We start from the raw sequence: 115,343 nt of genomic DNA, 5'->3' as shown, positions 1-115,343 counted from the left end.
ATGTGGGTGACGGGTGCGGCGAGCTCGATGTGGCCCATGCGCTCGCGACGCACGGAGGACTTGGTGACCTCCACGCCGCAGCGCTCGCAGACGATGCCCTTGAAGCGGACGCGCTTGTACTTTCCGCACGCGCACTCCCAGTCGCGGGAGGGCCCGAAGATCTGCTCTCCGAAGAGGCCGTCCTTCTCGGGCTTGAGGGTGCGGTAGTTGATGGTCTCGGGCTTCTTGACCTCACCGTACGACCAACGACGGATGTCGTCGGCAGTGGCCAGGCCGATGCGCAGCTGATCGAAAGTTGTTGATTCGAGCACTAGTTCTCAGTTCTCCTGTATCGGAATTCTGTATCGGACCCGGCGGCTTAGATCTCGTCGATCGACGAGGACTCGAAGCGGCTGGAGATGTTGATGCCGAGCTCTTCGGCAGCGCGGAAGGCGTCGTCGTCGGTGTCGCGGAGGTTGACCGCGGTGCCGTCGGCCGAGAGGACCTCGACGTTCAGGCACAGCGACTGCATCTCCTTCATGAGCACCTTGAACGACTCCGGGATGCCGGGCTCCTGGATGTTCTCGCCCTTGACGATCGCCTCGTACACCTTGACGCGGCCGAGGATGTCGTCGGACTTGATCGTGAGCAGTTCCTGGAGGGCGTAGGCGGCGCCGTAGGCCTCGAGGGCCCACACCTCCATCTCACCGAAGCGCTGTCCACCGAACTGCGCCTTACCACCCAGAGGCTGCTGCGTGATCATCGAGTACGGGCCCGTGGAGCGCGCGTGGATCTTGTCGTCCACGAGGTGGTGCAGCTTCAGGATGTACATGTAGCCCACCGAGACGGGTGCCGGGAACGGGTCGCCGGAGCGGCCGTCGAACAGCAGGGTCTTTCCGCTGGAGCCGATGAGGCGCTCACCGTCGCGGGTGACGTTCGTCGACTCGAGCAGACCCTCGATCTCCGACTCGAACGCGCCGTCGAACACCGGGGTCGCGACCTTGGTGCCGGGGGCGGCCTCGAGGGCTTCCTTCGGCATCTTGGCGGCCCACTTCGGGGACCCCTCGACCTTCCATCCCTGCTGGGCGATCCAGCCGAGGTGAAGCTCGAGCACCTGGCCGAAGTTCATTCGACCCGGGATGCCGAGCGGGTTCAGGATGACCTGGACCGGCGTGCCGTCCGCGAGGAAGGGCATGTCCTCGACGGGGAGGATCTTCGCGATGACGCCCTTGTTCCCGTGGCGGCCGGCGAGCTTGTCGCCCTCGGTGATCTTGCGCTTCTGGGCGATGTAGACCACGACGCGGCGGTTGACGCCCGAGCCGAGCTCGTCGTCGCCGTCCTCGGCGTTGAACTCCTTGACGGCGATGATCGTGCCCTGCTCACCGTGGGGCACCTTCAGCGACGTGTCGCGGACCTCGCGGCTCTTCTCGTTGAAGATCGCGCGCAGCAGCCGCTCCTCGGCCGACAGCTCGGTCTCGCCCTTGGGCGTGACCTTGCCGACCAGGATGTCGCCGGGGCGCACCTCGGCTCCGATGCGGATGATGCCGCGCTCGTCGAGGTCCTTCAGCAGGTCGGGGCTGACGTTGGGCAGATCACGGGTGATCTCCTCCTTGCCGAGCTTCGTGTCGCGCGAGTCGACCTCGTACTCCTCGATGTGGATCGAGGAGAGGGTGTCGTCCTTCACCAGGTCCTGGCTGAGGATGATCGCGTCCTCGAAGTTGTGGCCCTCCCACGTCATGAACGCGACGAGGAGGTTCTTTCCGAGCGCGAGCTCGCCGTTCTCCGTCGCCGGTCCGTCCGCGATGACCTCGCCCGCCTCGATGCGCTCGCCTGCCGAGACCACGACGCGCTGGTTGTAGCTCGTGCCCTGGTTCGAACGGTCGAACTTGCGGAGGAAGTACTGCTGGGTGCCGCCCTCGTCGAGCTGCACCGTCACGACATCGGCCGAGACCTCCAGGACCACGCCCGCCTTCTCGGCGGTGACCACGTCACCCGCGTCGATGGCGGCGAAGCCCTCCATTCCGGTGCCGACCAGCGGCGACTCGGAACGCAGGAGCGGAACGGCCTGACGCTGCATGTTCGCGCCCATGAGGGCGCGGTTCGCGTCGTCGTGCTCGAGGAACGGGATGAGCGAGGTCGCGACCGACACCATCTGGCGCGGCGAGACGTCCATGTAGCCGATCTCGTCCGCGTGGAAGAGGTCGACCTCGCCGCCCTTCTTGCGGGCGAGCACACGGTCCTCGGTGAAGTGGCCGCCGGCCTTGAGGGGCGCGTTGGCCTGGGCGACGATGTAGTCGTCCTCCTCGGATGCCGTGAGGTAGTCGATCTGGTCGGTGACCTGTCCCTGGACGACCTTGCGGTACGGCGTCTCGATGAAGCCGAACGCGTTGATGCGCGCGAACGACGCGAGCGAGCCGATCAGGCCGATGTTCGGGCCTTCCGGGGTCTCGATGGGGCACATGCGGCCGTAGTGCGACGGGTGGACGTCGCGCACCTCGACGCCGGCGCGCTCACGCGACAGGCCGCCGGGGCCCAGGGCCGACAGGCGGCGCTTGTGGGTCAGACCCGCGAGCGGGTTGTTCTGATCCATGAACTGCGACAGCTGCGACGTTCCGAAGAACTCCTTGATCGCCGCGACGACGGGGCGCACGTTGATCAGGGTCTGCGGCGTGATGGCCTCGATGTCCTGCGTCGTCATGCGCTCGCGGACGACGCGCTCCATGCGCGACAGACCGGTGCGGACCTGGTTCTGGATCAGCTCGCCGACCGCGCGGATGCGACGGTTGCCGAAGTTGTCGATGTCGTCGATGTCCAGCCGGATCTCCGCGGGCTTGCCGCCGCGCAGACCGGTGAAGGTGGTGTCGCCGCGGTGCAGGCGGACCAGGTACTTGATCGTCGCGACGATGTCGTCGACGGTCAGGACGGAGTCCGACAGCGGGGCGTCGAGGCCGAGCTTCTGGTTGATCTTGTACCGACCGACCTTCGCCAGGTCGTAGCGCTTGGAGTTGAAGTAGAAGTTGTCCAGCAGCGCGCGGGCGGCCTCGGCGGCGACCTGCTCGCCCGGACGGAGCTTGCGGTAGATGTCGCGGAGGGCGTCCTCCTTCGAGAGGATCGTGTCCTTCGAGAGGGTCTCCTCGATCGAGTCGAAGCCGGCGAACTCCTCGAGGATCTGCTCGCTGGTCAGGCCCAGCGCCTTGAGGAAGACGGTGACGGACTGCTTGCGCTTGCGGTCGATGCGCACGCCGACCTGGTCGCGCTTGTCGATCTCGAACTCGAGCCAGGCGCCGCGGCTGGGGATCACGCGCGCCGAGACGATGTCCTTGTCCGAGGTCTTGTCGGGCGTGCGGTCGAAGTAGACGCCCGGCGAGCGGACGAGCTGCGAGACGACGACACGCTCGGTGCCGTTGATGATGAAGGTGCCCTTGCCGGTCTGCAGGGGGAAGTCGCCCATGAAGACGGTCTGCGTCTTGATCTCACCGGTCTGGTGGTTCATGAACTCGGCCTCGACGTACAGCGGGGCGGCGTAGGTCTTGCCGCGCTCCTTGCACTCGTCGATCGAGTACTTCTCCGGCTCCAGATACGGGTTCGTGAACGAGAGCTGCATCGTCTCGCTCAGGTCCTCGATCGGGGAGATCTCCTCGAAGATCTCCTCGAGGCCGCTGATCTCGGGCACGTCGGTGCGGCCGATGCTCTTGGCCTCGGCGACGCGCTCCTTCCAGGCGTCGTTGCCGACGAGCCAGTCGAAGGACTCCGTCTGCAGCGCGAGAAGGTCGGGGACCGTCAGCGTGTCTGTGATCTTGGCGAACGAGAGGCGGGATGCTCCGCGGCCGTTCTTGGTGGTGGTGGTGGTAGATGCGTTGCGCGCAGCAGCCAAGGGGATTACCTCCGTGGGCCCGGGCAGGGCTCGTTTCCTTGTCGTCAGGGTGGAGTGCTCATCTGTCCCCGAAAACCTGGGCGCCACACTCCGCTTCAGAAGGTGAGTTCGAGAAGCGGGGGCACGCAGGCACAGCCGACCACCATATGAGGGCAGGGGGAATCCAAGAGCGCAAGGACCAACTATACGCCGGTTGCCACGCCGTGTCCAGTCGGGTTCTTGAAAAGTTTGCGATCGTGCGGTATAACCGCGAGACGACGCCCCGGATTCCCGCCGGATCCCTGGCGGAGACCCGCTGGTCCGGCCATGATGTGTGCATGACTGGGGGCGAGACCCCGTGATCCGCACTCCTGACCAGCGCATCCGGGTGTTCGTGAGTTCGACGCTGCAAGAGCTCGCCGACGAGCGGCGCGCCGTCCGCGGCGCGATCGAGCGGATGCAGCTCGCCCCGGTCATGTTCGAGCTCGGCGCCCGCCCGCATCCGCCCCGCGACCTCTATCGCGCCTACCTGGCGCAGAGCGACATCTTCGTCGGCATCTACGCGGACAGCTACGGCTGGACCGCGCCGGGCGAGGAGGTCTCGGGACTGGAGGACGAGTACAACCTCGTGCCCACCGGCATGCCGAAGCTCATCTACCTCAGGGAATCCGCGCAGCGCGAGCCGAAGCTCCAGGCTCTCATCGGGCGCATCCGGACGGATGACACGGCCTCGTACGTCTCGTTCTCGACACCCGGGATGCTCGCCGGCCGGGTCTCGGCAGACCTCGCGACGCTGCTCGCCGAGCGCTTCGGGAGCGCGCGCAGCCCGGCGACGGCTCCCCCCGCGGCCCCGCAGCGGGTTCCGGCGCCGTACACCGACGCGATCGGGCGCGAATCCGATGTCGAGGCACTGCTCGATCTGCTCGCCGGCGACACCGTGCGCCTGGTCACCCTCGCCGGTCCGGGTGGCATCGGCAAGAGCCGGCTCGCCATCGAGGTCGCTCACCGTGCGGCCCAGGCGGGAAACCGGCAGGTCTCGTTCGTGCTGCTCGAACACGTCACCGATCCCGCACGCGTCGTTCCGGCGATCGCGGCCGAGCTGGGCGTGCAGGATTCGGGCAGGGGGGATGCCGCGGCCGATCTCGCCCGCGCCGCCGGCGATCGCCCGATGCTGATCGTGCTGGACAACTTCGAGCAGGTGATCGATGCGGCTTCGCACATCGTCCGGCTGTTCACCGAACTGCCGCTGGCCACATTCCTCGTCACGAGTCGAACGCGCCTGCGGGTGCGCGGCGAGCACGTCTTCGAGGTTGCTCCGCTCGGGCTTCCCGACCCATCGCGCGCCGTCCACGTCGCGTCGGCCCTCGGCTCTCCCGCCGTGCGCCTGTTCCGAGACCGTGCGCGAGCCGCCAATCCCCTGTTCGACCTCACCGAGGAGAACATCGACGCGGTCGCGCGCATCTGCGCCGCCCTCGAGGGCGTGCCCCTCGCGATCGAGCTCGCCGCCGCCCGCATCCGCGTGCTGTCTCCGGCGATGATGATCGACCGTCTGGATCAGCGGCTTCCCCTCCTGCGGGGTTCCGCACGCGACCTCCCGGACCGGCAGCGCACGATCGAAGCGACGATCGCCTGGAGCGTGAGCCTGCTGGATCCCGAGCCTCGTGAGCTCCTCGTGAGGCTCGGCGTGTTCGCCGGCGAGTTCAGCCTGGAGGCGGTGGAGGCGGTGTGCGCCGGCGCCGGGTGGCGGACCGACACGCTCACGCTGCTGACCGAGCTGATGGACAACAGCCTCGTGCGCTCGCGCGACGGCGGCGCCGTCCCGCTGTTCGGGATGCTCGCCACGGTGCGCGAGTTCGCGGTGGAGCGCCTGCAGGGCGAGCCCGACGCGCAGGCGGTCCGGGACCTGCATGCGGCCCACTACATCCGCTTGGCTCAGGACAGTGCACCCCTCCTGCAGGGCCGGACGCAGGTCGCGGCGATCGAACGACTCGGAGCGGAGCGCGAGAACCTGCGGGCGGCCGGACGGCATCTGCTGGAGACCGGGCGGATCGAGACGCTCTCGCAGGTGGTGTGGGATCTCTTCCTCTACTGGTGGATCCGCGGACTCATGCCGGAGGCTCGCGGGTGGGTCGAGGCGATCCTGGCCACCGGCATCGAGGTCTCCGACCGCACGCGGGCGATCGCCCTGGGTTTCTCGTCGTGGGTGAGCCTCTGGCAGGACCGCGGCGAGGTCCGAACCGCTCCGTTCGAAGAGAGCGTCCGACTGTTCCGCACTCTCGGCGACACGGCGAGCCAGGCCCGAATGCTCTGCTCGCTCGCGCTGGCGCACCTCGGCGCAGCCCCGCCGGAAAGACAGGAGGCGGAGGCCGCGGCCCGCGAAGCGCTCGCGATCGTCGAGGGGCGCGCTCCGACGGTCGAGTCCATGGCCCGGGTGGCGATGGGCCGCGTCGTGGCGAGCGGTGGCGACCTGCCGGGCGCGGCTGCCCTCTTCGACGAGGCGCTCGCTCTGGCCGAAGCGGAGGGCGACGACTTCGCGTGCACCCTCGCGATCACCAATCGGGCGTGGACGGGCATCGCGCTCGGGGAGCGGCCCGCTGACCTGTTCGAACGGAACCTGAGGCTGGCGACGGGCCTCGGCAACGTGGACGGTGCGGCGTATGCCCTGGAGGGCATGATCGCGATCGCCGTGCTCGAGGGCGACGTCGAGCGAGCCGGGGTGCTCACCGGTGCGGCCGAGGCCGTTCGCCAGCTCACGGGGGTCAGGGAGCAGGCGGGCGTCGTCACGTTCGAACCCTTCGTCGAGTCCATGCTGCGCTCCGAGCGCGCCGGCGACTTCGGGGCCGCGCGCGACAGGGGCAGGGCGATGACCGTTCACGAGGCCACGGAGTTCGCCCTCGCCACGGCCACGGCCTAGAGCGAGTCGCCATGCGGTGATCACGCTGGACGGCGCAGTGCCCGGTCCTCGACAATGGGCGGATGGGGGATGCTGTCAGCACGCGCTCGTCAGCGATACGCACGCCCGACCAGCGACTGCGCGTGTTCGTCTCCTCGACCCTGCGTGAACTCGAGAGCGAACGCCGCGCGGTGCGGGCCGCGATCGAGCGTCTCCGCCTCGCGCCGGTGATGTTCGAACTGGGCGCCCGGCCGCACCCGCCGCGCGAGCTCTATCGGGCCTACCTCGAGCAGAGCGACGTCTTCATCGGGATCTACGCCGACAGCTACGGGTGGGTCGCGCCCGGAGAGCAGATCTCCGGGCTCGAGGACGAGTACCGCCTTGCGCCTTCTTCGATGCCGAAGCTGATCTATGTCCGCTCCCCCGCCCAGCGCGACGAACGACTGGACGGCCTGATCACGCTCATCCGGTCCGACGACACCGCCTCGTACAAGGCGTACGGAAGCGCGGAGGAGCTCGCCGAGCTCGTGGAAGCCGATCTCGCGACGCTGCTCGCCGAGAGATTCGACGCATCGCGCGCGGCGGCCCCCGCCCGCGCGCCCCTGGCCTCCCGCATCCCCTCTGCCTACACGCGACTGATCGGGCGCGATGAGGATGTCGCGACCGTGCTCCGCCTGCTCGCCGATCGCGAGCGGCGACTGATCACGCTGCTCGGCCCGGGCGGAATCGGCAAGAGCCGCCTTTCGATCGCCGTCGCCTCGGCCGCGCGTGATCTCTTCCCCGCTGGAACGGTGTTCGTCCCGCTCGAGAACGTGCTCGAGCCCGACCTGCTGCTGCCGACGATCGGCTACGCCCTCGGCGTCCGCGACGCGGGCGATCTTCCGCTCGAGCAGCGATTGGCGATCGCGCTCGAAGGGCGCCGGCTCCTCCTCGTGCTCGACAACTTCGAGCAGCTCGTCGCGGCCGCACCGGTCCTGGTGCGCCTGTACACGATCGCACCCGATGCAGCGTTCCTGGTCACCAGTCGGGTGCTGCTGCGAGTCCGCGGCGAGCAGGTCTACGAGGTCCCGGCGCTGGCCACCCACGACCCCGCCTCGCCGGACTCGGTCGCCCGCGCGCGCACCTCCCCTGCGGTGGAGCTGTTTGTCGACCGAGCGCGAGCGGTGAAGCCCGACTTCGAGCTCACGGACGCGAACGCCGCCGCCGTGGTCGGCATCTGCCGCGCCCTGCAGGGCCTGCCTCTGGCGATCGAGCTCGCCGCGGCCCGCATGCGCGTCCTGACCCCGGCATCCGTTCTGCAGCGACTCGACCAGCAGCTGCCGCTCCTCGTCGACTCGTCGCGGGACCTTCCGGAACGCCAGCGCACCCTCCGCTCCACGATCGAGTGGTCGACCGGACTCCTCCCCGACAACGAGCGGCGTCTGCTCTGCGAGCTGGGGGTGTTCTCACCCGGATTCACTTTCGAATCGGTGGAGGCCTACGGCGTGCGGCGGGGCTGGGATTTCGACGTCTTCGCGGGACTCGAGACTCTGGTGGACTCCTCGCTCGTCGATCAGGCGGACCTGGACGGCGAGTCGGTGTTCTCGCTCCTGGCGACCGTGCGCGAGTTCGGGCTGGAGCACCTGCGGTCCACGGGTGAGGAGGTGGATGCGCGGCGGGCGCACGCAGACGTCTACGTCGACCTGTCGCGCCGCGAAGGACGCGGTCTGGGCTTCGGCGACCAGACGGATGCGGTCGCGCGGCTCAACCTGGAGCGGGGGAACCTGCGCGCCGCGGTACGCCACCTGGCGGCGATCGGCGATGTCGAGACGGCATCCGACACGGCATGGCGGCTCTATCTCTACTGGTGGATCGGCGGCTACCTGACCGAGGTCGCGGTGTGGATGCAGGAGCTCCTCGCGTCCGGGAGAGAGGTGTCGCCGCGCACTCGCGCGATCGCCGCCTTCTACGTCGCATGGCGGGACATGTGGATCGTCCCGTCGCATGAGATCACGGCATCCCTGCGCGCCGCGGCGGCCGACTTCGCATCGGCCGGCGACGAAGTGGGAGCCACGATGGCGGGCGCCACGGCCGGCCTCGCCGAGATCAACACTCCCGATCCCGACATGGCCGCCGCCGAGGGCTGGCTCCGCGAAGGGGCCGATCGGTTCCACGCGCTCCATGCGGGCTGGGGCGAGACGCTCGCGCTCGTCGCGCTCGGCCGGATCGCCGCCCTCACGGGAGATCTCGATGCGGCGACCGTCGAGTTCGAGCGCGGTGTCTCAGCTGCCACCTCCAGCGGCGACCTGTTCGCGGCCACCGTCGCGATCCATCACCTCGCTCGGATGCGCCTCTTCGCCGGCAGGATCGAGGACTCGGAGCGGCTGTTCCTGGACGCGATCGAAGGGTCGCTGATCCTGCGCCACGACGAGGGCATCGCCTACGGGCTGGAGGGGCTGAGCGCGATCGCCGCCCTCCGCGAGGATGCGGAGCGGGCAGGGGTCCTCGCCGGCGCGGCGGGAGCCATCCGCAAGCGCGCCGCCGTGTTCGATTCGCCCCGCTTCGTCTTCCACGAACGGTATCTCCAGGCCCTCGCCGAGAAGGGAGCGGGTGAACGGATCGAAGCCGCCCAGCGGCGGGGCGCGGAATACGGTGCGGCGGAAGCCGGGGACTACGCGCTGGCCGGCGCGGGACGACGTGCGGGAGCGTCCGGCTGACCATCGCCTCTGGTGCATATTCCTGCGGGAGGGCCATGATATGGACATGACTGGGGCACGGGGGCCCCTGATCCGCACGCCCGACCGGCGGCTCAGGGTGTTCGTGAGTTCGACTCTGCGCGAACTCGCCGAGGAGCGGGCGGCCGTGCGCAGCGCCATCGAGCGCATGCGCCTCGCGCCCGTCATGTTCGAGCTCGGCGCGCGTCCGCACCCGCCTCGCGAGCTGTACCGCTCCTACCTCGCTCAGAGCGACGTGTTCGTCGGGATCTACGCCGACAGCTACGGGTGGGTCGCCCCGGGCGAGCAGATCTCGGGCCTGGAGGACGAGTACGACCTCGCCCCGAAGGGCATGCCCAAACTGATCTACATCAAGGCATCCGATTCCCGCGAGGAGCGCCTGACGAAGCTCATCCACCGCATCCAGAGCGACGACACTGCCGCCTACCTTCCCTTCCGGACCGCCGCCGATCTGCAGGAACGCGTGACGAGCGATCTGGCCACTCTGCTCGCCGAGCGCTTCGACCAGTCACGCGGGGCAGGCGACGGAGCCCCCGACGCCGAGGGATCCCTGCTGGCTCGCGTTCCCGCCCCGTACACGACGACCATCGGCCGCGAGCGCGACCTCGCCCAGGTGCGCGCCCTGCTGGAGAAGGGCGAGGACCGCGTCGTGACGCTGGTGGGGCCTGGCGGGATCGGCAAGAGCCGCCTCGCGATCGAGGTCGCGCATGCCACCGAGGACCTCTATCCCGACGGGACGTTCTTCGTGCTGCTGGAGGGCGTCCTCGAACAGGGCCTCCTGCTGCCCACGATCGCCTACTTCCTCGGCATCCGCGACACGGGCGAGGCGGGACTCGAGGAACGCATCTCGCAGGCTCTGCAGGGCCGGCGCGTCCTGATCGTGCTGGACAACTTCGAGCAGATCGTGGAGGCCGCGCCCGTTCTGGTTCGGCTCTACACCGTCGCGCCGTCGGTGAGCTTCCTGGTCACGAGTCGGATCGTGCTGCGCATCCGCGGCGAGCAGGTCTACGAAGTGGAGCCGCTGCGCCCCCCGGAAGGCACTGCACCGGTCACGCTCGAGCGTGCGCGACGCTCCCCCGCCGTTCAGCTGTTCGTCGATCGGGCCCAGGCGGTCAAGCCGGAGTTCGCGCTCACTTCGGAGAACGCCGCCGCCATCACCGCCATCTGTCGCCGCCTGGAGGGACTTCCCCTGGCGATCGAGCTCGCCGCGGCGAAAGTGCGCCTGCTCACCCCCGAAGGGATCGCGCAACGGCTCGAGCACAGCCTGCCGCTGCTGACGGCCGCGGTGCGGGACCTTCCCGACCGGCACCGCACGATGCGCGGAACGATCGAGTGGAGCGTCGGCCTGCTGCCTGACCGCCAACGCGATCTGCTCGAGGATCTCGGGGTGTTCGCCACCCGGTTCACACTCGAAGCGGTCGAGGCGATCGGCCGGGGGCGCTCGTGGGATGGGTACGCCCTGGACGCGCTGTCCGAGCTTGTCGACGCCTCGCTCGTCCAGCAGGTGGAGATCGACGATCGATCCACGTTCTCGCTGCTGGCCATCATGCGCGAATACGCGATCGGCAGGCTCAAGGAGCGCGGCGAGGCCGAGGTGATGCGCGTCGCGCACGCCGACTACTACGTGTCGCTCGTGGAGCAGATCGCCCCCGGCCTGCGCGACGCGCGGCAGCCCGACGCGGTGCGGGCGCTGGGAATGGAATTGCCGAACCTGCGGGCTGCGGCCCGGCATCTGGTCTACACCGATCGTCTCGATCTCGCCGGAGATTTCGCCTGGAGTCTGCTGGTGTACTGGTGGATCTCGGGCTTCTTCAGCGAAGTGCGCCTGTGGATGCTCGAGCTGCTGGAGAAGCAGCAGCCGATCACGCCGCACACCCGTGCCGTCGCCTGGTTCTTCTCGCTCTGGAGCGAGATGTGGCAGCGTCCGTCCGATCAGGTCGTCACCGGACTGGGCGAGTGCGTACGCCTGTTCACCGAGAGCGGGGACGAGGATGCCGCGGCCATGGCCCTGGCTGCCCGAGCGACGACGCGGCTGCAGTTTCCCGACCTCGACGCCGACAAGGCCGAGGAGGAGCTCACCGAGGCGGTGGCGCGGCTGCGGGCGATCGGGGACGGCTGGGCGGAATCCATGGCCGAGATCGGACTCGGCTTCCTCAGCGTGGTCCGCGGTCAGATAGCCGATGCGCTCGCGCACTTCTCACGGTCGGCCGAGATCGCCGATCAAGGTCAGAACATGCACACGCGCATCGTCGCCGGAAACAACCGCACGCGGGTCCTGTTCATGATGGGCCAGGTCGAGGCCGCTGAGCAGGAATGGATCCTGACGCTCGGCCTGTCCGCCCGGCTGCACTACGTGGAGGGCGCCTCGTATGCACTCGAGGGCATGTCCGCCGTCGCCGCCTCGCGCGGGGACGGCTGGCACGCCGGTGCACTGTCGATGGTGGCCGCCACGGTTCGCCAGACCACGGGCATCTTCGATGTCGCGGGGTTCGCCGTGCACGTCGCACCGCTGGAGGCCCTGCGCGCCAGCGATCCCGAGAGCGTCGCTGCCGGCGAGCGCGCCGGGGCCGAGATGAGCATCGCGGAGGCGATCGCTCTCGCGCTGCCCGACGCCGACGCCACGGTGCGAGAGGCACTCGCCCAGTGGTGATCCAGGCCGCGTCGCCCGGCGCCGACGGTGTCCCTCGTCCAGGATGGGGCCATGACCGGGGCTAAGTCGTCCGTGATCCGCACCCCCGACCAGAGGATCCGGGTGTTCGTGAGCTCGACGCTGCGCGAGCTCGCACAAGAACGCCAGGCCGTGCGCGCGGCGATCGAGCGACTCCAGCTGGCTCCCGTGATGTTCGAGCTCGGCGCTCGCCCGCACCCTCCCCGCGAGCTCTACCGCTCCTACCTCGCCCAGAGCGACGTGTTCATCGGAATCTATGCGGACAGCTACGGATGGGTCGCGCCCGACGAGCAGATCTCGGGTCTCGAGGACGAGTACAACCTCGCTCCGCGATCGATGCCGAAGCTCATCTACATCAAGAAGAGCGCCGCCCGCGAGGAGCGCCTCACCCGGCTGATCGACCGCATCCGAACAGATGACACGGCTGCGTACCTGCCGTTCGAGACCGCGGCCGAGCTCGAGGATCAGGTGGCCGCCGACCTTGCGACCCTCATGGCCGAGCGCTTCGATCAGTCGCGGACGACCGGCGACTCCTCCGACGCGGATGCCGCGTCCGGGCTCGTCGCGCGCGTGCCGGTGCCGTACACGAACACCATCGGAAGGGAGCGGGAGATCGCAGAGGTCCGCGCGCTGCTCGCGCGCGGTGATGACCGCGTGATCAGCCTGATCGGACCGGGCGGCATCGGCAAGAGCCGTCTGGCGATCGAGGTCGCGATCGCCGCCCGCGACGCGTTCCCGGACGGCACCTACTTCGTCGGACTCGAGAACGTGCTCGAGCCCGGTCTGCTGCTGCCGACCATCGCCTATGCCCTCGGCATCCGCGACAACGGCGAGGCGGTGCTCGAGGAGCGCATCTCGCACGCCCTCGCCGACCGGCGGGTGCTGCTGGTGCTGGACAACTTCGAGCAGATCGTGGATGCGGCACCCGTGCTCGTGCGGCTGTACACGGTCGCGCCGAGCGCGAGCTTCCTCGTGACGAGCCGGGTTGTCCTGCGCATCCGCGGTGAGCAGGTGTACGACGTCCGCGCCCTGAGCACGCCCGCCCCGGGTGCGCCGGGAACGCTCGAGCGCGCGCAGGGCTCGGCGGCGGTCGCGCTCTTCGTCGACCGCGCGCGAGCAGCGAAGCCCTCCTTCACCCTCACCGAGGAGAACGCCGGCGCAGTGATGGACATCTGCCGCCGTCTCGAGGGACTTCCCCTGGCGATCGAGCTGGCCGCGGCGAAGGTGCGCATGCTGACGCCGCTCGGCATCGCAGAACGCCTGAAGCGCAGCCTTCCGCTGCTGACGGCCGCGGTGCGCGACCTGCCGGAGCGCCACCGCACGATGCGCGCGACGCTGGATTGGAGCGTGGAGCTGCTCTCGCCCGCGGACCGGGACCTGCTCGAGGACCTCGGGGTGTTCGCCGAGCGGTTCTCGCTCGAGGCGGTGGAGGCCATCGGCTCGGGTCGATCGTGGGAGGGGAATGCGATCGACGGGATCACCGCGCTGATCGACGGCTCCCTCGTGAAGCAGACGGAATTCGACGGCCGCCCGGTGCTGTCGCTCCTGGCGATCGTGCGCGAGTACGCCCTCGGCCGCCTCAAGGAGCGGGGCGACGCAGACCGCATGCGCACGGCTCATGCCGATTACTACACGGCGCTCGTGCGCCGCGACGCCGGAGACCTGAGAGGCCGCAGCCAGGCCTCCACCGTGGCTTCGCTCGGCATCGAGCTTGCGAACCTCCGAGCCGCGGTCAGACATCTGGTCTACACGGACCGCCTCGACGACGCCGCCGACTTCGCGTGGGGCCTGCTCATCTACTGGTGGATCATGGGCCTGTTCGGCGGCGTCCGCGTCTGGATGCTCGAACTGCTGGGCAAGGACCAGCCCATCCGGCCGCACTCCCGGGCGATCGCGTGGTTCTTCGCCCTGTGGGGTGAGATGTGGCAGCGGCCGTCACCGGAGGTCGTCGCCGGACTCGGCGAGTGCGTGCGGCTGTTCACCGAGAGCGGTGACGAGGACGCGGCGGCGATGGCGCTGGCGGCGCGGGCCACCGCCCGCGTGCAGCTGTCCGAACCCGACATCGAGACCGCCGCCCGCGAGCTGGACGATGCGGTCGACAAGCTGCACCGCGTCGGCAACGGCTGGGGCGAGGCGATCACGCGCGTCTCGCTCGGCAGGGTCGCGTGGCTGCGGGGAGCGCGGGCGGATGCGCTGGCGCACTTCGAACGTGCCAGCGATCTGGCCGACGCGGGCGGAGACCTCTTCACCCGCTCGGTGGCCGGCAACCAGATCGGACGCCTCCTGCTCGTGGAGGGCAAGGTCGACGAGGCCGAGGCGGTGTTCCGGCGCACCCTGGTGGACTCGGTGAAGCTCCACCACGAGGAGGGCGTCGCCTACGGACTCGAGGGCATCTGCGCGATCGCTGCGGCGCACGGCGAAGCACGGCGCGCCGGGGCGCTGTCGGCCGCCGCCGCGGCGATCCGGCACCGCATCGGCGTCTTCGACGTCGAGGCGTTCACGGTGCACTCGCTCTCGCTCGACGCGGTCCGCAAGAGCGATCCCGACCAAGTCGCGGCCGGCGAGCTCGAGGGCGCGCAGCTCACGGTCGCCGAAGCGGTCGCGCTCGCCCTGCCGCCCACGGAGCGGGCGGTGGCGACGCAGTCGCTCGCGCACTGGTGACCGGCCCCTCCGGGAACGCTCAGGCGAGCCGCGCGTGGCGGAACCGCAGGCGCGTTCCGGGCCGAGCCTGCGCCAGCAGATCGAGCGCGGCATCCGTCGCCACCGCGATCACCGGGTAGCCGCCCGTGACGGGTCCGTCGGCGAGCAGGATCGTCGGCCGCCCGCTCGGCGGCACCTGCAGTGCGCCGGGCACCATGCCCTCGCTCGGCAGCTCGCCCGGGCGTTCGCGCTCGAGCGGCGGTCCATCGAGGCGCATGCCGACCCGGTCGGCGTCGTTCGTCACCGTCCACACGGCATCGAACAGCCGCCGGCGGGCGGATGCCGTGAACCACTCGGCCCGCGGGCCGGGAGCCAGCTCGACCTCGAGCTCATCGTCGTGCGGCGCTCCCCAGGGAGCGAGTGCGGCGACCGGGATCGGCGCCGTGGCCTCGCCGACACGCAGCGCGTCGCCCGCCTGCACGTGTGCCGCGCCGATGCCCGCCAGCACGTCGGTCGAGCGCGATCCCAGCGCCTGCGCGGCCTCGATGCCGCCGCGCACCGCGAGGTAGGCGCGCGCGCCGTGCGCGAACCAGTCCAGGTGCAGCTCCGCTCCGGCGGGCCAGGCGTGGGCCTCGTACGGGTCGATCTCGATCCCGGCGAGCCGAATCGGACCCCAGGCCCCGGCCACGGCGAACCAGTGATCGCGCCCCGCGGTCGCCCGGAATCCCCCCATCGTGACCTCGATCACCGCGGCACCCTCGGCATTGCCCACGAGCCGGTTCGCGGTGCGCGCCGCGCCCCGGTCGAGGGCTCCCGAGGGTGCGACGCCGAGCGCCGCCGCCCCCGGGCGGCCCAGATCCTGCACGGTGGCGAGCAGCCCCGGCTCATCGACCCGCAGGTCTCCTTCCCGCGAGACGGCATGCGGTGGTCCAGACTGCGGGGTCTGCCCGCTGTCTCGACCACCCCGTGCAGTCTCGCGGGACGAGGACGCGGTGACCGGACGAAACCTCACGCGCGTGCCGGGGGCGAGCAGGGCCGGGGATGCGGCATCCACATCGAACAGCGGCGCGGAGGTCGTGCCGATCAGGCGCCACCCGCCCGGGGTCTCCCGCGGGTACGCACCCGTGAACCCGCCCGCCAGCCCGACCGAGCCCCGCGGAACCCGCGTGCGCGGACTCAGCAGCCGCGGCACGTCGAAGGGCCAGTCCGGACTCACCAGGTAGCCGAAGCCCGGCGCGAACCCCGTGAAGGCGACCGTCCACTCGGCGCCGGTATGCCGGCGGACGAGCTCCTCGGCCGTCATGCCGAGCAGCGCAGCCGTCTCGGCGAGGTCGGCTCCGTCGTAGGTCACCTCCAGCTCGACGAGGTCGGCCGTCGCGAGCGGGAGGGATGCCGAATCCGTCGTCGTCGCCGCGATCCAGGCGCGAGCGGCGGCCAGCGTCAGCGGGGGGTCGACGCGCACGAGCACGGTGCGGGCCGCGGGGACCAGGTCGACGACGCCGGGCGGGCGGGCGGCGTCGAGACGGCGATGCAGATCGGTCGCGTCCTGCAGCGTGTCCACCTCCAGCAGCAGGGCGTGCTCGCCCATCGGCAGGATCCGGGCCGCGGCGCTCACCACGGCGCACGCACCTCGATGCCGTCCGCCTCGAGCGCGGCCCTCACCGCGCGGGCCATCGCGACGGCGTCGGGCGAGTCGCCGTGGACGCAGAGGGATGCCGCCTCCACCGCCACCGCCGCGCCGTCGGTCGCCGCCACCACTCCCTCGCGCACGAGGCGCACCGCCCGGTCGGCGACCTCGGCGGGGTCGTGCAGCAGAGCGCCGGGCTCTTCGCGCGGAACGAGCGAGCCGTCGGCGCGGTAGCCGCGGTCGAGGAACGCCTCACGCAGGAAGGGGAGCCCGGCCGCGCGGGCGGCTCGCTCGATGCGGCCGGGCAGTCCGAGCACGGGCAGCGCCCGGCCGAGCCGCTCGGAGAGGTCCGACACCGCGGCCACGACGGCCTCCGCCTGGGCGGAGTCGGCCGTGACCGCGTGGTACAGCGCACCGTGCGGCTTGACGTATCGCACTTCCGCCCCGGCGTCGACGAGCGCGTTCAGTTGCGCCGTGACGGTCGAGATGAGGTCATCGGCCGACATGTCCAGGCGCACACGCCCGAAGTTCGCCGTGTCGGGATACGAGGGGTGCGCGCCGATCGCGACGCCGAAGCGCGCGGCCCGGTCGACGGCCGCACGGAGGGATGCGGCATCCCCTGCGTGCCCGCCGCACGCGACGCTCGCGCTGGAGATCAGCGCGAACATGGCCTCGTCGTCCGCCGTCGGCACGCCGGCGACCGTCTCGCCGAGGTCGGCGTTCAGATCGATCGAGGCCATGCGACCACGGTACCCACCGGTTCGCGTCCCGCTCCCGTGCACAGTGCCGGATGTGCTTCCGCGTCGGCAGCCGCCGCCGTGCACGGGATTCGGCGCCGGTTCGGTGCGATGCCGTATTCAGGCTGAGTGCGCATGCGCCCGCGCGGGCGGCCCGGAAATCCGCCCTCCCGACGCGCGGCCCCGCCACCTAGCCTGAATTCGGCACGCGCGCACCGCCGGCGCACCGCCGGCGAACCCCCGCGCGCGCCGCCGGCGAACCGCCGGCCGAACCGGCGGGCTCGCCCGACTCGCTGCGCCGAACGCCTCGTGCCGAATTCAGGCTGAGTGCGCACACGCCCGTGCTTCCGCCCCGAGAATCCGCCCTCCCGCCGCGCGGCCCCGCCACCTAGCCTGAATTCGGCACGCGCGAAACCCCGCACGAACCCGGCGGGATACCGTGGACCCATGGCCCGCGCCCGCTTCGAGGACACCCCCGCGTCCGTGCGGCTCTCGGACGGCACGCTCGCGCACGTCGTCCGCTCCGAATACGCCGGCGGGTGGGAGCTGCAGGTGGACGGCACCCCCCAGTCGCACGTCGACCTGGACGATCCGACCCACCTGCACTTCGAGTACGTCGCCCGCATGGGCGCCGTGATCGACCTGCTCCGGGTGCCGCGTCAGCCGCTCACCGCCGTGCACCTCGGCGCCGGCGCCCTCACCCTGCCCCGGTACGTCGACGCCACACGGCCCGGCTCCCGCCAGCAGGTGATCGAGCTCGAACCGGCCCTGGTCGAGCTCGTCCGCGCGGAGCTGCCGCTGCCCAGGGGCGCGTCGATCCGCGTGCGGATCGGGGATGCGCGGGAGGCCCTCGGCCGCCTGCCGGCCGCGCTCACCGGCAACGTCGACCTGCTGATCTCGGACGTGTACGCCGGCTCGCAGACCCCCGCGCACCTGACGACCGTCGAGTTCTACGCGGCTGCGGCGAAGCTCCTGGCTCCCGAAGGCGTCCTGCTCGTGAACGTCGCCGACGGGGCCGGACTGAGGTTCGCGCGCCGCCAGGTCGCTACCGTGCAGGCCGTGTGCGCGCACGTGATCGTCCTCGCCGAGGTGCAGGTGCTGAAGGGCCGCAGATTCGGCAACCTGGTGATCGCCGCCTCCCCCGCCCCGCTGCCGTCGGAGTGGCTGCCCCGGCTCATGGCCGCTGGCCCGCACCCCGCCAAGGTCGCACAGGGCGCCGAGCTCGAGGAGTTCGCGCTCGGCGCGCGCGTGGCGACGGATGCCGATTCCACCCCCTCGCCCCGGCCCGCGGCATCCGTCTTCGAGCGCCGACCCTGAACCCGTTCGCGTGTCGCGTCGGCGACCGGCGAGTCCGCCCGGAGTGCGGCCGCCGCCGGGGCACACTGGATGAGCGAACACCTCGCGCGGAGAGGAGCCGGCAGTGAGCTACATCCACGGGTACGACCCCGACACCCTGCGCGAGCAGGTCGATCCTCGCGCGTGCAAGGAGCGCCTCGACGAGATCGGCGAGCAGCGGAGCCTTCCCGCGCTTCTGGAGCGCGTCTGGCTGCTGAAGGTGCTCGGGCGCCTCGAGGACTCGCTCGTGCTCTCGGAGCAGTCGGTGCGCGTCGCCCGCATGGCGGGCACCCGCAAGGACCTGCTGCGCGCCCGCATCCTGCACGCGTCGGTCCTGCAGTTCCGGGGGGCGTACGCCGCCGCCGAGCAGGAGCTCACCTCGTGCGCGTACGAGGCCGAGGGGCAGGAGTGGAACGCGATCGCCGCGTTCGCGTACACCCATCGCGGGAAGGTCCACTACGACGCCGAGGACTTCGTCTCGGCGCGCGCGGACTTCAAGCGGGCTCTGTTCCTGCGGCAGGAGTCCGGCGCATCGGACGACCAGCTCGAAGCCGCGCTGCTCGCGATCGACGCCGCAGATCGACGCCGCACCGGCGCGTCGGTCGCCAGCTGACGCTCGCCTCGGCAGTGTCGTAGGGATGTTCTAGTCTCGTTCCCATGTCGGATCTTCACCGTGTGCGCGTGTGGGCAGACGCGCTGATCGCCCACCACCTCGACGACTCGTGGTCTTTCGGGTTCGACAACGCCAAGCGCCGCGCGGGGCTGTGCGACTTCACCCGCAAGCGCATCAGTGTGTCGCGCTACCTCGCCGCGCGCTACGACGACGACACGAACCATCAGACACTGCTGCACGAGGTGGCGCACGCCCTGGCCGGGGCGAAGGCCGGGCACGGGCCGACCTGGAAGCGCATCGCCCGCGAGCTCGGCTACGTCGGCGGCACGACGCACCACGGCGAGACGGCGATCGAGCTCGCGCCCTGGATCGGCGTCTGCCCCGCCGGTCACCTCGCCTATCGGCACCGCCGGGTGACGCGGCCCGCCTCGTGCGCCAAGTGCGCGCCGCGCTTCGACGAGCGGTTCGTGTTCACGTGGGCCCGGCGCGAGATCAGTCCTTCCGTCCGGCTCGCCGCGATGACCCCCCGCTGAGCCGTCAGTAGGCGCGGAAGACGCCGTCGCGCAGGACGGGGACGAGGGATGCCGCATCCACGGCCGCCGCCGCGAGCACCTCGTCCTGCCGACCGCGCTCGATGAGCTCCAGACCCGAGCCGCTCGCCGTGAGCAGGTGCTTCGCGGCACGGCGCAGCGCCCGGAAGGACTCGGCCGCCACTGCAGCATCGGGCGACGTGTGGTCGATGCCCAGAGCGCCCAGGGCATCCACGACGGCGCCCGCGCCCAGCTGATCCTCCATCGCGAAGCGCAGGCGGGCGTCGACGCTTCCGAGCTCTCCGGCCGCGATCACGGCGATGCTCGTGCGCGCGCCCCGGCGCTGCTGCTCGGCGAGCGCCGCGGCCGCGACCGCGGAGGCGTTGGTCAGGGCGCCCAGCAGCACGAGTGCGCCGGCATCGGCCGCCGCGGCGGCCACCGCTGCCCCGTTGATCGACACGGCGTGGGCTGCGGCGTCCAGCCGGTAGCGCTCACCCCGCTGCACGGCATCGATCACCGTCGTGGAGAACCGCAGCACATCGACGACCACGACGATCTCGGCCGGCGCGAGCCGGGCGAGACCGTCGACGCCCCACTCGAGACGCACCTGGTAGGTGGACTGGTCGAACGGCGGCACCGGAACAGCCTAGAGCCGACGACCGGAGTGCGAGACTGGGAGGATGCGCATCCTGCTCAAGCTCGTCATCGACTGCGACGCGGATGCCGCGTGGCGGGCCGTGCACTCCCCTCGAGCCGTCGCCGAACTGTACGGGCCGCTGATGGACCTCGCGCCGCTCGCGCCGGAGGGCCTGCCGACCACCTGGGAGCCCGGCGGAGACGTTCCGGTGCAGCTCTCCCTCGCCGGCATCGTTCCCCTGGGACGACAGCTGATCCACATCAGCGAGCGCACCGTGCAGGACGCGAACGGGCCGGTGCGGATCTTCCGCGACAGCGGCATCCCGCTCACCGGCCCGCTGGCCAGCCTCGACGTCTGGGACCACCAGATGGCGATCTCGCCCGCGCCGGGAGACCCCACCCGAACGCTCTGGCGAGACCGGCTGACGATCGGCGGGCCGACCGCGCTCGCGATGTGGCCGATGCTGTGGGCGACGTGGCAGTGGCGGGGCGCGCGCATCGCGGCGATGGCACCCACCTGGGCGCACGACCCGGAGCCCGCGAAGGAACCGGTCTCCGAGCCGGCCACGGACGCCGCCTGACTCACTCGGCGAGCGCCTCTACCGGCGCGACCCGGGTCGCAAGCCGCGTGGGCACGACGGCACCGACCAGCGTGAGCACCGCCGTCGCGCCGACGACCGCGACGACCGGCCAGAACGGCACCGCCGGCCAGACGAGATGCGCGGAGTGCGCCATCGTGGCATCGACCGGCACCGAACCCAGCAGGGATTGCGCGCCGGCCCACCCGTAGACCACCCCGAGCACGAGACCGGTTGCCAGCGCCGCGATCGTGAGGTGCGCGGCCTCCAGCAGCACCACGCGACGCACCTGCGCGTTCGAGAGCCCGAGCGCCCGCAGCAGACCGAGTTCGCGACGGCGCTGCACGACTCCGATCGTGAGGAGGTTGACCAGCCCGACGCCCGCGATCACGGCCGAGACGGCGACCAGACCCATCATGATCGCCGCGAAGGAGTCCAGCACCGTCGCCATCTCCGCAGGCAGCGACCCGCCCCCGGCCGCGGTCAGCACGGCCTTGACCGATTCGATCGCCACCGCGAACATCGTCACGAGCGTCACCCCCATGACGACCCCGATCGCCATGCGCGAGGATCGCTCCGGATAGCGCAGCGCATTCTCGGCCGCCAGGCGTGCGGTCGCCGAACCACCGAACAGACGCCCGATGAGGCGCAGCACCGGCGGCATGACGAACGTCGCCCCGAGGGCGAGGCCGGTGAAGGACAGGATGCCGCCGACGAAGGCCACCGCCACGCCGAGCGGCGAGATCAACCCGAGCGCGATGCCCGCGACCAGGAGCGATCCTCCCGCGACGAACAGCGCGATCGCTGCGACGTTGCGGCCACGACGGACGCCGACCTCGTCGCGCGACGCCTCGACCGATCCGCCGAGAGCCTGCAGCGGCGTCACCGTCAGCACCCGTCGCGATCCTGCCCACGCCGCCGCCCACGTCGTGAGGGCGACGATCGCGGCGGGGATCACCAGCACCGGCTGCACCAGGGTGAAAGCGATGCCCTCGAGCCCCAGCATCCGCCCCGCGATCCACACCCCGCCCGCCGCCACGGCCGTGCCGCCCACGAGACCGAGGAAGGCCCCGATGACGCCTACGACCAGTCCCTGCCGCGCGACCTCGGAGCGCTGCCCGCGTGCGGATGCTCCGATCAGACGCAGCAGCGCGATGCGGCGGGTGCGGCCGGCGATCACCGTCGAGAACGTGTTCGCGGTGACGATCGCCGCGACGTACACGGCGACGCCGACCAGGATCACCGTGAGGAAGCTCAGCACGAACCCCAGCATCTCGCTGCCGCCGATGAACGGGTCCGAGCTCAGCATCGCCGCGATGTATCCGGTCGCCGAGATCAGCAGCACCCCGAACGCGCTCGAGATCGCCGCGACGAGCACGCTCGCGCCCATCCCGCGTTCACGCAGCCACGCGAGGGGGGCGGATGCCGTCGCCCGTGCGGGCGTATCGTGTCGGCGGCCCGCCGCGACGGCGCTCACGCGCTCACCGCCGGCCGGCCGAGCTCGGACGCCAGCATGTAGGCGGCGATCTGCTCGGCGCTCTGGCGCGGCTTGTCCGCGACGATGCGTCCGTCGCCCAGCAGGATCACGCGGTCGGCGTGACTGGCGGCGATCGGGTCGTGCGTCACCATCGCGATCGACTGACCGTGATCGCGGCTGGCGGCCTGGAGCAGGCCGAGCACCTCGCGGCCGCTGCGCGAGTCGAGATTGCCGGTCGGCTCGTCGGCGAACACGAGATCGGGCGCGGTCGCCAGCGCCCGGGCGATCGCGACGCGCTGCTGCTGGCCGCCGCTCAACTCGTGCGGACGATGCCGCAGCCGCGACTCGAGGCCGAGCGTCTCGATGAGGCCGTCGATGCGGGCTCGCTCCAGGGCGCTGGGGCGGCGGCCGTCCAGATCGAACGGGAGCAGGATGTTGCCCAGGGCGTCCAGGGTCGGCACCAGGTTGAAGGCCTGGAAGACGAAGCCGACGCGTCGGCGGCGCAGGATCGTGAGCTCGAGATCGGTCAGGGCGGTGATGTCGGTGTCGCCGATCCACGCGCGGCCCGACGTGGCGGCATCCAGCCCCGCCATGATGTGCATGAGCGTGGACTTGCCCGAGCCGGACGGCCCCATGATCGCGGTGAACTGCCCGCGCCGGATGCCGACGCTGACGTCGTCGAGCGCGCGCACCGCACTGCCGGCACGCCCGTAGGTCTTCGTGAGGTTCTGCACCCGGGCGGCGAGGCCGAGGTCTGTCGAGGAGAGGTTCATGCCTCCGACGCTACGAACGCGCACCGGCGACCGCGTCGCCCGGGAGACCCATCTGCGTACATCTCCAGGATGACGGCGGTTCAGCGCGGAGCGGACTCCAGCACCTGCTGCTCGCTCGACGGCGCCGGCGCGTAGACCCGCAGGGCGCGCGGAAGGATGCGGCAGCTCAGGGTGTACCGTCCGTCCTCGTCGACTGCGGGGCGGCGCTGCAGCTCGCCGTCGTGTGCGTAGAACGTCGCCTCGCCCGGCCCCGGCCGCACCGTGATCGTGATGTCGGTCGCGGTGATGTGCTCGATGTCGGATGCCGGGGGCAGCAGCTGCAGCGCGCGCAGCGCGGCGCGCGTCGCCGCGCCGAACGACATCGCCGCCACCGCCTGGAGACGTGAGCCGCGGGCGTGCAGCACCCGCACGTCCAGGACGTCGTCGGACAGGGTCTGTCGCTGGAATGTGGCGACCTGGCCGGGGATGTTGCGTCCGACCCCCGCGAAGACCGACCACACCCGCGCCCGCCTGCCGCGGATCACGACGTCGATCGGCTCGGCGTCGCGAAGCCCCCGCCAGGTCGCGGCCACTCCGCCGATCCACTTGCCCAGCCGGGCTTTGCGCTTCGTGCGCTCGGCCACGAATTCCGGATAGATCCCGATCGAGGCCGAGTTCAGCACGGTGGTGGTGCGCTCGCCGGCGGTGACCTCGGCGACGCTGGCCGCGATGCCCGCGCCGGCCTGCAGCGCGTCGATGGCCAGGTCGACGCTGGCGATCCCGGCCGTCCGCGAGAAGTGGTTGAACGTCCCGCCGGGGAGCGCCAGGAACGGCACGTCGAACTCCATCGCCAGGTGGGCCATGCGCGACACGGAACCGTCGCCGCCGTAGACGCCCAGCACGTGGGGCCGGTCGGGGCCGCTCATGATCGCGCGCACCACGTCGTCCATCGCCTCGCCCGGCTCGAGCTCGCGCACGGAGGCCAGCGGCAGACGCTCGGCGATCGTCGGACGCGGGTCGAAGCGGATCACCGCGGTGCCGGCGCCCTGGTTCATCACGATCAGCACACCGGCGCCGTCCTCGATCGCCGGCAGCTCGATCAGCTCGACGACCTGCTCGACCTCCGGCTCGGCGGCGGCAGGCCGCTCGCGCGCGGGGACCAGGAGCCGGCCGAGCAGCGCCACGCCTGCGCCGATCGCCACGCCGCCGACGACGTCGGAGAGCCAGTGCGCGCCGACGTGCAGCCGTGAATAGGCCACCGCTGCCGCGAACGGGGCCACGATCGCACCGGCCTGTGGCGACTCGAGCGCGACACCGGTGGCGAACGCCGCGGCGCTCGCGGAGTGTCCGGACGGAAAGGAGGAATTCGTCGGGTACGCGCGCAGACGCCGCACGACCGGAACCTCCGCGAACCCGGGCCGGCCGCCCTGGAAGAAGCTCTTGACGATCACGTCGGAGACGAGACCGGCGACGACCACGGAAGCTGCCCCGCGCACGGCCGCGCGGGGTTTGCCCAGCGCCATGAGCCCTGCGGCCACGCCGTACCAGAGCAGGCCGCGATCGGCCGCACGGCTGAGCCGGCTGTAGGTGCGATCGTGCACGTGCCATGAGCGGGAGGCGTTGATGCGGCGCCCTGCTGCGCGGTCGAGCCGGCGCACCCACGCGGGCATCGTCCGCCGACGCCGCAGGAGGGCGAGGGGATGCCGTGAGGCGGGTGAGGGCATATGCCGAGAGTAGCCACCCCTCCGCTGCGCAAGGGGCCATTGCCGTGGGGCGCTCGAGTGGCTACCGTCGAAGCGCCCTGCCCGATCGCCCGAGCGCCGAAGGAGCACGTCATGGCCGCCACTCCCCTGCCCGCCGAAGGCGAGCCCCCGGCCGGCACCGTCAAGACCTGCGATGCCAGCGGCATGATCGAGATCCACCGGATGTTCCGCCGCGGCTTCGGCGAGGCGCCCGCGCTGGTGCGCACTGTCGCATCGGGCGACACCGCGCATGCCGCCGTGGTCGCAACTCAGCTGGAGACCACGTCGGCGAGCCTGCACGCCCACCACGACGGGGAGGACGAGCGTCTCTGGGGAGCGCTCGAGGACCGCGCACCCTCCTGCACCGACCACGTGGAGCGGATGAAGGAGCAGCACGCGGTCATGCTCGTGCATCTGCGCGAGCTCGATCGCGCGCTCCCGGCGTGGCGGGCCAGCGCGTCGGCGCTGGATGCCGTTCCGGTGCTCGCCGCCCTCGACGGGGTGAATGCGGCTCTGGAGGTGCACCTGCCCGACGAAGAGGCCAACATCGTTCCGGTCATGGAGAGGACCATGACCGACAAGGAGATGGACTGGTTCTCCGAGCACGGACGGCGCTCGACCCCGAAGGGTCAGACCTGGAACCAGCTCGGCGCGATCCTGGCCTCCCAGCCCGACGGCGGCGACGAGTGGCTGCACAAGCACATGCCGCCTCCGGCACGGCTCATGTGGCGCTGGATCGGCAAGCCGAAGTACGCCAAGCACCGCGCCGCACTCGAAGGCCGCTGAGAGACCCGACGCTCACGCGAGGCCGTGCTCGAAGGCGAAGACGACGAGCTGCACCCGGTCGCGCAGCCCCAGCTTGCTCAGGATCCGGCTGATGTGCGTCTTGACGGTCGCCTCCGAGAGGAACTCGCGGCCGGCGATCTCCGCGTTGGAGAGCCCGCGCGCGGCGAGGGCGAAGATCTCCCGCTCGCGCTCGGTCAGCCGGCTGTACGCGGGCGGTAGCGCGCGGGGAGCGGGATCGGCGAAGTGCGCGAAGAGGTCGCGTGTCGCGGATGCCGCGATCACGGCCGAGCCGGAATGGACGGTGCGGATCGCCGCGAGCAGGAACTCGGGGTCGGCATCCTTGAGCAGGAACCCGCTCGCACCCTGGCGGATCGCGCGGGCTGCGGCCTCATCGAGATCGAACGTCGTGAGCATGACCACGCGTGGCGGGTCGGGGTCGCGCAGCAGTTCGGCCGTCGCCGCCAGGCCGTCCATGACCGGCATCCGGATGTCCATCAGCACGACATCGGGTCGCGTCGCCCGCACGACGGTGAGCGCCTCGCGCCCGTCGGGCGCCTCGCCGACGACCTCGAGGTCCGGCTGAGAGTCGATCAGCATGCGGATACCGGCGCGGAAGAGAGCCTGATCGTCCACCAGCACGACGCGGATCGTGCTCACTCCGAACCGCCCGCCGGGAGCACGGCGGTCACGACGAAATCTCCGTCGCGATCGGAGGCGCTGAGGATCCCGCCGACCAGGCTCGCCCGCTCTCCCATGCCGATCAGACCGTGCCCCGACGGCCGCGGGCGATCGCCGGCCTTCAGGCCGTTGCGCACCTCGAGCTCCACCCCGGCCGCGCCTCGGGCCACCGTGGACCGCCAGGCGAGCCGCACGGTCACCGGTCGGCCGTCGCCGTGGCGCAGCGCATTCGTGAGGGCCTCCTGCAGGATCCGGTACAGCGCGAGCTGCACCGCCGCGGAGGGCTCGGCGAGCGGCGCGGGATCGACGTCGACCTGCAGCTCGACGCCGGCCGAACGCACCTGCGCGTACAGCTCCTCGAGGTCGGCGAGGGTCGGCTGCGGACCCGCTGACTCGGCATGCCGCAGCTGGGTGAGAAGCAGCCGGACGTCGGCGAGCGCGGCACGGGCGGTGCTCGAGATCGTGCCGAGCGCCTGCGTCGCGGCGGCCGGATCGGCGGAGGCCGCATAGCGTGCACCGTCGGCCTGCGCGATCACGACCGCGAGGGAGTGTGCGACGACGTCGTGCATGTCGCGCGCGATGCGCACCCGCTCCTGCTCCGTGGCCGCCTCGGCTTCGGCGCGCACCTGAGCGGCGCGGTTCTCGCGGGCGCGCAGCGCGGTGCGCACCAGCGCACCGATCGTCCATGACAGCATGAGGGCGAAGCCGGCCGCGATGAGCACGGCGAAGGCGACCGGAAGCGTCGACAGGCTCAGCGCACCGCCCGCGAAACCCGGCACGACGAACAGGTACGCGGTGATGACCACGGCGCCGACGATCGTCGAGGCGAAGCCGAGCCAGAACACCGCGCGCGAGCCGTAGGCGGCGGTCGCATAGAGCACCGCGAAGATCGCGATGTCGGCGACGGCCGGCGGGCGCCCGAGCATCATCTGCAGCACGGCGGCGATCCAGGCCACCGCCAGCGCCAGGCCCGGCGAGACCCGCCGCAGGGCGAGGGCGACCGCCAGCAGCAGACAGGGCAGCACGCTGGCGGGCAGACTCACCGGTCCGCTGCCGTATCCGGCCACTTCCGACCACAGCGCCACGACGGCGAAGACGCCGGCCACGGCGACGTCGACGATCAGCTGGGCGGGCGTCATCGAGCGGAACACGGATTCACGCTACGTGAGACCCGATGTCACGGCATCCGTCTGCAGGTGTATCCGTCGCGCCTCTTGCCGCGGATCGGCCTCAGGCTTTACTGTCCGGACACAGGCTGAAATCGATGGGAAACGTCGAGGGACCAAGATCGAACAGCGGGGATGATCCCCACCGGCACCCGAAACCGGTCCCCGTCGATGGCAGCACGAAGTGGATCAGCAGAGACGGACGGAGACCGGCATGACGACGGTACGCGCGGCAATCACCCAGACGACCTGGACGGGCGACAAGGAGTCGATGCTCGACAAGCACGAGCAGTTCGCGCGGGATGCCGCCGCCCAGGGAGCGCAGGTGATCTGCTTCCAGGAGCTGTTCTACGGGCCGTACTTCGGCATCACCGAGGACAAGAAGTACTACCGCTACGCCGAGCCGGCCGACGGCCCGATCGTGCAGCGCTTCGCTGCTCTGGCGGCCGAACTGAACCTGGTCATGATCCTGCCGATCTACGAGGAGGACATCACCGGGGTCTACTACAACACCGCGGTGGTGGTGGATGCCGACGGCACGGTGCTCGGCAAATACCGCAAGCACCACCTGCCGCATCTCGACCGCTTCTGGGAGAAGTTCTACTTCCGTCCCGGCAACCTCGGCTACCCCGTCTTCGACACGGCGGTCGGCAAGATCGGCGTCTACATCTGCTACGACCGGCACTTCCCCGAGGGCTGGCGGGAGCTCGGCCTCAACGGCGCGCACATGGTCTTCAACCCCAACGCGACCAAGCCGGGCCTGTCCAACCGGCTGTGGGAGGTCGAGGGGCCCGCCGCCGCGGTCGCGAACGGGTACTTCGTGCTGCAGCCCAACCGCGTCGGGCGCGAGGACAACGAGTACGGCGAGCTGGCGGTCGATTTCTACGGCACCAGCCAGGTGATCGATCCGCGCGGCAACTTCATCGGCGAGCGCGGTTCGGGAACCGAGGAGGAAGTGCTCATCCGCGACCTCGAGCTGAACATGGTGCAGGAGATGCGCGACGACTGGCAGTTCTACCGGGACCGCCGGCCCGACTCGTACACGATGATCGCGAAGCCGTGACACCGGTGATCGAGTAGCGACGAAGGAGCGTATCGAGATCATGGCAACCACACTCATCAAGAACGGCACCGTCGTCTCGGCGACCGGCCGCTCCCAGGCCGACGTCCTCATCGACGGCGAGACGATCGTCGCCGTTCTGCAGCCGGGCTCGCAGCTTCTCGGCACGGATGTCGCGGCATCCGTCGACCGCGTGATCGACGCGACCGGCAAGTACGTGATCCCCGGCGGCATCGATGCGCACACGCACATGGAGCTGCCCTTCGGCGGAACCGCGGCCATCGACACGTTCGAGACCGGCACCCGCGCCGCGGCGTGGGGCGGCACGACGAGCATCATCGACTTCGCGGTGCAGCGCTACGGGGAGCGCATCCAGGACGGCCTGGCCGCGTGGCACGCCAAGGCGGCGGGCAACTGCGCGATCGACTACGGCTTCCACCAGATCATCGGAGGGGTGGATGCCGATGCCCTGGCCGCGATGCCGGGGCTGATCGACGAGGGCATCACGAGCTTCAAGCTGTTCATGGCCTACCCCGGCGTCTTCTACTCCGACGATGCGCAGGTGCTCAAGGCCATGCAGGTCTCCCGCGAGACCGGGCTCATGACGATGATGCACGCCGAGAACGGTCCGGTGATCGACGTGCTGGCCGCGCAGCTGATCGAGGAGGGCAAGACCGACCCCTACTTCCACGGCATCGCCCGTGCGTGGCAGATGGAGGAGGAGGCGACCCATCGCGCGATCATGATCGCCAACCTCACCGGCGCCCCCCTCTACGTCGTGCACGTGAGCGCGAAGCAGGCGGTCGAGCAGCTCGCGGCGGCCCGCGACAAGGGCCAGAACGTGTTCGGCGAGACGTGCCCGCAGTACCTGTACCTGTCCCTCGAGGAGCAGCTCGGAGCCTCGAGCGAGGAGTGGGGCCGATTCGAGGGCGCGAAGTGGGTGTGCTCGACTCCCCTGCGCTCGCGCGCGGAGGGCCACCAGGATCACATGTGGCAGGCGCTGCGCACGAACGACCTGCAGATGGTCTCGACCGATCACTGCCCGTTCTGCATGAAGGACCAGAAGGAGCTCGGGCGGGGCGACTTCCGCGCGATCCCGAACGGCATCGGGTCGATCGAGCACCGCATGGACCTCATGTACCAGGGCGTGGTCACCGGCAGGATCACCCTCGAGCGCTGGGTGGAGCTGACCTCGACCACTCCGGCGCGAATGTTCGGACTGTACGGCCGCAAGGGCGTGATCCAGCCCGGGGCGGATGCCGACATCGTGGTGTACGACCCGGACGGCCACACGTCCATCGGCCTGGGAAAATCGCACCACATGAACATGGACCACTCCGCCTGGGAGGGATTCGAGATCGACGGTCACGTCGACACCGTGCTCTCGCGCGGCAAGGTCATCGTGGACGGCAACGAATACCTCGGCGCGAAGGGCGACGGCCGCTACCTCAAGCGCGGCCTGAGCCAGTACCTGACGTGATGCGCTTCGTCTCGCTTCGCACGCTCAACGACCGGAAGAAGAGCAACTGATGGATTTCGGCGTCGTCCTCCAGACCAACCCTCCCGCCGCGCGCACCGTTCAGCTCGCGAAGCTGGCCGAGGCGCACGGGTTCAGCCACGTGTGGACCTTCGACTCGCACCTGCTGTGGCAGGAGCCGTACGTCATCCACTCGGCGATCCTCGCCGAGACCAAGCGCGTCACCGTCGGCCCCTTCGTGACGAACCCCGCGACCCGGGACTGGACGGTGACGGCATCCGTCTTCGCCACGCTCAACGAGATGTACGGCAACCGCACGATCTGCGGGATCGGCCGGGGAGATTCGGCCGTCCGGGTCACCAACGGCAAGCCGGTCACGATGCGGGAGCTCCGCGAATCGATCCACGTGATCCGCGAGCTCGGCAACTCGCGGCCGGTCGAGTACAACGGTGCGACGATCCAGTTCCCCTGGAGTCGCGGATCCGAGCTCGAGGTGTGGGTGGCCGCCTACGGCCCGCTGGCTCTGAAGCTCACCGGCGAGGTCGGCGACGGGTTCATCCTGCAGCTGGCGGACCTCGACATCGCCGAATGGATGATCAAGACGGTGCGCGAGGCCGCGGCGAATGTCGGGCGCGACCCTGACTCGATCGCCTTCTGCGTGGCCGCACCGATGTACATCGGCGAGGACCGGGAGCACATGCGCGACCAGTGCCGCTGGTTCGGCGGGATGGTCGGCAATCACGTCGCGGACATCGTCGCGAAGTACGGACACCACGGCGATGTGCCGGAGGCGCTCACCGACTACATCTCCGGCCGCACCGGGTACGACTACAACTCCCACGGCAAGTCCGACAACGATCACGTGGACTTCGTGCCGGACGAGATCATCGATCGCTTCTGCATCCTGGGCACCGCCGACGAGCACATCGCCAAACTCAAGGCCCTCCACGCGATCGGGGTGACGCAGTTCGCGGGCTACCTCCAGCACGACAACAAGGAGGAGACGCTGCGCGTCTACGGCGAGACCGTGATCCCCGCCCTCACCGAGCACGTGACCGCCAAACGATGACGAGCCCGGACACCGGTCGCCTGGCACGATTCCGGCGCACGGGCGAGCAGCCGCAGCGGTGGGGCGCGGTAATGTGGGGCGCCCTCGGCATCATCGCGATCATGCTGCTCTGGGAGCTCTACAAGTTCGTCGGCCCGGCGGAGGGCGTGGTCATCGGCGGTGTCGCCGGTCAGACCGGCTCGGGCGTCATGATCCTGCCGCGCACCCACGACCGGGCGATGCCGCACATCTGGGACATGGTGGCTCGGCTCTTCGAATCCACCAGCGGCGGCAGCACGCCGCCGCTGTGGGTCTCGGTCGCGTCCGCGGCGCTGATCACCCTGGGTATCGCGGCCGTCGGCTGGATCATCGGCGTGGTCGTCGGCGCGTTCTTCGGTCTGATCATGCAGCGCTGGCGTCTGGTCGAGTGGGGCCTGCTGCCGTGGATCGTGGTCAGCCAGATCGTGCCCCTGATCGCCTTCGCGCCGGTCGTCAACGCGATCGGCAGCCAGATCTCCCGTGGCGGAGCGCCGTGGCCGCAGTGGCTGTCGGTGGCGATCATCGCCTCGTACCTGGCGTTCTTCCCGGTGGCGATCGGCGTGCTGCGCGGGCTCAACGCGCCCGACCGGATCCACATCGACCTCATGCAGACCTACGCCGCGGGCTACTGGCCGACCATCGTTCGGCTGCGACTGCCGGCCGCGGTGCCGTATCTGCTGCCTGCTCTTCGCCTGGCCGCCGCCAACGCGGTGCTGGGCGCCGTCGTGGCCGAAGTCTCGATCGGCATGCGCGGCGGCATCGGCCGCATGCTGATCCAACTCGCCGGCCAGGCATCGAGTGACCCGGCAGCCCCGTGGGGGCCGACCTTCGGCTCGATCGCCCTCGGACTGATCGCGGCCGGTTCTGTCGCCGTCATCGCCCTCGGGCTCAGGAAGTACCGCAGAGGAGAAGCGACAGCATGACCGACCCTTCGGCAGGCTCCGGCACAGCGACGAGATCAGGGACCCCCACGGGTCTCGCCGTGCACGCGCGCGGCGTGGGCAAGGTCTTCCCGACGAAGGGCGGCGACGTCGTCGCGCTGACCGAGGTCGAACTCGAGGTCCGCGCCGGCGAGTTCGTGTCGCTCATCGGTCCCTCCGGATGCGGCAAGTCGACACTGCTGCGTCTGATCGCCGACCTCGATCAGGCCTCGAGCGGAGACCTGCGCATCTTCGGCAAGCCCGCCCGCCAGGCACGCATCGACCAGGACTACGGCATCGCCTTCCAGCAGGCGGGGCTCCTGCCCTGGCGCACCGTGGCGGCGAACATCGCGCTTCCGCTCGAACTGCAGGGAACCGCTCGCGCGGCCCGGGCGACCCGCGTGGCGGAACTGGCCGAGCTCGTCGGCCTGTCCGAATTCACGGACCGCTACCCAGACCAGCTGTCGGGCGGGATGCAGCAGCGCGTCGCGATCGCACGGGCGCTGGCGACGCAGCCGCGCCTCCTGCTGATGGACGAGCCGTTCGGCGCCCTCGATGAGATGACCCGCGAACACCTGCAACTGGAGCTCGCCCGGATCGCGCTCGAGACCGAAGCCGCCGTCGTCTTCGTCACGCACTCGATTCCCGAGGCCGTCTTCCTCTCCGACCGCGTCGTCGTGATGAGCCCGCGACCCGGCCGCATCACGGACGTCATCACGACCGAGCTCGGCGCCGAGCGCGGAGAGGCCCTGCGTGAGTCGCCGGAATACTTCGCGCGGGTCACGGCGGTCCGCGAAGCACTGCACGGTGCTCCCATCGAGAGGGCGAACGAGCGATGACCGCCTCGCCGGTGACGACACTTCGACAGGCTCACAGCCCCGTTCCGCGTACCCTCCCGTCCTGGCTGCGCTTCGTCGCACCCATCGTCGTCGGCGTGCTGATCCTCGTGCTGTGGTCCGTCTACGTGGCGACGGGCCTGGCCCCCCGGATGCTGCCTGCCCCGAGCGCGATCGGGGCAGAGTTCGTGCTGCGCTGGGACATCATCTCCAACGCCATGCTCATCACGGCCACCAATGCCCTGATCGGTCTGCTCGTCGGATCGATCCTCGCCGTTCTCCTGGCCTCGCTCGCCGCCGCCGCACGGCCGATCGACGGTATGCTCGCCCCCCTCGTGGCCGCGCTCGCCGTCATCCCGATCGTGGCCATCACGCCGATCATGAACACGATGTTCGGCGCGTCCAGCCAGTTCGGCCGGCAGGCCGTGGCCACCATCGCCGCGTTCATCCCCGTCTTCGTCAATGTGCTGCGCGGCTTCCGCCAGACCCGGCCGGTGCACCGGGATCTGCTCCGCGCGTCGGCTGCCACCCGCGGGCAGACCTTCCGGCTGCTCACCCTGCCGACCGCGCTGCCGTATCTGATGACGGGACTGCGGATCGCGGCATCCCTGGCCGTCATCGCCGCCCTGGTCGCCGAGTACTTCGGGGGTCCCGCAGACGGCATCGGCACGGCGATCGCGACGTACGCGAAGTCCGGCCGCGCTGCCCTGGCGTGGGCGTATGTCGTCGGCGGCATCCTGATCGGCCTCGTCTTTTTCCTGGTGACCGCGCTGCTCGAGCGCATCGTCACCAGACACACGTCGGTCTGACCGGCCGCACCACCTGCATCATCACAACCCGAAAGGAACAGCATGAGACACGGCACCAGGCGATTCCTCGCCATCACCGGGGCAGCAGCAGTCACCGCCCTCGCGCTCGCGGCGTGCTCCGCCCCGGCACCGGAGGCCACCACCGGCGCCGACGGCGACTTCGAGCCGATCACCGACATCAAGCTCCAACTGCAGTGGCTGCCGCAGGCGCAGTTCGCCGGCTATTACGTGGCACTGGATCAGGGGTATTTCCAGGACGAGGGCTTCGACTCGGTCGAGATCGTCCCGTCCGGCGGCGACATCGTCCCGCAGGACGCACTCGTGGCCGGCGACGTCGACTTCGCCATCGCCTGGGTGCCGAAGGTGCTCGGCACCCTGGAGGCCACCGGCGTCGAGCTCACCGACATCGCGCAGGTGTACCAGAAGTCGGGCACCCTCCAGGTGTCGTGGGCGGGCGACGGCATCGAGTCGGTCGCCGACTTCGAGGGCAAGCGCATCGGCTCGTGGGGTTTCGGCAACGAATGGGAGATCTTCGCCGCGATGGCAGCGGATGATCTCGACGCGAGCGGGGTGTCGATCACGACGCAGGACTTCAGCATGAACGCGCTGCTGGACCGCGATGTGGACGCCGCGCAGGCGATGACCTACAACGAGTGGGCCCAGATCCTCGAGGTCGTCAACCCCGCCACGGGCGAGCTGTACCAGCCCGAGGACTTCGACGTGATCAGCTACGAGGACACCGACGGCGCCATGCTGCAGGACGCCATCTGGGCCGACACCCTGCGACTTGATGACCCCGCCTATGCCGACGCCGCCGTGCGTTTCCTGAAGGCCGTCACCAAGGGATGGGTCTTCGCGCGGGACAACCCCGAAGAGGCCGCGCAGATCACCTACGACGCCGCGATCAACGCCGAGGCCGCATTCCCCGTCGGTCCGGTCCACCAGCAGTGGCAGATGAATGAGGTCAACAAGCTCATCTGGGCCGGTGGAGACTTCGGCATCGTCGATCAGGCCGCGTGGGACAAGACCGTCGCCGGCGCGCTGTCGGCCAAGAACCAGGACGGCCTCGAGCTCATCACCACAGAGCCCGCCGACTCGGCGTACTCGAACGAGTACATCGAGCAGGCATTGGCCGAGCTCAAGGACGAGGGCGTCGAGGTCGGCGGGGAGTACACCCCGATCGACGTCGTGCTCACCGAGGGCGGACAGTAGCCTGGATCAGTCATCGAGCGGAGTGGGGCTTGTGCCTCGCTCCGCTCGATGAGTGAACCGACCCGACGAAAAGGACGACGATGACCGACGATCTGGACGCGACGGCGAAGAGGCTGGACCGCGAGTACGTGTTCCACTCCTGGCTTGCGCAGGCGAACCTCGACCTGCCGGTCATCGCCGGCGGATCCGGCAGCACCGTGTGGGACCACGCGGGAAATCGGATGCTGGACTTCTCGAGCCAGCTCGTCAACGTGAACATCGGCCACCAGCATCCTGCCGTCGTCGCCGCCATCCAGGAGCAGGCGGGCATCCTCTCCACCATCGGTCCGGCGACGGCGAACCTGACCCGCGGACAGGCGGCGCAGCGAATCATCGACAAGGCGCCTGAGGGGTTCGCCAAGGTGTTCTTCACCAACGGCGGCGCCGATGCGAACGAGAACGCGATCCGCATGGCCCGTCTGCACACGGGCAGAGACACGGTGCTCTCGACGTACCGCTCGTACCACGGCAACACCGGAGGCGCGATCGTCGCCACCGGCGACTGGCGCCGGATGCCGAATCAGTACGCCCGCGGACACGTGCACTTCTTCGGTCCGTACCTGTACCGCAGCGAGTTCTGGGCGACCACGCCCGAGGAGGAGTCAGCACGGGCGCTGCACCACCTCGAACGCGTCATCGTCTCGGAGGGTCCGAACACGATCGCGGCGATCCTGATGGAATCGATCCCGGGGACTGCCGGCATCCTCATCCCGCCGCCCGGCTACCTGGCGGGTGTGCGTGCGCTGTGCGACCGCTACGGGATCGTGCTGATCCTCGACGAGGTCATGGCGGGTTTCGGCCGCACCGGGCGCTGGTTCGCGTTCCAGGGCTACGACGTCGTACCCGACCTCATCACTTTCGCGAAGGGCGTGAATTCCGGCTACGTGCCTGTCGGCGGAGTGATCATCTCCGACGCCATCTCGGCGACCTTCGATGATCGTGTGTTCCCGGGCGGCCTCACCTACAGCGGGCACCCGCTGGCCGCGGCATCCATCATCGCCTCCATCGATGCCATGACGAACGAGGGCATCATCGAGAACGCCCGCCGGATCGGCGCCGACCTGATCGGTCCCGCGCTCGCGGAACTCGCCGAGAAGCACGCGATGATCGGCGAGGTGCGCGGCGAGGGCGTGTTCTGGGCGGTCGAGATGGTCACCGACCGCGACACCCGCGAACCCGTCTCTGCCGCGACGATCGGCCAGCTGAAGAAGGAGATGTCCGCGCGCGGCCTCGTTCCTTTCTCGGCCGACAACCGCATCCACGTCGTGCCGCCCTGCGTCGTCACCGACGACGAGGTCGCCCAGGCGATGGCGATCTACGACGAGGCGCTGACCGCGGTGGAGGCCGCGGGCTGACCTCGCCGTTCCCGCCCCCTACCGGCGGCCGCACCAGCGACTTACGCTGGGCGGATACGCGCCCACGGACGTGCCACAAGCACGCCGAAGCAGAAGGAAGATCATGACCGACACCACCACACTCGAGCAGACAGCGCCGTCAGCCACCACGATCCTCGACCACTGGGTCGACGGCGCTGCATGGTCGGGTGAGTCGACCCGCACCTCGCCCGTGTACAACCCGGCGCTGGGGACCGTGCAGAAGGACGTGCGGCTGGCATCCGTCGCGGACGTCGATGCCGCCGTCATCTCGGCTGCGGCGGCGTGGGAGTCGTGGCGCGATGCCTCGATCTCCAAGCGCACCGCCGTGATGTTCGCCTTCCGCGAGCTGCTCAACGAGCGCAAGCAGGAACTCGCCGAGATCCTCACGTCCGAGCACGGCAAGGTGATCTCCGACGCGCTCGGCGAGATCGCCCGCGGCATGGAGGTCGTCGAATTCGCCTGCGGGCTCGGTCACCTGACCAAGGGCGCCTACTCGGAGAACGTCTCCACCGGCGTCGATGTCTACTCGCTCAAGCAGCCGCTCGGTGTCGTCGGCATCATCAGCCCGTTCAACTTCCCGGCGATGGTTCCGCTGTGGTTCTTCTCGATCGCGATCGCGGCGGGCAACACCGTGATCCTCAAGCCCTCCGAGAAGGACCCGACTGCGGCGATCTGGATGGCGTCGCTTCTCAAGGAGGCCGGCCTGCCGGATGGCGTGCTGAACGTCGTGCACGGCGACAAGGAGGCCGTCGACGCGCTGCTGGAGCACCCCGACGTGCGCAGCATCTCGTTCGTCGGCTCGACCCCGATCGCCCGCTATGTCTACGAGACGGCGACCGGTCACGGCAAGCGCGTCCAGGCCCTCGGCGGGGCGAAGAACCACATGCTGATCCTTCCGGACGCCGACCTCGACCTGGCCGCCGACGCCGCGGTGAACGCCGGCTTCGGTTCGGCCGGCGAGCGCTGCATGGCCATCTCCGTCGTTCTGGCCGTCGACACCATCGCCGACGAGTTCGTGGCGAAGGTCAAGGAGCGCATGGGAACGCTGCGCACCGGCGACGGAACGCGCGGCACCGACATGGGCCCGCTGATCACCGAGGTGCACCGCGACAAGGTCGCCTCCTACATCGACGTCGCTTCGGCCGATGGGGCCTCGGTCGTGGTCGATGGCCGCGGCATCGAGATCGACGGTGATCCGAACGGGTTCTGGCTCGGCCCGACCCTGATCGACAACGTTCCCGTCGGTTCGCGTGTCTACCAGGACGAGATCTTCGGCCCGGTGCTCTCGGTCGTGCGCGTGGACGGGTACGAAGAGGGCCTGGGCATCATCAACGGCAGCCAGTACGGCAACGGCACGGCGATCTTCACGAACGACGGCGGCGCCGCGCGCCGGTTCCAGCGCGAGGTGCACGTCGGCATGATCGGCATCAACGTGCCGATCCCGGTGCCGGTGGCCTACCACTCGTTCGGCGGCTGGAAGGCCTCGCTCTTCGGCGACGCGAAGGCCTACGGCCCGCACGGGTTCGACTTCTTCACGCAGGAGAAGGCCGTGACCTCTCGGTGGCTCGACCCGTCGCACGGCGGCCTGAACCTGGGCTTCCCGCAGCACGACTGAGGCGCCGTCGCGCGGCCGGCGGCGCATTGAGATCGATACCGTCGCTGTCTTCCGGTCCGCGGCGCCCTTCGCGCTACCGAAACCTGCGCGCGCGCCACGTCACTGGGTGGCGCGCGCAGGTTTCGGTAGCGTCACGGCTCCGAGAGGGCGATCGGCCGGTTCTCGTAGAACGTCTGCAGCACCACTGTCGTGCGCGTGCTCACGGATGCCGCAAGACGGATGTCCCTGATGAGCGCCTCCAGATCCCGCGGTGTGGCGACCCTGACGAACAGGATGTACGCCGCATCGCCGGCGATCGAGTGGCACGCCTCGATCGCCGTGAGGTGCTCGAGCAGCTCCGGCGCGTTGTCGGGCTGCGAGGGGTCCAGCGGCGTGATCTCGATGAACGCCGAGAGCGACCTGCCCACCGCCTCGGGGTCCAGCACCACTCGGTAGCCGGCGATGACCCCGGTGCTCTCGAGCCTGCGCAGCCGCGCCTGCACGGCCGAGACGCCGAGGCCGACCCGCTCGGAGAGCTGCGCGAGAGTGGCGCGCGGGTCGCGCGAGACCTCGGCCAGGATCGCGGCGTCGACAGAATCATCCATGACATGGAAGAATATCGGTCAACTCCCGCATTCGCCGGAGAATTTCCGTCCTACCGTCGTGATCGGAGGTTTCCCATGTCCCTCAGCCAGCTGCGCCAGCCCGGTGCGCTCCAGGCCGTCGTCGGCGAACCCGAGGTCGTGGAGGACCCTTCGGGGCTACTCGACAACCGCGTGGAGGACGCTTCGGCCCGACTCGACAACCGCGTGGAGGACACCTCCGCGTGGCTCGCTCTCAAGGACGCCGCCATCGCGCTGCAGGCCCTCCAGGTGCAGGACGGATCGATTCCGGATGCCGCGCACCACGGCGCTGCCCGCCTCCAGGTCTCGACGATCATCGAGTCCATCGAGCAGCTGCGACCGCGGTTCCCGCACGACGACGACTACCTGCGCGCCTCGATCGCGGACTTCTCGCGCTGGGCAGACGAGGACTTCGGCGTACCCGACTTCTACGACTCGCTCGTGGCGTTCCAGCCTCAGCAGCACCGGGTGGACGGCATCCGTCACCTCGTCGTGTTCCCGATGTACACGCAGAACGGCTCGCGCGATCGGCACGTCGAGGCGCTGCTGGTCGAGGTCATCTGGCCCGAGTTCATCGCCCAGCTGGAGACCGAGTACGTCAACCGCCTCTTCGTCTCACTGCGCCTGATCGATTTCACACCCGGGTACGACACGAACTCCGCCGTGCTCTTTCCCGAGACCGTCGCCATGCGCGAGGTTCCCACCTTCACGTGGGGTGCGATCTTCCAGGACCGCGAGGCGGCGCGCTACCGGCGCGTCGTGCGGGCGGCATCCGAGATCACCAAACTCGATCTGCCCGACGAGGCGGCGCGGATGCTCGATGACCAGTCGCTGACCGAGAAGACGTTCGTGATGTGGGACATCATCCACGACCGCACCCACATGCGCGGCGACCTGCCGTTCGACCCCTTCATGATCAAGCAGCGGATGCCGTTCTTCCTGTACTCGCTGGAGGAGCTGCGCTGCGACCTCACCGCGTTCCGCGAGTGCGTCGCGATCCAGAAGCGGCTGAGCGAGCGACGCGACTCGGGCGCCACGCTGACCCCCGTCGAGGCCGAGATGCTCGAGCAGGCGCGTCTGGTGCAGTACGCCGTGATCTTCGACCGCATCTTCCGCTTCGCGATCACCGGCACCCGCGTGCGCAACTACGACGCCGTCGGAGGCCAGCTGCTGTTCGCGTGGCTGCACCAGCGCGGCGTGCTGCATTGGACCGACACCTCGCTCGCGTTCGACTGGGAAGAGGTGCCTGACGCGGTGGTGGCGCTCAGCGACGCGATCGACGAGCTCTACTGGCGCTCGATCGACCGGCCGAAGATGGCGCACTGGCTCGCCGCCTACGAGCTCGTGCGCTCGACGCTCACCCCGCACCCCGCGTCGCTGTGGGCGCGCGGACTGCCCGATGACGTGCTGGGCGGGGCGCCGAAGGGCTACACCGACGAGGTGCTGGACGACGAGTTCCCCCTCTCGATGTTCTTCGAGGCGCTGGAGAAGAAGATGCGCGCCGTGATCTCCTCGACCGAGGGCATCACCGGGACGGCGGCGTAGCCGTGAACGGCGACGCGATGAGCCTGAAGGACCGGGTCGTGGTCATCGCGGGCGCGACGAGTGCGAGTGGACGGGCGGCGGCGCGCGTGTTGGCTGAGGCCGGAGCGCGGGTGGTCGCCGTCGGTCACGACCCCGAAAAGCTCGCCGCGCTGGCCGCCGAGGTCGCCCGCGCCTCCACCGAGGTCTGCGACCTCACCGACGAGACGGACGTGCAGGCCCTCGCCGAACGGGTTCACGCGGCGGTGGGCCCGGTGGACGGCGTCCTGCATCTGGTCGGCGGGTGGCGCGGCGGAGGCGGCCTCGCGGGGCAGAGCGAGGAGGACTACCGCGCGCTCGAGGTCTCGCTCACCTCCCTGCGGATCGTGAGCCGCGCGTTCGACGACGATCTGCGGGCATCGCCGGCCGCGCGTGAGGCGATCGTGTCCTCCACTGCGGTCGAGAGGCCTCTGGCGGGGGGCGCGAACTACGCCGCCGTCAAGGCGGCGAGTGAGGCGTGGACCCGGGCGATCGCGCAGGGCTTCGCCAAGAGCGCGAGGGATGCCAACACCCCGCTCAGCGCTGCGGCGGTGGTGTTCCGGGTCAAGAGCCTCGAAGGGCTGGAAGACACCGTGGCCGAGCAGTTCGCCGGCCTCTGGGCGGAGGATGCGGCATCCGTGAACGGCACAATCGTGGACCTCTCGTCAAGACCCACCGCTGACCCTCGGTGATGGCTACGATTCGGCTATGACAACCCCCAAGGCCGCCGCCCGAGCGGCCCAAGATTCCACAGCCTTCCGCGTCATCGCGCGCATCGGCTACGTGGTGCTCGGCATCGTCCACATCGTCATCGGCCTCATCGCCATCTCGGTCGCGCGCGGCGGCGGCGGGGAGGCCGACCAGGGCGGCGCGATGGAGGAGATCCAGAAGTCTCCCGCGGGCCTGTTCCTGCTGTGGGCGATCGCGATCGGACTCGCTGCTCTCGCGATCTGGCAGATCGCCGAAGCGTTCCTGGAGCGCAACCCCGATACGAAGAAGAAGTGGGGCTACCGGATCAAGTATCTCGGCACCGCCGCCGCCTACATCGCGATCGCCATCACCGCGGTCGTTTACGCGATGGGCGGGCAGTCCGACTCGTCGGAGTCGACCCAGTCCTTCAGCGCACAGCTGCTCGCGACGCCGGCCGGCGTGTTCCTGCTCGCGCTGGTCGGTCTCATCGTCGCCGGCGTCGGCGTGGCGTTCATCATCCGCGGCATCACGAAGGCGTTCCTCAAGTACCTCGATCTGCCCTCGGGAGCAGGCGACACGGGCGCCGAGCGGACGGCGAAGAAGGGCGCCGGCAAGGGCATCGTCGCCTTCGGCGTCGTCGGCTACATCGCCAAGGGAATCGCTGTGGGGGTGGCCGGCGTGCTGTTCGTCGTCGCAGCGTTCACCCACGACCCCGAGACGGCCGGCGGGCTGGATGCCGCGCTGCACGCTCTGGCCGCACTGCCGTTCGGAGCGGTCATCCTGTGGATCGTCGGCATCGGCCTGGTGCTCTACGGTCTCTACTGCTTCGCACGCGCTCGCTACGCGCGGATGTAGGTCGGATGCCGCACGTCGCGGCCTCCGATGGGGTGCTGCTGAACTATCTCGAGTCCGGTGACCCCAACGGACGCCCGGTGCTGCTCGTCGCCGGCTTCAAGGCGGCGGCGACCACCTGGCGGCCCCAGCTCGGCGCCTTGCACCGCGCAGGCCACCGCGTGATCGCGCTCGACCGGCGCGGTCACGGCGCCACGGCGGTCGGCCCGGACGGCGCGCACACGATGCAGCGCCACGGCGCCGACGTCGCGGACGCGATCGAGGCGCTCGGTCTGGGGGAGGCGACGGTCGTCGGCCAGTCCATGGGCGGCAACGCGATTTGGGCGATGCTCGACGCGGGCAGGGATGCCGGCATCCGGGATGTGGTCATCGTCGATCAGACTCCCAAGATGCTCAACTCGGAGGACTGGGCGTACGGGTTCTACGGCTACGACGCGGGGAACGCCGAGACGTACTTCGCGACCGGCATCCCGGATCCGAAGCGGCACTCACCGGTCTCGAAGGGCCCCGTGCGGCTGGCGCGGCTGCTGAAGGCCCTCGACCTCAAGGCCGCGAAGGCCGGGTTCACCGCGGCCGAGCTCGAGCTGCTGAACGATCACGCGCAACGCGACTGGCGGGCAAACATCGCCGCGGCGCGGATCCCGGTGCTGTTCGTGGCGGGCCGCGAGAGCGAGTTCTGGCCGTGCGAGCACGCCGCGGCTGCGGCATCCCTTGCCCCTCAGGGCGAGTCGGCCGTCATCGAGAATGCCGGTCACGCGACCAACATCGAGCAGCCGAAGGCGTTCGACGGGATCCTCTCGAAATGGCTTGCGCGCTAGAAGGCCTTGCCGGGGTTGAGCGTCCCCCGCGGGTCGAGCGCCGCCTTGATGTCACGGTGCATCGCGAGCACGCGCTCCCCCAGTTCCGCGCGTGCGCCCGGCAGCTTCAGCAATCCCACCCCGTGCTCACCGGTCACCGTGCCGCCCAGTGCGCGGCAGTCATCGACGATGCGGTCGAATGCCCGCTTGGCGCGTTCCTTCGCGGCGGCATCCCCCTCCGGCGCGATGATGAGCGGATGCAGGTTCCCGTCGCCCGCGTGCGCGATCGTGGCGATCACCACGTCGTGCGCCGCCGCGGTGTCGCGGATGCGGCCCAGCATCTCGGGAACCGCCGCCCGGGGCACGCAGATGTCCTCGGTCAGCACGGGTCCGAGCCGTTCCAGCGCAGGGTAGGCCAGCCGCCGTGCGAGGAACAGCCGGTCGATGTCGGCCGGCTCCCCGGCCTCGTCCACGGCGAGCGCCCCGGCCTCGCGCATGAGATCGGCGATGGATGCGGCGGCCTCGGCGCCGGTGAGCCCGGCCTCATCGACCGTGCACAGCAGGAGGGCGGCCGCGCCGACGGGCAGTCCCAGATGCTGCCACTCGTCGACCGCCCGGACGCACATCTCGTCGATCAGCTCGAGCGCCGAGGGCACGACGCCGGCGGCGCTGATCGCCGCGACGGCGACCCCGGCCGCCTCGAGCGAGGCGAACGAGCCCACGACCGCCCGCTCCTCCCGCCCACCGAGCTGCCGCAACGCCAGGGTCACCTCGGTGATGATTCCGAGCGTGCCCTCGGAGCCGACCATCAGCGCCGTGAGGTCGTACCCGGTCGCACCCTTGGCGGTGCGGCGGCCCAGTCGCACGACCTCGCCGTCGGCGAGGACCACGGTCATGCCGAGCACGTAGTCGCGGGTCACGCCGTACTTCACGCAGCAGATGCCGCCCGCATTCGTGGCGGCGTTGCCGCCGATGGTGGAGATCCGGTAGCTCGCCGGGTCGGGCGGGTACCAGAGGCCATGAGCGGCGACCGCCTGACGGAGGTCGTCGTTGATCACGCCCGCCTCGGCCACGACGTAGCGTTCGGCGACGTTCACCTCGACGACGCGCGTCATGCGCTCGAGCGAGAGGACGATCGCGTTCTGCAGCGCGTTCGCCCCGCCGGACAGGCCGCTGCCCGCGCCGCGCGGGACCACGGCGAGCCCCGCCTCGCCCGCATACCTCACGACGGCCGCCACCTCTGCGGTGGTCCTTGCCAGGACGACGGCCAGCGGGCGGTGGTACTCGGCCCACTCGGCGTCGTCGTGCGCGTACGCATCCCGATCGGACTCGGCGCTCAGCACCCGATCTGCGGGAAGGATGCTGCGCAGGGCGACAGCGACGTCGGCGGCGGTGTGGGCGGCGTCGGACATGAGCCGACTCTAGCCAGGCCCGCACGACCGCGGAGGCACGTGCACGCGGACGTCCCCGCCGGGCAGCGATGGGAGGATGGAGGGGTGACCACGCTCCACGACCCGAACATCCGCGGCTTCGCCTCCGACAACTACTCCGGCATCCACCCCGAGGTGCTCGCTGCGGTCGCCGCCGCGAACGACGGCCACCAGGTCGCGTACGGAGAGGACGAGTACACCGCCCGCCTGCAGGAGGTCTTCGCCTCGCACTTCGGCGACGGGGTCGAGGCGTTCCCGGTCTTCAACGGCACGGGCGCGAACGTCGTCGGGCTGCAGTCGATGCTCCCCCGCTGGGGTGCCGTGATCGCGGCATCCAGCGCCCACATCAACGTCGACGAGGGCGGCGCACCCGAGCGGGTCGCGGGCATCAAGCTGCTCACCGTCCCCACCGACGACGGCAAGCTGACGCCCGAGCTCATCGACCGGGAGGCGTGGGGCTGGGGCGACGAGCACCGCGCCCAGCCGCTCGTGGTCTCGATCACCCAGTCGACGGAGCTCGGCACGCTCTACTCGGTCGACGAGCTGCGTGCCATCGCCGAGCACACGCATGCGCTCGGGATGAAGCTGCACCTCGACGGCGCGCGGATCGCCAATGCCGCGGCATCCCTCGGTGTTCCCTTCCGCGCATTCACCCGCGACATCGGCGTGGACGTGCTCAGCTTCGGCGGCACGAAGAACGGCGCGATGCTCGGCGAGGCGATCGTCGTGCTCGATCCCGAGGCATCGGCGGGGCTCACCTTCCTGCGCAAGCTCAACATGCAGCTCTCCAGCAAGATGCGGTTCGTCTCCGCCCAGCTGATCGCGCTGCTCGAGGGCGATCTGTGGCTGCGCAACGCGTCGCACTCCAACGCGATGGCCGCCCGCCTGCGCGCGGGTGTCGAAGCGGGCATCGCCGACGGGTCGATCACCGGAGTTGAGTTCACCCAGCCCACGCAGGCGAACGGCGTCTTCGCGACCCTGCCGGGCGGGGTGGCCGACCGGCTGCGGGCGTCCTTCCGGTTCTACGACTGGGATGCCGCCAAGAACGAGGTGCGCTGGATGTGCAGCTTCGACACCAGCGAGGACGACATCGACGCGTTCATCGCGGCGATCGCCCGGGAGACGTCGGCGTAGCTCAGCCCTCGACGGGCTGGAGCTCGTCCGATTCCACGCCCTCGCCCTCGGCCTCGGCCTCGGCCTCGGCCTCGGAGGCATCGAACGCCGTCTCGGGACGGATCATGTCGCCGACCTCGGCCATGAAGCTCGAGAGCTGCTGCTGCTGCCAGCGCAGCTGACGCGTGCGGTCCTCGGCATCGCGCAGCACCGACTGGGAGTGCGTGCCGACCATGTCCATGATCTTCTGCGCCTTGACCCGGGCGCGATCCAGCTGCTCGTGGGCACGCACGTTCGCGTCCGCCTCGATCTGCGCGGCCTGTGCCCGCATCAGCCGCTCGAAGTCCTCCGCCTTGGCGGCCACGCGCTGCGCGTGCTCGAGCGACGCTGTCACCTGCTCGTTCGCGTCCTGCGTGATCCGCTCCGCGTGGGCCACCGCCTGGTTGTGCAGCACGAGGAACTCCTGCTGAGCGTCGTCCTGGCGGCGGGTGAGGGATGCCTCGAACTCCAGCGCACGGACGCGCAGCTCCCGCACCGCATCCTCCGCGTCGGCGCGGGCCTGTTCGGTCTCGCGGGCGACCATCGACCTCAGCGCCGCAGCACCCTTCTCGGCCTCGGTGCGGATCGCGGCCGCCTCGCGCTCGGCCTGGCTCACTCTCTCCGCCGCGTGCGCGGCTTCGCGCTCGAGGCGGGCCTCGTGTGCGGTCAACTCGGTCTCGATGCGCAGGTGCACCTGCTGGGCGTCGTGCTGGGCGCGCGAGGTGATCGCCTCCGCTTCGGCGTGCGCCTCTCTGCGGCGGTTCTCGATCTCCTCGCGGGCGGCGGTGAGCAGCCGATCGCCCTGGTCCGTCGCGTTGCGCAGCAGCACGCCGGCCTGCTCCTCGGCGACGCGCAGCACCTCTTCGAACTTGTGGCGGCTGGGCGTGCCGTCGGTGGAGTCGGCGAGCTCTTCGCCGAGTCCGCGCAGCCGGTTCTCGGCATCCGTCGCCTTCGCCTGAGCGGTGGCCAGCTCGGCCGCGAGCCGCTCTGTGGTCTCGCGCGCTTCGTCCTGCGCCGCGGCCACCTCTGCCCGCATGCGCTCCTCGGCTCGGCGGTTCTGCACGCCGGCGCGGTGCTCGCGATCGGACAGCTGCGCTGCCTTGAGCGATTCCGCCCGCACGCGCGCGTTCAGCGTCGCGACGGCCGCATCCACCTCGTCCTTGTCATAGCCGCGGAACGCCGTGGCGAAGGAGACGTCGGACGAGCTCGAGCCGGCGGCCGCGATCAGCTGGTCGAACGGCGTCGCGTCTTCGCGGTCGGAGCGGTTCGGGGTGGTGTTCTCTGACATGGCGGCTCTCGCTTCAGGCGTGCTCTCTGCGGCGCTCGGCGGCGGACTCGGGCACGCCGCGGTCCTCCTCGCGACGCACGCGGTCGGCGAGTGTGGAGACGCGACGGGGAGACGCCGGCACCGGGTACTGTGCGCACGGGAATGCGCTTCGGGTACCCGAAGGATACCCCTCAGACCTGTGGGCCTGAAACGGGCCCATCGGGCTGCGCCGTCGCGATCAGGAGAGCACGTCTCTCGTGACGAATCGGGCGATCGCGGCGGCTCCGAAGACGACGATGTAGCACGCCTGCACAAGCGCGTTGCCGGCGAAGGAGTCCCACACGACCGGCGAGCGCAGCAGGTCGGCGAAATCCAGCCAGCGGTCGGTGAAGAGGTAGGGATGCAGCGCGTCGAGCTGCGGGATCGCGCCCACGATCTGCGCCGTCACCGCCAGGATCGCCGTCGCCGCCATGGCCCCGATCGGCACGGTGGTGAGGGTGGAGAAGAACAGCCCGATCGCCGCGAGGCCGAGAAGCGACACCGCGACGTACGCGGCGATCGCCAGCAGCCTCAGCAGACCTTCGCCGATCGAGACCTGGTCGCCGGAGAGCAGCGTCACCGGTCCGATGGGGAACAGGACCAGCCCCACGAGCGTGCCGACCACGACCACGGTGAGCGTTGCCACCACGCAGAACGCCGCCGCCGCCAGGTACTTCACGACCAGGAGGCGCACGCGCCCGGCCGGAGCGATCAGGAGGTAGCGCAGCGTGCCGTGACTGGCCTCCCCGGCGATCGCGTCACCGGCGGCGACACTGACGGTGAGCGGCAGGAACAGCGGGATCGCCACGGTCATCGCCGCGAGGCCGACGAACAGCCCGTTGTTCGTGATCTGGTCGAGGAACGCCGGTCCCCGGCCCGGACTCGAGCCGCCCACGAGCCGGATCGCGATCCCGATGAGGATCGGGATGAGGGCCAGGGCGCCGAGCATGGCCCACGTGCGCCAGCGCCGGAACTGCGTCGACAGCTCGTTGCCGAGCAGCTGCAGCGTTCCCGATCCGCTCGCGGCGGTCGGGGTGTCACGCGACGACATCGAAGCCCTCGCCCGTGAGCTCCACGAAGCGCTGTTCCAGGCTCTCGCCCACGACCTCGAAGCCGCGCACGCGGACGCCGTCCGCCACGAGTGCGGCCACGACGGCCTCCGGTGCAGTCCCGTCGGTCAGAGTGCCCGTGGCCAGGTCGAGATCGGATGCGGCATCCCTCGTGTCCGGCTCGATGCCGAGCGCGGCCAGAACGGCTCGAGCAACGTCGATGTCGGGCGTGCGCACCTGCACCCGCGGGCGAGCGCCGGCCCGGCGGAACTCGTCGAGCGTCCCCTGAGCGACCAGGCGCCCGCCGCTCATCACCCCGACGTGGGTGCACAGCTGCTCCACTTCGGCGAGCAGGTGGCTCGAGACGAACACGGTCGTGCCGTCCGCCGCGAACGAGCGGATCAGTGCGCGGACCTCGCGAGTGCCCTGGGGGTCGAGGCCGTTGGTGGGCTCATCGAGCACGAGCAGGTCCCGGGGCATCAGCAGTGCATTCGCGAGACCGAGGCGCTGCTTCATGCCGAGCGAGTAGGCGTGCGCCTTCTTCTTCGCCGCGTGCCCGAGTCCGACCCGGTCCAGCGCGGTGGCGACGCGCGCGTCGCGCGTGCGGGCCGGGGAGTGGCGGTCTGCCGCGTCGAAGCGGCGCAGATTCTGCTCGCCGGTGAGGAACGGCGAGAAGGCCGGACCCTCGACCAGCGCACCGACGCGCGGGAGCACGCCGTCGAGCGACTGCGGCATGGGTGCGCCGAGGACTCGCGCCTCTCCCGCGCTGGCACGCAGCAGTCCGAGGAGCATGCGGATCGTGGTGGTCTTGCCCGACCCGTTCGGGCCCAGGAAGCCGAAGACGGCCCCGCGCGGAACGGCCAGGTCGACGGCGTCGACAGCCGTCTGCGCACCGAACCGCTTCGTCAGACCCGACGTCTGGATGGCCAGATCCGCCCCGTCCTCACCGCGACCGGCGATCGGGGTCGGCACCGTCGTCAGCGCCCGGACTGCGCGGCTTCGACCAGACGCTCCGCCGGCACCGCACCCGCGAGCACGCGGCCGTCGTCGGTGATCAGCACACTGACGAGCGCGGTCTGCAGCACGCGGCCCCCGTCGACCGCGGTGGTCACGCTGTCCAAGAGAGCGAGCTGCTCGGCATCGAGGCCCGCGAAGGCGTCGGCCTGCGAGGAGTTCGGCATCTCGATCACGGCCGACCAGCCCTCGCCGAAGACGACCGGGGCTGCGGCATCCGTCTGCGCAGAACCGTGCTCCGTGGGAAGCGGCACGTCCTGCTGGGTGACGGTGATGCCGTCGCCGGGTGTGAAGGCGAAGACGGCGGGATCGGGGGCCGCGAAATCGACCTGGGTGAAGCCCGTCTGGAACGCCGGCTCGGATGCTCCGCGTGCGGTGACGGATGCTGCCAGCGCGGTGCCGTTCTCCCCGTCGATCGCGAAGCGGACCTGCCCGACGAGAGTGTCATCGCTGCGCGGGGTGAGGATGAGCTCGTACACGTCGCGGCCGGCGACGCTGGCGTCGCTGCCGACGGTGACCTCGGTGGATTCGTCGAGTCCGGCCAGTGCCTCATCGAGCATCTGGTCGGGAGTCGGCACGGCGTCCGGCGCTGGAGGGGCGGACTGCTCGAGCTCGGCATCGGAAGGCAGGGTCAGCTGCGTGGCCGTCTGCGTCTCGCTGTCGACGTACCAGACCTCGTTCGCATCGCCGTCGACATACACGTTGCGTTCGCCGAGCCGATCCAGGATCTGCACGCGCGCGTTCTCACCGTCGAGGTAGACCTTCGCGGTGTGAGAGCCGGTCACGAGCGAGATCAGGTCGTCGATGTCCGCCGCCGCCGGCGCGTCACCCGAGTCGGATCCGCCCATCGCTCCGGTGAGGGCTCCCAGGTCGGGGAGCCCGAGGTCGGAGGTCTGCTCGACCGTGCCGCTGAGGGCGTCGACCTCGCTCGCGGCGGCGAATGCGATGAGCTCGGCCGGAGTCTTGTCGGGAAGGTCGACGGCACCGCTCGCGGCCATGGGCACGAGGATCGCTGCACCCACCACCGCCGGCACGCCGATCGCGGCGGTCCAGGTCAGGACGCGGCGTCGGGAGGCTCGGCGGGCAGGGCTCATACGCCCAGGCTACGCCGGTGGGGCCAGGGCGTCTCGGGACTCAGTCAACACTCAGCGAGCAGCAGGCCCGTCGCTGGTCTCGGCGACTCAGCGCAGCGCGCCGACGCTCGCCAGCGCGAGCCGGATGAGGCTGCCGCGGCCGCCCTCCATCTCATCCGACAGCGCGTCCGAGGCCGCTTCGGCAGGCGGCATCCACGTCACCTCGAGCGCGTCCTGGCGAGGCTGGCACGTGCCGGTCACGGGAACGACGTACGCGAGCGAGACCGCGTGCTGACGGTCGTCGTGGAAGGCGGAGACGCCCGGCATCGGAAAGTACTCGGCCACGGTGAAGGGAACCGGCTGCGGGGGCAGCAGCGGGAAGGCCATCGGGCCCAGGTCGTTCTCGAGGTGGCGGAAGAGTGCGTCGCGCACCGTCTCGCCGTAGCGCACGCGTCCGCTGACGATCGTGCGGGTCATCTCGCCGAGCGGCGTCGCACGCAGGAGGATGCCGACCTCGGTCACGGCACCGACGCCGTCGGTGCGCACCGGGATCGCCTCGACGTACAGGATCGGCATCCGTCGGCGGATCTCGGCCAGCTCGATCTCCGACAGCCACCCCGGATTGGACGCACTGTCCGGCGTCGGAGAGCCGAACGATCCGTCGCCGAGGGGGCGGCCGTCACGACCGCTGCGCCCGTTCTGACCCCCGGGTCCGAATCCGGCGCCACCGAGCGGGTCGCGGGGCACGCCCTCATCGTCGCGATCGTTCGGGTCGGGGTCAGGGGTGCGGACCGGCATGTCTCCTGTATACCTCAGCCGACGCGCGCATAACTCCTGCACCGCGCGGGTGCGGGACGTCGGCAGGGGCTGGGAGGATGGGAGCCATGGCCGAGATCCCCGCCCTCGACTCTGACTCCGCGCTGTGGTCCGCCGACCTCGGCGACCGACCGCTGCTCGTGTTGCTTCACGGGTACGGCGCGGACGAGCGCGACCTGTTCGGCCTGGTGCCGTACCTGCCGCCCGAGTTCGCGGTCGCGGCCGTGCGCGCCCCGCTCACTCCGCCGTTCCCCGCCCCGGGGTTCTCCTGGTATCCGATCGAAGGGTTGGACGGAAGAGACCCGCAGCACGTGACGGATGCCGCAGCCCTCGTGATCGCGTGGATCGATCTCGTCGCGCCCGAGGCTCCGGTCGGACTGCTCGGCTTCTCGCAGGGGGCGGCCGTCGCCCTGCAGGCGCTGCGCTTGCGCCCCGAGCGCTTCGCGTTCGCGGTGAACCTCAGCGGCTACGTGACCCCGGGAGAACTGGCCGATGACGCCGCGCTCGCGGCGGGCCGCCCGCCGGTGTTCTGGGGACGAGGCACGCGCGATGACGTCATCCCGCCGTTCCTCGTCGAGCACACCGCGCTCTGGCTGCCCGAGCACGTCGAGCTCAGCGGACGGGTCTACCCGGGCCTGACGCACAGCGTCTCGGAGGAGGAGCTGGACGATGTGCGCGTGTTCCTCGAGAAGCGGCTCGCGCAGCTGCAGGCCTGACGCCGCCCTGTACGCGAGCCGCGGCATCCGCTACTCTGTTGACTTCTGTTCCCCCACGTGAGGATTATCCGGTGAAGACGATCGACGCTTCCGCGCCCGCATCCGCGCGCTGACCCGTCGCTCACCGACTGGGGCTTCGTCCCAGACCCCGGCTTGCCTTCGCACGCCGCTCCCGACGTGAGCACCGCTCCCCACCCCTGACCGGGCCGGAGCGACCGGTGTCAGTGCACCCCCGAGTCATCGGGGACTGACACCCAGGAGGCCTCATGCCTGCTCACGCCCTCACCTCTGCCCACAGCACGGTTCTGCTCGATCGCGTGTCGTTCGCGTGGCCGGACGGCTCCGTCGCCCTCAGCGACATCACCGGCGCGTTCGGTGCCGGACGCACCGGACTGGTCGGCCGCAACGGCTCCGGCAAGTCCACCCTTCTTCGGCTCATCGCCGGTGAGCTGACGCCGTCGGCCGGTCAGCTCTCGGCGAGCGCCGACGTGGCCTATCTGCCCCAGCGGCTGACACTCGACGTGGATCGCCCGGTCGCCGAACTGCTGGGCATCTCCGCGCAGCTGAACGCGCTGCGCGCGATCGAGTCCGGCGACCCCGACCCGGTGCACTTCGATACGGTCGGCGACGACTGGGACATCGAAGCGCGTGCGCACGCGGCGCTGGCCGAAGCCGGGCTGCAGCCGGCGATGCTCGACCGATGCGTCGGTGGGCTGTCCGGCGGTGAGGGGGTGCTCGCCGCGGTGGCCGGCATCCGGCTGCGAAGAGCAGGAGTCACGCTGCTGGACGAGCCCACCAACAATCTCGACCGTGGGGCGCGCGGACGGCTCGCGGAGCTCGTGCGCGGCTGGCACGGCGCGCTCATCGTCGTGAGCCACGACGTGACCCTGCTCGATCTCATGGACGACACTGCCGAGCTGTACGAGAACGAGCTGTCGGTGTTCGGGGGGCCGTACTCCCGCTGGCGCGAGCGATTGGATGCCGAGCAGGCAGCCGCCCGGCAGGGCGAGCGCGCGGCGGCGCAGCTGGTCAAGCGCGAGAAGCGGGACCGGATCGAGGCCGAGACGAAGACCGCCACGCGCAAGGCCATGGGGCACAAGGCGCAGGTCGAGAAGCGGGTTCCCGGCATCGTCGCCGGCGGACGCAAGCGCGCCGCCGAGGTGTCGGCGGGCAAGATGCGCACGCAGATGCACGACCGGGAGTCGGCGGCGCGGTCGGCGCTGGATGCCGCCGAGCGACGTGTCCGCGATCAGGACGCGATCCGCATCGATCTGCCCGATCCGGATGTCCCGGCCGGGCGGCGCATCGCGATGATCGGCGACCGCGGGCGCTCCTGGACGATCCAGGGCCCCGAGCGCGTGGCGCTCATCGGGCCCAACGGGGTGGGCAAGACCACCCTGCTCGAGGCACTGGTGCGACGGTCGGGCATGCCGAATTCAGGCTGGGCGGGTGCAGCAGCGGGTGCAAGCGCCGGTGATCCGGCCCCCGCCGACGGGAGCCCGGCGTTCAGCCTGAATTCGGCATGGGGCGAGTCGCACACCGACCGCGTCGGCTACCTGCCGCAGCGCGTGGACGGCCTGGACGAGACCGCGTCGGTGCTCGAGAACGTGCGGGAGGCGGCATCCACGGTCCCCGACCGCGAGCTGCGCAACCGCCTGGCTCGATTCCTCATCCGAGGCGATGCCGTGGGGCGGGCGGTCGCGACCCTGTCCGGCGGCGAGCGGTTCCGGGTGGCGCTGGCGCGGCTGCTGTTGGCCGACCCGCCCCCGCAGCTTCTCGTGCTCGACGAGCCCACCAACAACCTCGACCTCGACACGGTGGACCGGCTGGTCGAGGCACTGGCCGCCTACCGCGGCGCGGTGCTGATCGTCAGCCACGACGACGCGTTCCTCGCGCGGCTGGGCATCGACCTCACGCTCGAGCTGTCGCCGGACGGCACCGTGAACGAAGCCTGACGCCGCGGGCCCTCTACCCCGTTTTTCCGTCCACCGTCACGGTCGTGCCGACCGAGCCGTGCACCGCCTGAGCGCCGAAGCCCTGGCGCCGGAGGCGCGTGGGCGGGATGATGGCGGCATGGGTCAACTCGTCCGCCCGCACCATGGCCGCCTGCTCGCCGGAGTATGCCGCGGGCTTGCGGATCGGTTCGGCTGCAGCGTGATCCCCGTCCGCATCCTCATGCTCGCGGGGGCGGTGTTCTTCGGCCTCTCGCTCTGGATCTACATCGTGCTGTGGATCCTGATGCCCTCCGCGCCCTGACCGAATCGCCCGGATGTCGCACCCAGCGAGGAAGATGGATGGGTGAGTGATGTGCTCGAGCGGTTCGGTCCTGCGACGCAGGACTGGTTCCGCGGTGCCTTCGCCGCGCCGACCGCCGCGCAGCTGGGTGCCTGGGACGCGATCTCGCACGGCAAGCACGCGCTCGTGGTGGCGCCGACCGGTTCGGGCAAGACGCTGTCGGCGTTCCTCTGGGCGATCGACCGGATCTTCCACGAGAAGGATGCCGCAGCCCCGGCGGCCGCATCGAGCAAGAAGCGATCAGCCGCATCGGCGTCGCCCAATGGGGCTCCGCCCCGAACCCCCGTCTCGCCGGCGCGAACCGGCACCCGCGTCCTGTACATCTCGCCCCTGAAGGCCCTCGGCGTCGACGTCGAGCGCAATCTCCGCTCGCCGCTCGTGGGCATCGGACAGTCGGCGCGCCGTCTCGGGATCGCGGTCCCGGGAGTGAGCGTCGGCGTGCGCTCGGGGGACACCACCTCATCGGACCGGCGCAAGCTCGTCACCGCGCCGCCCGACATCCTCATCACGACACCCGAGTCGCTCTACCTCATGCTCACGAGCCAGGCCGGTGAGACGCTGCGCGACGTGCACACGGTCATCATCGATGAGGTGCACGCGGTCGCGGCGACCAAGCGCGGCGCGCACCTGGCCGTGAGCCTCGAGCGGCTCGACGCTCTGCGTCAGGCCGACCGGCCCGACGCGAAGCCTGCGCAGCGCATCGGCCTGTCGGCGACCGTCCGGCCGATCGACGAGGTCGCCCGGTTCCTCGGCGGCTCCGCACCGGTCGAGATCGTGGCGCCGCCCTCGACGAAGGCGTTCGATCTCTCCGTGGTCGTGCCGGTCGACGACATGCTCAATCCCCCGCCGCCTCCGCCCGCGGGTGCGGCGGTCGAGAACACACGCCCGGATGCCGCCGCCGACGCCCCGATCGACGAGGACTGGTTCGGCGACGGCGGGGGCAAGAACGCCCCTGAGCCGACCGAGATGGCCGGGTCGCTGTGGCCGCACGTCGAAGAGGCCATCGTCGACCGCATCCTGCAGCACCGATCGACGATCGTGTTCTCCAACTCGCGGCGGCTCGCCGAACGGCTCACCGGACGACTGAACGAGATCTATGCGGAGCGGCTGGGGCTCGACCTGCCGGACGCTGCCGTTCCGGCGGCGATGATGGCACAGGCCGGGATCTCGGCCGGCGCCGAGCCCGTGCTCGCGAAAGCCCACCACGGCTCGGTGTCCAAAGAGCAGCGCGCCCAGGTGGAGGAGGAGCTGAAGTCCGGCACCCTGCGGTGCGTGGTGGCCACCAGCAGCCTCGAGCTCGGCATCGACATGGGGGCTGTGGATCTGGTCATCCAGGTCGAGGCGCCGGCGAGCGCGGCATCCGGTCTGCAGCGGATCGGGCGCGCGGGCCACCAGGTCGGCGAGGTGAGCCGCGCGGCGCTGTTCCCCAAGCACCGGGGCGACGTGCTGCACACCGCGATCGTGACCGAGCGGATGCTCGCCGGTCAGATCGAGGCGATCGCGGTGCCGCAGAATCCGCTGGACATCCTCGCGCAGCAGACCGTCGCGGCGTGCGCCCTGGGGCCGATCGACGTCGAGGGCTGGTTCGAGACCGTCAAGCGCAGCGCCCCGTTTCGCACCTTGCCGCGCTCGGCGTACGAGGCGACGCTCGACCTGCTCGCGGGGCGCTTCCCCTCGGACGAGTTCGCGGAGCTGCGCCCGCGCCTGGTGTGGGACCGCGACCTGGGCACGCTCACCGGACGACCCGGCGCCCAGCGCATCGCCGTGACCAGCGGCGGCACGATTCCCGACCGGGGTCTGTTCGGCGTCTTCATCGCGGGAGAGTCGCAGAACGCGCGCGTCGGCGAGCTCGACGAGGAGATGGTCTACGAGTCCCGCATCAACGATGTGTTCACCCTCGGCACGACCAGCTGGCGCATCGTCGGGATCACGCACGATCGCGTGAACGTGCTGCCCGCCTACGGACAGCCCGGCAAGCTGCCCTTCTGGCACGGCGACGGCCTCGGCAGGCCGGCCGAGCTCGGTGAGGCTCTCGGAAAGTTCTCGCGGGAGGTGTCTTCCGCGACCCCGGAGAAGGCCCGCGCCCGACTGCGTGAAGCGCGTCTCGACGAGAACGCGTCGGTGAACCTGCTGGCGTATCTGGCCGAGCAGCGCGAGGCGACCGGGTCCCTGCCCACCGACAAGTCGCTCACCGTCGAACGCAGCCGTGACGAGGTCGGCGACTGGCGCGTCATCCTGCATTCCCCGTACGGCATGAAGGTGCACGGGCCGTGGGCCCTGGCGGTCAACGCCCGCATCCGTGAACGTCTCGGCGTCGAAGGGTCGGCGGTGGCGAGCGACGACGGCATCATCGCGCGCGTTCCGGATGCCGCGGCCGAGCCGCCGGGAGCGGAGCTGTTCGTCTTCGAGCCGGACGAGCTCGAGCAGATCGTGATCGACGAGGTCGGCGGGTCTGCGCTGTTCGCCTCCCGCTTCCGCGAGTGCGCGGCGCGCGCGCTGCTGATGCCGCGCATGAACCCCAATCGCCGCTCCCCGCTCTGGCAGCAGCGTCAGCGTTCGGCCCAGCTGCTCGAGGTCGCGCGGCGGTACCCGACGTTCCCGATCATCCTCGAGACGCTGCGCGAGGTGCTGCAGGACGTCTACGACGTGCCGGCACTGCTGCGCATCGCCCGCAGCATCGGGGATCGCAGCATCCGCCTGGTAGAGACGACGACCTCGACGCCGTCGCCCTTCGCCCGCGACCTGCTGTTCGGATACGTGGGCGCGTTCATGTACGAGGGCGATTCGCCGCTTGCCGAACGCCGCGCCGCCGCCCTGTCGGTCGACCCGGCGCTGCTGAGCGAACTGCTCGGCAAGGTCGAGATGCGCGAGCTGCTCGACCCCGAGATCATGGCGCAGTTCGAGCGCGAGGCGCAGCGGCTCGATCCCGACCGCCGTGCCCGAGGCGTGGAGGGCGTCGCCGACCTGCTGCGCATGCTCGGTCCCCTCGATGCGGACGAGGTGGCGGCGCGGCTCGAAGCTGCCGAAGCCGCGCTCGCCCGAGAGCATCTGGACGCGCTCATCGACGCACGCCGGGCCATCCCCGTCACGATCGGCGGCGTCTCGCGGGTGGCGGCCATCGAAGACGCGGGGCGGCTGCGCGATGCGCTCGGCGCAGCGTTGCCGGTCGGCATCCCGAACGCGTTCCTCGAGCCGCTCGCCGATCCGCTCGGCGATCTGGTGGCCCGCTACGCCCGGACGCACGGACCGTTCACGAGCACCGCCGTGGCCGAGCGGCTGGGCGTCGGGGTCGCCGTCGCGCGGCTCACGCTGCAGCGGCTCGAGGCCCAGGGGCGGCTGTCGAGCGGCTTCTTCCTGCCGGCCTCCAGCAGCACGACGGATGAGACGGAATGGTGCGACTCCGAGGTGCTGCGGCGCCTGCGCATGCGCTCGCTCGCCGCCATCCGCGGCAGCGTCGAGCCGGTCTCACCTGAGGCGTTCGCGCGGTTCCTGCCGGTCTGGCAGCACATCGCACGACCGCTGGAAGGCATCGACGGGGTCGCCGCGGTCATCGAGCAGCTGGCGGGCGTGCCCATCCCGGCGAGCGCCTGGGAATCGCTCGTGCTCCCTGCGCGCGTGCGCGACTACAGCCCGGCGATGCTCGACGAGCTCACGGCGACCGGCGAGGTCATCTGGTCGGGGCACGGCGCACTCCCCGGGCGCGACGGGTGGATCGCCCTGCATCCTGCCGATGCCGCCCCGCTCACTCTCCTGCCCCCTGAGGGCGACCTCGTCTCCGGGTCTCTCGAAGAGCGCATCGTCGGCGCGCTCGGCACCGGCGGCGCCTACTTCGCCGCGCAGCTGCGGCAGCTGACGGATGCCGAGAACGAAGCCTCGGTCATCGAAGCGCTTTGGAGCCTGACCTGGGCGGGCCGCGTCACGAACGATACGTTCGCGCCGGTGCGGATGCTGCTCGGGGGCGGTTCGCAGGCGCACCGCAGCGCCCGGAAGGCACCCCGCGCGCGCATGTACCGGGGGGCGTCGATTCCACGCACGAGTGCACCGCCGCGTCCGCCGGCGATCGGCGGACGCTGGTCGCTCCTGGCCGAACCCGAGGGCGAAGCGACCCTGCGCGCCACCGCGGCGGCGAGTCTGCTGCTCGATCGGTATGGAGTGGTGACCCGCGGGTCCGTGCAGGCCGAGGGCCTTCCGGGCGGCTTCGCCCAGGCCTACCGCGTGCTCGCCGGGTTCGAGCAGGCCGGCCACTGCCGCCGGGGCTATGTGATCGAGAAGCTGGGCGCCGCCCAGTTCGCCGCCTCGGCCACCGTCGACCGGCTGCGGGAGTTCGCCGGTCTCGCCGACCCCCCACCGCTGCGCACGCATACCCTCGCCGCGACCGACCCGGCCAATCCCTACGGCGCCGCGCTGGCGTGGCCGGCACTGGAGGGGGTCACGCATCGCCCCGGTCGCAAGGCGGGCGGGCTCGTCGCGATCGTCGACGGCTCGCTGGCGCTGTATCTCGAGAGGGGCGGCAAGTCAGCGCTCGCCTTCACCGACGACGAGGCAGTGCTCGCCGCCGCCGCGACCGACCTCGCCGCGACCGCCCGGTCACGCCATCTGGCCACCCTCACGGTCGAGCAGGTGAACGGGGAGTTCGTCTACGGCACCGCGGTCGGGCGGGCGCTGCGGGATGCCGGATTCGTCGAATCGCCGCGCGGGCTGACGCTGCGCCGAGCGACCGCGGGGGACGCGCTGCGAGAGGCCGCGCGTGCCTGAGAGCCGGGCGCCCATCGATGCCTGAGGGCGACACCGTCTATCGAGCCGCCCAGCGATTGAACGAGGTGCTCGCGGGCTCCGTGCTGACGCGCTTCGAATTGCGCGTGCCGCAGGCCGCCACGATCGACCTCACCGGCTCGATCGTGCGCGAGGTCGTGCCGCGCGGAAAGCACATCCTCCATCGCATCGGCGAATGGACGCTTCACTCCCACCTCAAGATGGAGGGCGAGTGGCACGTGTATCCGCACGGCGGCCGCTGGCGCCAACCCGGTTTCAAGGCGCGCGCCGTGGTCTGCAACGCCGAGTGGGACACCGTGGGGTTCGATCTCGCGGATATCAAGGTCGTGCCGACCCGTGCCGAGGACCAGCTCGTCGGCCACTTGGGACCGGACCCGTTGGGGCCGGGCTGGGATGCGGCCGAAGCCGCCCGCCGGTTCGGGGCCGACGACCGGCCGGCGCACGTCGCCCTGCTGGACCAGCGCAACATCGCGGGGTTCGGCAACGAGTTCGCCAACGAGATCCTCTTCGTCCGCGGCATCCTTCCCACCACTCCTGCCTCCGAGACGGACGCGGCGGCGGTGATCGATCTGGGAGCGCGCATGCTGCGGGCCAATCGAGACCGCAGCGGTCGCACGTTCACCGGGGATTCCCGACCGGGGCGCTCCACGTGGGTGTACGGGCGCGAGGGACGGCCCTGCCGGCGCTGCGGCACGATCATCCGCGAGGGTTCGCTCGGCGCCGATCCCACTCGCGAGCGCAACACGTTCTGGTGTCCTAGCTGCCAGACGTGACCGCGGCGAGCCGGGTTTCGCGCGAGGATGGGGGCAACACAGCGACAGGGAAGTGATACCCGTGGGCACGACCGTCTTCGAACGACAGCGGCCGGCAGCATCCGTCATCCAGCGCAGTCTGGCCGAGACGCGCCAGAGCGTCTTCTGGCTCGACGACCTGCCCGAACGACCGGGCCGGCCCGCGCTTCGCGGCGACCGGGAGGCGGATCTGGTGATCGTCGGCGGCGGCTACACCGGCCTGTGGACCGCGCTGCTCGCTCGCCGACGCGACCCCGACGCTCGCATCGCGATCGTCGAAGCCAAGACCGTCGGCTGGGCGGCATCCGGTCGCAACGGCGGATTCTGCGAGGCCAGCCTCACGCACGGCCGCGACAACGGCCTCAGCCGCTGGCCCGAAGAGATCTACCGGCTCGACGAACTCGGTCTCGCCAACCTCGACGCGATGGGCGCCGACATCGCCGAGTGGGGCGTCGATGCGGAGTGGGAGCGCGTGGGCGCGCTCGCGGTGGCGACCGAGCCGCACCAGCTCGAGTGGCTCGACGACTGGGCAGAGGATGCCGCCGCCCGCGGCGAGGCGGGCGTCGTGCGTCTCGACCGCGCGCAGACGCAGGCGTCCGTCGCCTCGCCCGCCTATCTCGGCGCGGTTTTCGAGACGCACACGAACGCCCTCGTCCACCCCGGCAGGCTGGCTGCGGGCCTGGCCGCCGCCGCCGAGGAGCGCGGCATCGAGATCTTCGAGCACTCGCCGGTACGCCGCATCGATACCGACGGGCCTGGCGTCGCGGTGGTCACCGACGGCGGTCGCATCACCGCTCGCAAGGCGGTGCTCGCGACGAACGTGTTCCCGTCCCTGCTGCGACGCAACCTGCTTCAGACGGTGCCCGTGTACGACTACGTGCTGATGACCGAGCCGCTGAGCGCGCAGCAGCGCAGCGCGATCGGGTGGGACCAGCGCCAGGGCATCAGCGACCTGGCGAATCAGTTCCATTACTTCCGCCAGAGCGCCGACGGGCGCATCCTGTTCGGCGGCTACGACGCGGTGTACCACTACGGCGGACGCGTCCGTGCCGAGTACGAGAACCGGCCGGAGTCGTTCCGCAAGCTCGCAAGCCACTTCTTCACGATGTTCCCGCAGCTCGAAGGGCTGCGCTTCACCCACCGCTGGGCCGGGGCGATCGACACGTGCTCGCGCTTCTGCGCCTTCTACGGCAGCGCGCGCGACGGCAAGGTGGCCTACGCGGCGGGGTTCACCGGCCTCGGCGTCGCCGCCACGCGCTTCGCGGGCGAGGTGATGCTCGACCTGCTCGAGGGCGCCGCCACCGAGCGCACATCGCTGCGCATGGTGCGCGAACGTCCGCTGCCGTTCCCGCCGGAGCCCGCCGCCGCCCTGGGCATCAATGCGACGCGGTGGTCGCTCGATCGTGCCGACCACAACCGCGGGCGGCGCAACGTGCTGCTCAAGACGCTCGACGCACTCGGGCTGGGGTTCGACTCGTGACCATTCCTACGGGAGCGCTGACGGATGCCGCGGCCCTGGTGCTCGTGCATCAGCCGGTGCCCGCCGACAAGGTGGTCGCCGGATCGCCGACCACCGGCATCCACGAGATCGACGAGACGACCGGCGTGTGGGAGATGACGCCGGGCGCGATGCGCGACGTCGAGGAGGATGAGCTGTTCGTGGCGCTTTCGGGCGTGGCGACGGTCGAGTTCATCGATCCGGCGCTGCCGTCGATCGAACTGCGTGCCGGGTCGGTCGCGCGGCTCGCAGCAGGAATGCAGACGGTCTGGACCGTGCACGAGACACTGCGGAAGGTGTACTTGCCGGGTTAGATTTGCTTGCCACATTCGAATATTTGTGCTATTCTAGTCGCAGAAGTCGCGCAGTGCCCATAAAGCGCAACACCGTGAGTCGTCCCGTTCGGTCGGGGCGCCCGATCGACGGATGTGCAGATGGGTTACGGAGCAGAGTCGAGTGATGCGCCGGGAGTCTGGCGCGAGCTGGGAGCTTTGGTCGACGAGGTGCAGCAGGCCCGTGCGGCGGTCGCCGCGGCGCAGGCGCACGAGGCGGCGGTGCTGGCCCGCGCGGTCGACCTGGTGGAGGCCCGCTCAGGCGAGCGTCGTGCGCAGGGCGTGGTGTTCGGCAACGACCTGCCGCTTCGAGAAGTCTCGGCAGAGCTGGGCGCAGCGATGCGCGTCGGTGACCGGACGGTGCAGCGGCGGATCGACGATGCGCACACCCTGGTGACGCGATTCGCCGCGACGTTCGACGCGTGGCGGCAGGGACGTGTTGACCGTCAGCACGTGATGACGATCCTCGATGAGGGGGTGGTCCTGGCCGACGACGCCGCCCGGGAAGAGTACGAGTGGCTGGTGCTGGCGGTGGCGGAGGTGGAATCCGCAGGACGGATGCGCGAGATCGCTCGGGTCATCGCCGCGCGGATCGACCCGGAAGCATCTGCACGGCGGCGCACGGCCGCCCTCCGCGGGCGCGACGTGCGCGCGATCGATCTCGACGACGGGATGGCGCGCTTGCTCGCTGATCTGCCCGCCCCTCTCGTGCACGGGATCATGGACCGCCTCAACGAATTCGCCCGCACGGCCCAAGACGCCCAGCGGTCGGAAGACGACCCCGCGGGGGATGCCGAACCGCCGCGGACGCTTGGCGAGATCCGCGCGGATGTGTTCGCCGACCTGCTTCTCACCTCCACTCCCACCGGCCACCACGATGCGGCCGGGGACGTGCTCACCGGCATCCGCGGGCACGTCAATATCACCATCCCTCTCCGCACCGCTGCCGGCCTCGACGAGGAACCGGCACTGCTGAGCGGCTATGGGCCGGTCGACACCGGCTTGGTCCGCTGCCTCATGGCGAACGCTCCCGCGTGGAACGTGCTGATGGTGGACATCGCCACCGGAGCCCCGGTCGCCGTCTCGCGCTACCGGCCCTCCCCGGAGTTGCGGCGCTTCGTCGACCTCCGCGATGAGCGCTGCAGGTTCCCCGGCTGCACCATGAAACCCTGGCGCTGCGACGCCGACCACACCTTCGACGCTGCCTACGGTGGTTCGACGAGCGTCGAGAATCTCGCGAACCTGTGCCGCAGACACCACGTGCTGAAACACTCCTCACCGTGGCGGGTCGAACAAGTCGGCGGCGGCAGACTCCGATGGACCAGTCCCACCGGCCGCGTGCACGACGACCACATCCCTGCGACCCTGCGCTTCGTCCCGACCCGCGACCGCCTTCCAGAACCACGACCGGCACGGGACGGCGATCCACCGCCCTTCTGAGCTGTGCCGGCACGGCGGGGGCATTCTCCAGGCGGGGACGACGATGTCAACCGTCTCGCACGCTGCGGGAGACGATTCGCAAGCTGTATGCAACGGTCTGAGACCGACGTAGGGAAGTTTCCCCTCCCCGGGGAATCCGATCCTCCCTCCGCCGCGAATATTCGTTGCACGCGCATGCATCCAAATGGACCGATGCGCGGGAATGAATTGGTGAAGGGACAGGTTATTCCTGTACTCGGCACCAATGGGCCGCTGGAGGGGATCGTGGGAAAGAACTACGTCGACATCGAGAACGACCGTGGGGAATCGCTGCGCTATCGCAAGCACACGAACGGTCGAGGATTGATCGCGCACGGCGCGAAGGTCCACCCCAGCGCGATCGTGGAAGCGGGCGCCTATGTCGAGCCCGGCGTTCAGATCGCCGCCAATGCACACGTCGGACGAGGAGTCTGGGTGGAGTCGGACGCCGTGATCGGCCCCGAGGCTGACATCGCTCCCCACGCCCACATCGGCTCCGGCGCGGCGATCGGCGCGGGAGCGAAGATCGGCGTTCGCACCTACATCGGCACCGGCGCTCGCGTCGCTGTCGGATCCCTCATCGGCGACGACGAGACCGTGGGTGACGGCGAGCGCGTCGCGACCGACCGTCGCGGGCTGCGCCTGGCTGCCTGAGATTCGCGGGGCTGTCGCCCCCGCGACCTAGGCTCTGAGGGTGATCAGACGCGCCGCGGTCGGCATCCTGCTGCTGGCCGCCGTCGCGGTCGCGATCTGGTGGTTCGTCCCGCGCGAGACCGTGCGCCCGGCACCGGTAGCCGGGCCGACGGCGGCGGCGATGCCCGGCATCCCGTCGGATGCGTTCGAGATGACCGTCGAAAGCGTGCATGACGGCGACACCCTGCGCGCCCGCGTCGCCGCCCCGAATGCCGTGGTCACGGATACCGAGTCGACGCGCGTGCGCCTCATCGGGCTCGACACCCCCGAGATCTCACCCGATCTCGAGTGCTGGGGCACGGAGGCGACGACAAGCCTGACCGATCTGCTGCCGCCCGGCGCCACGCTCTGGGCAGTGGCCGATCAAGAGGTGCGCGATCAGTACGGTCGCCATCTGCTGTACCTCTGGACGGCTGACGGGACGTTCGTGAACGCCCAGCTGATCGCCCAGGGCGACGGCGGGGTCATGGTCTTCGCGCCGAACACCCTGCACGAGGCCCTGTTCCGCGCGCTCGAGGCCGAAGCCTCCGCCGCGGGACGCGGCCTGTGGGGGGCGTGCTGACTTGGGTCAGGCGAACAGGAACAGCACGAAGCCCAGCAGCGGCAGCGTCCCCTGGATCAGCGCCGGCCGCAGGTACCTGCTCCCGCTGGTCACCAGCACGAGGGATGCCGCGAGCATCGAGCCGAGACTGAACAGCACGAGCGTGAGACCGGCGATCCGCAGCGGCGTCTCCTCGGCGCCCGACCAGTAGAGCACCAGCCCGATCACGGTTCCGATCGCCAGGAACAGGTTGTAGAAGCCCTGGTTGTACGCCATCGGCTTGGTCGTGTCGGCTGCGGCCTGGTCGGCAACGCCGAAGCGCTTCCAGACCCTGGGCTGCGTCCACTGCACGCTCTCCATCACGAAGATGTAGACGTGCAGGAGCGCGGCGAGGGCGGCGATGACGGTGGCGATGACGGCGATCATGAGCGAACCATATCGCCCCGGCTACGCTGGCGGCATGGCGAAGAGCGGCGGGTCACGCGGTGGACCCCGTCGCCCCTCCGGTGGGCCGGGCCGCGCGCAGCGGGATGCCGCGACGAAGCGCCCCGCGAAGTCTGCAGCTCTGAAGAAGAAGGCCGCAGCCCCGGAGGAGCTCGCCCCGAAGCCGATGCCCGAGGTGTTCGTCCTCGGCGCGATCCCCGGCGCGACTCCCGGCGGCTGGATCGACGCGTGGAACGAGCGGATGCCGCAGACCCGGCTCGAGCTGCGACCGATCGCCGTCGCCGCCCAGCGATCTGCGCTGTTCGACGAGGGGGTGGATGCCGCGCTCGTGCGGCTGCCGCTCGACAGGACCGGGCTGAGCGTGATCGCGTTGTACGACGAGACCGCGGTCGTGGTCGCCTCGGCCGACTCGCACCTCACCGCCGTCGACGAACTCGACCTCGGAGACCTGGTCGGCGAGGTGCTGATCGTGCCGCAGGACGACGTTCTCGGCCTTACCGTCGCCGGCACGGTCGCCCCATCCTTCGCGCCGCCCGAAGACACCGAACAGGCGATCGCGACCGTCGCCGCGGGCGTCGGGATCGTCATCGTGCCGATGTCGCTGGCACGCCTGCACCGCCGAAAGGACACCGCGTACCGGCCCCTGCGTGACGTGGCTGTGTCGACGGTCGCTCTGGCGTGGCAGACCGAGCGGACGACGGCATCCGTCGACGCCTTCGTGGGCATCGTCCGCGGCCGCACCCCGAATTCATCGCGCTGACGCCGGATCCTTCCGCGAGGTGGGGTTGACCGCCTCCGAGCGCGAGGCCAGGATGAGGATCGTTCGGCCGCGGGCGGCTGCCCGCGTCGATCTCATCGAGCATCGCCTCGATCGGAGTCGCTACAAGGGAGTAGAGATGTTCCGCAAGCTCGCCATCGCCACCGTCGCCGCCCTCGTCTTCACCGGCCTCGCCGCCGCACCGAGCGTGGCCAGTCCACCCACGCCGAGCGGCGATGATCACCTCGCGGTGTACTCGGGGACGGTGGATGCCGCAGGTTACGCCGCGATCGTGGAGCTCGGCGTCGACCGCGGTGAGATCGTCACGGCACCTGCCGCAGACGGTACCTTCGGTGTGCAGGTCATCCTGAGCGGTGCCCAGGTCGACGCTCTGGCCGCGCAGGGGGCCGAACTGCAGATTCAAGCTGACCCCTCGGCGCAGCGTCGCGCCATGAAGCAGACCGACGGTGTGTTCCGCATGTACGGCGGCGACGGAGGCATCCTGAGCGAGCTGATGGCACAGGCCGCCGCGCACCCCGACATCGCCGAGTTCCGAGTCATCGGCCAAACGACCCAGGGCCAGGACATCGGCGCGGTGCGCGTCACCAAGAACGTGAAGAAGGCCAAGGACGGCAAGAAGCCGACGACGGTCTACGTCGCCGCGCAGCATGCCCGCGAATGGATCACGCCCGAGATGGTGCGTCGTCTGCTGGACCTCTATGTGACCGACTACGGCACCGACGATCGCATCACCCACCTGGTCGATGACACCGAGCTGTGGTTCGTCCCGGTCGCGAACCCCGACGGCTACGACTACACGTTCGAGGACGGACAGCGCCTCTGGCGCAAGAACCTGCGCGACAACGACGGCGACGGCCAGATCGGGGTGGACGACGGCGTGGACCTCAATCGCAACTCGGCGACCCGCTGGGGCTACGACAACGAGGGCTCCTCACCCAGCCCGGCCAGTGACACGTACCGCGGACCGTCCCCGGCATCCGAACCCGAGACGCAGGCGCTCGACCAGCTGTTCGGCGCGATCACGCCTCAGTTCATGATCAACTACCACTCGGCCGCCGAGCTGCTGCTGTACGGCATTGGCTGGCAGGTCGCGACGCCGTCACCGGATGACGTGATCTACGAGGCGATGGCCGGGGACGACGAGGACCCGGCAGTCCCCGGGTACGACCCCGACATCTCGGCGGAGCTGTACGTGACCAACGGCGACCTCGACTCGCACATGCAGGAGGCGCACGGCACGCTCGGCTTCACGCCCGAGATGTCGACGTGCGAGGAGGCTGTCGCATCGGTTGAGGACGATGAGTGGACCGAGGACGACTGCCAGTATCTCGGCTTCGACTTCCCCGACGACGAGAATCTGATTCAGGCCGAGTTCGAGAAGAACGTCCCCTTCGCACTGGCGACCGCGGAATCGGCGCTCGACCCCGACGATCCGGTCTCGGTCGTCGACCGCGACACCGCGAACTTCCGCGTCGACTCGTTCGCGGTGTCCTACGGCGACCCCCAGACGGTGGCGGTGTGGGCGAAGCGGGCGTTGAAGGCGAAGAAGATGACGTACTCCGTCAACGGAGGGAAGGCCGTCACGACGGACGTGTCGGAGTGGGGTGGCGGCGAGCGCTACGGCTTCGAGAACGTGGACTACTACGCGGAGTACCGCGGCGTGGTGACGGGGACGAAAGCCGGTGACAGCGTGGAAGTGTGGTTCACGGGCACGGCCACCGGTAAGGATGTGCCGAAGGGGCAGAAGGCAGGCCCGGTCGCGAGCGAGCACTTCACCTACGAGGTCGCGCAGGACACCGGGAACTCCGTCCTCATCGTGGCGAACGAGGATTACACCGGCGTGAACCCGACGTATCCGGCCGGCACGACCGGCCCGAAGTACGTCGACGCGCACGTCGCCGCGCTTCTGGCCAACGGCGTGACCCCGGACGTGTGGGATGTCGACGCACAGGGTGTGCCGCACGACCTCGGCGTGCTGGGCCACTACGACGCGGTGCTCTGGTATCTCGGCGACAACCGGTTGACGCAGGATCCCGAGGACGAGTTCATCCAGTTCGGCAGCGCCGAGTACCCCGACCTCGCGGTGGCCGAGCGCCAGCAGTACCTCACCATGGCCATGCGCGACTACCTGAACGAGGGCGGCAAACTTGCGTATGCGGGTGAGACGGCGGGCTACTACGGACTGGTCGGGAGCGACTACGGCGGCATCTACTACGGTCTGAATGGCCACCCCGAGCAGGAGTGCGCCGTCACCGCCGACCCGCGCGCGGACTGCCTGCTTCTGGCGGACGACTTCACGCAGTATTGGATGGGCGCCTACGATCGCACCGCCTTCACCGCTGAGGGCCTCGTCGGCACCGCCGACCCGTTGGACGGGTTCGAAGCGCTGTTCGGCGGTCCGGCGACCGTCGACAATCCGTCTGACGAAGTGGGCGCCTTCACGCCGACCAGCACACGCCTGCCGGTTGCCGAGTTCCCGCAGTTCGAGAGCTGGGCAGCGGCGGACTACACCGGGGTGACGGGCAGGATCACCGCCGCCGAGGGTGTGCAGGCGGCTGCGGCGGGGCACATCGACGACAGCTATCAGCGCCTGGGCCGCACCTTCGACCTCACGGGTGTGTCCGCGGCCGAGATTCCCACCTTCGCGGCTCAATTCGCCTACGACACCGAAGAGGGATACGACAACGTCATCGTCGAGGCGCACACGGTGGGCTCCGAGAACTGGACCACGCTTCCGGATCTGAACGGCCACACGAGCACGACGGTGCCGGCGGAGTGCGAGGCGGGCTTCTACATCGAAGAGCACCCGCAGCTCGAGCACTACCTCGAGCTCGGCGATCCGTGCCTTCCGACCGGCACGACGGGTGAGTGGAATGCGTTCACCGGGTCCTCCGGCGGGTGGGTTGACGTCGCCTTCGATCTCAGCGCCTACGCCGGCGACAGTGTCGAGGTGGTCATCAGCTACGTCAGCGACCCGGCCACCGGCGGCGCCGGCTTCATCGTCGATGACACGAAGCTGCTCGTCGGCGGCGAACCCACCGGCGCCGACGGCTTCGAGGACGGCTTCGTCACGTGGGAGATCCTCGACCCGCCGGCCGGCAGTCCGTCGAACACGAGCCGTTTCGCGCTGGACGACGGCCTGGGCGAAGTCATCGCCGTCACCGCCACGCCCGACACGCTGCTGTTCGGCTTCGGGCTCGAGCAGCTCGACTCGGATGCCGCTCGAGCCGACGTCGTCGCAAGGATGCTCGCCCACTTCGCGGGATAGCGGCGCACACGAGTCGGGGGATGTCGCGGACCTGGGTCTCTGCGACATCCCCCGGAGAACAGCCCAGGTGATCCGCGCGCCCCGATCGCGCCCCTCGGATCTCCTGCCCCCAGTGTTCGGTACCCCCCGGTGCCGAGCTGCTGAGCTGTTCCATGTGTGAGGAGGGGGCACTGCCGGTCCTGATACATGCTCTACGGAGAAGTTTCAGAAACCCGATCCGTGCGCTTGGAACGGCGCGACGATCCCCGTGCGCGCGGATGCCGCCGCCAGGGCTTCGGCCGGGGCTTGACCCGCGGCGAGGCCCTCGTGCATCGCGCCGAGCAACTCGCACGCATCGTCGTCGGCCACGATGACCGGCGCGGCGATGACGCAGCGGCTGCCCGCATGCAGCCAGGACCTCGTCATCCCCACGGCCTCCTCGCCCCATCGCACGGATGAGCGGCCTGCCTCGCAGGCCGACAGCACCACCGTGGCCGGAACGGTCGACATCCTGTCGATGTCGTATCCGAACAGCGGACCATCAGCCAGTTCGAGACCGGAGAACATCGGAGTGTCCGAGGAATGACGCCCGTGGGCGGCGACGTGCAGCACGTCGACCCGGGCGGCGAGCCCGGTCACCTCATCGACCGTCGGGTGGTCGAGAACGATGCGTTCCCGCCAAGCGCCGGCTGCCACGTCCACTTCTTCGCTCGCGCGCGCGACGCGGGGGCCGACGGCGAAGCCCGCCGTGTGCGCAGCTCCGACCGCACCGCGCAGGCTGACCCATCGGGAGGCGGACACCGCGAGGGTGAAGACCTTTCCGCGCAGGCCGGGCAGCATCGACCACGGGATCCCGCCCAGGACGCCGGGGACGGTGATCACGAAGCGGCGAGCGTCCGCCAACTCGACCGCGCGGTCGAGAAGCTGCCGCGACAGCGATGCCAGTCGGTCCTCCAGAGAGCGCCGGACGACTTCGCCCATCCGCCCGCGGACGGTCGCCGCCATGTCGAGGTCGGCGCGAAGTCCCGGCACCGAGTTGCGGATGCTTCGCCAGCCCGGCACAGGGATCAGCTCCACCCGCCTCGGGGTCACGACCAGCACGGTCAGCGAATCGCCGGAGAAGACGTACGAAAGCAGCGCGGTCTGTTCGTCCAACGCGGTGCGCAGCTCTTCGAGCCCGGCACGGGGCTGGACCGCCGCCGAACCCGTCGTGGACCACTGCCGCTCGCGAACCCGCTCACGCAGTTCTTTAGCGCGTGGGCCGGCCTGCCATTCGCCGCCCTCGCTGCGGAGGATCCGCAGCTCGGCGAGGTCGACGGCCAGCTGCTCATCCGGAGGCGGCCGCAGCGGGACGACCTGCGAGTTCATGTGGCGCGCCCGCTCGGACCACTCGAACACGACGTCGGGGCGACCCGATCGAACGGCGGAGTCCAGGCCCGCCCCGATGAGTCCGTTCCCCTGCATGACGGCGGAGGTCTGCAGGTCGAGGCTGCCGAAATCCCCCAACCACACCGTGAGTTCATCCAGACCGGCGGCGGCATGACGGCGGGCTTCCGTGTGGCGGCCGCGGGCCGCCGCACGCGCCGCACGCGCCTCGTGCGCGAGCAGCCGAACCTCCATCGACGCGGTGTGCGGAACCCGGATGATGCGTCCGGCGCCGTCCTCCGTCAAGCGCTGCCGCGCCCGCCAGAGCTCATGCGTCATCCGCAGCGCGGCTGCCTCGCTGCCGAATCCGGCCGCCTCGAGCCCCCGTGAGGTCGTCTCCACATCTTCGCGCGCCGGCACCGAGCGAGGCCGGGCAGCGTGGAACCCACCGCGCAGCACCTGACCGCCGCTGAGTTCCGCGCGCATGCGAACGGCGTCGGCACGGAGGGCCCACGACTCGCTGCCGATCGTGCGGAAGCGTTTGGATGCCCGCGCGGCGACCGGCCGCGCGCGTGACGAATCATGGGCGAGCAGCGAGCGCGCGAGCTGGAACTCGGCCTCGGCTCGGGACTGCACCATGCGCTGTCTGCCGAAGACGGCTGCCGCCTCTGCGAGGATGCGCTCCGCCTCGATCGTGTGGCCCGCGTCTCTCAGCACCTCTGCTCGGTCGACATCGCAGACTGCGGCGAAGGCGGGCGACACCTCCGCCAGCGTGACGCGGGCGACAGACATGTCTCGGATCGCCGTGATCAGATCGCCGCCCAGCAGCGCCATGTAGCCCTCGTTATGGACGGTCTGCGCCTGGGCGACCGGCTGTCCGAGTGTTCCGAAAATCGAAGCCGCCCGGGCCGCATCCTCGCCGGCAGCGGCCAGTCGAAGGCGACGCATGTTGACCAGGCTCCGGTTGACCAGCAAATTGGCCGTTTCTTCGGAATCCTCTCCGAGCGCCGCGATGCCCCGGCTCAGCCATCGTTCTGAGTCGTCGAATCTGCCGGCCTGCTCGGCGAGGGAGCCGAGCTGGCCCGCGAGGAGTCCATATGTCCGCGAATCGATCCCCGGCAGTTCCATGGCCGCAACGCACAAGCGCTCACCCTCGGCCGGATCGCCGGTCCTCGACTTGATGTACCCGAGCGTTCCAGCCACCCGCGCACGCACGTTGACGTCGTCGGTCAGCGCCTCTGCGGCGAGCAGCAGCCGATTCGCCGCAGCGTGTCGCCCCTCGTTCGCGAGGCGCACGCCCTCTGCATGAAGCTCCTCGGCCGATCGCGCCACTCTCCCATCATGGCCCGCCTGACCGCGGTCTGCGCGGAAGCCGGATTCAGCCTGCTCGGACCACCCGGCGGTCCAGCTCTTCGATGACGTCTCTGCTCGCCTCGCGCAGGATCTGATTGCAATCAGTCGGCGTGAGATCCGATTCAGTCAGCTGATCCGCCAAGGCCCGAGCGAGCCTGCCCGCGACGTAGGGTGCCGCGAATGAGGTCCCACTCCAGAGTGCGAAACCGCCGCTGAAATCGTCGGGGTCGATCGTCTCCCGCCGCATGCCGAGCCGGTCGGCTCGACTTCCGGCCTGCACCCCGCCATTGAGGGGCGGAGACGTGCTCAGGACTGCCGCGCCGGGTGCGTAGGTGTGCACCCACGCGCCGATGTTGCTGAACAAGGCAACTGTGCCGTTCGGATTGAGCGCGCCGACAGCTACGTGAGGGGCGGCATCCCGCGGGTCGTCGACGACGAAATCCGATCCTGGCCAGTTCCACAGCGCAGCAGGAAAGGTCGGCCGGTCCGTCGCCTCGTTGCCCGCGGAGCACACGATCGCACATCCCTGGCTGCGAGCCACGGCGAGCAGCTCGCTGAGGGTGCGGTCGAACAGCTCGTCCTCGGGGGTCTCGTGGTAGTACCCCAGTGAAAGGTTCAGCACGTCGATGCGACGACCGCCTTCGTCCGGCGGCAGCAGCATCCACTTGACCAGTGTGCGGACCGCGTACATGAAGTCACCCTCGAGCAGCGTGCCCTGACTGTCGGCGACGCGAACTGCCACGATGTCTGCTTCTGGGCAGACCTGACGAATGATTCCGGCGATGAAGGTGCCGTGTCCCGCCGACGCATCCAATTCACCGTCGAATGAGCCGGAGACGTCGCCGAGCGCTTCAGGATCGGTTGCGGCGTCGTGGATCCCGAGGATGACCCCGTCGACGACCGGGCTCGTGGTGACGATCTCCGCCGGGAGCCATGAGTGCTCACCGCAGCCGGTGTCGAGCACCGCAACGACGGGGCGTCGCCCCTCTGCGGCGATCGCCTTACCCCGGGTAGGAGCGGGCCCCACGTACTGGATCACCTGACGGCCACCCCCACCAGCCGCCTCGTAGCTGTCGATACCGGGCGCGTTCGTCCTGCCGAACGGGTTGGTGCGGCCGAACGGATTCGTTCGGCCGAACGGATTGGTGCGGCCGAACGGGTTCGTCCTGCCGAACGGGTCGACCGTGAGGACGTGATCCAGGCTCACCCCGCTGATGTCCTTCCCGAACCGAGCACGGGCACGCTGCAGCAGACGCCAGGCGTCGATGGGCGGTACGGGCTGGTCATCGCGATCCGGGCTGGGGTTGGGGAAGATGGCAACTCGGTAGATCGTGGGCAGATCGAAGCGCTCTCGACCGCGGCGCGCACGATCGACCGCCATATCAGGTTCGACCGGCGTGCCGTCGAGATTGTGCAGCTCGACACCCCAGCCGAAATCCGCTGCCGCCGGCCGGAGGAGCCGGAGTACGCGCTCCACATCATCGCCAGAGGTCAGCAACAGGTGATCAGGGGCGTAGGCGGTCGGGTACGCGCTGACACCGCGAACCGGCTCACTGGTCGGATCGAGAGGGACGCCCTGGGCGCGAGCGGCATCGTATCGACGCCGCCAGTCGCCCGCGTCTCCGGACGCGGATCCGCGGGCAGGATCATCGGGGGGAAGGTCACTCATCTGGTCTCCTCATAGCGCCGATGCGGCAGGTCAGGCGGTCGTCGGCGAAACAGGGGCGGTGATGCGCAGCAAGCCGATCACGTCATGGGCGGCGGCGCGAAGTACTTTGCAGCGCTCCTCAGTGCCACCTGCGAGGGCCTGCGCGCCGAGGGCCTGGGCGAAGCGATGGGCAATCGCGCCCGCGACGTACGGGGCCGCGAAAGATGTGCCGCTCCACACGGCGAACCCACCCGTGAAGTCGTCCGGATCGATGGAAGCACGAGGGAGTAAGTCGCCGCGGATGCGAACGTCATCCTTCGTGCCGGCCTGGACGGCGCCTTCGAATGCGGGTGAGATGCTGAGCACGGACGATCCGGGCGCATAGGTCTTCACCCAACTGCCGATATTGCTGAACAAGGCGACGGTGCGATTATCCGGATTCAGCGCGCCCACGGAGACGTGGGGTGCGATGTCGCCCGGATCGAGCACGGCGTACTCCGCGCCGGGGTACGCCCAGAGCGCGGCAGGGAACGCCGGGCGATCGGTCGAGTCGTTTCCGGCCGAGCACACGACGGCGCAGCCGAGTCGTCTCGCCTCCACCAGAAGCAGGCTCATCGCGTCATCGAAGAGGATGTCCCGTGGGGTCTCGTGGTAGTAGCCCAGTGAAAGGTTGAGGACGTCGACCGGATGCGGCTTGTCGCCGTCTCCGCGGACCCACGCGACGAAAAGCCGGACGGTGTCGAGGAACTCGCCCTCCAGCACCAGGCCCTCACTGTCCGCGACGCGGATGGAGAGGATCTGCGCCTCAGGGCATCGTTGACGGATGATGCCGGCGATGAAGGTGCCGTGTCCCGCTGCATCATCGAGGAAGCCGTCGTAGGGGCCGGCCTGGTCACCGTAGACTTCAGGATCCGTCGCGGGGTCTGTGAGACCGATCGGACCGTACTTCGTCACCGGGTCAGGCAGCACATGCCCGTCCAGCCACGGGTGACTCCCGCACCCCGTGTCCATGACTGCGACGATGGGGCGACGGCCCCCGTCGGATGTGTCCCATTCACCGTGGGGCGCCGCGCCGACGAAGCCGATCGCCTGACGACCACCACTTCCGGGCTCGGCGTAGCCGTCCGGCCCAGGAGCATTCGTGCGCGGGAACGGGTTGGTCCGCGGAAACGGGTTGGTGCGAGAGAACGGGTTGGTCCTCGGAAATGGCCCGATCGACATGATGTGGTCGAGCCCCACCCCGCGAGGAAGCTCCTTCAACTCGGAGTCGTCGCGTGCTTCGATTCGTGCCTCCTGAAGAAGACGCCACGCGTCGATCACCGCAACGGGCTCGTCGTCGACGCCCTCCTTCGGGTCGGCGACGATGACGGCCCGGTACAGGGGCGGGACACGATCCTGTTCCCGGTCCGTCCGAGCGCTCGCCTGAGCGGATTCGACCTCCTCATCGGTCAGCTCATCACCGCCGAGGCGTTGGGTTATCCGAACACTCCAACCGAAATGCACAGCAGCTGCCTCGAGGATCCGCCGGATGGGCGCGAGCTGTTCGACGGCGCTGATCAGCAGATGGTCGGGCGCGTAGCCGGTCGGCTGCACAGCGGAACGTCCTCGGCCGTCGGCCTGGGTCGGCTCGAGTCGCACGCCGAGCGGCCGGGCGGCATCAGTGCGCTCCCACCACGGCTGGTCCGGCGGACGGCGCGGAAGCGGGGGGCGGCGGATCGGATCGTCAGTCATCGTCTCTCCTCATTGAGCGCGGCGAACGACCGGGAGTCCCGGCGACCCCGCGATCGATCACACTTCGAACTGGGGGGTCTGGAATTCGCGGATCTCGCCCGCCTCATCGCGGACGACCATGCGGATGCGCGAGACTCCGGGCTTGACGTCTTCGAAGGCGAAGCGGCCATGGGCGCCCAGTTCGGCGCTCCACTCGCGGTCTCCCTGGACCAGCTTCACGGCCAGGGCCGCGGCATCCACCCATCCGTCGATACGGCGCTGACGGTCCTCGGGGGCCGTCACGTGCAAGAGGATGCTCGTGTCGCCGTCCGTGAACTGCAGGGTCAGAGCGTCGGTCTCACCGCTGCGCACTGCCGCAAGGTCGGCCGAGACGAGCGTGAGCAGCGCGTACTCGCGCGACAGGTCCTCGACCGCGACCGCGGCGACCATCCGGTCGACCAGGTCGGCAGGCGCCGGATCGATCTCGTCCCACATGGCGCGCATTCGTGCGAACAATGCGGCATCCGCAGCGAAGTCTTCAGTCTCCATGGGTATCCCCTCCCCAGCCGTCGCCCTCGAGGAGCGAGCGGAGTTTGCCGAGGCAGCGCTGACGCGTCGGCCCGATCGAGCCGATCGGCATCGCCATGTCCTGGGCGATGCGTGCGTAGTCGGGGCGCTCCTCGAATGCGACGATGCGCAGCAGCCGCTGGCACCGTTCATTCAGTTGAGCGACGGCGAGCCACAGCCGACGGGATTCGTCGTCGGTGGCGGCGGTCTGCTCTGCGGACTCCCGGGCGGGAAGATGCGGTTCGAGGCTCTCGGCTTCGGTCGGGTCGGCCCTGCGCTGCAGCTTGCCGACGCGCCATGCCTCGCGGCGGGCGACCATGGTCAGCCACCCCGAGACCGCCTGCGGCTCGGTGATCGATTCGTGACGACGCACGAGCGTCAGCCACGTCGTCTGCACGACGTCTTCGGCCAGCGCCCGATCGAGCCCGTAGGCGCGCACCACATGCCACAGCAGCGGCGTCATCAGCCGTACCAGCTCGTCCATCGCGCGCGTGTCACCGTCGCGCCACCGCAGGAACAGCGCAGCCGCCCTCGCCCAGCGCGTCGGCTCGGCGGAGTCGACGGAGGTCTCGGGCCCCTCGTGCGTCATAGCGCCCATTGTGTCCACACTTCGAGGAGCGCGAAAGGTGCCTGCTGATACACGCCGACTAAACTCGCCCCATGAACCCGGCGCCGCTGCTCTATGTGTGCGTGCGCCCGCAGCAGGGTGCTGCTGCCGCGGAGTACGAGTCCTTCCGCGCGGCGGCTCGCCTCGACGAGTCCCGGCTGGTCGCTCTCGACCTCGTCCGCGATCCCCTGCCACCCGCTGCGTTCGAGCGCTACAGCGGATTCCTGATCGGCGGCAGCCCGTTCAACGTCACCGACCCGGAGTCGAGCAAGACCGAGGTGCAGCGCCGCCTCGAGGCCGATCTCGAGAAGATCGCCGGCGCAGTGATGGATGCCGAGACCCCCGGCGCCGCTCTCTTCACGTGCTACAGCATCGGCGTCCTCACCCGCCTGCTCGGGGGCGAGGTGAGTCGCGGGTACCCCGAGGACACCGGACCTGTCGGCATCGATCTCACCGCGGAAGGGAAGGGCGACCCGCTGCTGGGGAGCCTCGCGCACCGGTTCACCGCCTTGACCGCACACAAGGAGGGCTCGGCGGGCGTGCCGCCCGGTGCGACCCTTCTCGCCACCAACGAGGCGTGCCCGGTGCAGGCGTACCGCGTCGGAACACGCCTGTACGCCACCCAGTTCCACCCAGAGCCGACCCCGCGCGCCTTCACGGAGCGGATGGCGGTGTACCGCGACGACGGGTACTTCCCGGCCAACGACTTCGACACCGTCGCAGGCCGCGTGCTCGCGGCATCCGTCACCGAACCCGTGCGGCTGATCCGCGCCTTCGCAGCGGCCTTCGGGCCCGGCTGATCTAAGCGCCCGCCGGCGGGTTCAGCAGCAGCTCCACCCGCTCGCCGAGGTATGACTCCAGCGGCATGTACCCGCCGGCCGCACTCCATCGCACGCTCGGCACGCCGCCACGAAGGGCGAAGGGGCCGGATGCCGCTCCCGCGTCGACCGCGTCGGGATCCAGCAGCGTCCACCCGATGTGCACGACTTCGCCCTCGGCGATCCCGCCCCGCCGCGCAGCGGCTGCCAGCTCGGCGCGTTGCCGCTGCGACTCGGCGGCGAATCCGCGCCGCGCCTCTTGCCGCGCCCGCACGATGTCGCCGGTCGCCAGCACGTGCTCGTTGGTGAGCAGCAGCACACCCAGGTGCCATGCCTCTCCGCGGCGGACGATGCGCGGCGAGCGGCCGATTCCGAACACCCGCCGCGGGACGATCACCTCGCCCAGCGCTTCGCGCGGCGCCCCGGCCAGGCGTGTCCGAGCCCGATCGAGCAGAGCCCGGGTGCTCACGCGCGGTCATCCTCGATGGTCGCGGTCACCCGCGCCTTGCGCTCGCCGCGGATCGTCATCGCGATCAGCGGGTACAGCAGAACGGAGATCATGCCCGCCCCGACGAGGACGGCGGCATCCGAGGTGTCGAGCACGCCCTCGCTCACGCCGATCCCGCTGACGGCGACGATGATCGGCAGACCGGTCGCGCCGAAGAAGGCCATCGAGAGCCGGTCACGCCGGGTGGCCCCGGCAGGCACGGCCAGCATCGAGGGCAGACCCCGCACGACCAGCAGTGCGATCAGCACCAGCAGCACGATGAAGAAAAGGAGCGGCTCGGCGAGCAGGGCGGCCAGGTCGAACGTGACACCCGTGTAGATGAAGAAGACCGGCACCAAGAATCCGAACGCGACGGCCTCGACCTTGCTCTCGACAGCCTTGCGGTCGGACTCCTTGGCATCGCGCATCAGCAGTCGCCACACGATTCCGGCGGTGAAGGCGCCCAGCAGCATGTCCAGGTCGAGCACGATGCTCAGGGCGACCAGGGCGGAGAGGATCAGGAAGACCACGCGGACCGCGAACTGCCCCGACGTGTGCAGGGTGGAGTTGACGAAGCGGTGCATGGCGCCCCGCGGCATCCGGAACGCCAGCCAGATGGCGAGCCCCGCGACGACGGCGAAGAGCACGAGGACGACGGCCTCTATGCCGGGGTTGCTCGCGCCGAGGAAGATCGAGATCGCGATGAGCGGACCGAACTCGCCCACCGCGCCGACCGCACCCACCGCCTGCCCGAACGGCGTGTGCAGCTCGCCGGTGTCGCGCAGGATCGGCAGCAGGGTGCCCAAGGCCGTGGAGCACAGCGCGATGCCGATCACGATCGCGATCTCGCCGGGGGCGAAGAACCACGTGATTCCGACACCGACCGCCAGGCTGATGAGCCACCCGAAGATGGCGGACCGGCCGCTGCGGCCGCGGAAGACGGTGAACTCGATCTCGGACCCCGCGACGAAGAACAGCATCGCCAGGCCGAACTCCGACAGCGCCGCGATGAAGTCCGACGGCACCGCCCATCCGAGCAGTGACGGGCCGACGAGGATGCCGAGCATCAGCTCGAACACGACGATCGGAACCCGGACGACCCGCCGCAGGCCCCGCGCGAGCAGGGGAGCCAGCACGGCGAGCACCGGGATGATCAGAAGCGTCGGCTCGAGCTGGTCCACGCGTTCACCGTATCGACTCGACGCCGCGGTGCGGCAGCAATGCGGCTTACTCGAGGGCCTTCCGTGCCTTCTCGGCATCGCGTTCGGCGGCTTTCGCGCGGGTCACGGCATCCGTTCGTTCGTCGTCGAGCCGCCGGGTCTCGGCATCCGCCTTCTCGGCATCCGCCTCGAAGCGCGCGAGCTCCGCGCGCAGGTCGCCGATGCGCTCGCGCAGGTGGTCGCCGCGCTCCCGCGACTTCTCGAGCTTGGCATCGATCTTCGCGAGCTCGCGGCCGGCCTCACCGGCCGCGCGCTCCGCCTCGCGCAGCGCCTTCTCGGCCGCCTTTCGGGCACGGCGCTCGGCGAGGTCGTCGCGGCTGGGCGCCGGAGCGTCCGGCACTCCGGGAAGCGTTCCGCCGACGGCGTCCGACACGTCGACCGCGTCGAAGCCCGACGCCTCCAGCGGGCGGACCAGGCGCGCGGTCATGACGGCTGCTGCGGCCGCCGCATCCATCACCGCCGCGTTGATCGTCTTCTCGACGTCTTCCCGTGCCGCGGCACTGATCGTCACGCCCTGGGTCTTCGCCAGATCGACCGCCTGTCCGGCGAGCGCGGCGACGAGCGCGCGGCGCTGGCGGCTGAGGCTCTTCAGCTCCTCGCCGTCGAGGTCGTCCTGCGCCTCGCGCAGCGCTTCGGACAGTTCGAGCGCCTCGGCGAGCTGGCCGTCACGGGCGAGCAGGTCGACGGCCCACGCGGAGGCCGTCGGCTTGCGGAGCGCCTTGATCCGCATGGCGAGTGCGCGGTCGGCCGTCGCCGCACGGGCGTTGCGCGCCGCGGTGAACTCCTCGGGCGGGAGCGCGTAGAGCTTTCGCGCGATCGCATCCAGCGCAGCCCCGGCGTCGGCACCGGAGGCGGGCTCGTCGGCGGCAGGAGTCACCCGCCCATTCTGACGGGCGGAGCGCTAAACGGCGACCGTGCGCCCGCGCGGGCCGTGCAGCTCGCGGTGCAGGCGCTGCATGCGCTCGTCGAGTTCGGCGGCCGTGTCGGCGGCATCCTTCAGGCTCGCCAGCAGCTCACCCGGAACCTGGCGGTCGTATTTGTAGTAGATCTTGTGCTCCAGGCTGGCCCAGAAATCCATGGCGATGGTGCGGAACTGCACTTCGACCGGCACGGCGACGCGGCCCGTGGAGAGGAAGACCGGCACCTCGACGATCGCGTGCAGGCTCTTGTAGCCGTTCGCCTTCGGCGCGGCGATGTAGTCCTTCACCGCGACGACGGTCACATCGTCCTGCGCGGTCAGCAGGTCGAACAGGCGGTAGGCATCGGTGGTGAAGCTGCAGGTGATGCGCACTCCGGCGACGTCGGTGATCTCGCGGCGGATCGACGCGAAGTCGGGCTCGATGCCCTTGCGCACGACCTTGTCCACCAGGCTGTCGGGCGATTTCACCCGGCTCGAGACGTGCTCGATCGGGTTGTAGTCGTGCATGTGCGCGAACTCGTCGCGCAGGATCGCGACCTTGGTCTCGATCTCCTGCATGCCGAAGCGGTACTCGAGCAGGAACCGCTGCATCTCGTCGGCCATGGCGCGCAGCTGGTGCGTCGAGAAGGTGACCTGGTCGTCATCGGTGGCATCGGCGAGGCGTGGCGACATGCTCCCGACCGTACGGGCCGGGTCTACGAGGGTCCTGTGAGAGGCGGACGCGGGGTGATCCGTGCCGGTCGTCGGGAGCGGCGGTACTGGTGTGGCTGAGGAGACGGACGGGCGTGCAAAAGGGCGGTGACTCCCTGCAACCGGATCGCCATTTGCGGGACCGTCACACCTCGAGGACGGATGCCGCCTGCCGCGCCGCACCGAGGGCGACGTACTCCCCCGGCTCGGGCACCTCGACGGGCACGCCGAGCACGAGCGGTGCGATGACGCGCACGGCCTCGGACTGCGCTCCGCCGCCGATCAGCAGCGCGCGCTCGATGGGCACGCCGAGGGCGCGGAGCGCTTCCAGTCCCGCGCCGAGGCCGCTCAGCATCCCTTCCACGGCCGCACGGGCGAGATTCTCGCGCGTGGTGGAGGCGAGGGTCATGCCGGTGAGGGATGCCGTCGCATCGGGCAGATTGGGCGTGCGTTCGCCCTCGAAGTAGGGCACCAGGGTCAGGCCGCGCGCCCCCGGGCCGGCGGACAGGGCCAGGCGGCTGAGTTCGGCGTGGTTCACGCCGAGGAGGCCGCCGATCGCGGTGAGCACTCGAGCCGCGTTCAGCGTCGCGACGAGCGGCAGGAACCGCCCGGTGCAGTCGGCGAAGCCCGCCACCGTGCCGCTCGGGTCGATCGTGCGCTGCTCGCTGACGGCGAAGACCGTGCCGCTCGTGCCGATCGAGATCACGACATCGCCGGGACCTGCGCCGAGGCCGAGCGCGGCGCCCGCGTTGTCACCGGCGCCGCCGCCGACGCGGCGGCCGTCCTGATCCTGTACCCACTCCTCGGGTCCCAGCACGCGCGGCAGGATCGCGTCGTGCCCGAGCGCCGCCGTCAGCAGGCCGCGGTCGTAGCCGCCGGTGGCGGGGTCCCAGTAGCCGGTGCCGGAGGCATCCGACCGGTCGGTGACGAGCTCGTCGAGCACGGGCCCGCGAGCCGAATCACCCGTGGGTCCGAAGCCGCGCAGGCGCCACGTGAGCCAGTCGTGCGGAAGGGCGACGGCCGCCACGCGAGCGGCGTTGTCGGGCTCGTTGTCGCGCAGCCAGCGCAACTTGGTGATCGTGAAGGAGGCGACCGGCACGAGGCCGCTGCGCTGAGCGAGGGCGTCCGCGCCGAACTCCGCGATCAGGTCGGCCGCCGCCCCCGCCGAGCGGGTGTCGTTCCACAGCAGCGCATCGCGGATCACGTGCCCGTCGGCATCCAGCGCCACCATGCCGTGCTGCTGGCCGCCGATCGCCCACGCCTCGACGTCGGCGAGGCCGCCGGCATCCGTGATCGCCGCGCGCAGCGCCGACCACCATGCTCCGGGGTGCACCTCGGTGCCGTCCGGATGCGACGCGCGCCCCTCGCGCACGACGGCGCCGGTCGCGGCATCCGTGATCACGACCTTGCAGGACTGCGTCGACGAGTCGACCCCCATCACCAGCGTCATCGGCTGCCCTTCTCGTTCATAGCTGTGTGCCCCCCTCGTCGACTTGTCGTATATGCGACGCACTCACGGCGTGTCGCGCACATATACGACAAGTCGACGAAAGAGGGGGAGATGCCGGGGGGATGCCCTAGCGCGCGCCGAGCAGGTGCTCGGTCGCCAGCTGCTGCAGCCGCACGAAGCCGAAGCCCTTGCCGCCGAGGTACACAGACGGGTCGAAGTCCTCGTACGCCGAGCGGTCGGCCAGGAAGTCCTGGTACGTCTCGCCGTCGTTCAGGGTGGGAACCGACAGCTCGTTCACGCGCGAGTCCTCGAGCGCCTCCTGCACCTCGGGGTCGGCGCGGAAGGCCGCGGCCCGCTCCTTCAGCAGCAAGTAGGTGCGCATGTTCGCGGCCGCCGAGTCCCAGACGCCGTTCTCGTCCTCGGTGCGCGAGGGCTTGTAGTCGAAGTGACGGGGACCGTCGTAGGCCGGAACCCCGCCGGGGCCGCCGTTCTCGAGCAGGTCGACCAGGGCGAACGCGTTGTGCAGGTCGCCGTGACCGAACACGAGGTCCTGGTCGTACTTGATGCCGCGCTGGCCGTTCAGATCGATGTGGAAGAGCTTGCCGTGGTACAGCGCCTGGGCGATGCCGGCCGCGAAGTTCAGACCCGCCATCTGCTCGTGCCCGACCTCGGGGTTCAGGCCCACGAGTTCGGGACGCTCGAGGGAGTCGATGAAGGCGATCGCGTGACCGAGCGTCGGCAGCAGGATGTCGCCGCGGGGCTCGTTCGGCTTCGGCTCGATCGCGAAGCGGATGTCGTAGCCCTTGTCCACGACGTAGTCGCCGAGCAGGTTCACGGCCTCGCGGTAGCGCTCGAGCGCCTGGCGGATGTCCTTGGCCGCGTCGTACTCGGCGCCCTCGCGGCCGCCCCACATGACGAACGTCTTCGCGCCCAGCTCGGCGCCGAGGTCGAGCTGGCGGAAGACCTTGCGCAGCGCGAAACGGCGAACATCCCGGTCGTTCGAGGTGAAGCCGCCGTCCTTGAAGACGGGGGCGCTGAAGAGGTTGGTGGTCACCATCGGGATGATCATCCCGGTGTCCGACAGTGCGCCCTTGAGGCGGTCGATCTGCGTCTGGCGCTCCGCGTCGGTCGAGCCGAAGGCGAACAGGTCGTCATCGTGGAAGGTGAGTCCGTACGCGCCGAGCTCCGAGAGCTTCTCGACGGCGTGCACGACGTCGAGCGGGTGACGGGTCGGACCACCGAACGGGTCGGTGCCGTTGTAGCCGACGGTCCAGAGTCCGAACGAGAACTTGTCGTCGCGAGTGGGGGTGGTCATGTTGCTCCTTTGCGGCAATTGTTGCGATCAACAACCTATACCATGATGGATGCCGCGTCCAGCGGCCGCGACCGAGAAAGCACCGCCATGCGGTGCTCGACAACAAATCGACCGCCACCCCTAGAGTGAGACCGATGACCGAGCCCACCGAGAGAGCAGCCGCAGACGGAGTGCGCCAGCGCAATCTGGCTCGGATGCTGCGCCTCGTGCATCTGGACGGTCCCCTCTCGCGGGCATCGCTGACCGAGGCGACCGGGCTGAATCGCTCCACGATCGCCGACCTGGCCGGCGAGCTCGTGCGGGGCGGTCTGGTCGAAGAGCGCGCCCCCGACCCGTCGCGCCGGGTGGGGCGCCCCTCCCCCGTCGTCGGCGCCGCGTCCGGCGTCGTCGCGATCGGTGTGAACCCCGAAGTGGATGCCGTCACCATGGCCGCGGTCGGGCTCGACCGCACGATCTCGCTCCGCACCCGCATCGAGGTCGATCACCTGATCACTCCGCCCGAAACCGCGGCGATGGTCGCCGCCCAGCTGGCGACGTGGCGCCGCGGAGGCCTCGCCGAGGCCCGGATCGCGGGCGTCGGGCTGGCCGTCCCCGGCCTGGTCCGCGCGGGGGATGGGCTCGTCCGCAACGCCCCGCACTTGCGATGGACCGACTCTCCGCTGCGCGATCTGGTCGCCGAGGCGACCGGGGTGCCGACGTCGGTGGGCAACGACGCCATGCTGGGCGCCGTCGCCGAGCACCTGTTCGGCGCGGCCCGCGGCGTGGATGACGTCGTGTACCTCAACGGCGGAGCGAGCGGCATCGGCGGCGGGCTGATCGTCGGGGGCGTTCCGGTGCCGGGCGCGGGCGGGTACGCCGGGGAGTTCGGACAGAACCGGCCGGGCATCGCGGCGACCTCCGATCGCCGCGCCGGCGACGGCGTGCTCGAGGACGAAGTGAGCCGCGCGCGGCTCCTCGCCGCCGTCAGGCTGCACTCGGCGGACGAGCCGACCCTTGCTGCGGCCCTCGCGACATCGGAGTCGGTCACGGTCGCCGAGGAACTCGCGCGGCAGCGGCGCATCCTCGCGACGGCTCTCGGCAACGCCGTCAACGTCCTGAACCCCTCGGTCGTCGTCCTCGGCGGATTCCTCGCCACGCTCGCCGAGCACGATCTCGACGGCCTCGTCGATGCCGTGGCGCGGCAGGCGATGCCGGCCAGCATGGAAGGGCTCAGCATCCGCACCGCCGTTCTGGCGGAGGACCGGCTGCTCATCGGCGCCGCCGAGCTCGCCTTCGCCGACCTGCTGCGCGACCCGGCGGCCTTCGCCCCGTAGCCCGGCGGTGCTACAGCGGCGGTGCGGTGGTGGCGCGCGGGACGAGGCGCGTCGGCAGCCGCAGATGCGTCTGATCCGGCTGCTCGCCGTTCATGAGGGCGATGAGCATCTTGGTCGCGACCTCCCCGAGTCGCTGCATGGGCTGGCGGACCGTCGTGAGCGACGGCACGTGGCGCGAGGCCTCGGGAATGTCGTCGAAGCCGATCACCGAGAGCTCGTCGGGAACCGAGATGCCCAGCTCTGCCGCGACGGCGAGGACCGCGATCGCCGAGAGATCGTTCGCAGCGAAGATCGCCGTGGGGCGGTTGACCTGCGAGAGCAGCTCCTGCGCGAGCTCTCGTGACGCATCCTCCTGGTAGCGGCCGACCCCGACCAGGCGGGGATCGAAGGGGATGCCGGCCTCGAGCAGGGCGCTGCGGTAGCCCGCGTCCCGCAGCACCGACGAGCGCAGATCGGGACGGCCGGAGATGAAGCCGATGCGCGTGTGGCCCAGCTCGATCAGGTAGCGGGCGGCGAGCTGGGCGCCGTGGAAGCTGTCGGATTCCACGGTGGGAAGATCCGCGGGCCCGGTGTGCGGATCGATCGCGACGATCGGCACTTCGCTGCCCCCCACTGCCACGACTGTCGGCGTGACCATGATCACGCCGTCGATCAGCGTGCCGCTCAGCCGGCTCACCGACCGCCGTTCCCACCCCTCGCCGGTGCCGTCCTGCGAGCCGCTGTAGGCGAGCAGGTCCAATCCGGTCCCCCGCACCGCGGCTCCGACGCCCTTCAGGATCTCGGCGCTGAACGGCTCGAAGGCCGGCACGAGAACTCCGATCACCCCGGTGCGGTGGGAGCGCATGCTGCTGGCGCCGAGGCTCGACTGATAGCCGAGCTTCTCGACGACATCGAGCACGCGTCGCATGGTGTCGGGCGAGACGCCGTACCTGCCGTGCACGGCTTTGGACACTGTGGAGACCGAAACGCCGGCTGCCGCGGCGACGTCATTGATCGTTGCGCGGCGTCCCATGGGCCAGATCATAACGAATGGAAAAGGTTTTCGAAAACGTTTGACAGTTTCCGCCCGACATTGCGACACTGAACGCCAGCGCCGGGTGCCCAAGCCCGTGCGCCACGCACAGCGGTCCCGGAACTCGTCGACCGTGCGGGTTTCACGCCACCTCCGCGAGCGAGGTGCGACTCGAAGAAGAGAAACGGAAATCACATGAATGGCAAGAAACTCCTGGCGGGTTCTGCCCTCCTGGCCGTGGGGGCGCTCGTCCTGAGCGGCTGCGCGGGCGGCGGTGACAGCGGCTCCGCGGACGGCGACGTCACGCTGACGTTCTGGCACAACTCCACGACCGGCCCCGGCAAGGCGTACTGGGAAGACACCGCGGCAGCCTTCGAGGAGGCGAACCCCGGCGTCACCGTCGAGATCCAGTCGGTTCAGAACGAAGAGATGGACGGCAAGCTGCAGACGGCCCTGAACGCCGGCGACGCGCCCGACATCTTCATGGCGCGCGGTGGCGGCAAGCTCGCCGACGTCGTCGCCGCGGGGCAGGCGATGGATCTGACCGACGGCGTCACCGAGGAGACCACGTCGGCCCTGGGCGGCGTGCTCTCGGCATTCGAGATCGATGACAAGGTGTACGGCATCCCCACCGCCGTGCTGCCCTCGGGAATCTTCTACTCCGGCGACACGTTCGCCGCTGCCGGCATCACCGAACCGCCCGCGACCATCGAAGACCTGGTGACCACGGACGAGGCGCTCAAGGCAGCCGGCGTCGCGCCGATCGCCGTCGGCGCGAAGGATGCGTGGCCCGCCGCGCACTGGTACTACAACTTCGCCCTGCGCGCCTGCTCGAAGGAGACGATGGACGAGGCGGCCGACAGCCGCCAGTTCGATGACCCCTGCTGGCTCGAAGCGGGCGAGAACCTGCAGGCGTTCATCGAGACCGAGCCGTTCAACGACGGCTTCCTGACGACCGCAGCCCAGCAGGGCGCCGGCTCGTCGGCAGGCCTGATCGCCAACGGCCAGGCCGCGATGGAGCTCATGGGCGCGTGGGATCCGGGCGTGATCGCCTCGCTCACGCCCGATGAGAAGCCGCTCGCCGACCTGCTCTGGTTCCCGTTCCCCGCGGTCGAGGGCGACGGCGCTCCCGGCGCCATGATGGGCGGCGTCGACGGGTACTCCTGCTGGGTCAACGCACCCAAGGAGTGCGTGGACTTCTTGAACTTCATGGTCGAGAAGCAGAACCAGGAGGCGTACGCCGAGGCGTTCGTCACCCTGCCCGCCTCGCAGGAGGCGCAGGGCGTCGTGACCGACCCCGCACTCAAGGAGGTCCTCAAGGCGTACAACGAGGCCCCGTACGTGGTGGTCTGGCTCGACACCCTCTACGGCCAGAACATCGGCAACGCGCTGAACGTCGCCGTGGTGGACATGTTCGCCGGTCAGGGTGACGCGCAGGCCATCGTGGATGCCGTCAACGACGCGGCTGCCAAGTCCTAGGAGGCACCTGATGGCTTCCCTGCGCGACACGTCGCAGACCACCGCGAACGCCGCCGGGACGCCGGACGTCGACGGGGGCAGCGTTCAGACGCTGCCCCCGTCGGGGCCGCCCCCGTTGAGACGGCCCACCGCGAGTCGGCGCTCCCGCGGTGCCGGCTGGGGTCCGCGGCTCGAACTGGCCGTCCTGATCGGACCGGCCCTGCTGGTCTTCGTCGCCTTCGTGATCTTCCCCGTCGTGCTCGCGGCGTACTACGGCTTCTTCAGCTGGTCGGGCTACGGCCCTGCCGTGGACTTCGTCGGCCTCAACAACTACGTGGTGATCCTCACCGACCCCGACTTCCACGAGGCGCTCGGGCACAACGTGTTCATCGCGATCATGTCCCTGGTGCTGCAGGGTCCGCTCGCGCTCGGGCTCGCACTGCTGCTGAACCGCAAGATGCGCTTCCAGTCGGCGATCCGCATCCTGATCTTCGTCCCCTATGTCATCTCCGAGGTCGTGGTCGGCATCGGCTGGAGCCTCATGCTCCAGTCCAACGGCGCGCTCAACGGCCTGCTCGAGAAGGTCGGCCTCGGTGCGCTCACGGCCGATTGGCTGTCGGACCCGGCGATCGCGATCTGGACGCTGATGGTGATCATCACGTGGAAGTACATCGGCTTCGCGACGATCCTCTTCCTCGCCGGACTGCAGGGCATCCCGGATGAGCTGTCCGAAGCGGCCGCGATCGACGGGGCCTCGTACTGGCAGATCCAGCGCCACATCGTGCTGCCCCTGCTCGGACCGACGATCCGCATCTGGGCGTTCCTGTCGATCATCGGCTCGCTCCAGCTGTTCGACCTGGTCTGGATCATCTGGGGTCAGTACGTCGCCTCCACCGCCGGCACATCGACGATGGCGACCTACATGGTGGCCAACGGACGCAACGCCGGCAGCTACGGATACGGCAGCGCCGTCGCCGTGGTGATGTTCCTCATCTCTCTCGCCGTCGCGCTGCTCTACCAGCGCTTCCTGCTGCGCCGCGATACGGCGGGCGCCATCACAGGAGGGAAGGCCTGATGGCCGCAACACTCATCGAGGCGCCCCCCGCCCGACAGCGCCCCGCACCCGGACAGCTCAAGTCCGGCGGCCTGGCGATCTACTTCGTCGCGCTCGTGCTCATCGGGCTCATGCTCGCGCCGGTCGCCTACATCATCCTGGGCGGGTTCCGCTCGAACTCCGAGATCACCGTCGACCCCTCGGGCTTCCCCACGGCCTGGCAGTGGCAGAACTACGCCGACGTCCTGGTGAGTCCGGTCTTCTGGGGTCAGGTCGGCAACTCGGCGATCGCCGCGATCGCGACGACGCTGCTGGTCGTCGCGATGGGGCTCATGGCGGCGTTCGCGCTCGCGCGCTACTCGTTCCGCGGACGCGGACTGATCTATGCCGTCTTCGCCGCCGGACTCATGTTCCCGATGACGGTGGCGATCACGCCGCTGTACATCCTGGTGCGCAACCTCGGTCTGATGAACTCGATCGCCGGCGTGATCATCCCCCAGATCGCTTTCGCCCTTCCGATCACGATCATCATCCTCGTCCCCTTCCTGGCGGCGATCCCGAACGAGCTGCAGGAGGCGGCGGCGATCGACGGATGCAGTCGCCTCGGCTTCTTCTGGCGCATGGTGATCCCCCTGGCGGTTCCCGGGGTCATCACGGTCGGCATCCTCGCCTTCATCGGCAGCTGGAACAGCTACCTGCTGCCGCTGTTCATCCTGAACAACGAGGCCGCCTACACGCTGCCGCTCGGCACGCAGGCCTTCGCCTCGCAGTACTCCGTCGACACTGCACGCGTGCTGGCATTCACGTCGCTCTCGATGATTCCGGCGCTGGTGTTCTTCAGCCTGTTCGAGCGACGCATCGTCGGCGGCCTCACCGGCGCCGTGAAGGGCTGAGAACCACCATGAGCGAATCGCAGTCTTCGGCGCGCGTGCGCGCGCTGATCGCGCAGATGTCCCCCGAGGAGAAGATCGCCCAGCTGGGCGGATTCTGGGTCGATCAGGGCGATGAACTCGTCGCGCCGATGGCGGGCGAACTGGCCTCCTCGACGAAGTACGACGACGCCTCCCGGCACGGCATCGGGCACCTCACGCGCGTCTACGGCACCCGGCCGGTCGACCCGGTGCAGCGCGCCGAGTGGCTCTGGGGCGAACAGCGGAGGCTGCGGTCTCAGACGCGTCTGGGCATCCCTGCGATCGTCCACGAGGAGTGCCTGACGGGCCTCGCCGCGTGGAAGGCGGCGACCTTCCCCACGCCGCTGGCCTGGGGGGCATCCTTCGACCCGGCCGCCGTGCACGAGATGGCCGCGCTGATCGGTGCGTCGATGCGCACGCTCGGCATCCATCAAGGTCTCGCGCCGGTGCTGGATGTCATCCGCGACCCGCGATGGGGGCGCGTCGACGAGTGCATCTCCGAGGACCCGTACGTCGTGGGGACGATCGGCACCGCGTACGTGCGCGGCCTGCAGGAATCCGGCGTCGACGCCACGCTGAAGCACTTCGTCGGCTACTCGGCATCACGAGCGGGGCGCAACCACGCTCCCGTGTCGGCCGGTCCTCGGGAAGTGGCGGACGTGCTGCTTCCGCCGTTCGAGATGGCGGTTCGCGATGGCGGTGCCCGCAGCGTGATGAACTCCTACGCCGAGATCGACGGCGATCCGGTCGCCGGGACGCCGGCGTACCTCACCGACCTGCTGCGCGGCACGTGGGGCTTCGACGGCGTCGTGGTCTCGGACTACTTCTCGGTGCTGTTCCTGCAGACGATGCACGCGGTGGCCTCGAGCCCCGCCGAAGCGGCGTTCCTGGCGCTCACCGCCGGCATCGATGTCGAACTGCCGAGCGCGGACGCGTACGGCGCTCCCCTGCTCGATCTGCTCGTCGACGGCGGGATCGACGAGGCGGTCGTCGATCGCGCTGTCGCCCGGGTCCTGACCCAGAAGGAGCGGCTCGGGCTGCTGGACGAGACGTTCGATCAGCCTCCGGCGGCGGTGGACCTGGACGGTCCGCAGCACCGTGCGCTGGCGCGCCGTCTGGCCGAAGAATCGGTCATCCTGCTCTCCAATGACGGCACGCTGCCGCTCGGCGCGCAGCACCGGCGCATCGCGGTGATCGGCCCGAATGCGGACTCGGCCGAGGCTCTCATGGGGTGCTACTCCTTTGCGAACCATGTTCTCGCCCACCATCCGGAGGTCGAGCTCGGCTTCCGCATCCCGAGCGTTCTCGAGGCGCTGGTCGCCGAGCTGCCCGACGCGCAGATCAATCACACCCGGGGGTGCGATGTCGAGGGTCAGGACCGATCGGGGTTCGCGGATGCCGCGGCTGCCGCATCCGCCGCCGATGTCGCCATCGTCGTGGTCGGCGACCGCGCCGGGCTCTTCGGGCGGGGCACCGTCGGCGAGGGCAACGACGTCGAGAGCCTCGAACTGCCCGGACTGCAGCGCGAGCTCGTCGAGGCGGTGATCGCGACCGGCACACCGGTGGTCGTCGTCCTTCTGACCGGCCGGCCGTACGCCGTGGGGTGGGCGCTGGACGAGCCCCACGCACCAGCAGCGGTGGCGCAGGCCTTCTTCCCGGGCGAAGAGGGCGGGGCGGCGATCGCCGCGATCCTCTCCGGCGCGAGCGCGCCGAGCGGACGCCTGCCGGTCTCGCTCCCGCGATCGGCCGGATCCCAGCCGTTCTCGTACCTGCATCCGATCCTGGGAGGACCGAACGAGATCACGAGCGCGAGCAGCGCCCCGGTCCGACCCTTCGGGTTCGGGCTGACGTACACGTCCTTCTCGCGCACGGAGCTCTCCGCCGGGCCTGCGGTCAGCGCCGGAGAGGCGTTGCGCGCATCGGTCCACGTGCGCAACACCGGTGCCCGCGCGGGCACGGATGTCGTGCAGCTCTACGGGCGGGATGTGTACGCGTCGGTCACCCGCCCCGTGGCCCAGCTGCTCGGATATGCCCGCGTCTTCCTCGAGCCGGGTCAGGAGGCGATCGTGGACTTCGACGTTCCGACGACGCGTCTGGCCTTCACCGGTCGCAGTGGCCGGCGCATCGTCGAGCCGGGCGCGGTCGAGCTGTGGGTCGGCGGCTCGAGCGCCGACAAGGAGACGACAGCGTCGATCGAGATCACCGGTGCCGTGCATGTTGTGACGGCGTCCGATCGGCGGGTGACGGCGACGCACGTGCGCACCGTGGTGGACGCCGTCTGAGCGCCGGCGTGAGCGGCGGCGCCCACGACGACCCGAGTATCGTCGTGGGCAACCCGCCAGGAAGGCCCGACCGATGACGATCTCGACCGACAGCACCACCCGCACCGACGCAGAACTGCAGGCCATGGCCCGCGACCACCTGTGGATGCACTTCTCGCGTCAGTCGGTCATGACCGACGGCCCCGGTGTGCCGATCATCGTCAAGGGCGAGGGACACCGCATCTGGGATTCCACCGGCAAGGAGTACATCGACGGCCTGTCCGGGCTGTTCGTCGTCAACGCAGGTCACGGCAGGCGGCGCCTGGCCGAAGCGGGTGCCCGGCAGGCCGAGCAGCTCGCGTTCTTCCCGATCTGGTCGTACGCCCACCCGGCCGCGATCGAACTCGCCGACCGCATCGCCGATCTCGCCCCGGGCGACCTCAATCACGTGTTCTTCTCGACGGGCGGCGGCGAGGCTGTCGAGACGGCGTTCAAGCTCGCCAAGCACTACTGGAAGCTCGCGGGACAGCCGACGAAGCACAAGGTGATCTCGCGCTACATCGCCTACCACGGCACCCCGCAGGGCGCCCTGGCGATCACCGGGCTGCCCGGCATGAAGTCCATGTTCGAGCCGGTCGTGCCGGGCGGCTTCCGCGTGCCCAACACGAACTTCTACCGCGCCGCAGAGATGGGCTTCGCGGGCGGCTCGCAGGAGGAGTTCGGCGTCTGGGCGGCCGACCGCATCGAGGAGATGATCAACTTCGAGGGGCCGGAGACCGTCGCCGCCGTCTTCCTCGAGCCCGTGCAGAACTCGGGGGGATGCTTCCCCCCGCCCCCCGGATACTTCCAGCGCGTCCGCGAGATCTGCGACAAGTACGACGTCCTGCTCGTCTCGGACGAGGTCATCTGCGCGTTCGGGCGCCTCGGCCACTACTTCGGCGCCGACGCGTACGGATATCAGCCCGACATGATCACCTTCGCCAAGGCGGTCACGAGCGGCTACTCGCCCCTGGGCGGGACGATCGTGAGCGACCGCATCTACGAGCCCTTCGCGCACGGCAACGTGTCCTTCCCCCACGGCTACACCTTCGGCGGTCATCCCGTCTCGTCCGCCGTCGCGATGGAGAACCTCGACATCTTCGAAGAGGAGGGCCTCCTCGCCAACGTGCGCGAGAACTCGCCGATCTTCCGCCGTACTCTCGAGAAGCTCACCGACCTGCCCATCGTGGGCGACGTGCGCGGCGACGGCTACTTCTTCGGCATCGAGCTGGTGAAGGACAAGACCACGAAGGAGACCTTCGACGACGACGAGTCCGAGCGGCTGCTGCGCGGATTCCTGTCCAAGGCCCTCTTCGACGCCGGGCTGTACTGCCGCGCCGACGATCGCGGCGACCCGGTGATCCAGCTGGCGCCGCCCCTGACGATCGGCCCGGCGGAGTTCGACCAGATCGAGCAGATCCTGCGATCCGTGCTCAGCGAGGCCTGGACGCGACTGTAGACGGCCGTGCGGGAATAGCTCGGGTGATGCCGCGTTCCACCACCGCATGACACGAATCGGAATCATCGGCGCAGGACACATCGGCTCGGCTCTGGCGAGAGGGCTCGTCGATCGCGGGTACGACGTCGTGATCAGCAACTCGCGCGGGCCGGCGTCGCTCACGCCGCTCGTGAGCGAGCTGGGGCCGAACGCCGAGGCAGCGACGGCGGCGGAAGCGGCTGCCGCGGGCGATGTCGTGATCGTGACGGTCCCCCTCAAGGCCTACCAGGATGTGCCCGTCGAACCTCTGGCGGGCAAGATCGTCCTCGATACCAACAACTACTACTGGGAACGCGACGGTCGGATCCCGCAGCTGGACCAGAAGCAGGCGACGACCAGCGGTCTGCTGCAGGAGCACCTGCCTCTCTCCAAAGTCGCGAAGGCGTTCAACCACATCCTGGCGTCAGAGATCCTCACCGACGGCAGGCCGGCGGGGGATGCCGACCGCCGCGCGCTGGCGACCTCCGGTGACAGCGACGAGGCCGTGGCGCTCGTGACGGCGCTGTACGACGAATTCGGCTTCGACACCGTGAACGTCGGGCCTCTGAAGGACAGCTGGCGCGTCGAGCGCGACCAGCCGGCCTACGTCGTCCGCCAGACGCGCGAAGAACTGACCGAGAACCTCCGCCGCGCCACCCGTTGACCGCGGGCGAGAACTTTCCACAACAATGCGGAGGCGCGGCGGGCTAGGGCTTATGGTGGCCCGGTGGGCACCATCTACTACGGCGGGTCGGCTACTCCGATCCACATCGACGACCGCGCGCTGGCGCACCTGAAAGTCGTCATCGCGACCAAGCTGCGGCGCAGCGAGAGCTTCACGGTCACCTGGCAGCACCCCGACGACCAGCCGCGGGGTCGCAGCACGATCTGGCTGCACCCGTCGATTCCGCTGCGCTTCGTCTTCGACGATCCCGAGCCGACGAACCTGAGCCGCGCGTGGATCGAGGAGCTCGCCAGTTCCGCCAATTCCTCGGGCGGCATCACGCTGGTCGCGGAGCACTTCGACACCGGCCCGATCGAGACCCTGGCCGTCGACGGCGAGACCGATGTGTCGGTCGGCAAGGTCGAGGTGGACGAGCTGTCGATCGACAAGCTCACCGTCGCCGGCACCGAGGTGACCGCCGCCGAGGCGGGCGACGCGCGCAAAGAACTCGAGACCTCCGAGGTCCCGATCCAGCCCGAGGGCTGATCACTCCTCGACGGGAGCGTCCTCGGCCGGCTCGGGAGTGATCGTCAGTCCGTTCGGGCCGCTCGCGGCCTGCATCAGATCCTCGATCCAGAGGCGGTTGATGCGGGGGTTGCGACTGCCGAAGAAGTGGAACTGGATGGGCACCGACGGGTGCATCCAGAAGCTGCGTCGGCCACTCCCGTCGCCGACCTCGACGTCGAACATGAACGCCTCGGTGCGGCGCAGCTTGTTCATAACCACGATGCGCAGATGTGCCAGCGTCCGGTCGTCGATGTCGACCGAGTTCGCCATGGTGTCGTAGATGAACCTGCCCATGCGTCGAGCCTACCCGGGCGCACGGCGCACAGGCAGTCAGCGGGGCGAGAATGCCGCGCGGAAAAGCGCGCGGGCGCGCCGCGCGACGTCGTCTCGCTGACCCGGGTCGGTGCGGGCGAGCTCGGTGGCCAGCATCCCCGTCGCCATCATCACGTCCTCGGCCTCGACGTGCGTGCCCACATGTCCGAGCGCGTGCTCGCGCGCCAGCAGTCGCGAGACGACATCGCGGAACCGGATGCCGAGGGGAGCCACCCGCGGATCGTGCAGGTCGGCGGTGATGAGGTCGATGAAAGCCGTCGAGACCATCGCCTGCGCGACGACCCGATCGAGCAGGTCGTCGATCGTCCGGTCGGCGGGAGCGGTGAACTCCTCCAGGTCGGCCAGGTTCTCCTCGAAGACGGCGACCGCCAGCGCTGCGCGGTCGGGGAAGTGCCGGTAGAGACTCCCCTGACCGACCCCCGCGCGGCGGGCCACGGCGCTGAACGGCGCACTCAAGCCCTCCTCCGCGTAGACCTCGCGCGCCGCGGCGATCAGCGCCGCGCGATTGCCCGGCCCGGCGGCCGGGCCGCGATTCGCCTTCGCCTGCTCTGGCCGGGGTGTGGACACGGGTGTAGCCTAGTACCGGACACAGTTGTCCGGTCGAAAGGAAACATCATGGGCACCTCGCCTCTCACCGCCGATTCGTCGATCGCCGCCTGGCTCGACGATCCCACCGGCAACGCGATCCTCACCGACATGCTCGCCCAGGGAGGGCAGTCCCCCGAGGTCTTCAAGCCGATCAAGCGTCTCGCGATCAAGCGGCTCGTGAAGATGAGCCGCGGAGCGTTCACACAGGACATGCTCGACGATCTGGTGCGCCGCGCCGCGGCCGGGGACGTGCCCGTGGGCACGCCCGCCCCAGCAGCCGCCACGTCGGAGGCGGCATCCGCATCCGCCGTCCAGCTGCGCGAGTGGACGGAGCGCATCGACCAGGGCAGGTTCACCGGACAGACCGTGATCGTGACCGGCGCCGGGTCGGGCATCGGCCGGGCGACCGCATCGCGGGTGGCCCGCGAGGGCGGCCGCGTGGTCGCGGTGGATGTCAGCCAGGAGCGGCTCGACGAGTTCGTCGCCGCCCACGCGGGAGCCGACATCGTGCCCCTCACGGCCGACATCACCGACGACGCCGGCGTCGCGCGCATCGTCGAGGCGGCCGGCAGAACGATCGACGCGCTCGCGAACATCGCCGGGATCATGGATGACATGACGCCGGTCGGGGACGTGACGGATGCCGTGTGGGAGCGGGTCTTCCGGGTCAACGTCACCGGGACCATGAAGCTCATGCGCGCCGTGATCCCCGTGATGCTGGCTCAGGGCGGCGGGTCCATCGTCAACACGGCGTCCGAGGCTGCCCTGCGCGGCTCGGCCGCGGGCGTGGCCTACACGGCGTCCAAGCATGCGGTGGCGGGTCTGACGAAGAGCAGCGCGTTCATGTACGGACCGAGCGGCATCCGCGTCAACGCCGTCGCACCCGGCCCGACCATCACGAACATCGAGGCGAGCTTCGGCTCGCCGCTCGGAGCGGAGCGCATCCAGAACGCGATGGCGGTCATGCCCGACCCGGTCGAGGCCGACGCGCTCGCGGCATCCATCACCTTCCTGCTGAGCGAGGACGGCGTGAATGTGAACGGCATCATCATGGCCAGCGACGGCGGGTGGTCGGCGGCCTGATCCGCTCGCCGTTCCGGGGTCAGGCCGGCTCGACGATCTCGCGCTCGCCGGGCATGCCGTTCTCGACGCGCATGCCGCTGGTGAGGCTCCGATAGGAGCGGAACAGCATCGGGATGCCGCGCGCGGCGCTCCAGTCGATCGAATCGGTGACCTGCAGATGGAGGCAGGGCTGAGTGCTGTTGCCGGAGTTGCCGCACTCGGCCAGCTGATCCCCCACCTCCACGCGGTCACCGACCGAGACCCGCAGGCTCGCCTGCCGCAGATGCACCAGGCCCACGAACGGGCCGTCGGACGCGAGGGCGATCACGACGTGGTTGCCCGCGATGGCCGCCACGCCGGCCCGCACGCGGGCGGACTGCCCGAAGGCGTACGGCAGCAGTGTGAACGGCGAGCGGCGACCGACGTGATCGAGCTCACCGTCGTGCGCGACCACGACCCGCCCCGCCGCGGGGGCGAGGATCGGACGACCGAAGCCGACGAAGGCCCCGACCGGCTCCGAAGCCAGTGTGCGCCACGTGGTGCGGGCGGAGCGCCCGTGGTCGTCCACGCCCACGAAATCGACCGCGTGCGTGATGCCGAACAGGTCGGTGCCGTGGCTGGGCACCCGGCGCGCCGGGCTCATCTCCGTCCGCCACCGGCCACGGAACGGAAGGTCGATCACGAGCGGCTGCATGCTCAGCCCCGCAGCGTCGCCAGGCCGGCGACGTCGTAGGCGAGCTCGACCGCCTCGAAGATCGCCGCATCGATCGTGCGCGGCGAGAAGGCATCGCCGATCGTCACCACCCGGGTCCCTCGGAGCTCGTGCATGCCCGGCATCCGCACGGCCGCGCGGGGTTCGATCGCGATGACGGCGTCGAACGCGTCCAGGACCGTGCGGCGACCGGTGACGGTGTCGGACAGTTCCCCGCCGTCCGGTCCGGCACGCAGGACCTGCTGCGAGACCAGGCGCTCGAATCCCGGATGCGCGCCGAGGGTCTCCAGCAGCAGCGGACGGTCGTACCCCGCGCCCACATGCGGAAAGACGGTCTCGAACGGCGTGATCAGCGTGAGCGCGTCGACCCGGCCCAGCAGTGTCAGCACGATGCCCGAGGCGTACGCCGTGCCGTCGGCGTCGACCACGGCGATGCGGCGGCCGAGGTCACCGGGCGCGGTCAGGGCCGAAAACGCGTCGACCGCCATCGCGGGCGGACGGCCGTCGGCGTAGGCACCGCCGATCGCGAGCGACGTCGCGACTGGAGCGGTGGCGCCGGTCGCGAGCACGACACCGTCCGGCCGCATCTGTCCGAGCAGGCGAGCAGTGGCCTCGATCCCGAGCCGGACGTCGACGCCGGCTCGATCCAGGTCGCGCCGCGAATCGTCGAGAAGCAGCTGGATGCTCTCGCGCCCCGGAACAGCGCGAGCGAGTCGCAACTGCCCGCCGAGCGCCCGGTCGCGCTCGAACAGGGTCACCGCGTGCCCGTCATTCGCCAGCTCGACCGCCGCCCGCATGCCGGCCGGTCCCCCGCCGACGACGACCCAGCGCTGCGGCGCCTTCGCCGGGGGCCGGGGCGCGCGCTCGCGCTCCCGACCGGCCAGCGGGTTCACGGTGCACGACATCGCGAGTCCCCGGCTGCCGCGGCCGAGACAGCCCTGGTTGAGCCGGATGCAGTGCCGGATGCCGTCGCCTCGGCCTTCGCGCAGCTTGAGTCCCAGGTCGGGATCGGCGATCTGCGCCCGCGTCAGGGCCACCATGTCGGCGATGCCCTTCCGGACGACTTCTTCGGCCTGCGCCGGGTCGAGGGCGGCGCCGACCCCGAAGACGGCGACGTCCGGATTGGCGGCCTTCACCGCGGCGACCTCCTCGCGCAGCCAGGCCGTCGGCATCGCGGCGTTCGGGAAGACGTAGTGCACGTTGTGGTAGCCGCCCGCGGCGAGGTCGAGGAAGTCCAGGCGGGCTGCGGAGCGAAGCATCGAGATGGCGGCGCGCAGGGCCGCGGCATCCATCCCGAGCGGGTGGAACTCGTTGGCGACGATCCGTATCCCCACCACGAACTCCTCGCCCACCCGCTCGCGCACGGCCGACAGCACCTCGCGGGCGAACCGCGTGCGACCCTCGAGGTCGCCGCCGTATCCGTCGCTCCGAGCGTTGTACAGCGGCGAGAGGAACTGGTGCAGAAGGTAGCCGTGCGCGATGTGGATCTCGACCCCGTCGAACCCGCCGCGCTGGGCGATCTCCGCCGAGGCGGCGAAGGAGTCGGTCACCTCGCGGATGTCGTCCAGGTCCATCTCGCGCGTGGCGTGACCTGTCGACGGTGAGAGTATGCGTGAAGGGGCATAGATCGCGCGCGGGCCGTCCGGACCGTCCGGCGACGCCTGCGCGCCGTGGTGGTTCAGCTGCACGAAGACACGGGCGCCGGCGTCGTGGATGGCATCCGTCATGCGGCGGTCGGCATCGACGGCCTCGGGGCGGAACGCATCCTGGAAGCCGCGGATCGATCCCGTGGGGTGCACGAACTGGTTGCCGGCGATGAACAGCCCGCAGCCGCCGCGCGCCCGCCGCACGAAGTACGCGGTCTCGCGAGCGGACTCCACCCGGTCGGAGTACTGCTTCGAGTGCGCGGTCTGCATGATGCGATTGGGCACGGTGACCGCCCCGATGCGCAGCGGAGTGAACAGCGGCGACGCAGCAGGCGGTGCGGTCATCTCCTCATCCTGCCCGCGCCGGCCGATGCCGCCCACCCCACCGCGCTACAGACCGACCAACTGGGCGCTGCGGTCCCAGAAGGCGCGTGCCAGTCCGGCGTCCGATGCCTGCGGGTTCGTTCGCGCGATGCGCATCTTCTCGTAGAACTCGCCCGACTGCCAGTCGGTGCCGGGCGTCGTCTCGGCGAGCCACACGAGGGTCTGCGCTCCGGCATCGGGAGAGATCAGTCCGACGACGTTTCGGAGGGGCGTCTGATAGATCCAGCGCATGAGGCTGGTGGAATCGGAGGCGAATCCGGTCGCCACCGCGCCGGGGTGGAAGGCGGCCGCCGACAGTCCCTCGGGGTGGAAGCGCCGATGCAGCTCCTTGGTGAAGAGCACGTTCGCGAGCTTCGAGTCGCCGTAGGCCTTGTTCGCCGAGAAGGTGCGGTCGTTGTTCAGATCGTCCAGGTCGATGCGGCCGAAGAGGCGGGCGGCCGCGCTGGAGGTGTTGATCACGGTGGCGCGGTTCGCCAGCAGGGTCGGCATGAGCAGGTTGGTCAGCAGGAAGGGCGCGAGGTGGTTGACCTGCAGGGTCTTCTCGAATCCGTCGACCGTCCGGGCGCGGTCGCCGAAGATGCCGCCCGCATTGTTGACGAGCACGTCGATCGCGGGCACCTCGGCCAGCAGTCGTCCCGCAAGCGCCCGCACCTGCGCCAGTTCGGCGAAGTCGGCCGTGAGCCACGGTGAGTCCAGCTCCTCGCCGATACGGCTGGTCTTCTCCTCGGAACGCCCCACCAGGACGAGCGAGTGCCCGTCCTGCTTGAGCCTCCTCGCCGCCGCCGCGCCGATGCCGTCACTGGATCCGGTGATCACGATGGTCTGGGACTTCTGTGCGCCGCTCATCCCCTCGACTCTTCCATGCCCGCAGACCGCCCGGCCCCGCCGAAGACGGGACGTTCGGCCCTGCGACACCGCGGTGTCGCGATCTACCGTGCCAGGAGCGGGGGTCCGATGTCGGCCGGCGGAAGGGAACGGGCGGTGGTGGAGACGATCGTGCTGGGCTTCGACGGCAGCGAGGCCTCGGTCATCGCGCTGGACTGGGTCGCCGAACGGGCCGCGAGGCCTCGTACGGCGGTGGAGATCGTGATGATCGGGGGCACTCTGCTCGAGGATGATCGCGACATCGGGCTCCTCGACGCCGAGCGGCGGCTGCTGGATCGAGCTCCGGAGGCGGAAGTGAGCTCGCACCGATTCCCCGGCAGGATGCCGGCCGCCCTGATCGAGCGGGCAAGGAACGCCGATCTGCTGGTGATCGGCGCTCGCCGCGGAATGCCGCTCTGGTCCGCTCTGTCGGGATGGATGCCGCTGCGCCTCACGTCGGGCTCAGGGGGGCCCGTCGTCGTGGTGCCGGACGATTGGGAACCGGCCACCGGTCGCGTCGTCGTGGGAGTGGACGACGATCGGTCATCGGTGGAGGCCGTCTCCTTCGCCGCGCGAGAGGCGGATTCGGCGCACGTCCCGCTGACGCTCGTGCACACGTGGACCATGCCCACTCCGCGGATGGAGGGCGCGGTGGTGCTGCTGGCCTCGCCCATCGAGGCCCGCGCGGGAGAGCGGCGCATCCTCCGCGACGCGGCGGTCGCCGCGCAGCTCACGAACTCCGAACTGGTGGTCGAACAGATCCTCGAGCAGAGCAGTCCCGCGTCGGCCCTGCTGCGCGCCGCCTTCGGGGCCTCACTGGTGGTCGTCGGGACTCACCACCGCGGCGTCATCGACGGGGCCCTGCTGGGCTCGGTCGGGCGCGATCTGCTCGCGGAATGCCGGACCCCTGTCTGCGTGGTCCCGGGCGCGGATCGAGCTGTCCGGTGAAGAAACGGCGACCTCACTAGACTCGCCCTCGACGGGAGGCGTCCATGTCTTCGGACCCGGGATCGCGGGCGCACGAGCACTCGAGGCGCGATGACGCCGCTCGGGCGCAGCGCCGCTTGCGCGATCTGCTCCGGGCCACCACGACAGTCGTCGAACGGCTCGACCTCGAAGTCGTCCTCCGGCGGATCGTCGAGGCGGCGATGGGACTCGTCGATGCGCGCTACGGTGCCCTCGGCGTGATCACCGCCGACGGCCGGAGCCTGGAGCGGTTCATCCACGTCGGGGTCGACCCGGCCCAGGTCGCCCACATCGGTCACCTTCCGAGCGGGAAGGGGCTGCTCGGAGCGGTCATCGCCGAGCATGCCCCGATCCGCCTGGAACACCTGACCGCCGACGCGCGTTCCGCCGGTTTTCCGGCCCATCACCCCGAGATGGAGTCCTTCCTGGGCGTTCCGATCCGGGTGGGTGACCAGGTCTACGGCAACCTCTACCTCACTCAAGGAGCGGGCGGCGGGTTCACGCAGGACGACGAGGAGCTCGTGGTGGCGCTCGCGGCGACGGCCGGTATCGCGATCGAGAATGCGCGGTTGTACGACCTGACCCGAGCCCGCGAGGCCTGGAGCGCGACGACCGCCGATGTGATGGCCGCGATGCTGGAGGCGACCGGAGAGGACGTGCTCGAGGTCATCGCCGAGCACGTCGGCGCCCTGATCGATGTGGACCTGGTCGCCGTCGCCGTTCCGCACGGCCCCGACGATCTGCGGATCACCACGGTGCACGGGGCCAGCGCCGAGCAGTGGCGGGGACAGATCATCCCGGCCGCGGGCACGCTCGCCTCGCGGGCACTCGCGACCCGGCGAGCGGCGAGCGTCGACGGGCAGGCGGGCCTGTTCGACGGCCAGAGCGACCTCGGCCCCACCGTGGCGATCCCCCTCTTCGCCGGCGACGAGCCGCTCGGTGTGCTGACGGTCTCGCGTCGCCCCCACGCCCCGGCTTTCACGGCCGCCGACCTCGACATGGCCTTCGCGTTCGCCGGGCAGGCAGGGGTCGCCATCGAGGTCGTCCGGGCCCGGGAAGACCGCCGACGCCTCGAACAGGCACGCGACCGCGCACGCATCGCGCGCGATCTGCACGATCACGTCATCCAGCGCCTCTTCGGCGCGGGGCTGTCCCTGCAGGCGGTTTCCGCGACGGTGGATGCCGAAGCATCGGCCGCGATCGAGACCCAGGTCGATGCTGTGGATGCGGCGATCAAGGACATCCGCACGGTGATCTTCGCGCTGGGATCCGGGGAGCGCGGCCAGAGCAGGCAGCCGCGGGACCGGCTGCTGAACGTCGTGTCGGAGCTGTCCACCGGGATGCCGGTCTCACCGCGGATCACGTTCACCGGACCGCTGGACTCCCTGGTGTCGGCGTCGCTCGCGGACGAGCTGACGGCGGTCCTGCGGGAGTGCCTCACGAACGTCGTCAAGCACGCGGGCGCGCGCAGCGTCGAAATCGACGTCAGCATCGACGCGGGGGTGGTCACCCTGAGGGTCGAGGACGACGGCCGCGGCATCCCTCCGTCGGCCCACCTCAGCGGTCTGGCGAACATGGCCGAGCGCGCGCAGCTGCTCGGAGGCACCTGCACGATCTCGGCGAGAGCCGGCGGAGGCACGCGGGTGGAGTGGTCGGTTCCGGCGGACTACCGCAGTGGGGCGCGACGACCATGATCCGCGTCTTCCTCGTCGATGACCACGAGATCGTGCGTCGCGGCATCGCGCAGCTGGTGGATGCCGAACCCGACCTGTCGGTGGTGGGGGAAGCGGGCTCGGTGACCGAGACGCAGCGCCGCATCGACGCGACGCTCCCCGACGTCGCGGTGCTGGATGTCCGCCTCCCCGACGGAAGCGGCATCGACCTGTGCCGCGACATCCGTTCGGCCCACCCCGACATCTCCTGCCTGATCCTGACGGCGTACGACGACGACGACGCGCTGCGCTCCGCGGTGCTCGCCGGGGCCAGCGGGTACGTGCTCAAAGACATCCGCAGCCGCGCGCTCATCGACGCGATCCGACGGGTGGCGTCGGGCCGTACCATCCAGTCGGCCGCTGTGCTGCAGCAGGCCGCGAGCACCCTCCGGCCCGATGCACGCACCGCCCCGATGCCCGCCCTGTCGCTGCGGGAGGGGCAGGTGCTGGGGCTGATCGCCGAGGGCCTGACCAACCGCGAGATCGGGGTTCGCCTGGGTCTGGCCGAGAAGACGGTCAAGAACTATGTGAGCGGTCTGCTGGCCAAGCTGGGCATGGAGCGGCGCACCCAGGCGGCGGTGTACGGCGCGGAGCGCCGGCGCGAGGGCTCCTGACGGCCGCCCGCAGGACCTTCGGCCCTTCCCGCGACCCCTCACGGGGGGTGCACTGATCACATGCCGACGGTGAGCCGTTCGGCGTCGAGCCGAGGAGCGATCATGCAGGAATTCGCCGACGACGAAGTCGTGGAGATGACGGACGCCGAGAACTGGAACCTGCTCGCACACGCCCAGCTGGGCAGGCTCGCCCTGAGTGTGCGCGATGAGGTCGACATCTTCCCGATCAACTTCGAGGTCTTCGAGGGTGCTCTCTACTTCCGGACCTCCCCAGGATCGAAGCTCGCGCAGCTGACGACCAACCCCCGCGTGGCGCTGGAAGCGGATCGCTACGACGACGAGACGGCCGCGAGCGTGATCGTCAAGGGCATCGCGGAACGGCTGGACCGGCAGGTCGACATCGACATGGCCGACGCGCTGCCGTTACATCCGTGGATCCCGACGCTGAAGTACCGGTGGGTGCGGATCACTCCGACCCGCGTGAGCGGCCGCCGCTTCCGCCGCGCACCGGAGCCTGACCGGTACGCCGTCGTGGACGGCGGACCGACCAGCTGAGGTCAATGGGTGGGCCGCGGCGGGAAGTGCGGGATCGGGACCGGACCCGTCGGCGGCCGTGCCGAGCCGGGCCATCCCTCGTCGGTCGCGGGAGGACGGACAGGCCGGTGAGCGCCCGTGGTCGTGCCCGCGCCGCCCAGCCAGTCGGCCGGTGCAGTCACACCTCGTCGGAACCGGCGGCCGGTCACCGAAGCGGGCGTGATGCGGACGAAGTCATGCTTCGGCGTCGGACTCGCCGGAGCGAGCTCGTCGACCCCCGACTCGTGGATCTCAGCATCCGAATCGAGGCGATGCGCACTGCCCTTGATGACGACGCTCCAGTGCGACAGCGGGTCCTCGCCGTCGATCTCGAACGCGACGGCGGGGCGGGCGGCGATGTCCATGAGCTTCGAACCGGGCGCGGATCGGAAGTAGACCGACCCGCTGTGAACGGTGAAGGTCACCGGGAAGATGTCCGGCGCCCCCTCGGAGCCCTCGACGGCGAGGCGACCGAGCGAGGTGCTCTCGAGCAGCCGCCAGCACTCGGTCGTCGTGAGGTGCTCCACGCGCTGGGGGGCATCCTTCGCCTTGGTCATGGGGTGCGATCCTCTCCGTCGTGAACAGCCCACGCCTCTTTGCCGCCCGTGTCCAGGGCCGAAGGTCCTCCGGGCGACGCAGGCCCTGCACGCAGAAGGGCCGGGAGTCTGACGACACCCGGCCCACCCTTGCGCGCTTTGGACTACTGCGCGATCTGCACCAGTCCCCAATCGGCGGTGGCCGCGCTGCCGTAGAGCAGCAGCATGCCCGTCTGGGTCGAGGCGCCGGTAGCGCCGGTCGCCTGCACGGCCACAGTCGAGGTCGACTTCGCGGGCACGGTGATCGTGCCGGAGGACGGCGTGTACTTCACCTCACCCGACGTGAACGTCTGCCCCTCGATGGCGTCGGTGGTGCTTCCCGTGAAGTAGTTGTCCACCGCGTAGACGCTGAAGCCGAACGTCTGCCCCGGTGCGATGCCGAGCGCTTCGGCGGGCGCACTGAGGATCTGCGTCGAGGAGTCGAAACCGCCCTGGTCGAAGAAGTACGCTCTCGACGCTCCGGTGGCAAGGTCTGCCACGTAGACCACGGTCTGACCGGTCACGGCGAATCCGCCCAGCTCGGCGTTGTAGAGGGCGTAGTCATCGGTTCCGTCGTTGTTCGAGTCGACGTAGACGTCGAACTCGGCCGGGTAGTTCAGCACGGTACGGCGATCGTACGTCGCGATACCGAACTGGATGACGCCGTCCTCGGGCTCACGCACTCCCACGGCCGCGAGATCGACGATCGCCGCGCTGCTGCCCGGCGACCCGGGCTCGCCCGGTGCCGGATCGGGCAGCTCGGGGCTCGTTCCGGTCAGTGCGAAGATGTCGACGTCACCGGACGCCACGTTGGAGCTGTTCTTCAGCTTCAGCGTTCCGCTGCCGTCCTTCTTCAGTTTCAGCGACGACGAGGCGCTCACATCAGCGGCCTTCTTCGGCAGCACCGTCCATCCGATTTTCACGGTCTCCGTGTCGGAGGTCGCCGTGATCCAGCCGTCGAACTCCGGCCCGTTCAGCAGCGATCCGTCGCCCCCGGTGGCCCCGACGTCGTTGAACGGCCAGTCCTGCAGCTTCGACCCGTCGATCGTGACCTGCACCTTGATCTTCTGGGTCTGACCGGCCGGGAGGATGACGCTGTTCGGAGCGAACTTCACCGCGACCGCACCGCTGGCCTGGTCCGCCTCCTCGCGGAAGCTCGCGTCGAGGGCGTACTTCTGCTTCGCGTCCGACGTGTTGGTGAGCGTGAGCTCGACGTCGGCCCTGTAGTTCGTCGTCGTCACCGACGGGATGCCGAGGCCGACGTTGCCGCCCGCGCCGGTCGTCGACAGCACGCTGGTCGCGTCGGCCGCCGGAGCGACCCGGACCTCGCCCGCGCCGATGCGCGAGACCGGGGTGGGGATGAATCCGTCGGCCGTCGGCGTGCGGTTGGTGCTGTCCGCGCCGTTGAGCAGACGCGCCTTGATCGTCAGCGGAGTCGCATCGGGGAATTTGTCGATCAGCAGAGCCGCTGCGCCCGACACCACCGGTGCCGCACCGGACGTGCCGCCGAAGTTCGTCTCCTCGGTCGCCGTGCCGGTCTCGGCCGACAGCCACGCACCGGGAGCGCCGATGTCGGGCTTGGCGCGGTTGTCACCGACCGTGGTGCCGCGGCTCGACGTGCCGACCATCGTGTTGGCCAGGCCGATCGCGTTCGCGGGATCGATCGTGACCGAGACGGGACCCGCTCCGAGCGCATCCACCAGCGCCAGACCCGCGCTCTGCGAGATGCTGAAGGTGGGCACGGTGACCGGCACCGTGCTGCCGAAGCTGAAGCTGGGCGGGTCGCCGGGCGCGTTGTTGTAGATGATCACGGCGATGGCGCCGGCCGCCTGCGCGTACACCGCCTTGTCCGACACGTTGCACGAGCCTCGCGCGACGAGCGCGATCGACCCGGCCGGGAAGGACGCGTATGCATCCTGCGAGCAGCCGAGGCCGCCGGTGTCCGTCGGCCGTGCGAGACCCGCCGTCAGCGCGGTCGTCGGGGCCGGCGACCAGGACTGCAGCACCGCATTGGTGATCGCGGGGCCGGAGCTGGGCTGGATGACCCACTGGAGATCGTCAGGAAGCGAGGTCTGCGCGACGCTGATCGCGCCGGGGGCTGTCGAGGGCGAGCCGACGATGAAGGGACGGTCGGCGGAGTTTCCCGCGGACACGACCACCACGACGCCCGCGTTCACGAGGTTGTTCACGGCGAAGGCCGAATCGTCCTGCTCCTGCCCGTAGGACGAGCCGAGCGACATGTTGACGACGTCGACGGCATCCGAGATGTCGCCGTCGCCGTTGGGGTCCAGCGACCAGTCGAGGCCGAGGAGGATCGCCACGCCGTTGCAGGACGTCGAAACGGCGGAACACACCTTGACCGCATACAGCGAGGTGCCCGGGGCGATGCCGATGTGGCTGCCGTCGGCGCTTCTGCCGCCGATGATGTCGGCGACATGCGTGCCGTGCCCGGCATCGCTGCCCGCGTCGATCGGGTTGGGGTCCTCGAGACGCGCTGCGTTCGGCCACGTCTCGCCGACGAAGTCGTATCCGCCCTTGACCTTGGACGCGGCTTCGCCGAAGAGCGTCGCGCAGACACCGGTGACGGCGGCAGCGGCGCCGGCGAAGCATTCGTCGGTGACCGCCTGGTCGCCGGGTCCGCCGAGGTTGACGTGCGTGAAGTCGATTCCCGAGTCGAGCACGGCGACCTTGACACCGGTGCCGTCGTAGCCCTCCGCGTGCACCGGAGCGGCCTGCACGTATTCGATCGCCTGAGCGAGGCTACCGGACTCGACCGGTTCGTCCTGCGCCGCGGCGCCGACGCGACCGGCGTCGGTCTGGTAGGTGCGGATGGGGTTGACCGAGATGACGTTGGGGAGAGCCGCGAGCTGCTCGAGCTGGCCGGCGTCGACCGAGACGGCGACGAGGTTGGCCGCAAGGTCGGTGCGTCCGAGCTCGCTGACGCCGAGCTCGCCCGCCGCGGCGACGAATTCGTCCTGCTGCGCGGTGACCTTGTCCTTCTTGGCGCGCTGGTCTGACTTGCCCGGCACATTGCCGTCGGCGATCGCTCCTTCGGGCACCGTCTCTGCGATCGCCGGCTCAGCCAGGCGCACGCTCACCTCGACCGTGCCGGATGCCCGCTTCAGCGAGTCGGCGAGCCCGCGCGGCGAGGGCGCGGTGTATCCGTCGGCATTGACGGTGTCGGGCACGCTGGGCGGTGAGACCGGGTCCGCGGCCCATGCCGGCGACGAGCCGAAAACGAGGGCGGGGACGGCGACACCGGCGACGATGCCGGTGACGATGGCGCGAAGGCGACGATTCATGACACTCCCGGGGGGTTGAGGTCGTGACGACACGAGGCGGACGTCGTGGTCCGCCTGCGACTGGGGGGCAGTTCGATGAGTCTATGTGTCCGTTATGACACCGGCAATGGGCCGTTTGGGGGACACGGCGTGCGACCGGGTTCCACGGGAACGCGACCGGGTGTCATCGTCCTGGGCCGTCAGCGAAGCGTGTCGAGGATGTCCGTGAGGGTCTCGAAAGTGGTGAGGGGACTGATGATCGCGAAGCGCAGCACGGTCTCGCCGGCGTGCGAACTGGGCACCACGAAGGCCCTCTGCTCCTCCAGCAGCCTGCTCGACCACTCCTGATAGTCGGCGGGCGTCCACCCCTCGCGGCGGAAGACGACAACGGACAGCTGGGGGTCGCGCACGAGCGAGAGGCCCTCGCGTGCGGTGATCTCCTCGGCGATGCGCTGAGCGAGCAGGATGCCGCCGTCGATGGCGGCCCGGTAGTGCTCGGTGCCGTGCGTGGCGAGCGAGAACCACAGCGGAAGGCCTCGTGCGCGACGGGTGAGCTGGATCGCGAGGTCCGACGGGTTCCAATCGGCGGATTCGGTCAGCGTGTCGAGGTACTCCGCCTTCTGGGTGTGGGCTGCGAGCGCCACGGAGGGGTCGCGGTAGATGAGGGCGCAGGCGTCGAAGGGAGCGAAGAGCCACTTGTGCGGGTCCACGATGACCGAGTCCGCCTCGCCGACGCCCTCGAAGACCGGACGCATGCGCTCGACGAGCATGGCGGCCAAGCCGTACGCGCCGTCGACATGCAGCCATACGTCGCGGCCCCGGGTGGCGGCGGCCACCGAGGCGATGTCGTCCACGATGCCGAAGTTCGTGGTGCCCCCGGTCGCCACGACGGCGAACACCGCGGCCCCGTGCTCATCGAGCGCGGCCGCGACGGCGTCGCCGTGCAGCCGGCCCCCGGCATCCGGAGTCGCCGTGACGACGTCGACGTCCATCACGGCCGCGGCCGACGCGATCGAGGAGTGCGCCTCGGCGCTGCACACGATGATCCAGCGCGCGGGATCCGGCAGGCCGGCGGCGCGTTGGCGACGTCGGGCCACATCGCGGGCGGCGACGAGGGCGGACAGGTTCCCGATCGTGCCGCCCTGCACGAACACGCCTCCCGCGCCCGCCGGAAGCCCGAACTCGCTCGCGAGCCAGTGCAGCACCTCGTTCTCGGCGTAGACGGCGCCGGCGCCCTCCATCCACGAGCCGGCGTAGATCGCCGACGCCGAGACGACCACATCGAAAGCCAGGGCGGCCTTGGTCGGGGCCGAGGGGATGAAGGACAGGTATCCGGGGTGATCGGTCGAGATGCAGGCCGGCGCCAGCACGTTCTCGAAGAGGCCGATCGCGCGCCGCGCCCCGATGCCGTCGGGCGTGATCGATCCCGAAGCCAGGCGTGCCAGATCGCGCGGGGACATCGCCTTGTCGAGGGGGATGTTCTCGAACAGCGCGCGGCGCCGCGCGTAGTGCAGCACCTCGTCGACGGTGTCGCGGGTGTCATCCGAGATCGCGTGCATGTGCTCGGGCTGGGGGGCGTGGTTCATTGTGGACTCCTCATCGAGGCGGTACGACGCTGCGCGTTCGGGATGCCGCAGGCGAGCGCCCCTGACAGTCTGGCCGTCCGCGGCACGCAGAGCGAGCCCCGGGCGCCGCGCCGGGAGAATCAGCCTTCGAGCATCCGGGTGAGCCAGCGATCGCGCGCGGCGGCGGCAGCGCGGGCGAGCGAAGAGGCGGGAGCGAAGTTCTCGAATCCGTGGAAGCCGCCTGGCCACACGTGCAGCTCTGCGGCGCCGCCGCCCGCCCAGAGGCGCGACGCGTAGGCGACGGTCTCATCGCGGAAGACCTCGGCGCTGCCCACCGAGAGGAAAGCCGGCGGCAGGCCGCCGACATCTCGCGCTCGGGCGGGCGCCGCAGACTCCGCGACGTCGCCTCCGCCGCGACGGTCGCCGAGCAGAGCGGTCCACCCCGTCTCGTTGCTCGTGCGGTCCCACACGCCCACTCCGTCGATCTGTCGCGCGGACTCGGACTCGTTCCGGTCATCGAGCATCGGGCTCACCAGGAGCTGTCCGGCCACGGGCGGACCGCCGCGCTGCCGCGAGAGGAGCGTCACACCGGCGGCGAGGCCCGCGCCGGCGCTCTGACCGGCGACGATGATGCGAGCCGGGTCGATCCCGAGTTCGGTGCTGCGCGCCGCCATCCAGGCGAGCGCTGCGAAGCAGTCCTCGACCGGCACCGGGTCGGCGTGCTCCGGGGCGAGACGGTAGTCGACGGCGACGATCACGGCACCGTGGCTCGCCACGAAGGGCAGGTAGCCGCCCACCCCGCCGAACCGGTTGCCGAAGATCATCCCCCCGCCGTGCAGGTACAGGAGGCCGGGGCCGGTCGTGACCGGCTGGACCGGGCGGAAGACCGACGCGCCGAGGTCGGCATCCGCGAAGCCCGGGATCGTGCGATCTTCGTGGGCGATCCCGAGTCGATCGACGAGCCCGCCGACCGTCGGGTCCGGTGCGAGGGCGCGGAAGCGCCCGATCATCCCGGGCGTGATGGAGGGGGGAACCGTGCTGGACAGCGCCTCGAGCACCGGCCGCAGCTCCGGGTCGATGTACGGCGCAGCCGGCGGCATGAAAGCTATGGGCCGCTGGGGGTGACGGTCTCGGTGGACGCCACGGCTGCCTCGCCCACAGCGTCGGTCGCGGCCGACGCGGCGACGGGAGGAGCGGCGGCCTGGGTGCTCGCCTCGCCGGTGGTCGGTGCTGCGCTCGCCGCGCTGCGGGCCGATGGAGCGGGGCCGGGCACGTCGGGATTCCCCTCCGTCGCTGTGGGAGCGGTCGCGGTATCCGGGATCGTGCCGACCTCCGCGCCGGCGTTCCCCGCGTCCGACGGGTCCGCGGCGCCCGCCTGGCTGCCCTTGTCGGTCGGGTTCGGGTTCCCGCTCCCCTTGCCGTTCGCCGTGGCGTGGGGATTCGCATTCGCGTTCGGCGCCGTCGCAGGGTTGCCGGTGCCCGTGGGAGGAGCCTCGCTCTTTCCGCCGCCGTTGGATTTCGCCGCGTCGGGCTTGGCGTCGGGTTTCGGGCCACTGTTCCCCTCCGCTGGGGACTCGGGAGCACCGGCCCCCTCGGGACGTCCTCCTCGAGGTTCGGGCTGCTCGGCGGCCTCGGAATCCGTGTCGGAGTCCGCCTCGATCACCCGGCCGGCGTCCGGTCCACCCGCCGCGATCGAGACCGGGATGTCGACGTCGCCGGCAAGCAGCACGGCACCGAGGTCGGCGTTGTGCTCGGAGATCTCGGAACGATGGTGGGTGATGGATTCGTGCTGGGCCGAGACGATGAGCATCTGCGTCGGCGGGACGATCATGGTCGCCACGATGGCGCACGCGGCTACCTTGCCGACCACGGTCAGCGCAGCGCCACCGGCGGCGGTGCTTCCGCCGCCGACCGTGGCGAAGACGGTGGCCGTCGCTGTGGGGGCGACGACGCCGGAGGCGACGGCGCCAGACGCGACGGCGCCCGAGCCGAGCTTCGATGCGAATGCGGCCAAGCTGCCACCCGCCAGCGCGAACGGCAGCAGGATGAGGGCGAGGCGGCCCGGTGTGAGCAGCTCGGACAGCTCCTCCAGAACGGAGGTGCAGTGCGCGCAGCCGGTCACGTGATGCTCCACCCGCAGGCGATCGCGGCGCGAGAGCCCGTTGCGCGAATAGGCGCCGAGCAGCGGCGTGACCGCTTCGCACCCGCGGTCGAGGTCGGAGTGCACGCTGATGTGCTGCTGCAGCCACGCGGTGCGCAGTGCCTCGCGCGCCCGGAACGAGAGCGCGGAGACCGCGTTCGGATTCATTCCCAGCAGCGTCGCGGTGTGCTCGCGCGAATAGCCCTCGACCTCGAGATACCACAGCACTTCCTGCCACCGCGCGGGCAGCGACATGAACGCGCGGGCGGTCGCCGAACCGTCGAAGCTGCGCAGCGAGGCGACATCGGCGCCCCGGTCGCCGACGACGTCTTCGATCGCGTCGCCCGCGGGGTCGGTGCGCCGTGCGCGCACCATGGAGATGTAGGTGTTGCGCACGGCCGAGCGCATGTAATAGCGGAAGTCCTCTTCCGGGCCCCGCCCGGCTTTGATCGCCGAGTACACCTTGAGGAAGGCCTCAGACACGACGTCGTCGGCATCCGAGCTCGTCAGGGTCCTCGCGTATTTGAGCGCGCTGACGGAATGCCGCGCGTAGAGCGCGGCATACGCACGTCGTGATCCGTCTCGGGTCGCGCGAACCAGTTCGGCGTCGCTCAATTCCCCAAAATCGGTGCGAACATGCGACGATCCCACATCGCCTGCCATGGAGCATGCCTATCACGGCGACGCCCGCAAAGGAAGCGGCGAGACCCAACCGCGACCTGGGAACGAATAAGGGCCGACGCTGACTTCTGGGGATGAAACCAAGCAGCGGCGGCCCAGGCACTGTTGGGGCAGCACCGTGAAGCACAAGTTCTCTACTTCACACTCCTAGGACGCCGTCCGGCGGCATCCATTACGCGGTTCTCGAGGAATTCTTGTCGGACTCCGCCGGGTCGGGCTCGAGGATCAGTTCGAGCAGCGCCAGGCTGCGCTCGATGCCCACCGACGGCTCGAGCAGCCACTGCGTCTGCAGGCCGTCGGATGCCGCGATGACGAGGGCCGCCATCGCCTCGGGATCCACGTCCGCGCGGATGCCGCCCTCCTCTTGTCCGATGCGGATCAGAGCCGACAGGCGGTCGCGGATCCTGGCGAATCGCGTCGCGAAGAACTCGCGCGAATACTCGCGGTCGGGTTCCAAAGAGCCGGCGAGCAGCGAGGTGTACAGCGAGACGAAGCCCGGTACCGTCACGTTGCGGTGCGCGGCCCGCACCATTCCTCCGACCACCTCGTCGTGAGCGCGCCGATCGTCGGCCGTCCTGTAATCGTCGTGACGGCGCTCCCGCTCGCGGAGGACCTCGACCAGCAGCTCTTCGCGCGAGCCGAAGTAGTGCAGCAGAGCAGCGTGCGAGACGCCGATCTTCTCGGCGATGGCGCGCAGCGACGTGCCTTCTGATCCTTTGGCCGCGAAGACCTCGATGGCCCGATCGAGGATCTCCTGACGGCGAGCCACGCCTTTGGCGTACGAGCGCGGGCGACGCGACGACGCGGGATCCTCGGTCGGTACGGCGGGCGGCGTGGACATGCTCGGAGCCTAGCAAGATAAAACCTCCACGTGGTGGTTTTATCTGGTACCGTTCCCGAGACGCAACGACGCCCCGTAGAAAGCAGGACACCCATGACCACCCCGGCGATCTCCATCCAGCTGTGGACAGTGAGAGACGAACTGACCGCCGACCTCGACGGCACACTGACGCAGCTGAGTGACATCGGGTTCAGGAATGTCGAGGCCTTCGGCTTCGTCAGCCGCGCGGACGAGCTGGCCGCCGCCTTCGCGCGCCACGGCATCGCCTCCCCGACCGGCCACGCCTCGCTCGCCTCGGGCACCGAGAACCCCTTCGATGCCTCGATCGCCGTCCCGACACCGGAAGAGGTGTTCGCCGCGGCGCAGAAGCTGGGCATGACGACGGTCTTCGACCCGTTCGTGGCTCCCGACCGGTGGGAGAGCGTCGAAGAGATCACCAAGACCGCCGACGCGCTCAATGCGGCGGCCGCGATCGGTGCCGGCTACGGCATCTCGGTCGGCTACCACAACCACAATCAGGAGTTCCTGACCAAGATCGACGGGCGCTTCCCGCTCGAGATCTTCGCCGAGCTGCTGGATCCCGCGGTGAGCCTCGAGCTCGACCTGTACTGGGCCGCGGCCGGCGGCGCCGACGTGGCCGCCCTGGTCGAACGGCTGGGAGACCGGGTGACCGCGCTGCACGTGAAGGACGGCACCCTCGAGCCGCTGCCGACCCTCGGCGCCGTCCCGACCGACCAGGTGCCGGCCGGTCAAGGGGTCGTCGCACTGTCGGCAGCGCTGGATGCCGCGCACAGCGCCCAGTACGCCGTCGTCGAGTTCGACGCCTATCCCGGGGACATCTGGCAGGGCGTCCGGGTCGGCTACGAGTTCCTCACAGCTCGGGGACTGGTCTGATGGCCGCCTCCGCTCCGGTCGGGTCGGGCCCGGTCGGCGTCGGCATCGTCGGCGTCGGCAACATCAGCGACACCTACATCGAGAACCTGCAGAGCTTCCCCGACCTCGAGGTGCTGATCCTGGGGGACCTGCTGCTGGATCGGGCCGCCTCGCAGGCGCAGAAGCACGGCGTGGCGGCATCCGGCAGCACCGCCGACGTGCTCGCTCACCCCGGCGTGGAACTCGTCATCAACCTCACGGTGCCGGCCGCGCACGTCGAGATCTCGGCACAGGCGATCGCCGCGGGCAAGCACGTGTGGTCCGAGAAGCCGATCGGCATCGACCGGGAGAGCGCGCGGGCGCTGCTCGCTCAGGCGGATGCCGCCGGCCTGCGTGTCGGGATCGCCCCCGACACCGTGCTCGGGCCCGGCATCCAGTCGGCGAAGCGGGCGATCGAACGGGGCGAGATCGGCCGGCCGCTGTTCGCGCAGACGAGCATGCAGTACCAGGGACCCGAGGTGTTCCACCCGAACCCCGGGTTCCTTTTCGCGCACGGCGCGGGCCCGCTCTTCGACATGGGCCCGTACTACTTCACCACCCTGGTGAGCATCCTCGGCCCCGTGGCCGCGGTCGCGGCGCTGGGCCTGAAGGCGACAGAAGAACGCGAGATCCTCGTCGGCCCGGATGCCGGCTCGAGGTTCCCGGTCGAGGTCCCGTCCACCATCAACGTCCTGGCCTCGTTCGAGAGCGGCGCACAGGCGCAGTCGTTCCTGAGCTTCGACTCGCCGCTGCGCCGCCAGGGCATCGTCGAGATCTCGGGCACCGAGGGCACGATCGTGCTGCCGGATCCGAACAGGTTCACCGGACGCACGGCGGTGACCCGCGCGTTCAGCCACCGCGGCAGCGACCCGGCCCACGCCGCCGTCGCCGAGCAGCCGTGGGAGGACGTGCCCGAGGAGGGCGTCGTCGCCGGCCGCGGTCTGGGGGCACTCGACATGGCACGGGCGATCCGCACGGGCCGGCCGCACCGCGCGACCGGCGAGCTGGGCTATCACGTCCTGGACACGATGGTCTCGGCGCAGGAGTCCGTTGCGCGCGGCGAGTTCGTCGCCGTGGAGAGCACGGTCGGCCCGATCGAGTCCGTCCCGGTCGACTTCGACCCGTTCGCGCGCACGCTGTAGACCCCGGCTGGGTGCCGAAAGCCCGGTCGATCACACGACACGCCGTGCTGCGGCATCCGTTCACGGGGTGTCGTCGTGACGGACCGGGCTTTCGCGCCTGGACGGTGCCGAAGAGGACGAAAGCAGCCGCCCGGCAGACGAAAACGGCCGGACCCTCAGGGGTCCGGCCGTTCGTCGTCGATCTAGACCGCCGAGGCGGCGTCGCGCTTGGGCAGCACCCAGCCCGGACGCACGAAGTGGCAGGTGTAGCCGTGCGGGATGCGCACGAGGTAATCCTGGTGCTCGGGCTCGGCCTCCCAGAACGGGCCGGCGGGCTCGATCGTGGTGACCGCCTTCCTGGGCCACAGCCCGGAAGCGTCGACGTCGGCGATCGTGTCGCGGGCGATCTGCTCCTGCTCGGGCGTGAGCGGGAAGATCGCCGAGCGATAGCTCGTGCCGATGTCATTGCCCTGACGGTTCAGCGTCGACGGGTCGTGGATCTGGAAGAAGAACGCCAGGATGTCGCGGTAGGTCGTCTTGGTCGGGTCGAAGACGATCTCGACCGCCTCCGCATGACCGGGGTGCTTGCGGTACGTGGCGTGCTCGTTGGTTCCGCCGGTGTACCCCACGCGCGTGTCGATCACGCCGGGCTGGCGACGGATCAGGTCCTCGACACCCCAGAAGCACCCGCCCGCGAGCACGGCGGTCTCGGTGCCGGGGGTTCGGGTGATCTCGCCCTTGTCGAATGGTCCGCTGGTCATGATGCGTTCTCCTCAGTGGTGGTGGCGAACAGGCCGCGGTAGTCACCGTAGCCCTGCTCCTCGAGCTGCGCGACGGGCACGAAGCGCAGTGCGGCCGAGTTCATGCAATAGCGCAGACCCCCGGCATCCCGGGGTCCGTCGTCGAAGACGTGACCCAAGTGGCTGTCGGCGCCCGACGAGCGCACCTCGGTGCGCCGCATCCACAGCTTGCCGTCGACCTTCTCGGTGACGGCCGCGGGCTCCAGGGGCCGGGTGAAGCTCGGCCACCCCGTGCCGCTGTCGTACTTGTCGGTGGACGAGAAGAGCGGCTGGCCCGAGACGACGTCGACGTAGATGCCGTCCTCGTGGTTGTTCCAGTACTCGTTGCGGAACGGCGGCTCGGTGCCGTCATCCTGCGTGACCCGGTACTGAGCGGGCGTGAGGCGACTGAGTGCGTCGGCAGTCGCGCGGTAGTCGTGTGTCATTCGCTGTCCTTCCTGGACGACGCGGCTGGCTGCAGCGTCTATAAAGCAGAACGGATGCCGCACCGGTTTTGGTCCCGCCAAGCTGGGAGCGGGCCGTGAGTTCTTGCGCCGGAGCGGGGCCGCGGCGGTCAGAGCTCGGTGCTGCTGAGCACGTCGCTCGCGGCGATCTTGAGGGTGCCGCCCTCATCGACGAGCTGGTAGGCCGTGACCTCCTGCACGACGCGCCCGTCGCGGAAGTAGTAGGTCAGCGTGGCCTGCGCGCGATCGGCGGCCGGCGCGCTGACATCGGCGATCTCGACGGCGGAGATCGCCGCCCAGAAGGCCTCGTACGCCCCGCGCCCGCCCGCGTGATTCTGCTGGTAGTCGGCGGTCATCAACGGCCATGCGGCATCCAGATCGCCCGGGAGGTTCGCGTAGTAGGCGGTCACGGAATCGACGACCCGCTGCTGCGGATCCGGAGCGGGAGCCGGCTGAGCGGGCTCCGGGGCGGGCTCGGTCGGCTCGGTGGGTGCAGACGGCGACGTCGACGGATCCGGAGCGGGCGTCTCCGTCGGAGTGGGGGCGGCCGAGCTGGGGGACTGCTGCGGCTGAGCCGAGTCGTCCACCGCCGGGAACGGATTGCCCACCAGGATCGCCACGACCAGCACGATGATCGCAACGGCGGCGACCGCCGCGCCGATCACGAGCGCTCGCCGACGACGTGGTCGCCCGGCCGCCGCGGTCGCGCCCGTCGCCGGCGCGGAATGATCCGGAAGCCGCTCGGTCTCCGCGGTCGGCGCCTCGTACCGCGTGGGCCGGTCGACGCGCTCGGTGGTCCCCGTGCGCTCGAACGCTGCAGCCGCGGGCACCGTCGGAGGCGGCTCGGGGGCGGAGGCGGGCACGGCGGGCACGGTGGGAGGCG

The 115,343-nt window shown here is 70.2% G+C and carries 93 protein-coding genes and 2 pseudogenes (1 of these 95 running past the window's edge); 51 read left to right on the top strand and 44 right to left on the bottom strand.

Annotated elements, in window-relative coordinates; genetic code table 11:
* A protein-coding gene (locus RWQ91_RS10335; RefSeq protein WP_314505705.1) for a DNA-directed RNA polymerase subunit beta' crosses the window boundary here: on the bottom strand, nt 1-311 show its 5' end (the start). It extends 3,580 nt beyond the left edge of the window; only the first 311 of its 3,891 coding nucleotides appear in the window; the start codon lies at nt 309-311; its stop codon lies beyond the left edge, outside the window.
* Between the two features lie 47 nt (nt 312-358).
* Nucleotides 359-3,853 carry a DNA-directed RNA polymerase subunit beta gene (gene rpoB, locus RWQ91_RS10330; RefSeq protein WP_314505704.1) on the bottom strand — a complete coding sequence of 1,165 codons (3,495 nt, stop codon included), beginning with the start codon at nt 3,851-3,853 and terminating at the stop codon, nt 359-361.
* Between the two features lie 337 nt (nt 3,854-4,190).
* Here rpoB and RWQ91_RS10325 point away from each other — a divergent pair, with 337 nt between their 5' ends.
* The 4 genes from RWQ91_RS10325 (at nt 4,191) to RWQ91_RS10310 (ending at nt 14,768) form a co-directional block, all read left to right on the top strand.
* Nucleotides 4,191-6,746, top strand: a complete 2,556-nt coding sequence (locus tag RWQ91_RS10325) for a DUF4062 domain-containing protein (RefSeq protein ID WP_314505703.1) — start codon at nt 4,191-4,193, stop codon at nt 6,744-6,746.
* A 62-nt stretch (nt 6,747-6,808) separates the two neighbouring features.
* Nucleotides 6,809-9,421: a DUF4062 domain-containing protein gene (locus RWQ91_RS10320; protein WP_314505702.1), complete on the top strand. Its 2,613-nt coding sequence runs from the start codon at nt 6,809-6,811 to the stop codon at nt 9,419-9,421.
* Between the two features lie 46 nt (nt 9,422-9,467).
* Nucleotides 9,468-12,089, top strand: a complete 2,622-nt coding sequence (locus tag RWQ91_RS10315) for a DUF4062 domain-containing protein (protein WP_314505701.1) — start codon at nt 9,468-9,470, stop codon at nt 12,087-12,089.
* Nucleotides 12,090-12,140: 51 nt separating this feature from the next.
* Nucleotides 12,141-14,768 carry a DUF4062 domain-containing protein gene (locus RWQ91_RS10310; protein ID WP_314505700.1) on the top strand — a complete coding sequence of 876 codons (2,628 nt, stop codon included), beginning with the start codon at nt 12,141-12,143 and terminating at the stop codon, nt 14,766-14,768.
* A 19-nt stretch (nt 14,769-14,787) separates the two neighbouring features.
* Here RWQ91_RS10310 and RWQ91_RS10305 read toward each other — a convergent pair whose 3' ends face one another.
* A complete protein-coding gene (locus RWQ91_RS10305) occupies nt 14,788-16,365 on the bottom strand; it encodes an urea amidolyase family protein (protein ID WP_314505699.1) in 1,578 nt (525 codons plus the stop codon).
* Complete coding sequence (locus RWQ91_RS10300) at nt 16,359-17,114, bottom strand: 5-oxoprolinase subunit PxpA (protein ID WP_314505698.1); 756 nt, start codon at nt 17,112-17,114, stop codon at nt 16,359-16,361. The genes RWQ91_RS10305 and RWQ91_RS10300 overlap by 7 nt, the downstream gene beginning before the upstream one ends.
* Nucleotides 17,115-17,558: 444 nt before the next feature.
* Here RWQ91_RS10300 and RWQ91_RS10295 point away from each other — a divergent pair, with 444 nt between their 5' ends.
* The 3 genes from RWQ91_RS10295 to RWQ91_RS10285 all read left to right on the top strand — a co-directional run bounded on the left by RWQ91_RS10295 (nt 17,559) and on the right by RWQ91_RS10285 (nt 19,592).
* Nucleotides 17,559-18,428 carry a fused MFS/spermidine synthase gene (locus RWQ91_RS10295; protein WP_314505697.1) on the top strand — a complete coding sequence of 290 codons (870 nt, stop codon included), beginning with the start codon at nt 17,559-17,561 and terminating at the stop codon, nt 18,426-18,428.
* 103 nt (nt 18,429-18,531) lie between these two features.
* Entirely contained in the window at nt 18,532-19,059 is a 528-nt protein-coding gene (locus tag RWQ91_RS10290) for a hypothetical protein (RefSeq protein WP_314505696.1), read from the top strand.
* A 44-nt stretch (nt 19,060-19,103) separates the two neighbouring features.
* Entirely contained in the window at nt 19,104-19,592 is a 489-nt protein-coding gene (locus tag RWQ91_RS10285; RefSeq protein WP_314505695.1) for a SprT-like domain-containing protein, read from the top strand.
* Between the two features lie 4 nt (nt 19,593-19,596).
* Here RWQ91_RS10285 and RWQ91_RS10280 read toward each other — a convergent pair whose 3' ends face one another.
* A complete protein-coding gene (locus RWQ91_RS10280; RefSeq protein WP_314505694.1) occupies nt 19,597-20,226 on the bottom strand; it encodes a 2-phosphosulfolactate phosphatase in 630 nt (209 codons plus the stop codon).
* A gap of 43 nt (nt 20,227-20,269) precedes the next feature.
* Between RWQ91_RS10280 and RWQ91_RS10275 the strand changes: the two genes are divergently transcribed.
* Nucleotides 20,270-20,806: a hypothetical protein gene (locus tag RWQ91_RS10275; RefSeq protein WP_314505693.1), complete on the top strand. Its 537-nt coding sequence runs from the start codon at nt 20,270-20,272 to the stop codon at nt 20,804-20,806.
* Nucleotide 20,807: 1 nt separating this feature from the next.
* Here the strand turns inward: RWQ91_RS10275 and RWQ91_RS10270 are convergent, their stop codons facing one another.
* From RWQ91_RS10270 to RWQ91_RS10260, 3 genes are all read right to left on the bottom strand, one after another.
* Nucleotides 20,808-22,280, bottom strand: a complete 1,473-nt coding sequence (locus RWQ91_RS10270; RefSeq protein WP_399546256.1) for an FtsX-like permease family protein — start codon at nt 22,278-22,280, stop codon at nt 20,808-20,810.
* Entirely contained in the window at nt 22,277-23,053 is a 777-nt protein-coding gene (locus tag RWQ91_RS10265; RefSeq protein WP_314505691.1) for an ABC transporter ATP-binding protein, read from the bottom strand. Before RWQ91_RS10265 ends, RWQ91_RS10270 begins: the two co-directional genes overlap by 4 nt.
* An 80-nt stretch (nt 23,054-23,133) precedes the next feature.
* Nucleotides 23,134-24,756: a phosphatase PAP2 family protein gene (locus tag RWQ91_RS10260; RefSeq protein WP_314505687.1), complete on the bottom strand. Its 1,623-nt coding sequence runs from the start codon at nt 24,754-24,756 to the stop codon at nt 23,134-23,136.
* Between the two features lie 111 nt (nt 24,757-24,867).
* Between RWQ91_RS10260 and RWQ91_RS10255 the strand changes: the two genes are divergently transcribed.
* Nucleotides 24,868-25,560, top strand: a complete 693-nt coding sequence (locus RWQ91_RS10255) for a hemerythrin domain-containing protein (RefSeq protein ID WP_314505684.1) — start codon at nt 24,868-24,870, stop codon at nt 25,558-25,560.
* Nucleotides 25,561-25,572: 12 nt separating this feature from the next.
* On the opposite strand, the gene RWQ91_RS10250 is transcribed toward RWQ91_RS10255, so the two are convergent.
* Both RWQ91_RS10250 and RWQ91_RS10245 read right to left on the bottom strand, forming a co-directional pair.
* The gene (locus tag RWQ91_RS10250; RefSeq protein WP_314505681.1) at nt 25,573-26,217 is read right to left on the bottom strand and encodes a response regulator transcription factor; all 645 of its coding nucleotides are present in this window, start codon (nt 26,215-26,217) and stop codon (nt 25,573-25,575) included.
* Complete coding sequence (locus RWQ91_RS10245) at nt 26,214-27,389, bottom strand: histidine kinase (RefSeq protein WP_314505678.1); 1,176 nt, start codon at nt 27,387-27,389, stop codon at nt 26,214-26,216. Before RWQ91_RS10245 ends, RWQ91_RS10250 begins: the two co-directional genes overlap by 4 nt.
* Before the next feature lie 229 nt (nt 27,390-27,618).
* Here RWQ91_RS10245 and RWQ91_RS10240 point away from each other — a divergent pair, with 229 nt between their 5' ends.
* The 9 genes from RWQ91_RS10240 (at nt 27,619) to RWQ91_RS10200 (ending at nt 37,835) form a co-directional block, all read left to right on the top strand.
* Nucleotides 27,619-28,467 carry a nitrilase-related carbon-nitrogen hydrolase gene (locus tag RWQ91_RS10240; RefSeq protein ID WP_314505672.1) on the top strand — a complete coding sequence of 283 codons (849 nt, stop codon included), beginning with the start codon at nt 27,619-27,621 and terminating at the stop codon, nt 28,465-28,467.
* A 40-nt stretch (nt 28,468-28,507) separates the two neighbouring features.
* Nucleotides 28,508-29,944 (top strand): dihydropyrimidinase, encoded by a 1,437-nt coding sequence (gene hydA / locus RWQ91_RS10235; protein WP_314505670.1) that lies wholly within the window; start codon nt 28,508-28,510, stop codon nt 29,942-29,944.
* A 49-nt stretch (nt 29,945-29,993) separates the two neighbouring features.
* Nucleotides 29,994-31,010 (top strand): TIGR03842 family LLM class F420-dependent oxidoreductase, encoded by a 1,017-nt coding sequence (locus tag RWQ91_RS10230; protein WP_314505666.1) that lies wholly within the window; start codon nt 29,994-29,996, stop codon nt 31,008-31,010.
* The gene (locus tag RWQ91_RS10225) at nt 31,007-31,951 is read left to right on the top strand and encodes an ABC transporter permease subunit (RefSeq protein ID WP_314505665.1); all 945 of its coding nucleotides are present in this window, start codon (nt 31,007-31,009) and stop codon (nt 31,949-31,951) included. Before RWQ91_RS10230 ends, RWQ91_RS10225 begins: the two co-directional genes overlap by 4 nt.
* The gene (locus RWQ91_RS10220; protein ID WP_314505662.1) at nt 31,948-32,787 is read left to right on the top strand and encodes an ABC transporter ATP-binding protein; all 840 of its coding nucleotides are present in this window, start codon (nt 31,948-31,950) and stop codon (nt 32,785-32,787) included. Before RWQ91_RS10225 ends, RWQ91_RS10220 begins: the two co-directional genes overlap by 4 nt.
* Nucleotides 32,784-33,593 carry an ABC transporter permease subunit gene (locus tag RWQ91_RS10215; RefSeq protein WP_314505659.1) on the top strand — a complete coding sequence of 270 codons (810 nt, stop codon included), beginning with the start codon at nt 32,784-32,786 and terminating at the stop codon, nt 33,591-33,593. Before RWQ91_RS10220 ends, RWQ91_RS10215 begins: the two co-directional genes overlap by 4 nt.
* A 42-nt stretch (nt 33,594-33,635) precedes the next feature.
* Nucleotides 33,636-34,805, top strand: coding sequence for an ABC transporter substrate-binding protein (locus RWQ91_RS10210; protein ID WP_314505657.1), 1,170 nt, complete (start codon nt 33,636-33,638; stop codon nt 34,803-34,805).
* 80 nt (nt 34,806-34,885) lie between these two features.
* Complete coding sequence (locus RWQ91_RS10205; RefSeq protein WP_314505656.1) at nt 34,886-36,199, top strand: aspartate aminotransferase family protein; 1,314 nt, start codon at nt 34,886-34,888, stop codon at nt 36,197-36,199.
* A gap of 103 nt (nt 36,200-36,302) precedes the next feature.
* The gene (locus RWQ91_RS10200) at nt 36,303-37,835 is read left to right on the top strand and encodes a CoA-acylating methylmalonate-semialdehyde dehydrogenase (protein WP_314505654.1); all 1,533 of its coding nucleotides are present in this window, start codon (nt 36,303-36,305) and stop codon (nt 37,833-37,835) included.
* Between the two features lie 131 nt (nt 37,836-37,966).
* Here RWQ91_RS10200 and RWQ91_RS10195 read toward each other — a convergent pair whose 3' ends face one another.
* Complete coding sequence (locus RWQ91_RS10195; protein ID WP_314505652.1) at nt 37,967-38,419, bottom strand: Lrp/AsnC family transcriptional regulator; 453 nt, start codon at nt 38,417-38,419, stop codon at nt 37,967-37,969.
* Nucleotides 38,420-38,494: 75 nt separating this feature from the next.
* Here RWQ91_RS10195 and RWQ91_RS10190 point away from each other — a divergent pair, with 75 nt between their 5' ends.
* From RWQ91_RS10190 to RWQ91_RS10175, 4 genes are read left to right on the top strand one after another with little or no spacing between them, the layout of a single operon-like run.
* Nucleotides 38,495-39,982, top strand: coding sequence for a DUF6421 family protein (locus tag RWQ91_RS10190; RefSeq protein WP_314505650.1), 1,488 nt, complete (start codon nt 38,495-38,497; stop codon nt 39,980-39,982).
* Nucleotides 39,983-39,999: 17 nt separating this feature from the next.
* Nucleotides 40,000-40,689 carry an SDR family oxidoreductase gene (locus RWQ91_RS10185; protein WP_314505648.1) on the top strand — a complete coding sequence of 230 codons (690 nt, stop codon included), beginning with the start codon at nt 40,000-40,002 and terminating at the stop codon, nt 40,687-40,689.
* A gap of 16 nt (nt 40,690-40,705) precedes the next feature.
* Nucleotides 40,706-41,542 (top strand): DUF1206 domain-containing protein, encoded by an 837-nt coding sequence (locus RWQ91_RS10180; RefSeq protein ID WP_314505646.1) that lies wholly within the window; start codon nt 40,706-40,708, stop codon nt 41,540-41,542.
* 5 nt (nt 41,543-41,547) lie between these two features.
* Nucleotides 41,548-42,357, top strand: coding sequence for an alpha/beta hydrolase (locus RWQ91_RS10175; protein WP_314505644.1), 810 nt, complete (start codon nt 41,548-41,550; stop codon nt 42,355-42,357).
* On the opposite strand, the gene RWQ91_RS10170 is transcribed toward RWQ91_RS10175, so the two are convergent.
* Nucleotides 42,354-43,748: an FAD-linked oxidase C-terminal domain-containing protein gene (locus RWQ91_RS10170; RefSeq protein WP_314505642.1), complete on the bottom strand. Its 1,395-nt coding sequence runs from the start codon at nt 43,746-43,748 to the stop codon at nt 42,354-42,356. The genes RWQ91_RS10175 and RWQ91_RS10170 overlap by 4 nt on opposite strands.
* An 84-nt stretch (nt 43,749-43,832) precedes the next feature.
* Between RWQ91_RS10170 and RWQ91_RS10165 the strand changes: the two genes are divergently transcribed.
* Nucleotides 43,833-44,900, top strand: a complete 1,068-nt coding sequence (locus RWQ91_RS10165) for a low specificity L-threonine aldolase (RefSeq protein WP_314505641.1) — start codon at nt 43,833-43,835, stop codon at nt 44,898-44,900.
* 1 nt (nt 44,901) lies between these two features.
* Here RWQ91_RS10165 and RWQ91_RS10160 read toward each other — a convergent pair whose 3' ends face one another.
* From RWQ91_RS10160 to RWQ91_RS10140, 5 genes are all read right to left on the bottom strand, one after another.
* The gene (locus RWQ91_RS10160) at nt 44,902-46,206 is read right to left on the bottom strand and encodes a DivIVA domain-containing protein (protein WP_314505640.1); all 1,305 of its coding nucleotides are present in this window, start codon (nt 46,204-46,206) and stop codon (nt 44,902-44,904) included.
* A gap of 217 nt (nt 46,207-46,423) precedes the next feature.
* On the bottom strand, nt 46,424-47,275 hold the full coding sequence (locus tag RWQ91_RS10155; RefSeq protein WP_314505638.1) for an ABC transporter permease: 852 nt from the start codon (nt 47,273-47,275) through the stop codon (nt 46,424-46,426).
* Complete coding sequence (locus RWQ91_RS10150; protein ID WP_314505635.1) at nt 47,262-48,245, bottom strand: ABC transporter ATP-binding protein; 984 nt, start codon at nt 48,243-48,245, stop codon at nt 47,262-47,264. The genes RWQ91_RS10155 and RWQ91_RS10150 overlap by 14 nt, the downstream gene beginning before the upstream one ends.
* A 5-nt stretch (nt 48,246-48,250) precedes the next feature.
* Entirely contained in the window at nt 48,251-49,381 is a 1,131-nt protein-coding gene (locus RWQ91_RS10145) for a DUF2092 domain-containing protein (RefSeq protein ID WP_314505632.1), read from the bottom strand.
* A gap of 87 nt (nt 49,382-49,468) precedes the next feature.
* Nucleotides 49,469-50,158 carry an NUDIX hydrolase family protein gene (locus RWQ91_RS10140; RefSeq protein WP_314505630.1) on the bottom strand — a complete coding sequence of 230 codons (690 nt, stop codon included), beginning with the start codon at nt 50,156-50,158 and terminating at the stop codon, nt 49,469-49,471.
* Between the two features lie 86 nt (nt 50,159-50,244).
* Between RWQ91_RS10140 and RWQ91_RS10135 the strand changes: the two genes are divergently transcribed.
* The 10 genes from RWQ91_RS10135 to RWQ91_RS10090 all read left to right on the top strand — a co-directional run bounded on the left by RWQ91_RS10135 (nt 50,245) and on the right by RWQ91_RS10090 (nt 63,294).
* Nucleotides 50,245-50,892, top strand: coding sequence for an alpha/beta hydrolase-fold protein (locus RWQ91_RS10135; RefSeq protein WP_314505627.1), 648 nt, complete (start codon nt 50,245-50,247; stop codon nt 50,890-50,892).
* Between the two features lie 266 nt (nt 50,893-51,158).
* Nucleotides 51,159-52,847: an ATP-binding cassette domain-containing protein gene (locus RWQ91_RS10130; RefSeq protein WP_314505624.1), complete on the top strand. Its 1,689-nt coding sequence runs from the start codon at nt 51,159-51,161 to the stop codon at nt 52,845-52,847.
* 118 nt (nt 52,848-52,965) lie between these two features.
* Nucleotides 52,966-53,148, top strand: coding sequence for a PspC domain-containing protein (locus RWQ91_RS10125; protein WP_314505621.1), 183 nt, complete (start codon nt 52,966-52,968; stop codon nt 53,146-53,148).
* A gap of 42 nt (nt 53,149-53,190) precedes the next feature.
* Nucleotides 53,191-57,942 (top strand): ATP-dependent helicase, encoded by a 4,752-nt coding sequence (locus RWQ91_RS10120; RefSeq protein ID WP_314505619.1) that lies wholly within the window; start codon nt 53,191-53,193, stop codon nt 57,940-57,942.
* 17 nt (nt 57,943-57,959) lie between these two features.
* Nucleotides 57,960-58,733: a DNA-formamidopyrimidine glycosylase family protein gene (locus tag RWQ91_RS10115; protein ID WP_314505616.1), complete on the top strand. Its 774-nt coding sequence runs from the start codon at nt 57,960-57,962 to the stop codon at nt 58,731-58,733.
* A gap of 61 nt (nt 58,734-58,794) precedes the next feature.
* A complete protein-coding gene (locus tag RWQ91_RS10110) occupies nt 58,795-60,231 on the top strand; it encodes an FAD-dependent oxidoreductase (protein ID WP_314505613.1) in 1,437 nt (478 codons plus the stop codon).
* On the top strand, nt 60,228-60,563 hold the full coding sequence (locus RWQ91_RS10105; RefSeq protein ID WP_314505610.1) for a cupin domain-containing protein: 336 nt from the start codon (nt 60,228-60,230) through the stop codon (nt 60,561-60,563). The genes RWQ91_RS10110 and RWQ91_RS10105 overlap by 4 nt, the downstream gene beginning before the upstream one ends.
* Nucleotides 60,564-60,683: 120 nt before the next feature.
* Nucleotides 60,684-62,021, top strand: coding sequence for a DUF222 domain-containing protein (locus tag RWQ91_RS10100; RefSeq protein ID WP_314505608.1), 1,338 nt, complete (start codon nt 60,684-60,686; stop codon nt 62,019-62,021).
* Nucleotides 62,022-62,285: 264 nt separating this feature from the next.
* Nucleotides 62,286-62,693, top strand: coding sequence for a transferase (locus RWQ91_RS10095; RefSeq protein ID WP_314505606.1), 408 nt, complete (start codon nt 62,286-62,288; stop codon nt 62,691-62,693).
* Nucleotides 62,694-62,733: 40 nt separating this feature from the next.
* Nucleotides 62,734-63,294 carry a thermonuclease family protein gene (locus RWQ91_RS10090; RefSeq protein WP_314505603.1) on the top strand — a complete coding sequence of 187 codons (561 nt, stop codon included), beginning with the start codon at nt 62,734-62,736 and terminating at the stop codon, nt 63,292-63,294.
* 6 nt (nt 63,295-63,300) lie between these two features.
* On the opposite strand, the gene RWQ91_RS10085 is transcribed toward RWQ91_RS10090, so the two are convergent.
* On the bottom strand, nt 63,301-63,699 hold the full coding sequence (locus tag RWQ91_RS10085; protein WP_314505600.1) for a DUF1304 domain-containing protein: 399 nt from the start codon (nt 63,697-63,699) through the stop codon (nt 63,301-63,303).
* A gap of 34 nt (nt 63,700-63,733) precedes the next feature.
* On the opposite strand from RWQ91_RS10085, the gene RWQ91_RS10080 reads away from it, so the two are divergent.
* Nucleotides 63,734-64,477, top strand: coding sequence for a LysR family substrate-binding domain-containing protein (locus tag RWQ91_RS10080; RefSeq protein WP_314505599.1), 744 nt, complete (start codon nt 63,734-63,736; stop codon nt 64,475-64,477).
* Between the two features lie 136 nt (nt 64,478-64,613).
* On the top strand, nt 64,614-67,763 hold the full coding sequence (locus tag RWQ91_RS10075) for a M14 family zinc carboxypeptidase (RefSeq protein WP_314505597.1): 3,150 nt from the start codon (nt 64,614-64,616) through the stop codon (nt 67,761-67,763).
* 204 nt (nt 67,764-67,967) lie between these two features.
* Here the strand turns inward: RWQ91_RS10075 and RWQ91_RS10070 are convergent, their stop codons facing one another.
* The 5 genes from RWQ91_RS10070 to RWQ91_RS10050 are packed head-to-tail and all read right to left on the bottom strand — an operon-like array spanning nt 67,968 to nt 74,974.
* Nucleotides 67,968-70,439 carry a CHAT domain-containing protein gene (locus RWQ91_RS10070; protein ID WP_314505594.1) on the bottom strand — a complete coding sequence of 824 codons (2,472 nt, stop codon included), beginning with the start codon at nt 70,437-70,439 and terminating at the stop codon, nt 67,968-67,970.
* 46 nt (nt 70,440-70,485) lie between these two features.
* Nucleotides 70,486-72,129 carry a S8/S53 family peptidase gene (locus RWQ91_RS10065; protein ID WP_314505593.1) on the bottom strand — a complete coding sequence of 548 codons (1,644 nt, stop codon included), beginning with the start codon at nt 72,127-72,129 and terminating at the stop codon, nt 70,486-70,488.
* Between the two features lie 30 nt (nt 72,130-72,159).
* Nucleotides 72,160-73,839: a S8/S53 family peptidase gene (locus RWQ91_RS10060; protein ID WP_314505590.1), complete on the bottom strand. Its 1,680-nt coding sequence runs from the start codon at nt 73,837-73,839 to the stop codon at nt 72,160-72,162.
* A gap of 57 nt (nt 73,840-73,896) precedes the next feature.
* On the bottom strand, nt 73,897-74,367 hold the full coding sequence (locus RWQ91_RS10055; RefSeq protein WP_314505587.1) for a hypothetical protein: 471 nt from the start codon (nt 74,365-74,367) through the stop codon (nt 73,897-73,899).
* Nucleotides 74,357-74,974, bottom strand: a complete 618-nt coding sequence (locus RWQ91_RS10050) for a sigma-70 family RNA polymerase sigma factor (RefSeq protein ID WP_314505586.1) — start codon at nt 74,972-74,974, stop codon at nt 74,357-74,359. The genes RWQ91_RS10055 and RWQ91_RS10050 overlap by 11 nt, the downstream gene beginning before the upstream one ends.
* 71 nt (nt 74,975-75,045) lie before the next feature.
* Here RWQ91_RS10050 and RWQ91_RS10045 point away from each other — a divergent pair, with 71 nt between their 5' ends.
* The gene (locus RWQ91_RS10045) at nt 75,046-75,792 is read left to right on the top strand and encodes a GMP synthase (RefSeq protein ID WP_314505584.1); all 747 of its coding nucleotides are present in this window, start codon (nt 75,046-75,048) and stop codon (nt 75,790-75,792) included.
* A gap of 1 nt (nt 75,793) precedes the next feature.
* Here the strand turns inward: RWQ91_RS10045 and RWQ91_RS10040 are convergent, their stop codons facing one another.
* From RWQ91_RS10040 to xylA, 6 genes are all read right to left on the bottom strand, one after another.
* Entirely contained in the window at nt 75,794-76,279 is a 486-nt protein-coding gene (locus RWQ91_RS10040; protein ID WP_314505583.1) for a glutaminase, read from the bottom strand.
* Nucleotides 76,276-77,478: a cation:proton antiporter gene (locus RWQ91_RS10035; RefSeq protein ID WP_314505580.1), complete on the bottom strand. Its 1,203-nt coding sequence runs from the start codon at nt 77,476-77,478 to the stop codon at nt 76,276-76,278. The genes RWQ91_RS10040 and RWQ91_RS10035 overlap by 4 nt, the downstream gene beginning before the upstream one ends.
* A gap of 46 nt (nt 77,479-77,524) precedes the next feature.
* Nucleotides 77,525-78,394, bottom strand: coding sequence for a transposase (locus RWQ91_RS10030; protein WP_314505578.1), 870 nt, complete (start codon nt 78,392-78,394; stop codon nt 77,525-77,527).
* Between the two features lie 24 nt (nt 78,395-78,418).
* Complete coding sequence (locus RWQ91_RS10025; protein ID WP_314505575.1) at nt 78,419-79,108, bottom strand: GTP pyrophosphokinase family protein; 690 nt, start codon at nt 79,106-79,108, stop codon at nt 78,419-78,421.
* A 163-nt stretch (nt 79,109-79,271) separates the two neighbouring features.
* Nucleotides 79,272-80,576 (bottom strand): FGGY family carbohydrate kinase, encoded by a 1,305-nt coding sequence (locus RWQ91_RS10020; protein ID WP_314505574.1) that lies wholly within the window; start codon nt 80,574-80,576, stop codon nt 79,272-79,274.
* Nucleotides 80,577-80,703: 127 nt separating this feature from the next.
* Nucleotides 80,704-81,891, bottom strand: a complete 1,188-nt coding sequence (gene xylA / locus RWQ91_RS10015; protein WP_314505571.1) for a xylose isomerase — start codon at nt 81,889-81,891, stop codon at nt 80,704-80,706.
* 134 nt (nt 81,892-82,025) lie between these two features.
* Between xylA and RWQ91_RS10010 the strand changes: the two genes are divergently transcribed.
* Nucleotides 82,026-83,204, top strand: coding sequence for an ROK family protein (locus tag RWQ91_RS10010; RefSeq protein WP_314505567.1), 1,179 nt, complete (start codon nt 82,026-82,028; stop codon nt 83,202-83,204).
* A 10-nt stretch (nt 83,205-83,214) separates the two neighbouring features.
* Here the strand turns inward: RWQ91_RS10010 and RWQ91_RS10005 are convergent, their stop codons facing one another.
* Entirely contained in the window at nt 83,215-84,216 is a 1,002-nt protein-coding gene (locus RWQ91_RS10005; RefSeq protein WP_314505565.1) for a LacI family DNA-binding transcriptional regulator, read from the bottom strand.
* A gap of 195 nt (nt 84,217-84,411) precedes the next feature.
* Between RWQ91_RS10005 and RWQ91_RS10000 the strand changes: the two genes are divergently transcribed.
* The 7 genes and pseudogenes from RWQ91_RS10000 to RWQ91_RS09970 form a co-directional block, all read left to right on the top strand.
* Entirely contained in the window at nt 84,412-85,695 is a 1,284-nt protein-coding gene (locus RWQ91_RS10000) for an extracellular solute-binding protein (RefSeq protein WP_314505562.1), read from the top strand.
* A 10-nt stretch (nt 85,696-85,705) separates the two neighbouring features.
* Nucleotides 85,706-86,749, top strand: a complete 1,044-nt coding sequence (locus RWQ91_RS09995) for a carbohydrate ABC transporter permease (RefSeq protein ID WP_399546239.1) — start codon at nt 85,706-85,708, stop codon at nt 86,747-86,749.
* The gene (locus RWQ91_RS09990; protein ID WP_314505560.1) at nt 86,749-87,621 is read left to right on the top strand and encodes a carbohydrate ABC transporter permease; all 873 of its coding nucleotides are present in this window, start codon (nt 86,749-86,751) and stop codon (nt 87,619-87,621) included. The genes RWQ91_RS09995 and RWQ91_RS09990 overlap by 1 nt, the downstream gene beginning before the upstream one ends.
* A gap of 8 nt (nt 87,622-87,629) precedes the next feature.
* The gene (locus RWQ91_RS09985; protein ID WP_314505559.1) at nt 87,630-89,921 is read left to right on the top strand and encodes a glycoside hydrolase family 3 N-terminal domain-containing protein; all 2,292 of its coding nucleotides are present in this window, start codon (nt 87,630-87,632) and stop codon (nt 89,919-89,921) included.
* 73 nt (nt 89,922-89,994) lie between these two features.
* Nucleotides 89,995-91,398, top strand: coding sequence for an aspartate aminotransferase family protein (locus tag RWQ91_RS09980; protein WP_314505557.1), 1,404 nt, complete (start codon nt 89,995-89,997; stop codon nt 91,396-91,398).
* A gap of 46 nt (nt 91,399-91,444) precedes the next feature.
* Nucleotides 91,445-92,080 carry an NAD(P)-binding domain-containing protein gene (locus RWQ91_RS09975; RefSeq protein WP_314505555.1) on the top strand — a complete coding sequence of 212 codons (636 nt, stop codon included), beginning with the start codon at nt 91,445-91,447 and terminating at the stop codon, nt 92,078-92,080.
* 63 nt (nt 92,081-92,143) lie between these two features.
* Nucleotides 92,144-92,446, top strand: a pseudogene (locus RWQ91_RS09970) (hypothetical protein); the annotation flags it as partial.
* Nucleotides 92,447-92,626: 180 nt separating this feature from the next.
* Here RWQ91_RS09970 and RWQ91_RS09965 read toward each other — a convergent pair.
* Nucleotides 92,627-92,941, bottom strand: coding sequence for an ATP-dependent DNA ligase (locus RWQ91_RS09965; RefSeq protein WP_314505553.1), 315 nt, complete (start codon nt 92,939-92,941; stop codon nt 92,627-92,629).
* A gap of 36 nt (nt 92,942-92,977) precedes the next feature.
* Nucleotides 92,978-93,547: a helix-turn-helix domain-containing protein gene (locus RWQ91_RS09960; protein ID WP_314505550.1), complete on the bottom strand. Its 570-nt coding sequence runs from the start codon at nt 93,545-93,547 to the stop codon at nt 92,978-92,980.
* A 48-nt stretch (nt 93,548-93,595) separates the two neighbouring features.
* Between RWQ91_RS09960 and RWQ91_RS09955 the strand changes: the two genes are divergently transcribed.
* Nucleotides 93,596-94,651 carry an SDR family NAD(P)-dependent oxidoreductase gene (locus tag RWQ91_RS09955; protein WP_314505548.1) on the top strand — a complete coding sequence of 352 codons (1,056 nt, stop codon included), beginning with the start codon at nt 93,596-93,598 and terminating at the stop codon, nt 94,649-94,651.
* Between the two features lie 19 nt (nt 94,652-94,670).
* Here RWQ91_RS09955 and RWQ91_RS09950 read toward each other — a convergent pair whose 3' ends face one another.
* From RWQ91_RS09950 to RWQ91_RS09940, 3 genes are read right to left on the bottom strand one after another with little or no spacing between them, the layout of a single operon-like run.
* Nucleotides 94,671-95,324 carry a M23 family metallopeptidase gene (locus tag RWQ91_RS09950; RefSeq protein WP_314505547.1) on the bottom strand — a complete coding sequence of 218 codons (654 nt, stop codon included), beginning with the start codon at nt 95,322-95,324 and terminating at the stop codon, nt 94,671-94,673.
* A 2-nt stretch (nt 95,325-95,326) separates the two neighbouring features.
* The gene (locus tag RWQ91_RS09945; protein WP_314505546.1) at nt 95,327-97,333 is read right to left on the bottom strand and encodes an FAD-dependent oxidoreductase; all 2,007 of its coding nucleotides are present in this window, start codon (nt 97,331-97,333) and stop codon (nt 95,327-95,329) included.
* Nucleotides 97,334-97,378: 45 nt separating this feature from the next.
* On the bottom strand, nt 97,379-98,218 hold the full coding sequence (locus RWQ91_RS09940; RefSeq protein ID WP_314505544.1) for an SDR family NAD(P)-dependent oxidoreductase: 840 nt from the start codon (nt 98,216-98,218) through the stop codon (nt 97,379-97,381).
* Nucleotides 98,219-98,353: 135 nt separating this feature from the next.
* Here RWQ91_RS09940 and RWQ91_RS09935 point away from each other — a divergent pair, with 135 nt between their 5' ends.
* From RWQ91_RS09935 to RWQ91_RS09920, 4 genes are all read left to right on the top strand, one after another.
* Nucleotides 98,354-99,184: a universal stress protein gene (locus RWQ91_RS09935; RefSeq protein WP_314505542.1), complete on the top strand. Its 831-nt coding sequence runs from the start codon at nt 98,354-98,356 to the stop codon at nt 99,182-99,184.
* Between the two features lie 44 nt (nt 99,185-99,228).
* Complete coding sequence (locus RWQ91_RS09930; protein ID WP_314505539.1) at nt 99,229-100,896, top strand: GAF domain-containing protein; 1,668 nt, start codon at nt 99,229-99,231, stop codon at nt 100,894-100,896.
* On the top strand, nt 100,893-101,528 hold the full coding sequence (locus tag RWQ91_RS09925; RefSeq protein ID WP_314505538.1) for a response regulator transcription factor: 636 nt from the start codon (nt 100,893-100,895) through the stop codon (nt 101,526-101,528). Before RWQ91_RS09930 ends, RWQ91_RS09925 begins: the two co-directional genes overlap by 4 nt.
* Nucleotides 101,529-101,630: 102 nt before the next feature.
* Complete coding sequence (locus RWQ91_RS09920; RefSeq protein ID WP_314505536.1) at nt 101,631-102,083, top strand: pyridoxamine 5'-phosphate oxidase family protein; 453 nt, start codon at nt 101,631-101,633, stop codon at nt 102,081-102,083.
* A 2-nt stretch (nt 102,084-102,085) separates the two neighbouring features.
* On the opposite strand, the gene RWQ91_RS09915 is transcribed toward RWQ91_RS09920, so the two are convergent.
* The 6 genes from RWQ91_RS09915 to RWQ91_RS09890 all read right to left on the bottom strand — a co-directional run bounded on the left by RWQ91_RS09915 (nt 102,086) and on the right by RWQ91_RS09890 (nt 111,184).
* Complete coding sequence (locus RWQ91_RS09915; RefSeq protein WP_314505533.1) at nt 102,086-102,658, bottom strand: pyridoxamine 5'-phosphate oxidase family protein; 573 nt, start codon at nt 102,656-102,658, stop codon at nt 102,086-102,088.
* 143 nt (nt 102,659-102,801) lie between these two features.
* Nucleotides 102,802-105,978 carry a S8 family serine peptidase gene (locus tag RWQ91_RS09910; RefSeq protein ID WP_314505530.1) on the bottom strand — a complete coding sequence of 1,059 codons (3,177 nt, stop codon included), beginning with the start codon at nt 105,976-105,978 and terminating at the stop codon, nt 102,802-102,804.
* 179 nt (nt 105,979-106,157) lie between these two features.
* Complete coding sequence (locus RWQ91_RS09905) at nt 106,158-107,543, bottom strand: aminotransferase class V-fold PLP-dependent enzyme (RefSeq protein WP_314505527.1); 1,386 nt, start codon at nt 107,541-107,543, stop codon at nt 106,158-106,160.
* Between the two features lie 119 nt (nt 107,544-107,662).
* Nucleotides 107,663-108,622: an alpha/beta hydrolase gene (locus tag RWQ91_RS09900; protein ID WP_314505525.1), complete on the bottom strand. Its 960-nt coding sequence runs from the start codon at nt 108,620-108,622 to the stop codon at nt 107,663-107,665.
* A gap of 5 nt (nt 108,623-108,627) precedes the next feature.
* Complete coding sequence (locus RWQ91_RS09895) at nt 108,628-110,325, bottom strand: sigma-70 family RNA polymerase sigma factor (RefSeq protein WP_314505522.1); 1,698 nt, start codon at nt 110,323-110,325, stop codon at nt 108,628-108,630.
* A 190-nt stretch (nt 110,326-110,515) separates the two neighbouring features.
* On the bottom strand, nt 110,516-111,184 hold the full coding sequence (locus RWQ91_RS09890) for a TetR/AcrR family transcriptional regulator (protein WP_314505520.1): 669 nt from the start codon (nt 111,182-111,184) through the stop codon (nt 110,516-110,518).
* A 93-nt stretch (nt 111,185-111,277) separates the two neighbouring features.
* Between RWQ91_RS09890 and RWQ91_RS09885 the strand changes: the two genes are divergently transcribed.
* Together RWQ91_RS09885 and RWQ91_RS09880 are read left to right on the top strand one after the other, a co-directional pair.
* Nucleotides 111,278-112,078, top strand: coding sequence for a sugar phosphate isomerase/epimerase (locus tag RWQ91_RS09885; RefSeq protein ID WP_314505516.1), 801 nt, complete (start codon nt 111,278-111,280; stop codon nt 112,076-112,078).
* Entirely contained in the window at nt 112,078-113,238 is a 1,161-nt protein-coding gene (locus tag RWQ91_RS09880; RefSeq protein WP_314505513.1) for a Gfo/Idh/MocA family oxidoreductase, read from the top strand. Before RWQ91_RS09885 ends, RWQ91_RS09880 begins: the two co-directional genes overlap by 1 nt.
* A 182-nt stretch (nt 113,239-113,420) precedes the next feature.
* Here RWQ91_RS09880 and msrA read toward each other — a convergent pair whose 3' ends face one another.
* The 3 genes and pseudogenes from msrA to RWQ91_RS09865 form a co-directional block, all read right to left on the bottom strand.
* The gene (gene msrA / locus RWQ91_RS09875; protein WP_314505511.1) at nt 113,421-113,978 is read right to left on the bottom strand and encodes a peptide-methionine (S)-S-oxide reductase MsrA; all 558 of its coding nucleotides are present in this window, start codon (nt 113,976-113,978) and stop codon (nt 113,421-113,423) included.
* A complete protein-coding gene (gene msrB / locus RWQ91_RS09870) occupies nt 113,975-114,442 on the bottom strand; it encodes a peptide-methionine (R)-S-oxide reductase MsrB (protein WP_314505508.1) in 468 nt (155 codons plus the stop codon). Before msrB ends, msrA begins: the two co-directional genes overlap by 4 nt.
* A gap of 128 nt (nt 114,443-114,570) precedes the next feature.
* Nucleotides 114,571-115,343 (bottom strand): annotated as a pseudogene (locus RWQ91_RS09865) (hypothetical protein); the annotation flags it as partial.

This window comes from uncultured Microbacterium sp. (assembly GCF_963524805.1).
Taxonomy (GTDB): Bacteria; Actinomycetota; Actinomycetes; order Actinomycetales; family Microbacteriaceae; genus Microbacterium.
This window is presented reverse-complemented; position numbering and strand designations above follow the sequence as displayed.

Bases quoted from the DNA above. Each gene is read 5' to 3' on its own strand.
- RWQ91_RS10045 (WP_314505584.1), top strand. From the start codon at position 75,046: ATGAACCCGGCGCCGCTGCTCTATGTGTGCGTGCGCCCGCAGCAGGGT.
- RWQ91_RS09895 (WP_314505522.1), bottom strand. From the start codon at position 110,325: ATGGCAGGCGATGTGGGATCGTCGCATGTTCGCACCGATTTTGGGGAA.
- RWQ91_RS10260 (WP_314505687.1), bottom strand. From the start codon at position 24,756: ATGCCCTCACCCGCCTCACGGCATCCCCTCGCCCTCCTGCGGCGTCGG.
- RWQ91_RS09955 (WP_314505548.1), top strand. From the start codon at position 93,596: ATGGGCACCTCGCCTCTCACCGCCGATTCGTCGATCGCCGCCTGGCTC.
- RWQ91_RS10175 (WP_314505644.1), top strand. From the start codon at position 41,548: ATGCCGCACGTCGCGGCCTCCGATGGGGTGCTGCTGAACTATCTCGAG.
- RWQ91_RS10050 (WP_314505586.1), bottom strand. From the start codon at position 74,974: ATGACGCACGAGGGGCCCGAGACCTCCGTCGACTCCGCCGAGCCGACG.
- RWQ91_RS10295 (WP_314505697.1), top strand. From the start codon at position 17,559: ATGGCCCGCGCCCGCTTCGAGGACACCCCCGCGTCCGTGCGGCTCTCG.
- RWQ91_RS10285 (WP_314505695.1), top strand. From the start codon at position 19,104: ATGTCGGATCTTCACCGTGTGCGCGTGTGGGCAGACGCGCTGATCGCC.
- RWQ91_RS10200 (WP_314505654.1), top strand. From the start codon at position 36,303: ATGACCGACACCACCACACTCGAGCAGACAGCGCCGTCAGCCACCACG.
- RWQ91_RS09930 (WP_314505539.1), top strand. From the start codon at position 99,229: ATGTCTTCGGACCCGGGATCGCGGGCGCACGAGCACTCGAGGCGCGAT.
- RWQ91_RS10125 (WP_314505621.1), top strand. From the start codon at position 52,966: ATGGGTCAACTCGTCCGCCCGCACCATGGCCGCCTGCTCGCCGGAGTA.
- RWQ91_RS09990 (WP_314505560.1), top strand. From the start codon at position 86,749: ATGGCCGCAACACTCATCGAGGCGCCCCCCGCCCGACAGCGCCCCGCA.
- RWQ91_RS10075 (WP_314505597.1), top strand. From the start codon at position 64,614: ATGTTCCGCAAGCTCGCCATCGCCACCGTCGCCGCCCTCGTCTTCACC.
- RWQ91_RS10220 (WP_314505662.1), top strand. From the start codon at position 31,948: ATGACCGACCCTTCGGCAGGCTCCGGCACAGCGACGAGATCAGGGACC.
- RWQ91_RS10315 (WP_314505701.1), top strand. From the start codon at position 9,468: ATGACTGGGGCACGGGGGCCCCTGATCCGCACGCCCGACCGGCGGCTC.
- RWQ91_RS10155 (WP_314505638.1), bottom strand. From the start codon at position 47,275: ATGTCGTCGCGTGACACCCCGACCGCCGCGAGCGGATCGGGAACGCTG.
- RWQ91_RS10000 (WP_314505562.1), top strand. From the start codon at position 84,412: ATGAATGGCAAGAAACTCCTGGCGGGTTCTGCCCTCCTGGCCGTGGGG.
- RWQ91_RS10170 (WP_314505642.1), bottom strand. From the start codon at position 43,748: ATGTCCGACGCCGCCCACACCGCCGCCGACGTCGCTGTCGCCCTGCGC.
- hydA (WP_314505670.1), top strand. From the start codon at position 28,508: ATGGCAACCACACTCATCAAGAACGGCACCGTCGTCTCGGCGACCGGC.
- RWQ91_RS09880 (WP_314505513.1), top strand. From the start codon at position 112,078: ATGGCCGCCTCCGCTCCGGTCGGGTCGGGCCCGGTCGGCGTCGGCATC.
- RWQ91_RS10210 (WP_314505657.1), top strand. From the start codon at position 33,636: ATGAGACACGGCACCAGGCGATTCCTCGCCATCACCGGGGCAGCAGCA.
- RWQ91_RS10190 (WP_314505650.1), top strand. From the start codon at position 38,495: ATGTCCCTCAGCCAGCTGCGCCAGCCCGGTGCGCTCCAGGCCGTCGTC.
- RWQ91_RS09985 (WP_314505559.1), top strand. From the start codon at position 87,630: ATGAGCGAATCGCAGTCTTCGGCGCGCGTGCGCGCGCTGATCGCGCAG.
- RWQ91_RS10010 (WP_314505567.1), top strand. From the start codon at position 82,026: ATGACCGAGCCCACCGAGAGAGCAGCCGCAGACGGAGTGCGCCAGCGC.
- RWQ91_RS10300 (WP_314505698.1), bottom strand. From the start codon at position 17,114: ATGGCCTCGATCGATCTGAACGCCGACCTCGGCGAGACGGTCGCCGGC.
- RWQ91_RS10055 (WP_314505587.1), bottom strand. From the start codon at position 74,367: ATGGAGACTGAAGACTTCGCTGCGGATGCCGCATTGTTCGCACGAATG.
- RWQ91_RS10195 (WP_314505652.1), bottom strand. From the start codon at position 38,419: ATGGATGATTCTGTCGACGCCGCGATCCTGGCCGAGGTCTCGCGCGAC.
- RWQ91_RS10275 (WP_314505693.1), top strand. From the start codon at position 20,270: ATGCGCATCCTGCTCAAGCTCGTCATCGACTGCGACGCGGATGCCGCG.
- RWQ91_RS09910 (WP_314505530.1), bottom strand. From the start codon at position 105,978: ATGAATCGTCGCCTTCGCGCCATCGTCACCGGCATCGTCGCCGGTGTC.
- RWQ91_RS10065 (WP_314505593.1), bottom strand. From the start codon at position 72,129: ATGAGTGACCTTCCCCCCGATGATCCTGCCCGCGGATCCGCGTCCGGA.
- RWQ91_RS09900 (WP_314505525.1), bottom strand. From the start codon at position 108,622: ATGCCGCCGGCTGCGCCGTACATCGACCCGGAGCTGCGGCCGGTGCTC.
- RWQ91_RS10225 (WP_314505665.1), top strand. From the start codon at position 31,007: ATGACGAGCCCGGACACCGGTCGCCTGGCACGATTCCGGCGCACGGGC.
- RWQ91_RS10180 (WP_314505646.1), top strand. From the start codon at position 40,706: ATGACAACCCCCAAGGCCGCCGCCCGAGCGGCCCAAGATTCCACAGCC.
- RWQ91_RS10135 (WP_314505627.1), top strand. From the start codon at position 50,245: ATGGCCGAGATCCCCGCCCTCGACTCTGACTCCGCGCTGTGGTCCGCC.
- RWQ91_RS09940 (WP_314505544.1), bottom strand. From the start codon at position 98,218: ATGAGCGGCGCACAGAAGTCCCAGACCATCGTGATCACCGGATCCAGT.
- RWQ91_RS09920 (WP_314505536.1), top strand. From the start codon at position 101,631: ATGCAGGAATTCGCCGACGACGAAGTCGTGGAGATGACGGACGCCGAG.
- RWQ91_RS09965 (WP_314505553.1), bottom strand. From the start codon at position 92,941: ATGGGCAGGTTCATCTACGACACCATGGCGAACTCGGTCGACATCGAC.
- msrB (WP_314505508.1), bottom strand. From the start codon at position 114,442: ATGACACACGACTACCGCGCGACTGCCGACGCACTCAGTCGCCTCACG.
- RWQ91_RS09915 (WP_314505533.1), bottom strand. From the start codon at position 102,658: ATGACCAAGGCGAAGGATGCCCCCCAGCGCGTGGAGCACCTCACGACG.
- RWQ91_RS10060 (WP_314505590.1), bottom strand. From the start codon at position 73,839: ATGACTGACGATCCGATCCGCCGCCCCCCGCTTCCGCGCCGTCCGCCG.
- RWQ91_RS10215 (WP_314505659.1), top strand. From the start codon at position 32,784: ATGACCGCCTCGCCGGTGACGACACTTCGACAGGCTCACAGCCCCGTT.
- RWQ91_RS10020 (WP_314505574.1), bottom strand. From the start codon at position 80,576: ATGACGCTGGTGATGGGGGTCGACTCGTCGACGCAGTCCTGCAAGGTC.
- RWQ91_RS10310 (WP_314505700.1), top strand. From the start codon at position 12,141: ATGACCGGGGCTAAGTCGTCCGTGATCCGCACCCCCGACCAGAGGATC.
- xylA (WP_314505571.1), bottom strand. From the start codon at position 81,891: ATGACCACCCCCACTCGCGACGACAAGTTCTCGTTCGGACTCTGGACC.
- RWQ91_RS10140 (WP_314505630.1), bottom strand. From the start codon at position 50,158: ATGCCGGTCCGCACCCCTGACCCCGACCCGAACGATCGCGACGATGAG.
- RWQ91_RS10240 (WP_314505672.1), top strand. From the start codon at position 27,619: ATGACGACGGTACGCGCGGCAATCACCCAGACGACCTGGACGGGCGAC.
- RWQ91_RS10145 (WP_314505632.1), bottom strand. From the start codon at position 49,381: ATGAGCCCTGCCCGCCGAGCCTCCCGACGCCGCGTCCTGACCTGGACC.
- RWQ91_RS09945 (WP_314505546.1), bottom strand. From the start codon at position 97,333: ATGACCGCACCGCCTGCTGCGTCGCCGCTGTTCACTCCGCTGCGCATC.
- RWQ91_RS10230 (WP_314505666.1), top strand. From the start codon at position 29,994: ATGGATTTCGGCGTCGTCCTCCAGACCAACCCTCCCGCCGCGCGCACC.
- RWQ91_RS10130 (WP_314505624.1), top strand. From the start codon at position 51,159: ATGCCTGCTCACGCCCTCACCTCTGCCCACAGCACGGTTCTGCTCGAT.
- RWQ91_RS09995 (WP_399546239.1), top strand. From the start codon at position 85,706: ATGGCTTCCCTGCGCGACACGTCGCAGACCACCGCGAACGCCGCCGGG.
- RWQ91_RS10100 (WP_314505608.1), top strand. From the start codon at position 60,684: ATGGGTTACGGAGCAGAGTCGAGTGATGCGCCGGGAGTCTGGCGCGAG.
- RWQ91_RS10265 (WP_314505691.1), bottom strand. From the start codon at position 23,053: ATGAACCTCTCCTCGACAGACCTCGGCCTCGCCGCCCGGGTGCAGAAC.
- RWQ91_RS10205 (WP_314505656.1), top strand. From the start codon at position 34,886: ATGACCGACGATCTGGACGCGACGGCGAAGAGGCTGGACCGCGAGTAC.
- RWQ91_RS09975 (WP_314505555.1), top strand. From the start codon at position 91,445: ATGACACGAATCGGAATCATCGGCGCAGGACACATCGGCTCGGCTCTG.
- RWQ91_RS10005 (WP_314505565.1), bottom strand. From the start codon at position 84,216: ATGGGACGCCGCGCAACGATCAATGACGTCGCCGCGGCAGCCGGCGTT.
- RWQ91_RS09925 (WP_314505538.1), top strand. From the start codon at position 100,893: ATGATCCGCGTCTTCCTCGTCGATGACCACGAGATCGTGCGTCGCGGC.
- RWQ91_RS10320 (WP_314505702.1), top strand. From the start codon at position 6,809: ATGGGGGATGCTGTCAGCACGCGCTCGTCAGCGATACGCACGCCCGAC.
- msrA (WP_314505511.1), bottom strand. From the start codon at position 113,978: ATGACCAGCGGACCATTCGACAAGGGCGAGATCACCCGAACCCCCGGC.
- RWQ91_RS10185 (WP_314505648.1), top strand. From the start codon at position 40,000: ATGAGCCTGAAGGACCGGGTCGTGGTCATCGCGGGCGCGACGAGTGCG.
- RWQ91_RS09905 (WP_314505527.1), bottom strand. From the start codon at position 107,543: ATGAACCACGCCCCCCAGCCCGAGCACATGCACGCGATCTCGGATGAC.
- RWQ91_RS10160 (WP_314505640.1), bottom strand. From the start codon at position 46,206: ATGTCAGAGAACACCACCCCGAACCGCTCCGACCGCGAAGACGCGACG.
- RWQ91_RS10085 (WP_314505600.1), bottom strand. From the start codon at position 63,699: ATGATCGCCGTCATCGCCACCGTCATCGCCGCCCTCGCCGCGCTCCTG.
- RWQ91_RS09980 (WP_314505557.1), top strand. From the start codon at position 89,995: ATGACGATCTCGACCGACAGCACCACCCGCACCGACGCAGAACTGCAG.
- RWQ91_RS09950 (WP_314505547.1), bottom strand. From the start codon at position 95,324: ATGCAGCCGCTCGTGATCGACCTTCCGTTCCGTGGCCGGTGGCGGACG.
- RWQ91_RS10080 (WP_314505599.1), top strand. From the start codon at position 63,734: ATGGCGAAGAGCGGCGGGTCACGCGGTGGACCCCGTCGCCCCTCCGGT.
- RWQ91_RS10115 (WP_314505616.1), top strand. From the start codon at position 57,960: ATGCCTGAGGGCGACACCGTCTATCGAGCCGCCCAGCGATTGAACGAG.
- RWQ91_RS09890 (WP_314505520.1), bottom strand. From the start codon at position 111,184: ATGTCCACGCCGCCCGCCGTACCGACCGAGGATCCCGCGTCGTCGCGT.
- RWQ91_RS09885 (WP_314505516.1), top strand. From the start codon at position 111,278: ATGACCACCCCGGCGATCTCCATCCAGCTGTGGACAGTGAGAGACGAA.
- RWQ91_RS10255 (WP_314505684.1), top strand. From the start codon at position 24,868: ATGGCCGCCACTCCCCTGCCCGCCGAAGGCGAGCCCCCGGCCGGCACC.
- RWQ91_RS10025 (WP_314505575.1), bottom strand. From the start codon at position 79,108: ATGTCGCCACGCCTCGCCGATGCCACCGATGACGACCAGGTCACCTTC.